The 105,981-nt window shown below is 36.9% G+C and carries 69 protein-coding genes and 3 pseudogenes; 36 read left to right on the top strand and 36 right to left on the bottom strand.

Annotated elements, in window-relative coordinates:
- Positions 1-347: 347 nt before the first annotated feature.
- The 3 genes from F6K06_RS15280 to F6K06_RS15270 all read right to left on the bottom strand — a co-directional run bounded on the left by F6K06_RS15280 (position 348) and on the right by F6K06_RS15270 (position 2,850).
- The gene (locus F6K06_RS15280) at positions 348-860 is read right to left on the bottom strand and encodes a hypothetical protein (protein ID WP_124143958.1); all 513 of its coding nucleotides are present in this window, start codon (positions 858-860) and stop codon (positions 348-350) included.
- Positions 861-956: 96 nt separating this feature from the next.
- Complete coding sequence (locus F6K06_RS15275) at positions 957-1,109, bottom strand: hypothetical protein (protein WP_161564397.1); 153 nt, start codon at positions 1,107-1,109, stop codon at positions 957-959.
- 583 nt (positions 1,110-1,692) lie between these two features.
- Positions 1,693-2,850, bottom strand: a complete 1,158-nt coding sequence (locus tag F6K06_RS15270) for a glycosyltransferase family 4 protein (protein ID WP_287241969.1) — start codon at positions 2,848-2,850, stop codon at positions 1,693-1,695.
- A 402-nt stretch (positions 2,851-3,252) separates the two neighbouring features.
- On the opposite strand from F6K06_RS15270, the gene F6K06_RS15265 reads away from it, so the two are divergent.
- The 3 genes from F6K06_RS15265 to F6K06_RS15255 all read left to right on the top strand — a co-directional run bounded on the left by F6K06_RS15265 (position 3,253) and on the right by F6K06_RS15255 (position 5,328).
- On the top strand, positions 3,253-4,548 hold the full coding sequence (locus tag F6K06_RS15265) for a transposase (RefSeq protein WP_287241967.1): 1,296 nt from the start codon (positions 3,253-3,255) through the stop codon (positions 4,546-4,548).
- A gap of 300 nt (positions 4,549-4,848) precedes the next feature.
- Complete coding sequence (locus F6K06_RS15260) at positions 4,849-5,169, top strand: DNA-binding protein (RefSeq protein ID WP_287241966.1); 321 nt, start codon at positions 4,849-4,851, stop codon at positions 5,167-5,169.
- A gap of 27 nt (positions 5,170-5,196) precedes the next feature.
- The gene (locus F6K06_RS15255; protein WP_287241963.1) at positions 5,197-5,328 is read left to right on the top strand and encodes a hypothetical protein; all 132 of its coding nucleotides are present in this window, start codon (positions 5,197-5,199) and stop codon (positions 5,326-5,328) included.
- Between the two features lie 16 nt (positions 5,329-5,344).
- Here the strand turns inward: F6K06_RS15255 and F6K06_RS15250 are convergent, their stop codons facing one another.
- From F6K06_RS15250 to F6K06_RS15230, 5 genes are all read right to left on the bottom strand, one after another.
- Positions 5,345-10,534: a glycosyltransferase gene (locus tag F6K06_RS15250; RefSeq protein ID WP_287241961.1), complete on the bottom strand. Its 5,190-nt coding sequence runs from the start codon at positions 10,532-10,534 to the stop codon at positions 5,345-5,347.
- 519 nt (positions 10,535-11,053) lie between these two features.
- Positions 11,054-12,910, bottom strand: coding sequence for a sulfotransferase family 2 domain-containing protein (locus F6K06_RS15245; RefSeq protein WP_287241959.1), 1,857 nt, complete (start codon positions 12,908-12,910; stop codon positions 11,054-11,056).
- 49 nt (positions 12,911-12,959) lie between these two features.
- The gene (locus F6K06_RS15240; protein WP_287241956.1) at positions 12,960-15,218 is read right to left on the bottom strand and encodes a glycosyltransferase family 92 protein; all 2,259 of its coding nucleotides are present in this window, start codon (positions 15,216-15,218) and stop codon (positions 12,960-12,962) included.
- Entirely contained in the window at positions 15,219-18,782 is a 3,564-nt protein-coding gene (locus F6K06_RS15235; RefSeq protein ID WP_287241953.1) for a class I SAM-dependent methyltransferase, read from the bottom strand.
- Positions 18,783-18,938 carry a hypothetical protein gene (locus tag F6K06_RS15230; RefSeq protein ID WP_287308842.1) on the bottom strand — a complete coding sequence of 52 codons (156 nt, stop codon included), beginning with the start codon at positions 18,936-18,938 and terminating at the stop codon, positions 18,783-18,785. It lies immediately after the preceding gene.
- Positions 18,939-19,278: 340 nt separating this feature from the next.
- Here F6K06_RS15230 and F6K06_RS15225 point away from each other — a divergent pair, with 340 nt between their 5' ends.
- The 3 genes from F6K06_RS15225 to F6K06_RS15215 all read left to right on the top strand — a co-directional run bounded on the left by F6K06_RS15225 (position 19,279) and on the right by F6K06_RS15215 (position 26,403).
- Entirely contained in the window at positions 19,279-24,963 is a 5,685-nt protein-coding gene (locus F6K06_RS15225; protein ID WP_287241951.1) for a tetratricopeptide repeat protein, read from the top strand.
- Positions 24,964-25,122: 159 nt separating this feature from the next.
- Positions 25,123-25,692, top strand: a complete 570-nt coding sequence (locus F6K06_RS15220; RefSeq protein WP_287241949.1) for a Uma2 family endonuclease — start codon at positions 25,123-25,125, stop codon at positions 25,690-25,692.
- Positions 25,693-25,728: 36 nt separating this feature from the next.
- Positions 25,729-26,403, top strand: coding sequence for a hypothetical protein (locus tag F6K06_RS15215; protein WP_124143411.1), 675 nt, complete (start codon positions 25,729-25,731; stop codon positions 26,401-26,403).
- Between the two features lie 23 nt (positions 26,404-26,426).
- Here the strand turns inward: F6K06_RS15215 and F6K06_RS15210 are convergent, their stop codons facing one another.
- On the bottom strand, positions 26,427-27,356 hold the full coding sequence (locus tag F6K06_RS15210) for a class I SAM-dependent methyltransferase (protein WP_287241945.1): 930 nt from the start codon (positions 27,354-27,356) through the stop codon (positions 26,427-26,429).
- Between the two features lie 357 nt (positions 27,357-27,713).
- Between F6K06_RS15210 and F6K06_RS15205 the strand changes: the two genes are divergently transcribed.
- The 4 genes from F6K06_RS15205 (at position 27,714) to F6K06_RS15190 (ending at position 30,078) form a co-directional block, all read left to right on the top strand.
- Positions 27,714-29,009 (top strand): class I SAM-dependent methyltransferase, encoded by a 1,296-nt coding sequence (locus F6K06_RS15205; protein WP_287308841.1) that lies wholly within the window; start codon positions 27,714-27,716, stop codon positions 29,007-29,009.
- Positions 29,010-29,011: 2 nt separating this feature from the next.
- On the top strand, positions 29,012-29,125 hold the full coding sequence (locus F6K06_RS15200; protein ID WP_287241941.1) for a tetratricopeptide repeat protein: 114 nt from the start codon (positions 29,012-29,014) through the stop codon (positions 29,123-29,125).
- Positions 29,126-29,172: 47 nt separating this feature from the next.
- Complete coding sequence (locus tag F6K06_RS15195; protein ID WP_287241939.1) at positions 29,173-29,529, top strand: hypothetical protein; 357 nt, start codon at positions 29,173-29,175, stop codon at positions 29,527-29,529.
- Positions 29,530-29,664: 135 nt separating this feature from the next.
- Entirely contained in the window at positions 29,665-30,078 is a 414-nt protein-coding gene (locus tag F6K06_RS15190) for a hypothetical protein (RefSeq protein WP_287241936.1), read from the top strand.
- A 52-nt stretch (positions 30,079-30,130) separates the two neighbouring features.
- On the opposite strand, the gene F6K06_RS15185 is transcribed toward F6K06_RS15190, so the two are convergent.
- The 5 genes from F6K06_RS15185 to F6K06_RS15165 form a co-directional block, all read right to left on the bottom strand.
- Positions 30,131-31,060 carry a class I SAM-dependent methyltransferase gene (locus F6K06_RS15185; protein ID WP_287241933.1) on the bottom strand — a complete coding sequence of 310 codons (930 nt, stop codon included), beginning with the start codon at positions 31,058-31,060 and terminating at the stop codon, positions 30,131-30,133.
- 52 nt (positions 31,061-31,112) lie between these two features.
- Entirely contained in the window at positions 31,113-31,682 is a 570-nt protein-coding gene (locus F6K06_RS15180) for a class I SAM-dependent methyltransferase (protein WP_287241931.1), read from the bottom strand.
- A complete protein-coding gene (locus tag F6K06_RS15175) occupies positions 31,616-33,148 on the bottom strand; it encodes a glycosyltransferase 61 family protein (protein WP_287241928.1) in 1,533 nt (510 codons plus the stop codon). Before F6K06_RS15175 ends, F6K06_RS15180 begins: the two co-directional genes overlap by 67 nt.
- A gap of 174 nt (positions 33,149-33,322) precedes the next feature.
- Entirely contained in the window at positions 33,323-33,931 is a 609-nt protein-coding gene (locus F6K06_RS15170) for a sulfotransferase family 2 domain-containing protein (RefSeq protein WP_287241926.1), read from the bottom strand.
- Between the two features lie 22 nt (positions 33,932-33,953).
- Complete coding sequence (locus F6K06_RS15165; RefSeq protein WP_161564994.1) at positions 33,954-34,607, bottom strand: sulfotransferase domain-containing protein; 654 nt, start codon at positions 34,605-34,607, stop codon at positions 33,954-33,956.
- A 432-nt stretch (positions 34,608-35,039) separates the two neighbouring features.
- Between F6K06_RS15165 and F6K06_RS34550 the strand changes: the two are divergent.
- The 3 genes and pseudogenes from F6K06_RS34550 (at position 35,040) to F6K06_RS15150 (ending at position 37,956) form a co-directional block, all read left to right on the top strand.
- Positions 35,040-36,203, top strand: a pseudogene (locus tag F6K06_RS34550) (transposase).
- 723 nt (positions 36,204-36,926) lie between these two features.
- The gene (locus F6K06_RS15155) at positions 36,927-37,754 is read left to right on the top strand and encodes a spondin domain-containing protein (RefSeq protein ID WP_287241924.1); all 828 of its coding nucleotides are present in this window, start codon (positions 36,927-36,929) and stop codon (positions 37,752-37,754) included.
- 22 nt (positions 37,755-37,776) lie between these two features.
- The gene (locus tag F6K06_RS15150) at positions 37,777-37,956 is read left to right on the top strand and encodes a hypothetical protein (RefSeq protein ID WP_124143406.1); all 180 of its coding nucleotides are present in this window, start codon (positions 37,777-37,779) and stop codon (positions 37,954-37,956) included.
- A gap of 270 nt (positions 37,957-38,226) precedes the next feature.
- On the opposite strand, the gene F6K06_RS15145 is transcribed toward F6K06_RS15150, so the two are convergent.
- The 4 genes from F6K06_RS15145 to F6K06_RS15130 all read right to left on the bottom strand — a co-directional run bounded on the left by F6K06_RS15145 (position 38,227) and on the right by F6K06_RS15130 (position 44,380).
- Positions 38,227-38,649, bottom strand: coding sequence for a DUF488 domain-containing protein (locus F6K06_RS15145; RefSeq protein WP_124154820.1), 423 nt, complete (start codon positions 38,647-38,649; stop codon positions 38,227-38,229).
- A 14-nt stretch (positions 38,650-38,663) separates the two neighbouring features.
- Positions 38,664-39,266, bottom strand: coding sequence for a hypothetical protein (locus F6K06_RS15140; RefSeq protein WP_205127653.1), 603 nt, complete (start codon positions 39,264-39,266; stop codon positions 38,664-38,666).
- 321 nt (positions 39,267-39,587) lie between these two features.
- The gene (locus F6K06_RS15135) at positions 39,588-39,710 is read right to left on the bottom strand and encodes a hypothetical protein (RefSeq protein ID WP_287323258.1); all 123 of its coding nucleotides are present in this window, start codon (positions 39,708-39,710) and stop codon (positions 39,588-39,590) included.
- Positions 39,711-39,835: 125 nt separating this feature from the next.
- Positions 39,836-44,380 (bottom strand): caspase family protein, encoded by a 4,545-nt coding sequence (locus F6K06_RS15130; protein WP_287241920.1) that lies wholly within the window; start codon positions 44,378-44,380, stop codon positions 39,836-39,838.
- Positions 44,381-45,050: 670 nt separating this feature from the next.
- Between F6K06_RS15130 and F6K06_RS15125 the strand changes: the two genes are divergently transcribed.
- On the top strand, positions 45,051-45,917 hold the full coding sequence (locus tag F6K06_RS15125) for a sulfotransferase domain-containing protein (protein WP_124143403.1): 867 nt from the start codon (positions 45,051-45,053) through the stop codon (positions 45,915-45,917).
- A 163-nt stretch (positions 45,918-46,080) separates the two neighbouring features.
- Here F6K06_RS15125 and F6K06_RS15120 read toward each other — a convergent pair whose 3' ends face one another.
- Positions 46,081-47,085 (bottom strand): helix-turn-helix domain-containing protein, encoded by a 1,005-nt coding sequence (locus F6K06_RS15120; protein WP_240038785.1) that lies wholly within the window; start codon positions 47,083-47,085, stop codon positions 46,081-46,083.
- Between the two features lie 248 nt (positions 47,086-47,333).
- Between F6K06_RS15120 and F6K06_RS15115 the strand changes: the two genes are divergently transcribed.
- The 11 genes and pseudogenes from F6K06_RS15115 (at position 47,334) to F6K06_RS15070 (ending at position 69,614) form a co-directional block, all read left to right on the top strand.
- Positions 47,334-49,985 carry an arylsulfatase gene (locus F6K06_RS15115; protein WP_287241918.1) on the top strand — a complete coding sequence of 884 codons (2,652 nt, stop codon included), beginning with the start codon at positions 47,334-47,336 and terminating at the stop codon, positions 49,983-49,985.
- Between the two features lie 520 nt (positions 49,986-50,505).
- On the top strand, positions 50,506-53,070 hold the full coding sequence (locus tag F6K06_RS15110) for an arylsulfatase (protein ID WP_287241916.1): 2,565 nt from the start codon (positions 50,506-50,508) through the stop codon (positions 53,068-53,070).
- 352 nt (positions 53,071-53,422) lie between these two features.
- Complete coding sequence (locus F6K06_RS15105; protein ID WP_287241914.1) at positions 53,423-54,565, top strand: formylglycine-generating enzyme family protein; 1,143 nt, start codon at positions 53,423-53,425, stop codon at positions 54,563-54,565.
- Positions 54,566-55,045: 480 nt separating this feature from the next.
- Positions 55,046-57,208 (top strand): bifunctional metallophosphatase/5'-nucleotidase, encoded by a 2,163-nt coding sequence (locus F6K06_RS15100; protein ID WP_124145408.1) that lies wholly within the window; start codon positions 55,046-55,048, stop codon positions 57,206-57,208.
- A 777-nt stretch (positions 57,209-57,985) separates the two neighbouring features.
- On the top strand, positions 57,986-59,578 hold the full coding sequence (locus F6K06_RS15095; RefSeq protein WP_287241913.1) for an AGE family epimerase/isomerase: 1,593 nt from the start codon (positions 57,986-57,988) through the stop codon (positions 59,576-59,578).
- A 105-nt stretch (positions 59,579-59,683) separates the two neighbouring features.
- Entirely contained in the window at positions 59,684-60,931 is a 1,248-nt protein-coding gene (locus tag F6K06_RS15090; RefSeq protein ID WP_124145407.1) for a hypothetical protein, read from the top strand.
- A gap of 312 nt (positions 60,932-61,243) precedes the next feature.
- A complete protein-coding gene (locus F6K06_RS15085) occupies positions 61,244-62,461 on the top strand; it encodes a phosphatidylserine decarboxylase (protein WP_287241910.1) in 1,218 nt (405 codons plus the stop codon).
- Positions 62,462-62,775: 314 nt separating this feature from the next.
- Positions 62,776-64,173: an alpha-amylase family glycosyl hydrolase gene (locus F6K06_RS15080; RefSeq protein ID WP_124145404.1), complete on the top strand. Its 1,398-nt coding sequence runs from the start codon at positions 62,776-62,778 to the stop codon at positions 64,171-64,173.
- 111 nt (positions 64,174-64,284) lie between these two features.
- Positions 64,285-64,413: pseudogene (locus F6K06_RS33970) on the top strand (hypothetical protein); the annotation flags it as partial.
- 852 nt (positions 64,414-65,265) lie between these two features.
- Positions 65,266-67,566, top strand: a complete 2,301-nt coding sequence (gene ovoA / locus F6K06_RS15075) for a 5-histidylcysteine sulfoxide synthase (protein WP_287241908.1) — start codon at positions 65,266-65,268, stop codon at positions 67,564-67,566.
- Positions 67,567-67,874: 308 nt separating this feature from the next.
- Positions 67,875-69,614: a hypothetical protein gene (locus F6K06_RS15070; RefSeq protein WP_124145402.1), complete on the top strand. Its 1,740-nt coding sequence runs from the start codon at positions 67,875-67,877 to the stop codon at positions 69,612-69,614.
- A 736-nt stretch (positions 69,615-70,350) separates the two neighbouring features.
- Here the strand turns inward: F6K06_RS15070 and F6K06_RS15065 are convergent.
- The 3 genes from F6K06_RS15065 to F6K06_RS15055 all read right to left on the bottom strand — a co-directional run bounded on the left by F6K06_RS15065 (position 70,351) and on the right by F6K06_RS15055 (position 71,969).
- On the bottom strand, positions 70,351-71,247 hold the full coding sequence (locus F6K06_RS15065) for a mechanosensitive ion channel family protein (RefSeq protein WP_124145401.1): 897 nt from the start codon (positions 71,245-71,247) through the stop codon (positions 70,351-70,353).
- A 138-nt stretch (positions 71,248-71,385) separates the two neighbouring features.
- Positions 71,386-71,544 (bottom strand): YqaE/Pmp3 family membrane protein, encoded by a 159-nt coding sequence (locus F6K06_RS15060; RefSeq protein ID WP_124145400.1) that lies wholly within the window; start codon positions 71,542-71,544, stop codon positions 71,386-71,388.
- Positions 71,545-71,846: 302 nt separating this feature from the next.
- Positions 71,847-71,969, bottom strand: coding sequence for a hypothetical protein (locus tag F6K06_RS15055; RefSeq protein ID WP_275670387.1), 123 nt, complete (start codon positions 71,967-71,969; stop codon positions 71,847-71,849).
- A gap of 557 nt (positions 71,970-72,526) precedes the next feature.
- On the opposite strand from F6K06_RS15055, the gene F6K06_RS15050 reads away from it, so the two are divergent.
- On the top strand, positions 72,527-72,712 hold the full coding sequence (locus tag F6K06_RS15050) for a CsbD family protein (protein ID WP_287241905.1): 186 nt from the start codon (positions 72,527-72,529) through the stop codon (positions 72,710-72,712).
- A gap of 250 nt (positions 72,713-72,962) precedes the next feature.
- Here F6K06_RS15050 and F6K06_RS15045 read toward each other — a convergent pair whose 3' ends face one another.
- The 3 genes from F6K06_RS15045 to F6K06_RS15035 form a co-directional block, all read right to left on the bottom strand.
- The gene (locus tag F6K06_RS15045; RefSeq protein ID WP_287241904.1) at positions 72,963-73,685 is read right to left on the bottom strand and encodes a response regulator transcription factor; all 723 of its coding nucleotides are present in this window, start codon (positions 73,683-73,685) and stop codon (positions 72,963-72,965) included.
- 94 nt (positions 73,686-73,779) lie between these two features.
- Complete coding sequence (locus F6K06_RS15040) at positions 73,780-74,961, bottom strand: DUF4336 domain-containing protein (protein WP_124145394.1); 1,182 nt, start codon at positions 74,959-74,961, stop codon at positions 73,780-73,782.
- Positions 74,962-75,069: 108 nt separating this feature from the next.
- Positions 75,070-77,448 carry a CBS domain-containing protein gene (locus F6K06_RS15035; RefSeq protein ID WP_124154356.1) on the bottom strand — a complete coding sequence of 793 codons (2,379 nt, stop codon included), beginning with the start codon at positions 77,446-77,448 and terminating at the stop codon, positions 75,070-75,072.
- Between the two features lie 681 nt (positions 77,449-78,129).
- Here F6K06_RS15035 and F6K06_RS15030 point away from each other — a divergent pair.
- On the top strand, positions 78,130-78,318 hold the full coding sequence (locus F6K06_RS15030; RefSeq protein ID WP_124145392.1) for a hypothetical protein: 189 nt from the start codon (positions 78,130-78,132) through the stop codon (positions 78,316-78,318).
- A gap of 596 nt (positions 78,319-78,914) precedes the next feature.
- Positions 78,915-79,958: a nitrilase-related carbon-nitrogen hydrolase gene (locus F6K06_RS15025; RefSeq protein ID WP_124154357.1), complete on the top strand. Its 1,044-nt coding sequence runs from the start codon at positions 78,915-78,917 to the stop codon at positions 79,956-79,958.
- 756 nt (positions 79,959-80,714) lie between these two features.
- Here F6K06_RS15025 and F6K06_RS15020 read toward each other — a convergent pair.
- The 3 genes from F6K06_RS15020 to miaA all read right to left on the bottom strand — a co-directional run bounded on the left by F6K06_RS15020 (position 80,715) and on the right by miaA (position 83,718).
- The gene (locus F6K06_RS15020) at positions 80,715-81,095 is read right to left on the bottom strand and encodes a hypothetical protein (RefSeq protein ID WP_287241900.1); all 381 of its coding nucleotides are present in this window, start codon (positions 81,093-81,095) and stop codon (positions 80,715-80,717) included.
- Positions 81,095-82,513 (bottom strand): aldehyde dehydrogenase family protein, encoded by a 1,419-nt coding sequence (locus F6K06_RS15015; RefSeq protein WP_287308840.1) that lies wholly within the window; start codon positions 82,511-82,513, stop codon positions 81,095-81,097. Before F6K06_RS15015 ends, F6K06_RS15020 begins: the two co-directional genes overlap by 1 nt.
- 290 nt (positions 82,514-82,803) lie before the next feature.
- A complete protein-coding gene (miaA, locus tag F6K06_RS15010) occupies positions 82,804-83,718 on the bottom strand; it encodes a tRNA (adenosine(37)-N6)-dimethylallyltransferase MiaA (RefSeq protein ID WP_287241895.1) in 915 nt (304 codons plus the stop codon).
- 597 nt (positions 83,719-84,315) lie between these two features.
- Between miaA and gyrB the strand changes: the two genes are divergently transcribed.
- Positions 84,316-87,564 carry a DNA topoisomerase (ATP-hydrolyzing) subunit B gene (gene gyrB, locus F6K06_RS15005; RefSeq protein WP_287241892.1) on the top strand — a complete coding sequence of 1,083 codons (3,249 nt, stop codon included), beginning with the start codon at positions 84,316-84,318 and terminating at the stop codon, positions 87,562-87,564.
- Positions 87,565-88,068: 504 nt separating this feature from the next.
- Here gyrB and F6K06_RS15000 read toward each other — a convergent pair.
- Both F6K06_RS15000 and F6K06_RS14995 read right to left on the bottom strand, forming a co-directional pair.
- On the bottom strand, positions 88,069-88,665 hold the full coding sequence (locus F6K06_RS15000; RefSeq protein WP_124145383.1) for a 50S ribosomal protein L25/general stress protein Ctc: 597 nt from the start codon (positions 88,663-88,665) through the stop codon (positions 88,069-88,071).
- 1,363 nt (positions 88,666-90,028) lie between these two features.
- Positions 90,029-91,363, bottom strand: a complete 1,335-nt coding sequence (locus tag F6K06_RS14995; RefSeq protein WP_124145382.1) for an adenylosuccinate synthase — start codon at positions 91,361-91,363, stop codon at positions 90,029-90,031.
- 776 nt (positions 91,364-92,139) lie between these two features.
- Between F6K06_RS14995 and F6K06_RS14990 the strand changes: the two genes are divergently transcribed.
- The gene (locus F6K06_RS14990) at positions 92,140-93,192 is read left to right on the top strand and encodes an adenosine deaminase (RefSeq protein ID WP_124145381.1); all 1,053 of its coding nucleotides are present in this window, start codon (positions 92,140-92,142) and stop codon (positions 93,190-93,192) included.
- Positions 93,193-93,884: 692 nt separating this feature from the next.
- On the opposite strand, the gene F6K06_RS14985 is transcribed toward F6K06_RS14990, so the two are convergent.
- Positions 93,885-94,148, bottom strand: coding sequence for a hypothetical protein (locus F6K06_RS14985; RefSeq protein WP_161564566.1), 264 nt, complete (start codon positions 94,146-94,148; stop codon positions 93,885-93,887).
- A gap of 398 nt (positions 94,149-94,546) precedes the next feature.
- Here F6K06_RS14985 and F6K06_RS14980 point away from each other — a divergent pair, with 398 nt between their 5' ends.
- Positions 94,547-94,798, top strand: coding sequence for a hypothetical protein (locus F6K06_RS14980; protein WP_124145380.1), 252 nt, complete (start codon positions 94,547-94,549; stop codon positions 94,796-94,798).
- A 33-nt stretch (positions 94,799-94,831) separates the two neighbouring features.
- On the opposite strand, the gene F6K06_RS14975 is transcribed toward F6K06_RS14980, so the two are convergent.
- The 4 genes and pseudogenes from F6K06_RS14975 to F6K06_RS14960 form a co-directional block, all read right to left on the bottom strand.
- On the bottom strand, positions 94,832-95,056 hold the full coding sequence (locus F6K06_RS14975) for a hypothetical protein (protein ID WP_124145379.1): 225 nt from the start codon (positions 95,054-95,056) through the stop codon (positions 94,832-94,834).
- A 245-nt stretch (positions 95,057-95,301) separates the two neighbouring features.
- The gene (locus tag F6K06_RS14970; RefSeq protein ID WP_124145378.1) at positions 95,302-96,159 is read right to left on the bottom strand and encodes a sugar kinase; all 858 of its coding nucleotides are present in this window, start codon (positions 96,157-96,159) and stop codon (positions 95,302-95,304) included.
- 161 nt (positions 96,160-96,320) lie between these two features.
- Positions 96,321-96,710: pseudogene (locus F6K06_RS14965) on the bottom strand (HAD-IC family P-type ATPase); the annotation flags it as partial.
- Entirely contained in the window at positions 96,686-97,075 is a 390-nt protein-coding gene (locus tag F6K06_RS14960; RefSeq protein WP_287241886.1) for a hypothetical protein, read from the bottom strand. The pseudogene F6K06_RS14965 and the gene F6K06_RS14960, both read right to left, overlap by 25 nt.
- Positions 97,076-97,891: 816 nt before the next feature.
- Between F6K06_RS14960 and F6K06_RS14955 the strand changes: the two genes are divergently transcribed.
- Positions 97,892-99,244, top strand: a complete 1,353-nt coding sequence (locus F6K06_RS14955) for a DNA phosphorothioation system restriction enzyme (RefSeq protein WP_124145409.1) — start codon at positions 97,892-97,894, stop codon at positions 99,242-99,244.
- A gap of 313 nt (positions 99,245-99,557) precedes the next feature.
- Here F6K06_RS14955 and F6K06_RS14950 read toward each other — a convergent pair whose 3' ends face one another.
- The gene (locus tag F6K06_RS14950) at positions 99,558-100,421 is read right to left on the bottom strand and encodes a formyltransferase family protein (protein ID WP_287241884.1); all 864 of its coding nucleotides are present in this window, start codon (positions 100,419-100,421) and stop codon (positions 99,558-99,560) included.
- A 705-nt stretch (positions 100,422-101,126) separates the two neighbouring features.
- Between F6K06_RS14950 and F6K06_RS14945 the strand changes: the two genes are divergently transcribed.
- The 4 genes from F6K06_RS14945 (at position 101,127) to F6K06_RS14930 (ending at position 105,549) form a co-directional block, all read left to right on the top strand.
- The gene (locus tag F6K06_RS14945; protein ID WP_124145373.1) at positions 101,127-101,372 is read left to right on the top strand and encodes a hypothetical protein; all 246 of its coding nucleotides are present in this window, start codon (positions 101,127-101,129) and stop codon (positions 101,370-101,372) included.
- Positions 101,369-103,435: an AAA family ATPase gene (locus tag F6K06_RS14940; RefSeq protein WP_124145372.1), complete on the top strand. Its 2,067-nt coding sequence runs from the start codon at positions 101,369-101,371 to the stop codon at positions 103,433-103,435. Before F6K06_RS14945 ends, F6K06_RS14940 begins: the two co-directional genes overlap by 4 nt.
- Before the next feature lie 876 nt (positions 103,436-104,311).
- Positions 104,312-104,776 (top strand): DUF4332 domain-containing protein, encoded by a 465-nt coding sequence (locus F6K06_RS14935; RefSeq protein ID WP_161564565.1) that lies wholly within the window; start codon positions 104,312-104,314, stop codon positions 104,774-104,776.
- A 614-nt stretch (positions 104,777-105,390) separates the two neighbouring features.
- Positions 105,391-105,549, top strand: a complete 159-nt coding sequence (locus tag F6K06_RS14930) for a hypothetical protein (RefSeq protein WP_287241881.1) — start codon at positions 105,391-105,393, stop codon at positions 105,547-105,549.
- Positions 105,550-105,981: the final 432 nt, after the last annotated feature.

Genomic DNA, 105,981 nt, shown 5'->3' with positions numbered 1-105,981 from the left:
TCAAAAATTGCTTTAATGAATAAATAATCAACCTACTGTGTGGGGTGTGGTGCGATCGCACCACACCTCCATCTATTCTCAATAATGCTTCTCTTTTAGTTGAAGTATTATTCAGCTTATTCGATGAGTTCATCTCTATATATAGCTTTCAGCTACCTTGTCACCCCGTGAGGCGGCAGCTACATCGCTCAAATTACTGAAGATGATGCCATGGGTTGGTTTGAACATTGTGGTTTATTCATATGAAAACCGCTGTATGTATCAGTAGCTTGAGTGTCAAGCGATTTTAAGCCTGTGGAGAAAATAAGTTAAAGACTGCGGTCAGTGGTTCTCACAGAAGCAGGAAGCTAACTCCAAAGCTCAAATCTCATTTGGATAAGTTTGGGTAAGTTTAGTAGTGGGTTAACTCCACCACCGTTATTATTGTCAAAATCAACGACAGTACTAGTCTGGGCATTAATAACTTCCAAGTAAGGATCGAAACCAGAATCATTGGTACTGGCAGCAACATTTACGAGTTGCCCTGGCACTTGAAATTCTAATCTATATTCATCAACTAGAGTATTGCCACTATTACTAGGTGATGGGAAAGTAAAATCGTCTTCGTTTAATTCACCATTAATATTAATAACGCTTCCTGTTTGAACTTCTCCATTAAAATCACTACCTCTGGGAGTTACATCAATGTCACCTTGAGGGACAGAAACTTGTAGAAAATAGGGATAGCTTCCTGGTTGATTTAACGTGCCAAAACTGGTAACGCGAATTTTATAGTCACGACCACCCTGAATAAATAATTCATTAGGAATTGCTGAATCGTCATAACCACCTCCATTTGTTGGTTGACCCTGCTGAATCAATGAGTTACGACCGCTACCATGATCATCTGAATCTGCTAAAACATTACCTGTATTAGCATCAATAATTTGCCAAAAAGTATCGTATTGATTTGAATTTTATGCTGTCAGAGAAATGGTTATTGGTTGACCTATTATTGCTCCGCTCAGGTCTAGATCGTATTCATCAGCTCTTGTCACCCCCCCTGCTGGGGATCTAAAAATCAGATCGTTTGTGTCTAATTCAGCATTTATATTGACTGGATTTGGCATTTGTTCTTATCTCCTATTTTTGATTAGGAAAAAATATAGCAATTCTCAATTCAATTGGTTGTGAAAATTTCTATAAAAGTTAATTTTCAACTAGATTGAGTTTTTGAATTTGTATACATAATTATCATTTAATAATTTTGGCAGTTTGTGGATTCTTAAAAAAAATTATATTTTCTTTGCTTATGGGTTTATTCTGTTAAGAAATACCTTCTATTCTAGATTGATTTTCCTTTCTACAACATTCGCGATCGCTGTGAAACGATATTGTTTTTAGTTGAATAAAAAGTCATGTATATGAGCGAGAAAACCACCTCAGTATTTACCATATCAAAATTTTTGTGGGAATGCAACCGAAATTCCTTTGAGATGCCAATTTTTAATAGAGCTTGATAAAATGAAATTGTTTGTATTTTTCTGTTGAGGAACAATGGATGGAAAGATTTGATAAGGGAAAGAACAAGCATATTATGTTTTGGAGCTTTACAGGATGAAAATTTTCAACTCTTCCTTTTCGCTCAAATTCCTAAATATTCGATGATCTTTGAGTCAGGAAATCTAGTTGAATAAGTTAAATGACACTAAACTACCCAATCTCTTCATAAAAAGATTTCAATAATTCTGTATTTTTCTGCCAATTTAGATGAGTTTTAGCAAAATTAATTGCACCTTCACTTAGTTGTTTATATAAAAAGTTCTCCTCAAACAACTTGCCCACCGACTCAACAATATTCACTGCATCAACCATAGGTAAAACCAAAGCATCTTTCTCATTTTCCATCACCAAACCAATATTAGTCCCAGGCAAAATTACAGGTTTACCCATTGCCAAAAATTCTGGTAATTTACAGGGAAAACGATAATCATTAAATTTATCTGGTCTACCTGGTTGAATTAACACATTTGCCAAAGCCAAAATTTCTGGCATTAAACTCCGGTCTACATATCCTAATTCAATGGCATATTTCCGCGCCCAATTATCATCATCTCCCAAAAAATTACAGAAATCTCTACCCGTTCTAACTAACACCGCAGGTTTACCTTCTCGGTTCAACATTGCTACAGCTAAATACAAACTTCTCACTTCATGAGTATTAGCAGCATGAACATTTCCGGTGTAGGAAAAAACTAAAGTATTTTCAGGAATATTAAACCTTTTTACTATTTCTGGATTGGGATTTCTGGGATAAAAATAATCTGTTTCTACACCAGGCCATAAAACTAAACTCGGCACATTATTCGGCACAAACTCTTTTAACTTTTCAATAATAACAGTCACTCCATCGGCACTTGCTAGAAACTCCCGATATTTCTGGGGATGAGAAACATTATCTGGAATTGCGAGAGACCCATTAGCATTAGCTATTTCTTTAAAAGGTTTGTTTAAATATTTTTCCAGAACATATTCCTCATTATCTTCCAAGTGAATTACTAATTTAAAATCATAAGCTTTCCGGAGTTTATGACAATAATTTCGCGTAACTTCTCTAGGAGTCCAAACATGAACCACATCCGGACCTTGCTGATTTTTAAATAATTTATTCAGCCGATAAAATTCACCATATTCTGTCACTTTATATAAATGTGTTAAATCTTCTCCCACTTGAGAAACAGTCTGTTTATTTCTAGGAACAGCCACCACACAATCAAAACCCAATTTAACTAAATTATTAGCAAAATGATGCACATGAAGGGCACTATTAGAATGAAAATCTTCGTACAGAACAAATAAAATATTTTTCATCAAAACTATATCTTTAGAATATGTGATTTTTTAGTAATTGTAAGTCAATAAGCTAATTAGCTATCAGCCGTCAGCTTTTGTTGTTTGCCCTACTGAAGTAAACATAATATACTACTCATCCTTAAAAAAAGGGGGGTGAGGAGAGAAGTCCTGATAAAAAGATTTTAGATGAACGATAGGCGATCGCTAAACTTGCTATGACTCATCATACTGACAAATTCATCTAAACGCATCAAAAGGCTAGCACTATAATCTATGATGAGCGTGCCTAGATGAATGAAATGATGCGTGTATAATTATGATTCAATTTCATAATTATACACAAATATTAATAGTTTATTCACTAGACATTTTGGGTAAATTTAGATATAAATAAATGTAGTCGAGGAATTAATAATATCTTTGCTAGTAATTGAGGCCAAATTAAAGGGCAGTCAAAATCAGTACAAAGTTTTAGATGAAATGATTCTCACAGGTCAATTCATCAGAAATAGTTGTTTGCGCTATTGGATGGATAATAAAGATGTCAAACGCAACGACTTACAAAAGCTTTGTTCACAACTAGCAAAAGATACCAATTTTCCTTGGGCTAAAAAGTTAAATTCTCAAGCTAGACAAGCATCAGCCGATAGAGCATGGCAATCAATACAACGATTCTACAAAAATTGTAGACTGAAGTTACCAGGTAAAAAGGGTTATCCAAAGTTCAAAAAATTCACTCGTTCAGTAGAGTATAAAACAACTGGTTATAAGCTATCCTCAGATAGAAAAAAAATTGAGTTTAAAGATGGTTTTAAAGCAGGTGTATTTGAGTTGTGGACAAGTCGCGATCTAGTTTGGTATTCACAACAGCAAATAAGTCGTGTAAGAGTTGTTAGGCGGGCTGACTGTTATTATTGTCAATTTTTAGTAAATGTTGAGAGAGAAGAAACTCATAACTTTAAAGGCAATGTAGTAGGAATAGATTTAGGTTTAAATGCTTTTTATACTGATAGTAATGGTGATGCTGTAGAAAATCCTAAGTATTTGAGGAAGTCGGAAAAACGACTAAAAAAGCTACAACGGAGAGTATCACGTCGCCACGAGAAAGGTAAAAAACCTCAGTCAAATATACGTCGCCAATCCGACGGCTCCCCTAACCACAAAGCAAGAATTCAATTAGCGCGGGTAAATCTCAAAGTTAGTAGACAACGTAAAGACCATGCAGTAAAGACTGCACGGGCGTTAATCCAATCTAACGACTTGGTAGTCTATGAAGATTTAAAGATTGCTAACCTAGTTAAGAATCATCATTTAGCTAAGTCCATATCTGATGCAAGCTGGTATCAGTTCACCGAATGGCTGGAATATTATGCTAAGTTGCATGGAATTGCTTGCATAGCAGTACCTCCACATTTCACTAGCCAAAATTGTTCAAATTGTGGTCAAGCTGTTAAGAAGTCATTATCAGTTAGAACCCACAAATGTCCGCATTGTGGCTATATTGCTGATAGAGACCACAATGCAGCAAGGAACATTTTGGCTAAAGGGTTAGAGATGTTAGGAGCAATAGTAAACAGTACCGAGGGGCACTCGGAATCTGGGGGAGACCCAAAAGCTACGGGAGAGTCCGACCTCTGGATTAGCGATAGCAATATGGCTAATTTAAGTTGTCTCTGTGAGCGTAGAATCATCAATGATGAGAATCCCGCATCATAATCTCTGATTTGATGCCGGGAGTATGTCAAATCACCTTCTCGTTATCATTTCTTGCAAGATATGCGCTATATCCGCTGAAGCATTTGTAGTCCAGTAGGGTGCGTTAATGAAATGTAACGCACCATATTAAAACTCATCTGTCTTGGGCCACAGATTTTAAGCTGCGAGTATCTATATCTATCTCGAAAATATTTTTTTCATTTTTAAAACTTTCCTATACCTCCAATAAATTTCTTCATCCCACTAACTACAATTTTAGCTATCTAGTCTACTATTGCTATAGTCGCAATAAAAGAAATCATGTTTGTAAGCACCACAGAAGCAGCAAGTCTTTTAAGTATATCCACTCAAAGAGTTCGAGTATTACTTAAGGAAGGCCGCATACAAGGAGCGAGGAAAATTAATAATCGAGCTTGGGTAATTCCCCTACATCAAGGAATGCCCAGAATACACCGCAGAAGAAAAGGTCCTAAACCGCGTTGGTGTTCCCATCAGCGCTGTGGCAAGAACACAGTTCACTTCAACCGCAACCACATTGGAATTAATACAACCAAGAAAAATACTGATTTAACCATTCTTTCGGTCAAAGAAGGCAGCAGCAATTTAGCGACTGGCCATTAAGCTGAAATTCATGGTCCCTGTCGGATTGTGTACCAACCAAATAAACCTCATAGTTGTGGTGCCACTGTGTGGATTGAAACTCTGGCAGCAGTTACCATGGTTGATTATCAAGAGGGAGTTTTAAAAATAGATAACAAATGGGCTTTAACTGATGAGTAAAAAGTAGATCTATTGCCTACAAAGCAACAGTATAATCGCTAAGTTGAATATCAAAATTCGGATTATAATATGGGTCGCCTAAATCCATATAAATTTGCCATTGGTCTAATAACAACATATAGTCAACTACATCATAATTTCTTTGTCTGTGTTTCTCTGATTGATGATTAATTAAAACACTACGGGGGGTAAATACTATTCGCTTGCCATTTTTCCTCAACTTCAAACACAAATCAACATCTTGATAATCGGAGAAAAAGTGTTCATTAAAACCTCCAACCATTTCAAAATTTTGCCTACTCACCATCAAACAATCTCGACTTACAGCAGATACTTCTCTTGCACAAACTAAAGAACCTGCATAACCATCATGGTTAGAGGGAAAACCTCGCATTACATAATCAACTTTTCCAGATTTTCCTAATACAATGCCTGCGTGTTCAACAATTCCATCTGGGAATATTAATAGTCCTCCCACGGCACCAATATCAGATTGTTCGGCGTAATATAAAAGATGTCGTTGCCAATCTTCAGTGACAACTTCCAAATTAGTATTGAGGAAAATAAAATATTCTCCTTGGGCAGTTTTTGCAGCCAGATTATAAGCACGAGAATAATTAAATTGCCCTGATAGATTTAAAACTTTCACCGCAGAATTTTGGATAATATTTTCTGTTTTTTCCCCACCAATTAAAATCACTTCATTTTTGGGATAAGTTGAAACAGACAAAAGATTTTTCGACCATTTATCAATATTTTCTGAAAGATTAGGAGCAGCAATAATTAGACTAATTAAAGGATGATTATTTCTAGGTAAAGGATTAATATTTATTCGATGTTTACCTAAACCTGGTTCTGCTTTTGCTGCTAAACCAATTCTTTGTAAATGAGAATTAACAGCAGCTTGTTGTACTACTTCAATACCTGCTTTAGCATCGGCATCTCCCGAAATACTTCCTTTAACTTGTCGCCAATGATAAAGGTGTCGAGAAATATGAGAAATTTTATTAGTTTGTTCGGAAACTCGTAACATAAACTCATAGTCTTGTACTCCATCAAATTCGCTTTTAAAACCACCAGCAGTTAAAGCTAATTCTCGACGGACACATAATAAATGACCGACATACATAACACCACGAAAATATTCAGGAGACCAGTCAGGTTTAAAGAATGGAACGATATAATTTAACCCAGAAAAATCAATTTTATCTTCATCGGAATAAACTACATCGAATCCTTCTGCCAGTTTATTGAGACTATCTTCTAATGCTGTGGAAGCTAGAGTATCATCATGGTCTAATAAACAAATATATTCTCCTGTAGCTATATTTAGAGCTTTATTTGTAGCAGCACTAATTCCGCCATTATCTTCTGAAAAGAGAACTTTAATTCTGGGTTCTTTTTCTGTTAAACCCGCAAGTATATTTCTAATTTCTGGTTGTTTCGATCCATCATCAACAATACACCATTCCCAGTTAGGGATAGATTGGTTCAGAACACTTAAAACTGTTTCCACAAACCAATCTAAAGATGAATTCCAGGTTGGAGTAAGAATACTAATAGAAGGTTTAGAGTAATCTCTTCTTACTTCTATAGAAGATTCAGAAAAACTCCTTCTTCCTTCTTCCTCCTTCCTTCTTCCTTCTATAGAAGATTCAGAAAAATCCCCTTTTCCTTCTTCCTTCTTCCTCCTTCCTTCTACTAAAGATTCAGAAAAATCCCCTTTTCCTTCTTCCTTCTTCCTTCTTCCTTCTATATCAGAAAAATCCCTTCTTCCTTCTTCCTTCTTCCTCCTTCCTTCTACTAAAATAATTTCCCAGAATTTATCAACTGTTACTCCGGATAAACCCAATAATTCCTGTTTTTGTTTGGGCGGGGGAGTAGGAGGTTTTGACTTTTGAATAACTTCTTCTAAGGGTTTAGTCAGAAGTTTTTTTTTAGCCGTAGTTGAGGTATCTGGTTCTACAGGAAATAGACTCTTGACAGGAATATTTTCCTTTTGAGATTTGAACTTTTCTAGATCAGCTTGAATTTCTTGGATTTCTATTTGCGATTTCTCCAAATCTGCCATTATTTCTGCCAGTAAAGCAGAGACAGAAGACTTAGATTCAGGAGTAATTTTTAAAGTAGATTCTGATGGTAAATTCTTCTGCAAAATCTCAGAGCGATCGCTATCTATTTTTTCCAAGTCCTGTAAATTTTCTTCCTGGTTATTTCCTAGTTCTTCTCTAACCAAACTCTCAATTTTTTCCTGATTTATTCTGAGTTTTTCGGAGGAGCGATCGCTATCTATTTTTTCCAAGTCTTGTAAATTTTCTTCCTGGTTATTTCCTGGTTCTTCTCTAACCAAACTCTCAATTTTTTCCTTGTTTACTCTGACTTCTTCCTTCTCAAGAATTACTATATCTGGATAACTTCTCTTACCCACTCGTCCACACCAAGAACCATAATTTTTTCCTAATACATTGAAACCAGCATTAATTACCCACTCCAATAATAAAGACTCCAGAAAACCCATCCCTTTTTCTGGTGAATTTAGGTCTTTAGTAAAACCTTCCTGAAGTCTATGAACAAGAGGTTGAGAACTCTTGCCTTCAGATATTAATTGTTCTGAATCGTGGTTAACTAAGAAACATTGAAATAAGAGACGACCACCTGGTTTTAAAACTCGATAAATTTCATCTAAATAATTACGAATCTTACTCCCACCTACCTGAGTAAATCTAGAACCGATAAAAACAAAATCAAAACTTTTGTCGTCGTAGGGAAGTTTCAAATCTGAGTCTATCTGACGGAAATTGAAATGTGGTTTATGGCTGCTAATATTCTGTTGTGCCCAAGATATTAATTCTTCAGAAAAGTCATTCCCCTCATAATGACCTGGAGATTTTAAATAATAGGCTAGACCATAAGCAATATTCCCAACTCCACAAGCAATTTCCAAAACTTCAGCAGTGGGTTGAAGACCTACTCTTTGGATAAAGTCGCCTAAAAATTTGCAGCTTCTTTGGATAAAGTTAATTGCTTTTCCTTCTATATATTTATCGTCAGGAATTGGCAGGGATGGATTAAAGAGTTGAAACAAAATTTCTCCCTCTTGTCCTTGAAATATTGGAGTCAGATTAATTAGAGTATTTTGACAGTTTTGAAGTTCTGCCTTTGTCAGAGGTATTTCCAGACTAAATCTAGCATTTTCAGCATTATTAAGCTTAGTCCGAACTTTTGCTACATCTGGGCTAGGTAGACCTAATTTTTGTTCAAAAGAACAAAATTCTTGACTGCCGATGAAAACTTTAAAGCTTTCTACAGAACCAAAATTGTAAGAACCCACCCATCCAGATATTATTAATTTTTGATTGGCTTTCGCTATTTGATCTAGATGACCTATGGTTGTAATTGGTTCAATTGGTGGAATGAATTTTGGTTGTTCTTGAACTATGGGTGCTTTAGAAAAAGTTAATGGTTTTGTTTTTTCTGGCACTGTATATGGCTCCAAATCAACTACATTTTTTTCTGGTAAATCAATTCCACTTTTGTCTTCTTCCTCACTTCTAACTTCTTGTTCACTTCTAACTTTTGACTTTTGACTTTTGACTTTTTCCTCCTCACCTCTAACTTCTTGTTCACTTCTGACTTCATTACTTCTTCCTTCTTCCTTATTCCCTCTTCCTTCCTTTACTTTAGACAAAACCTGACCTTTGCCTTCTTTAAATATAGGAGTTAAAGCAATCTCAGCATTTTGGAATTGTGAAATTTGTTCGGAGTTAAGAGATGCCTTAATACGAAACCTTGCTTTGCCAGAATTATGAAGATTCGGATGTAATTTTCTCACATCAGGGCTTGGTAAATTTAAGGCAGTTTCAAAATTTTCTATTTCAGTATCTGCAATAGTTAATTGAAAGCTTTTTACTGCTCCTAAATTACGAGAAACTACCCAACCTATTAATAATAATTCTTGACGGTCAAATTCTGCCCTATCCAAAGAACCCAACGTTGCTAATATTTTTGTTTTTTCTGGCACTGTATATGGTTCCAAATCAACTACATTTTTTTCAGATAAATCAATTCCACTTTTGCCTTCTTCCTTCTTTCCTCTTCCTTGATTATTAACTATATTTTCTGCTGGTAAATTAATGTCACTTCTTCCTTCTTCCTTCTTCCTTTTTCCTTCGTTTCGTAATGTTAAAGCTGCAGCATAAAGTTCCATATCTTGACTATTAGCATTTGCCAATTCATCCATTAATTTTTTGTCTGATAAAACCTCTTTCCGAAATTCAAGATATTCTGGATAAGGATTTCTGTTTTGGTAAATAACTTGATAATCTGACCAACCAAGAAGATTTTTTAGTGCCAGTAAATCCTCTTCAAAATATTCTGTAATCCCCACAAAATCAAAATAATCCAGAGATTTACCATTCACACAATAAGCCATAAGATTACTGTTATTTTCAGCAAACTTCAATAAATCTTGTTTATTTAGATACTCCTTTGTAGGATTCGAGATGTGGCGAAAACAGTAATCAGAAATTAATCTGTGGATAGGTTCTCTTAACCATGTAATTCTCTTAGTTTCAGGAAATAACTTATCGTATTTACCCGCGCGAAAATGACCCTCAATAACTTTAGTCTGCCAATGAATAGTAGCTGGCATATTATCTTCAAACATATTAGTTTTATCTGTCAGAACTCCTTGAGTTCCATAAACCTGTAATAAAACCTGTCTGAAAGCTGTTCCGGCTGCTTTTGGTACATGAACAGAAATAAGTTCTACTCGAGGAGTTTTGGTTGGTAAATTACTTGGTTGTGATGTTTTAACTAAAGCAGATAATGCCGGATTAACTGCATTTAATAAAGGTTCTCCTTCACGGTCGGCAACTAGAGGAATTAAAATAATCAGAGCATCTTTAAATTGTTGTTGCTGCTGTTTATTCATTGGCAATCTAATAATAAACCGAGCATTATTAGCAGCAGAAATATTTGGATGTGCTTTTTTCACTCCAGGACTAGGAAGACCTTGAGTTAATTCAAATCCTATTAATTGTTGACTGCCAAATACAATCTTAAAATTAGTGACAGATTCAGGCTCGAAAGAAAGAACCCATCCACTTAAACAAACAGTTTCATTTTCGATTGCTACTTGGTCTAAAAATCCTGTAGTTGCTGCTAGTTGTGTCGTTTTTTTCTGTACTATTTCAACTTTTTCCATATTGATAAGATTCTGCTAAATTATTTTTTAGTAAACAGTTAGTGGTTGGATAGATTGGGCAAATGTTAGTTAATTTATTACTTTGATTATAGTCTTACAGCAGATTCCAAGTATATGAAGTGCAGATATTAACAATTCAATTTTGCAGTGCGGGCATCTTGCCCGCGATGAGTGTACCTCACCAAGGTGGAACTTGCTATATATTATTTATTATCTTTGCTCTAATGATATTAACTAGCTAAGTATAACGGTGCAAAAAAACAGCAAGTTAGTAACGAAAAGTAAATTTGCCAAAAACTCTCTTCCCTTCTGCCTTCTGCCCTCTGCCTCCTGCCTTTTCATAACGATAATTTTCAACACCGACCTACTTATCAGCATTTCAGTACTCAGCGAATCAGCGCACTAAAAGCTTGGGTTTAAATGCCCGACTTCTAGCTTGTAGTGGAGGGGTCGCACATTCCCTTATAGAGAACCCATTTAGGATCTATTTAGGGTTTGCTGAAAAAGTCTTTAAGAAGTCTATTTTTTTTCCAAAATTAACAAATCTTCTTTAACAGATGAAGTCCGACCACACCAAGAACCATAAGATCTTTCTAGAACATTAAACCCTCGTTCATTTATCCACTTTAATAGTAAATTTTCCCTAAAACCAATCCCTCTCTCTGGTAAATCAATATCTTTAGTAAAACCATCTTCTATCTCATAAATAAGCTGTTGAGAACTTTTGCCTTTAGCTATTAACTGTTCTGATTCTGAGTTAATTAAAAAGCAAATTAATAAGCATCTCCCTCCAAGCTTCAAAACTCGATATATTTCATCAAGATAGTGCATAACTTCCAGACTTTGTAAATGAGTGAATAAATGAGACATACAGACACAATGAAAACTTTCATCAGGATAAGGAAAAGTAAAATTAATTGCTGATATTGTGCCAGTGGAGTTATACAAAGGATGATAAATATTATGCCAGTCAAAGTTAAAGTTAGGTTTGCGTGTTGTAATTTCCTTTTGTACTGAGGAAATCAATTTTTTTACCATATCAAAACCTTCGTAACGACCAGAAAGATGTAAATAATGAACTAAGGCATAAGCAACAGTACCAATATTACAACCAACATCCAGAATATGGTCTGTGTGTTGTAAACCTAATCTCTGAATTAAATCTCCTAGTAATTTGAAGGAAGTACGAATAAATTCACCGCTTCCATCAACATCAATTATTTTTATATCTTTCTCTTCAGGCAGTGGCAAAAGTGGTGTTAATACCTTTAATAAAATTAAACCCTCACCAAGCTTAAATTGAGGAGTTAAAGTAATTAATGAATACTTTAATTGGTTAATTTGCTGTTGATTTAAAAGTATTTTGAGACGGAATCTAGCATTATTTGCACTATCTAAATTAGGATGAACCTTTTCTACATCTGGACTGGGTATATTGAGAGTTTGTTCAAAAAAACTAAACACTTGATTACCAATAACAACTTTAAATCCTTCCACCATACCAGCATCAAGGGAGGCAACCCAACCAGATAAGTGCAACACTTGATTTTGAATGACTGCCCTGTCTATAGAACCCCAAGTAAGTAGAGGATTAATTTTTGTTGTTTTCTGGGTAATTTGTTGTTTTCCAGATGATAAATTTTTGAGATTTTCTTGAGTGTAGTATTGTATTTTTGATGTTTTTCTCCGGGTCTCCCGCAAACTTACTGCTTCTCTATAAAGTTCTATATCTTCGTCATTTATAGTTGATATTTTATCTACTATTTCTTGATTAGATAATACTTCTTCTAATAATAACTTGTACCCTGGATAGGGATTGGTATTTTGGGTTTCAAGTTTATATTCTGGCCAGTTTAGTATTAATTTTAGTTCATGTAAATCTTCAGGAAAAAATTCTTGAATCCCGACAAAGTCAAATTCTGTTAATTTTTGCTCTTGAACAAATTTTGATTTAATTACATTCTGCATCTCTGGTTTTTCGGCGAATTCTATAAATGTCAAATTAGACTCTTTGACCGGTGATAAATTTTGTTCATCACTTTCTAATAAAATTTGCCAAGTCTTCCAAAAAAAGTAAAAAGAGATTAATCTCTTGATTGGGTCTCTGAGCCAAATAATTTTTCTAAACTCTGGAAATTTATAATCATATTTACTACTAGTGAAATGACCATGAATTACTTTAACTTCTGGCTTGGGATTGATTAACATTTTATTACGTAAACGTCCCCTGTTTGGATAGTCAAAGAAAATTTCTTCTAGATTATATATTTGCCTCAAAACTTGTTTAAATGTTGTACCAGCAGTTTTTGGTACATGAATTGAAATAACTTTTGCCTTTGCTTCTTCTGGTCGGTGAGGTTGATTTATCTGACTCATTTTTTGGTTAAATATTGAAGAATAATATTGTGCTTAAATCTGGTTGATTTTAAGATTTTGATGCCTCAATTTTAACCTTAATTTTTTCTAATTTAGACTTGTATTTTTCTAAGGAAAACTGGTGGTTAAATAACTTTGATTTAAGTTCATTTTTTTTTTCTACAATTAACAAATCTTGATGAGTAAAAGATTTACGGCCACACCATGAACCATAATATTTGCCTACAATAGTTAAGCCATTTTCTTTTATCCAATCAATTAGTACAGATTCTTGAAAACCTAAAGTCTTTTCTGGGAGTTCTGGATCTAAACAAAAACCACCTTCTACTTCATATACTAAATTCTGAGAACTCTTGCCATCAGTAATTAACTTTTCAGATTCAGAATTAATTAAAAAACAGGCAAATAAACACTTTCCTCCAACTTTTAAAACTCGCTGAATTTGATGCAGATAATGACGCATATCGATACTAGACAAATGAGTAAAAAAATTACTAATACAAATCGCATCAAAACTTGCTTCTGGATAAGGCAATGTAAATTCTCTCATAGGCAAAGTTCCCTCAGTATTATAAATAGGATGATAAATATTGTGCCATTGAAAGTTAAAGTTGGGCTTTCTGGAAGTAATTTCTTGCTGTGCCCAATCAATTACTTTTTCTGAAAATTCAATACCTTCATAACGCCCTCTAGGTGTTAAGTAATAAGTCAAACCGTAGGCAATGTCACCTATTCCACAGCCTATATCAAGAATACTATCTGTAGGTTTGATACCTGTTCTTTGAATTAAATATCCTAACCACTTGAAAGGATTAGACTGAAAGTTCAAAAAACTATTTCTATTAACTCGATCTATGTATTCTTTAGTAGGAAGCATCAAAGAAGGATTAAAGACATTAACTAAAATACAACCCTCATATTCTTCCGAAATAGGGGTTAAAATAATTAGGAGGTTTTGATAGTTTTCTGCGTGTGTTTTATTCAGAGGTATTTCTAGATTAAATCTCGCTTTTGCTGCTCCTTTTAATCTAGGATGAGCTTTTTTTATTCTCGGACTTTCTATTCCTAGAGTTTGTTTAAAGTCTCTATATTCTTCTCCTCCAACCCAAACTTTAAACCCACTAATAGGAAGCATATTTAAAGAAACTATCCAACCTGTTAATTTTAGGTATCGATCCTCAATGACTACTTTACCTATATTGCCAATATTTAGTAATAAGTTAGACTTTTCTAAATAGGAAGAGACATTACTATTATTTTTAGTAATTATCCCTAATGATTTCTTGAGTTGAGGAATATATCTGTGAATAGTTAAATCTTCTACTTCATTAAATATCACATCTTTTGACTCAAAATGAGACCAAGGTCTTGGTTCATTTTTAGTTGCCCTACCTCGCATCATTTTTTTCATACTTTCTTCTTTTGAGCGAGTAGTATAATGATTTATTCTTAGTTTTTTGATAGAATGCGTTGATGAAAAAGGTCCCTTAATTGGTTGTTTATTTTCTGTTACTACCCGACCTTCAGAAAATACAAATTGATGAGGATTTAGAGGACGAATTGTTTTTTCTGGATGCAAAATACATTTGATATGTTTATTCGGACCAAAACTACTTTTGCTTCGTTTAATAAAGTTTTCTATTTGTAATCCTTGGGGCTTTTTTTCATGTCCTGATGTACCGAAATTTAGCCAGTTAACTCCTAGAGCTGATACATCTGAAAATTCATCTATTATATCTGTTATCTTCTCCGCTACTGTGGGAAATAAAAATTCATCTAAATCTATAAATGCTATCCATTCTGAGTCATATCTGTGATTCTTTAAGCAATGAGTATAAGCTGACATTTGCCCTGGTTTGTCCGGCCAATAATAATAAATTACTTCTCCATTGTGGATATAGAGTTGCAAAATATTTTGAGTGTTATCTGTGCTGTTGTTGTCATATAAATAAAACTTTTCTACACCAACTAATTTATGAAATTCTAACCATTCTTCTAGATAAGGACCTTCATCTTTCATAATTGCACAAATACTTAATTTGCACTTTTCTCCTTTTTTGTTAAGGGAATCACTTTCTACCTCTTCTATTAATTTATTTGCTCCCACAGATTGGTCAATAGTCTCAGTATTCTCGATCATATTTAACTCAATATTTGTAAGTTCTATTTTTTTTAATGCTGCTTTTAGTCTCGGAATAAAACGTTGAATAGTTAAATCTTCTACTTCATTGCGATCGTGAGCAGCCGTAAATGTCATTGTTCTTTTTTTGGGAATTGTGGCTCTGCCACGTCTAACTTTATTAATCATTTATTCTTTAGAATGGGTGATAACTCTCAAACCTTTGATCGAGCCAAGAGGTACAAGGCTTTTATCTTTTAGTATGACTTGTAATGTTAATTCTGATTCTTTTGGTAAACCCATTAATTCTATTTCTGTCGCAAAACCACTGGTTTTTGCCTGCGGAATTTGGGGATAAACCTTTGCTACACCAGAACGTTGCTGATTAATTGGTACTGTTTTAATTACTTGACCATTGCTGATAATTTCTATTGCTACTGCTGGAGAATTCTTACCAACCACCCACCCTGCTAATTTAATTGTATTTTGATTAAAAATCTCCCCTTGTTTTGGTCTATCTAAATAGTATCCATGTAATAGATTTGTATCTGGCTTTAAGATTTTCAAACTAGAAATTTTAACTAGCATATTTTCTGAGCGATCGGGAAGAGTATTTGTGCTAGAAGAATCAGGAGATTTGATTGATATAGGTTTATTAGGAGTTGATTTAATATTTTCTGAGGTAGTTTCCTGCTGTAGAGATTGGTATTTTTCCAAGCTAGTTTTAACCTGACTCAATTTAGATTGATATGCGGATTTAATGCTTTCAAAAATCTGCTCGTATGGCTCTCTTTTAAATAAAGTTCCCTGTAGTTCTACAAAATCTAAATACTCTAGCCGACTAATAGTTTCTAAAGAATTCCATTTGGGCTGAAAATCTTTCCGCCATTGATTCCAGACCACAGTTTGTCCATGGTCGGGGAAAGTTGCAAAACTGAACTGAGGAAAAAAATCATGGATAGCAGCAACAACCTTGAAGACATCTCCCATCCAAGCTCCTGGTTTCTCTTGAGAAATTCGCTTGAGCTTGACACAATTCTGAAGTGATGGTTGAGCTTGAGCATAACTTCCTGGACAAGTATCATCGATTAACCAAATAGTCTTTGCATGAGCTAAAGAAACAGAGGCACAAAAGTCACGAAAAGTTTGTTCAAAAGTATGCAGACCATCTATATAAATTAAATCGAATGACTCAAACCCTTTGGCATGATTTTTGAAGAATTCATCACTGGTTACTTCCAGGAAAACTATATTCTCAGTAGCATATTCTTTAGTTTTGAATTGGAACTTTGGATCGACTGCTACTTTATTTTTGATATTAATAGCGTTGAAAGTTACACCCTTAGCTACCCCTATTTCCAGATAGTTGGATGATTGATTAATTGTAGCAAGTTTATTAAGGCGATCGCTCCTTCTTTTTAATACCATGTTCTGATTATAATTTTTTAAATTTGAACTTTCCTTTTTTTGGTTTTTACGCACTTCTAAATACTCTTCTAAAATCTCTAAATACCTAGCAGATTTGAGATTTTTAAATTGAGTTTTTACATTTTCTATATATGTCAGAACATCTGATTTTTCTTGAGCCAAGAATTTTTCTTCATCCCAGTCTTTTACCAAGGCAAAATTATGGTTTCTCAGAGATTCAACGACTTCGTATGGATTTTTATTGATGGGCTTTTTTATGATGATTTTCTTGATACCACTTCCCAATCTTAAGATATTCTCAGCATTTCCAGCTACAATATAGTTGCGACATTTACTGTAGATATGTGGATAATAAAACTGATTGTTTGGTCTTCTGGCAATACAGGCAATGTCAGCGTCTAAATAGTTGAGAAACTCTAAGGAATAGATAGCGCTCCCTTCACTAAATATGATTTTTTTGGCACTCATTAAATAAGCAACCTGTTCTAACATAGAATAATTTTCTGGCTTCAAGGATATATAACCTTCATCAACCAATAAACTTTCCCAATACTTTTCCCCTCCAATATGCTCGCTTAAAGGTATATGATTTCTGCCCAAAAACAGCTTGATCTCTCCTTTCTCTTTTCTCAAGTGATGGGTAGCATCAAAAATCTTTTGCTGTAGCTTTTCTAAATAGGAACGATACCAGTTTTTAGGTCCTAATGTGAACTCACTACCTGGTTCGGGAACGATCAGATTTTCAAAAGCACAATCATTTGTCACCCAAATACACTTGGTCAGAGGTATTTCTAGAATCTCCAAAGCTTGAACAAACCATTGAGGAGGGGTATAGTTGGTATCATTGGTATTTCGTCGTGGCAACACAGCAAAAACAATACCATCATGGATGTTCGTATTGAATGCCCATAAACGATGAATACCTTCAGTTAAAGCGTGTCCAAAGTGTGGACTTATAGAACCTCCATAAATATATGTACCAGGATAGAATTTGCAATTATTAAAATTATTAATATAATCGTCAACTTGTATGAATACGTCTTGGTATTTCATATCTTTTTGGATTTTGGGACGTCGATGACGGAATATCCCCGGCATATCCTTAGGAAAGACAACACCTCCAACCCAATTCCTAGGTTCAAGTCTTAATATTGGTTTAACAATTGCATTTTGTATTTGAAAAAGACGATTTTCTTCTTTTGCTATTGACACATCAGCAATAACTACATTTTCCTCAAAAGTTGATTGATTTTTTCCTAAATATATTGCTTCTTGTAATGGCTTTTCCCACCAATAAGTATGTCGAGTATTACTAACTGTTTTTGTAAATTGCCAATCTTTTAACAAATCTTGAGCTTGTTGATACCTTTCTCTTTGTGCATCATCCAACATTAATATTCCACCTGGTTTTAAAAGTTTAATTGATGCTTCAAAACATTTAACTCGATCGCGACCATCAACAATAATTAGATCTAAAGATTCTGCAGGAAACTTTTCGCATATTGTATGATATGGTCTTGCTAATAGTTTCATCTCTACTGGATGGCAATTTTTCTGCTTCTGAATCCGATCTTTAACTTGGTTAAACCACATACCGTCATGCTCAATAGAAGTCAGATTTTTAGTTAACTTAGATAGCCATATAGTAGAACCTCCACTGCCAAATTCCAGCACTTTAGCATCAGGTTTTTGCTTCAAGAAATTTTCTAAAAATTTGATAGCTTCTTTTGTCAATAAAGGAGTAGCTTTAATGTTTAATGATTTAGTATTGTTAGTCCGCATACAACCTATTGGCATTCGAGTTTCATCAGTAAATACTGCTTGTATTAGCCAATTAAATTTGGGTCGTAATTTCTTGACTGGGAAGTCTATACTAAAACCAATTTCTTTGACTTGGGGTGCTTCTGGATAACGTTTAGCTATATCAGGGCGTAGCTGATTAACAGAGATCTTTTTCAATATGCTACTCAATTCCACTATTTCTATAGCAACTACAGGACTCTTTTTTCCTAATACCCATCCAGAAATATTAATGGTATTTTTATCGTTAGTGTTTTCCTGAATGTCTTCGATTTTATACCCCCAAAATAATTCATCATATATTGGGTGAGAGTCTGCATCATAATTTTCAACAACTATTGTTGATGATTGAACAAAAGAGTTAATTACATTCTCTTCAACTTCCTGAAAAGTTTGCCTTGATTTGGAAATTGATTTGGAATCTAGTTTTGACTTAATTTGCTCTAACTCAGACTGATAGTTATGTAATTTTTCTTTGACTTGAGACAGGGAGATATGTTGTTTTTGTTCTTTGTTACCATTCATTTACCAATTAAATTTTCTACCTAAATATTCTTCTAATTTTTGATTATAAGCTTGAAAGTATTCAGCAAGATTTGAGCGGTTTTTTGGAGCTATTGGCTGATAAGATAGTTCATTATATTTCTTTTTATTAGTTACTTGATAATTAGGCAACCCCAAAAATTCAAAGACTTATTTTAGTATGACATCTGGACGATCATAAAAATCTTCACTTTTCAGAATTAAGAACTGTTCTCTGGGAAAAATACTCATCCATTTTTCTAATTGTTCAATGTAAATACCTCTTTAAAATCAAATTCGATTTAGTGCAGGATGGCAGTAATAACTGACCAGTTACAAGATCCTAAAAGCCTTACTAACCAATACTTTTGAATGGGCGAATTTTGAATGCATGACTTCCGCGTAGCGGCACTAGGCCGAAATAATAAAACATAGCAACCTATAATATCTTAAGTTCGTCACCTGACGCGATAAGTAGTAGTCTCTAATGAAGACAAATATGAGTAACTCATTCCCCATAACTCCACAAACTGCAAACCAATATTTCCAAGCAGGCAACCAAGCTTTAGCACAGAAAAAAATAGACTCAGCGATCGCCCATATTCAAAAGGCCATCGAACTTCATCCCAACTTGGCCTTGTATTACCAAACTCTAGGGGATGTTCTGGTTCAAATAGAAAAATGGGAAGAAGCTGCTACAACTTACCAAAAAGCGATAGAACTAAAACCTACTTCCGCATTGTCTCATCATAATTTAGGGAAAGTCCTGGAAAAACAAGGTCGGTTAGATGAGGCGATCGCTTCTTTTTCCCAGGCCATTAAGATTAATCCTAATTTCTCAGAATTCTATATTAGTTTAGGAGCAGCTTTAGTCCAGAAAGGCTTACTCTACGAAGCGATCGCTCATTTCCAAAAGGCTATATCCCTAGAACCTGACTCTAGTATGGCTCATCAAAATTTAGGGGTAGCTTTGGAAAAACAAGGTCAGATAGAGGAAGGGATAATCTGTTATCGAAAAGCAATTGAAATTGACCCTGGTTTCTGGGAAGGGTATCAAAAGTTAGGAACGGCTTTAACAAAATTGGGAGACTTCCATCAAGCGGCCGAAATTTATGGAAAGGCTTGCCAAATAATTCCTAATTTTGCTACAGTTTATCATTATTGTGGGGAAGCCTTGGCAAAATTGCATCGGTGGGATGAGGCTATTGCTGCATATCAGAAAGCAATTGGTTTATTGGGCGAGGATAAAAGTACCGCTCCTACGGCAGTAGTCTATCACCAGTTTGGCTATGCTCTAACTCAACAGCAGAAGTGGGAAGAAGCTATCTCCGCTTATCGAAAAGCAACGGAACTTCAGCCTAACTCTCCAGAAGTTTATCACCATCTTGGTTATGCTCTGGCTCAACAGCAAAAGTGGGAAGAAGCAACGGCAGCTTACCGGAAAGTTACGGAACTCCAGCCGGACTCCCCAGAGGTTTATCATTATTTGGGATATGCTCTATCCAAACTCCAACAATGGGAGGAAGCAGTTGTCGCTTACCGTAGAGCTTCGGAACTTCAACCAAACTCTCCAGATGTTTATCATCAGCTAGGTCATGCTTTGATTCAATTAAAGCAGAATGACTGGGCAGTGGCAGTGCTGCGCCAAGCAATAGAACTTAATCCTAACTTAGCTGAAGCTTATGGAGACTTGGGCAAAGCTTTGAGTAATATTAAACAGTGGAATGAGGCGATCGCTTCTTTCCAAAAGGCTATCAAGCTTAATCCGAATTTAGCTGAGGTATATGGCTATTTAGGGGAAGTTTATGCTGCACAAAAACAGTGGGATAAGGCTATTATTAATTATCGTCGCGCCCTGGAGCTTAACCCGAAGTGGCCAGAAGTTCACTATAGTCTGGCTTTAGCTTTGGCGCAGCAACAAAAATTTGATGATGCTATTGTCAGTTATCGCCAAGCTATTGAGCTAGGTGTTAATACAGCAGAAATTCACCATAAGTTAGGTCATACTCTCAGTAAACTAAAACGGTGGGAAGAAGCAGTAGTTAGTTATGGTAGGGCAGTAGAAATTAATCCTAATTCGGCAGCAGTTTATCATGTCCTGGGAGAAAGTCTTGTCCAACTAGAAAGGTGGGATGAGGCGGTGGTAGCTTATACGAAAGCTAGGCAACTTAATCCTAAATCTGCCGATGTTGCATACCATATTGGGGAACTAATGTCAAAGTTAGGTCGATGGGATGAGGCAGTGACTGCTTATGCTAAAGCTGTGGAGTTAAGACCATTATCGGCAAAGTTTCATTTTCAGTTAGGGGAAGCTAAGACTAAAAAAAATCCATTAAGTGAAGCAATAAGTTGTTATCGTCGTGCTTTGGAAATAGATCCTCATTTTTCTAAGGCTAAGAAAAAATTAGAAGAAGTTTTGTCATTTCAAAATGTTTTGAGAACAGGGGAACTTGGCAGTCTTAGTTTGTTAGGAGAAACAGAATTTGAAGGTTGTCTTGATTATGCAACTATCGACTATGTTTCTGGTTGGGCAAGAAATAAAAAAGACCCTGACAAAGTTGTATTTCTGGATATTTTTGTTGGCAATAATTTAGTCGGAACCTTAGTCGCGAATAAATACCGTCAAGATTTAGCTGAAGCTTTTGGTACTCACGGATGTCATGCTTTTGCTCAAAAAATTCCTCCTTCTTTACATAGTAATGGGTTAGTTGAAGTTAGTGTCAAGATTACAGAAACAGGTCAACAACTGAAAAATTCTCCTCAACCATTAGTAGTCGGACCGAAAGGTAAAAAACATGAAGTTAATCTCAGTTTCGAGCAGGGAGAAATTAATAAACTTATTTATCGTGTTCAAGGAGTCAGGAGTCAGGAGTCAGGAGTCAGGAGTAAAGAATTTAAAAGTCAAAATTTAAAATTCCAAAGTGAAGCAGGAGTCAATTCTCAATTCAAAAGTCAAAATTCAAAATTCAAAAGTGCGGAAAAACCAAAAGTAGCAGTAATTATTTTGAGTTTGAATGGAGCGAAACTCTTAAGTGAATTATTTGCCTCCTTTGAGCTTTATAACAGCTATGAAAAATTAGAATTAATAGTAGTTGACCACGGTTCAACAGATAATACTATAGATGTCTGTACCCAATGGTCAGAAAAATTACCAATTAAAATTATTGCCAGAGGAGAAAATTATTCTTTTTCCAACTCCAACAATGTAGGAGTAGATGAAACAAAAGCTCCTTTACTGTTATTTATGAATAATGATATTACCCTCTGCCAAGATATAATTCCTCAGATGGTAGAGCTAATTCAACAAGATGAAAATCTAGGAATGGTAGGAGTCAAATTATTAGATATAGTTAGCGATCGCTCTTTAGCTTTTCCTCCTACTCAACATTTAGGAGTGCAGTTATATTTCCACAGTCAAAATGAACCTTTTTATCCTTTTGAAATTCGATATGCTCCGCAATTATTAAAAATACAATCTGCTCCTTGGAAAGTACCTGTTGTTACGGGAGCATTAATGATGTGTCGGCGGGAAGATTTTCAGAAAGTGGGAGGTTTTAACGAAGACTACTTTTATGGTTATGAGGACGTAGACTTATGTTTGACTATCCGACAAAAATTAGGCAAAGAAATTATCAGTGCTAATCATTTAACAGCTTTTCATAATCGTGGTTTTTCTCGATTTAATAAAGGGAAAGAATTTACCCAGAAAATATTGAAAAATCGCCCAATAATAGAAAAAAGATACGCCTATTATTTACGCAGGAAACATCTACAAGATTATTTTGACAAAGGAATTTATTGGACTGGTCATCCTTTAACTATTGGGTTTGCTGTAACAGAAGCAGATATGGCAGCTTCCGCAGGAGATTATTTTACAGCGGTGGAATTAGGAGAACAATTAGTTAAAGAATTTGGATGGGATATTTATTATATTTCTGAAGGAGAAGATTGGTATGATATGACGCGATTAGATGTAATTGTTGTTATGCGCCATGATTATGATTTAGAAAGAATAGAAAATGCTAAACCAAGTTTAGTAAAAGTTGCTTGGGCAAGAAATTGGTTTGAGATTTGGGCGTCTCAAAAATCAGCAGGAGATTATGATTGTTTCTGGTGTTCTTCTCAAAAATCAGCAGATTATATTCAGCAGAAATTATTTAAACCTGCAACGGTAGTTAGAATAGCAACTAATGAGGAAAGGTTTAAAGAATTTAGAAGTGAGGAAGAAGGAGTCAGGAGTCAGGAGTCAGGAGTCAGGAGTGAAGAAGAATTCAGAATTCAGAATTCAGAATTCAGAAGTGAGGAAGAAGGAGTCAGGAGTCAGGAGTCAGGAGTCAGGAGTGAAGAAAAAGTTAGAACTGAACTAAGTAATAAAGTTTCAGAAACAGGCAAAAGTAAAGTAGGGAAAAATTCAGAAGTAGAAATTTCACAAGATTCAGAAAAATCCTTTTCTGAACTAGGTAATAAAATTCCCGAAGTCGGGAAAAATTCGGAAGTAGCAATTTTCAATCAGTCAGAAAAAATAAATTCTGAACCAGAGAAAAATTCTGAATTAGGAATTTCAGAAGAGTCAGAAAAAATCTCATCTGAAGTAGGTAATAAATTTCCACAAGTAGGTGAAAGTCAAGTCGAGAAAATTTCGGAACTAGCAATTTCAGAAGAGTCAGAAAAAATCTCATCTGAAGTAGAGAAAAATTCAGAAGCAGCAAATTTCAACCAATCAGAAAAAGTCAATTCCAAACTAGACAATAAATATAAATCTGACTATTGCTTCACAGGAAGTTTCTGGAAATATCCACGAGATATTATGAATTTGTTGGAACCGGATAATTTACCCTTTGAATTTGCTTTGTATGGCTATAACTGGGAAAAATTTGAGAAGTTTAAAAAGTACAATCGCGGACCTCTCCCTTATACAGATATGCCCAAAGTCTATGCTTCCACAAAAATAGTAATTGATGATGCAAATTCCGTCACAAAACAATGGGGTTCCACAAATTCGCGGGTGTTTGATGCCATTATGTCAGGTGCTTTAGTTGTCACAAATGGAGAATTAGGAAATCAAGAATCTTTCGACGGACTATTGCCTACTTATAATTCTCGCGAATCTCTCGAAAATTTATTACGAGAGTACTTCACAAATGAGGAATTAAGATTAGCCAAAGTTGCAGAATTACAGAAAATAGTCACAGAAAAACACACTTATAAACATCGTGCCCATACAATATTTTCTGCTTTGCGCGAAAAAATGAGTAATAGTTTCCGCATTGGCATAAAAATCGGAGTTCCTGACTGGAAACAAGCGCAAGAATGGGGAGAATATCATTTTGCCTTAGCAATGAAACGGCAATTTGAAATATTAGGTCATTCCGTCAGAATTGATATTTTGCCAGAGTGGGAAAATCCTCAAATATTTGGAGATGATGTGGCAATTACGATTCGCGGTTTGAGTCGTTATCAACCAAAGTCTTATCATATTAATTTGATGTGGAATATTAGTCATCCAGATAAAGTTTCCCTACAAGAATATGAACAATATGACCGAGTATTTGTGGCATCCCATTCCTATGCTGAGGAGTTACAGAAAAAGGTAAAAGTTCCAGTACAAACTTTACTCCAATGTACAGATCCAAATTTGTTTTATCCTGACAAAGAAGGTTATGAAGAAATAGGAGAAATTTTGTTTGTGGGAAATTCTCGGAAAGTTTATCGCCAGATAGTAAAAGATGCGGTGAAAAGTGGTTTAAAGGTAGATGTTTATGGTACAAACTGGGGTAATTTGTTGCCCGATGGTTATTTAAAAGGAGAATATATTCCCAATGAAATTTTACGACGTTATTACAGTAAGTGTGGCGTATTATTAAATGACCATTGGGATACTATGCGAGAAAAAGGATTTATTTCCAATCGTTTATTCGATGCTGCTGCTTGTGGAGCAACAATAGTATCTGACAAAATTGCAGGTTTAGAAGAAGTATTTGGAAATAAAATTTCTACTTATAATTCTCAGGAAGATTTGCCAAAAGTAGTAGAAGATTCTTTGCAGCAAAAAAGTCAGAATAGAAGAGAAAAATTAGACTTAGCAAAATATGTAAGAGAGAATCATAGTTTTGAGAAAAGAGTTAGGGAAATGCTGGAGGCGATCGTCACTTTACATCAGAAAAAAATGCAAAGTCCTAATTAAATGCGAGTTTAAAGTAATGGTTGGGTTGATAAAAATAAATTGCCTACTTATAAAAGGTTTTAATTTTACCCACCCCAACAATTTTTTTAACGTTTAATTATACCTACCTACTTACTATAAATAAATTCCCATAAAACAAATATTCATAGTGCGAAAAACATGACAGCTATAACCATCAACTTTAACAATATCCTCAAACTTAACGACGACCAATTCTATCAACTATGTCGAGATAATCCCGAAATTAAATTTGAACGTAATATTAGAGGAGAAATAACAATTATGCCACCCACTGGAGGAGAAACAGGAGAATATAACGCCTCTCTTATTGCTGATTTTGTAATATGGAACCGTCAAACAAAACTAGGAAAAGTATTCGATTCCTCCACCTGTTTCAAACTTCCCAATAATTCCAATCGTTCTCCTGATATATCATGGATTCAATTAGAAAGATGGAATAAACTAACTCCCCAACAAAGAGAAAAATTTCCTCCTATCGCTCCAGATTTTGTATTAGAATTAATGTCACCTTCTGACACTTTAAAAGATATACAAAAAAAGATGCAAGAATATATGGATGGGGGAGTAAAATTAGGTTGGCTAATTGATAAGAAAAATCGTCGTGTGGAAATTTATCGCCAAGGAAAAGAATTAGAAATATTAGACTCTCCCCCAAGTTTGTCAGGGGAAGATGTATTACCTAGTTTTCTTTTAGATATAGAGTTATAATTATCAGCTTTTCCAATATATATCAAGAAAAAATTTATGAATATATCAACCAAAAATCATACCTCTCGTAATAGCCCAAATCATCCCAATGGCATTAAAAAAGTTCAAGTGGGTTGTGGACCCCATAATATCATGGCTGATTGGTGGAATGTGGATATTCGCCCCTTTCCTGGTATTGACCAAGTGATGGATGTGACTAAACCTTGGCCTTTTAATAGCTTGGAATATGTCTACGGGGAACATTTTCTTGAACATCTAAGTCTCGAAGGAGCGATCGCTTTCCTAAATAACGTTTGGAAAAGTCTTAAACCTGGTGGAATAATTCGACTTTCTACTCCTTCTCTAGAGTGGGTACTTTCTACTCATTTTAATTTGTCAGAAACTAATCCACAAAAACGGATTGATTCTACATTTTCTATGAATCGTGCTTTTCATGGATGGGGTCATCAGTTTCTTTATTCCCAAGATTTTTTACAATCTTTACTTGATAATTTAGGATGGCAAAAAGTCGTATTTTGTGAATATGGTAAAAGTGAACATTCAACTTTGAAAGGTATCGAACGTCATGGAAATTATCGAGTTGATAATGGGTATCCTAACGTTTGGATTGTGGAAGGTACGCGGGGAGAAGATCGTTCAGAGTCTAGTGTTTTGTCTTATCAAAAATTACTCGATAAGTCTTATGTGAGTTATGTTAGGTCTGGTCATTAAGTTAATTTAAATTAGAGATTTTTCTATTTAATTGCTAAAGCTGTAGCATAATGATTTTCACCCAATTCCGAACACAAATCATCTATAAGCATTAAAAAGTCTAACAGATGTTTATCTTTTGATTCATCAAAATTATGGAGAATATCAGACAATGCTAGATGGTAAACTACCCCACCAGTGAAGGTGATTTCAGCTTGGGGAAAATATTTTTTTATAGAGTCAATAATTCTTTCCGAGTCTGCTGCTTCTGAAGGGTCAATTTGAATCATACGTTCCACACTATTTCGGGTCAGAGTTTTTGGCAGTAACTGACTAGGGTTTTTGGGATTAGCTAAATATTTTTCTGGTAGAATACTTCTGACTTTAGAAGCAACTTCTAACATTTTATCTGACCACTGCATCCTGTTTGGACCTACATAATCATCCATATAAAATATTCCCCCTTTTTGGAGAACTTCATAACTCCATTTAATCGCTGCTTCTACATCTAACATATGGTGGAGAGAATTATTCCAGTGAACAAAATCAAAACAGTCTTTTTCTCTAATAATTTCTAAAGCATCACCTTCAATAAAAGTTACTTTATTTTCCACACCAAACCTAGTTGCTAATCTCCTTCCTTGCTCAATTCTAACTTTAGAAACCTCGTAAAGTTGAAATGAAGAAACCAAACCTTGACTAACTAAAGTAATTTCTTTTTGTCCGTTGCCACATCCTACAGATATACCACGAGAAAAAGGATAGCGATCGCCTGCAATTTCTTTAGCTTTCTGGGTAATACCTTGAGAAAACCCATCCAGTGGGAGACCTGTAATTTTTTTGTTTATGTGTTTAATTATATTTGGACTTTGCCACCATCTTAAACGTAAATTTTGGGCTTGCTGACTTTTTTTTGTCACGTCAGACCAATGAGATGCTACTTTTTTTTGTTCTTCATTTTTGTGATTTTCCATCGTTAGTTTTATCCTTAATTAATATTCAATTCAGATTTGAAATTTTTTTAATAGACTGGATAGGTTTTTTAATAAACTTTATCCTTGACGTAAGGGTGATATAGTATTATACTTTACATTCTCATGTTCGTTAGCTGGTATTAGTTTATCTATATTAATAGGTCAATAAGGAAATATTTGTGGTATTTTATTAGGAAAGATAAAACCTCTGGCCTAATAACTATTTTTTTGACAAAGTTCCTGGATAATTATTATGTTAGTTATCTTATTTATTTATAGTTATTAATTAATACTTTTATCGATTTTTATTCAATTGAATTATTCTCATTATATTATTAACTTTTAACTCAATTAAATATGTCACAACAAAAAAAATATGCAGATAATTTAAAAAAAATGAGACTAGAATTAGATCGAATGCAATTTAGAGTAGCTCAGATTAAAACTGAATTACATGAATTTCAGTCTCAGTCTCATTTAGTACAAAAGCAAAGTATACAAAATAAGTCTAAAATAGCTCCTAACAACTCAAATTATGAAGTCATACAAAATAAACCTTTAGCAACTAATGGATTTTTGGAAAAAGTAGTTGTTAGAAATCAAGTATTGTACCTAGAAGGATGGGTAGTTTCATTTGATGAAGGTTTAGCTGATGGCTTCAAGGTGTCTATCTCAGGTCAAGAAAAACATAATTTTGAACTAGAGTTAGAATTACCTAGTCCTCATCATATTAAACAAGCATTTCCCCAGTTAAAGAATATTGAGAAGGCAGGATTTTGTATCAAATTACCATTCAGCTCTAAACATCAGAATTGGCAAGATACTCTGATTATATTGACACCTTTATTTAGGGGGCGTGAAGGACTTATTTTAGTAAATTTACCTCAATCTTCTATACCTATCCCAAGTACAGATTATCTCAAGTGGACTGGTGGTGGTGGAGAACATGGGGCATTTTTGAGAAACTCTTTTGCTTTTCTAAGTTATTTTATCCAATTAGCAGGATTAAAACAAACAGACCGCGTTCTAGAAGTTGGATGTGGTTTAGGAAGAATGGCTTATGGTCTAGCTCACTACTTAAAGCCTCCAGGTAGTTATGAAGGTTTCGAGATTATGGCTAGGTTTATTAAGTGGCCTCAACAAGAAATATCAACACGCTGTCCTCATTTTAATTTCCGTTTGGTTAATATTTATAACCATCACTATAACCCTGGTGGAAATGTAAAAGCAAAAGATTTTGTTTTTCCTTATGAAGATCAAAGCTTTAATTTCGTCTTTTTGACCTCTGTATTTACTCATATGCAAACTGAGGAAGTGCGTCATTATTTAGAGGAAATATATAGAGCATTGAAGTGGGGTGGTAAGTGCTTGTGTAGCTGCTTTTTACTTAATGATAAATCAGAACAATTGATCACTGAAGGAAAAAGTGGATTTCAATTTGTACATGAGTTGAATGAATGTTTTACAACTAACCCTAGTAACCCAGAAGCTGCTATTGCTTTCAAGGAATATTTGTTACTAAAATGGATATCAGAATCTGGCTTTGCTGTTATCAGTAAATACTATGGATCATGGTGTGGTCGAGATAAGTATACCAGTGGTCAAGATATCTTAATTATTGAAAAAAAGGATAGAATAGATAAGAATATTTGAAAATGGAACGCGAAACAGCAAAGATTTATTTAAAAGAAGAGAATAAACTCAAGTGTCTGGGAAAATTAAAAGAGGCGATCGCTTCCTACCGCCAAGCTATAAAAATTAATCCCTAATAGAAAAAATACTGATAAATTTAGACCAGGAGATTTAGATTTAGGTGATGTCAAGCTCAGAAGAAAAATACTCCCGTCTTAAACAAATTAAGATGGAATTAAAAGAATGGCAAGAAAGACTCAAGCAGATCGAACTAGCTGTGGAGCGATCGCATTCTTCTATTCATAACTACTGGAAATATCTGTTTGTCTGTGGTTGCGCTCGTTCTGGGACTACAGCAATAACGAAACTTTTAAATGCTCACCCTCTAATTGCTATTGGAGTTGAAAGGTATAAGCATTGTGCAAAGCAAGATCTAATTCACAAACTTAGTCCTGCTTTATTTAAACTATCCGTATTTTTTGATATTAGAGAAGAGCAAACTAATATAAATCCTCAGCATCAAGCTTGGGAAAATCATTAGAAATATTTTGATGAAGAATTGAAAGAATAGTTTAATAATAATCAAACTATTCTTGGTGATAAATTTCCACATTACTATGAATTTTATCAAGAAATAGATCAGCGATTCGCATCGGCAGGAGTAAAGTTTATTTTTATGCTAAGAGATATTAAAGATGTTGCTTTATCTGATGATGCTAGAGCAAGAAATAAACATGATATGGGTTGGTCTAGAAATCGAAACTATAAGTCCGCTGTTTCAGATTGGAATCAGTCGCTCCTGAATACCTGGAACTATCTAGAAAGTAATAAGCGAAACAACTTATTTGTATGTGAATATAAAAAATTATTCTCCGGCAACGATAATTACTTTTATTTTTTGCTTAATTTTCTAGAAATTGAGGAAAATAAAAATATGTATATATATTACAAGTCAATAACAAAAGATTGGGACAGGTTTAAGCAAAGAGAAAAAATTATAGACAAAGATAAGTTAGCGTATATAGAAGAAAATAGTAACTACTTTTTAAGAGATAAAATACTTCAAATCACAGCTCATTTAATTGAATAATCAAAACAGATTTTTTTCCATTAGTATCTATGTTATAACTGTAAAATTTTGCTTATTTAATAGCAATTGCAGTTGCATAATGAGTTTCACCTAATTCCGAACACAAATCATCTATAAGCATTAAAAAGTCTAACAAATATTTATCTTTTGATTCATCAAAATTATGGAGAATATCAGACAAAGCTAAATGGTAAACTACCCCACCAGTAATAGTTATTTCAGCTTGAGGAAAATACTTTTTTATACTATCAATAATTCTCTCTGAATCTGCTGCCTCTGAAGGATCGATTTGAATCATACGTTCGATACTATTTCTAGTCAGAGTTTTTGGCAGTAACTGACTGGGGTTTCTGGGATTAGCTAAATATTTTTCTGGTAAAATACTTCTAACTTGAGAAGCAACTTCTAACATTTTATCAGACAACTGCATTCTATTAGGACCCACATAATCATCCATATAAAACATCCCCCCTTTTTGGAGAACTTCATAACTCCATTTAATCGCTACTTCTACGTCTAACATATGGTGAAGAGAGTTGTTCCAGTGAACAAAATCAAAACATTCTTTTTCTCTAATAATTTCTAAAGCATCACCTTGAATAAAAGTTACTTTGTTTTCTACACCAAACCTAGCTGCTAGTCTCCTACCTTGCTCAATTCTAACTTTAGAAACCTCGTAAAGTTGAAATGAAGAAACTAAACCTTGACAAACTAAAGTAATTTCTTTTTGCCCGTTTCCACACCCTACAGATATGCCACAAGAAAAAGGATAGCGATCGCCTGCCATTTCTTTAGGTCTCTGGGTAATACCTTGAGACAACCCATCCAGTGTGAGACCTGTAATTTTTTTGTTTATGTACCTAACTATATATGGACTTTGCCACCATCTCAACCGCAAGTGTTGGCTTTTTTTGTTTTTTTGAACAATATCAAACCAATAAGATGCTACTTTTTTTTGTTGTTCATTCTTGCTGTTTTCCATCCTTGGTTTTATCCTTTTGATCTTAAATTCAGGTTTGAGATTTTTTCAATTTTTATGATTGAGCAAAGTTATGCCTAATTCTTTCAAAGATATTCTCGTATGCTTCTCTTTTAAACAAACTTCCCTGCAATTCTACAAAATCAGAATACTCTAGCCGACTAATAGTTTCCAAAGAATTCCATTTAGGCTCAAAATCTACCCTCCATTTGTTCCATACTACTGTTTGACCATGATGTGGAAAAGTAGCAAAACTGTATTGCGGAAAAAAATCATGGATGGCAGCAACAACCTTAAACACATCACCCATCCAACTTTTATTTTTCTCTCCAGAAATTTTCTGGAGCTGTCGGCAGCGCTGTAGGGATGATTGTGCTTGAGCATAACTTCCAGGACAAGTATCATCAATTAACCAGATCGTCTTAGTATGGGCACAAGAAAGGGATGCACAAAAGTCCCGAAAAGTTTGTTCAAAGGTATGAAGACCGTCTAAGTAAATTAGATCGAATGGCTCAAACCTTTTGGCATGATGTCTGAAGAATTCATCACTAGTAACTTCTAGGAATAGTACATTTTCAGTGGCATATTGAGCGGTATTAAATCTGAACTTTGGATCGACTGCCACTTTATTCTTGATCTTAATTGCATTGAAAGTTTAGATACTCCTATTTCTAAATAGGTAGATAGCTGATTAATACTAGCAATTTTGTTGAGGCGACCGCTACGGCTTTTGATATCTATGTTATCAGATTTTTGAGATAGTTCTAAGTTATTAGACATTGGAGCGACTGAATTTTCTTGGGGTTGTTTTAATGAGGTTTTACGCATTTCTAAATACTTTTCTATAATCTTTAAACAATATACTGCTTCTTTGTTTTCTAATGCTGTATATCCCTGAGCTATGTATGACATAATATCAGATTTTTCTTGATCCAAAAAAAAATTTTCATGCCAGTTTTTTAGCAAAGCAAAATTATGATTTTTCAGAGATTCAATAATTTCGTATGGACGTTTGCTAATTGATATTCCTTTTCCTCCTTTTTCCATGTTATAAGACCCTAATTGTTCGCAATTTTCAACATTGCCTGCAACTATATACTTATTACACTTATTGTATATATGTGGATAGAAATGTTGATTATTACCTCTTCTAGGTATACAAGCAATGTCAGTATCTAAATAGTTAATTAATTCTAGGAGATATATAGCACTTCCTTCAGTAAATATAATTTTTTTGGTATTTACTAGATAAGAAAGTTGTTCAAGAAAATTATAATTTTCAGGTTTAAAAGATATATAACCCTCATCAACTAATAGACTTTCGAGATACTTTTCACCTGCAACCGATCCATTAAGTGGAATATGACTTCTACCTAGAAAAAGCTTTAGATCGGTTAAATTTTTTCTCAAATTATGTGTAAGATTCAAAATTCTTTCCTGTAGTCTCTCTAAATAGGGGCGATACCATTCCTTAATTCCTAGTAATAATTCACTACCTGCTTCTGGAATCACTAGATGTTCAAACATACCCCGATCGCTAACAAAAATACACTTAGCCCCTGGTATACCCATAACATCTAAAACTTGATCGAACCATTGAGGGGGGGTATATGTAGGGAGAGACACTCGTCGTGGTCTAGGGGATAACACAGCAAAAACTATCCCATCATAGGTACTAGAATTAAATGCCCACAAACGATGAATACTTTCAGTTAAAACGTGCCCAAAGTGTCCGTTAAAAAATCCTCCATAAATATATCTACCATGATAATATTTTGAATTATCAATTTGAGAATCATTGGTATTGGCACTTTGAAAGTTTTTATCTACGTACTTTGGTCTACCTCCACTATCACCACGCCGATGACGGAATACTCCGGGGATATTATTCGGAAAAATAGGCCCTCCGGCAAATTCAAACCGACCGCGAAAAATTTGGAATCTTTCAACAATAGCATTTTGTATTTGGAAAAGTCGAGAATCATTTTCTCCATCTATTTTGTTTTGATTATTTTTGGATACTTCTTGAATTTCTGGTTCTGAGACTTGACCGCTAGAGTCTTGAGTCTGAGATTCTTCTAATAGTACCATTGTCTGTTTTAGTCGAGAGTTTAGAGTTTCGAGTTTATGGCGGATTTTTGTTAGCTTATCAGAACAATTGTTGATATTTTTATCGTTCTTTTTTGGTGACTTTTTTTCTTTATTTATGCGTTCTTCTCTATTTTTTAATGCTGCTTGATAAAATTCAACATCATCACTATTAATTTATTCTAATTTATGTATAAGTTTTGGCTCTGATAAAATGTTTTGTATTTTTTTTTCATAATTTGAATAAGTATTTTTATTAGTATACTCAATATCAAAATCACCCCATCCTAGTTGTTCTTTTAGTTCGTTCAAATCTTCTTTAAATAACTCTTGTATACCTACAAAATAAAAATCAGTAACTTCTCTTCTATTCAAAAATCTTGAGGTTATATTTTTAATATCTGGTAGCTGGGCGAATTCCAATAGGCTAATTTGATTTTCTACTAACAAACGCTGGGAAGTATTTTCAATTTTATTTAGTGGGTGATTTAGCCAAAAAAAGTAGTGAGAAATTAATCTATGAATCGGGTGTCTAATCCAGGCAATTTTTTTTGCTTCTGGGAAATATTTTTCATACTTATTTACACCAAAATGACCGTGAATTACTTTGATTTGACTTTTTCTAGCTTCCCACTGACTATTGAATTTTTTTCGGTGTGCTCCAGGATAGTCAACGATAACTGACTCAAAACCATAAACTTGTTCTAAGACTTTTTTAAAAGCTGTTCCTGCTGTTTTAGGCACATGGACTGAAATAATTTCTAATTGTGAACCTTCTGTATTCATACTCTATTTATTGCTTGATGATCTAGGAATTCTTCAGTTTGTTTCTAATGTTTTGAAACTGAGATTTGATTTGTTCCAGTCTCTTTCGTGTTGATTCTGTTTCCTTAAAAAAATTAGAATTAGTGGGTGTTAATGGCGATTCAGTTTTAATTTGAGGCTTGATAGTTTTTGGCAAAGGAGATGCTTTGTCTTTACCACTAAGATTATAACCAAATTCCTGTAAAGCTTCTTGGCAAACTTCAGTACAGAAAGTTTGTAGAGAAGAATCTAAGTCTTGTCGCCAACGCCCAATAGATTCTTGAGGGTTAGCAGAAGTACGATGTCTTTTTAACTGAGGTGTATCTTTAGAAGCTACTTCTAAAATTTTAGAAATAGTTGAACTGCTATTATCCAAATTCAAATACTCAAAGATAGAACTCAAAGTTTGTTCGGGAGTTAAAATTAAATCTTCGTAGCGTACTAAATGTGTTTGTTCTTTTCTTTCCCTCCATAATTGCAGCATATTTGCAGCAGTAGACTTAATTGTAGTTCGGATATATTCGCGATCGCTTTTAAAACGTTGACGGCCAAAATCAACATATCCTCTCTTGGTATTGAAAGCTGCCACCGAGCAGGCCATATCACGAAAGTCACGAACTAGAATAATTTCTCGTGCTTGAGGATAAAGTTCAAGCAATAGTGTTCTATTTAATTTTAGAAGAAACTTTTCTACAAAGTAAAAGTTAGAGCTATTATCCAAGAGTGGGGTCAATACTTTACCTTGCTGAATAGCTATATTTTCATAGAACCGATCTATATTTTGACGACAAAAATCAGCTAAATTTTCTATGTAATTAAGTCCTAGCCAAGAAGAATTTAAACAGCTACTAATATTGTAATTATGATAGGTGTTTGGCCCTGTCCGGTAAAACTCGTCATAGTTGAATCCTAATTTTTCTTGGTCAGGACTTACGCAAAGACACTATATATAGTGCATACCCTTAAAGGTTTATCTATATTGGCTATAGCTTGAAAAACAAAATATAAAAAAATTAAAAAATTGAACTTAAATTACTTTAGTTGTGATACTAGATTAGTATGAAACCAACTATTTGTCAACACTTTGAGAATAAACTTTAATTATATAAAATATTGTCAGTATTTAATAAGTAGTCACAAAAATTACACTCTCACAAACCTTGCTGACGATCTAGAAACAGTGAGCCACGATAGCGTAGCTTTGCGTCAGCAATCAAATTAATCGTTACTTAAAAAATATTGATTTAGCAGCAGAAAATTTGTGGCAAAATGTCAGGGAGGAAATTGTAACTTCTGAAGATGGTTATTTGCTGCATTAATGATACAGTTTTTAATAAAGAATACTCCCAAAAAATAGAACTTGTCCGAGGTCAGTATAACGGTAACGAACATAGGGTAGTCCGTGGAATAGGAATAGTTAACTGCTTATATTTTAATCCTCAAATAGAACGATTCTGGATTTCGCGATTATCGTATTTATGCTCCAGAGAGTGATGAAAAGAGTAAAATAGATTATCATTTTCTTTGTGGGTTTAATACCCCACCGTCAACGGGGGTGTTCACGCATTACTTGGGGGAGCGAATCCATAAGTAATTTTCCTCCTGTCTCCTGTCTCCTGTCTCCTGTCTCCTTCTTCAAGTATAATAAATGATAATTGATGTGGTAAAACAGAATAAAATAGCAGTAAAAACAGTATTAATGGAGAGCTGGTATCCAACCAAAAGACTTATGGCTTTAATAGATAACTTAGGTGAAATTTACTATTTTCCATTGAAAAGTAATCCCGCGCGTAGACGATACTGGGGGTGTAAAAAAATATCAAAAACTAGAATAATTAACATGAAATGACGGGGAATTAGTATCAGGAAAAATTATTAAAATTAAAGGCTTTCCTAGAGATAAAAAAATCTAATTATTTTGGTTTACTGTTTCCGCCAACAGAACAGAATATATTGCTACTAACGACCTGACTCATAAGAGTACAGATGACGTTGATTTTGAGATTCGCACCTAGATGGAAAATTGAGGAGTTTTACGCCAGAATTAAACAGCTAACAGGGCTGGAGTTTTGCCAATGTCGTCGAGGAAAAATTCAAAAAAATCATATTGCTTGTGCTATGTTGGTGTGGAATCATTGGAAAAAAATGGCAAATGTTATGGGAAAAACTATTGATCAACTAAAACATCAATTATTATCCAAATATAAGCGTATCTGAACTCAAATATCCTACAATTAAAATGATAGTTGTTTAAGTTTGTATGGATTGTTTAGAATGAGCAAGGCTGGGTGATAGCTATAAATTTTCAAGCGTTAGCGGAGCTTTGCGTCAGCAATCGCCTAAATAGGAATCTGTATAATCGGTGGGCGGTTCGATTCTCCGAGCAAGTGAAATTAACTCTCAAACAATGGATAAAATATCAATAAGACCGCTCCTATCTGCTGCTATAAAAACACAAATACCAGCAATCCTTTATAGAATTTTTGTCAGCATTCAGCTATTAGCAGTCAGTTTTTTTTATTCAGAAAACAGTCTGATTTAAGCTGAAAATTATTTCTAATAAAAGATGATAATAAAAAGAACAGGACTTACACATTTTTATGGTAAAAAAAACTATATATATAGTGTTTCTCAAATTAGTGAGATACAGTTGTTTTTCTTTTTTTTCTATCCCCTGTTGATCGAATTACTACTCCCTACTCCCTACTCCCTATTCCCTAAAACAAACTAATGCGCGTACCTCACCAATATGAGAATTGCTATACCATAGTGCTATAGTTTTAATTTACTATATGTAGTAGCTTTGCGTAAGTCCTGAAGAAATTAAGAAGGTTAGAGAATTAAGATAATTTTCAGCAAGAATGTAATATAGACCGCAAGAATTAGCAAGACAAAAAAATATTTAGCTCTTATTATCTAATTTAAGCTCTCATCCGAAATTTAACGGAGAGATAAATAATTTGATCGGGAAAAAATAATGAATATAAATAGTAAGACTTGGCTGAATATTCGTGGAGCGATCGCTGCAGCAATAGCGGTAACATCTACCTTTGCTATGGCATCTACAGCAACAGCAGCAAGATTAAAAGTTACGGTAGAAAATGTTGCTCCCACTAATGGTTTCTTTTTCTCTCCATTATGGGTAGGTTTTCACGATGGTAACTTCGACATTTTTGACTTAAACCAACCAGCACCCGCATATCTCGAAGCATTAGCAGAAGATGCGAATACAGGACCGATCACCACTGCTTTTGCTAATAGTGGCGCAGGGGAGACTCAAGCTACAATATTAGGCCCAACAGGCCCATTTCAGGTGCTTACTGCTGGCGATCGCGCTTCTATGACATTTACTCTAGATGGTAGTCTAGCTAGCAGTCGCTATTTCAGTTATGGAGCAATGGGTTTACCAAGTAACGATGCTTTTATTGCTAACGAAAACCCATTAGGGATAAGAATTTTTGATGAAGATGGCAAATTCTTGGGTGCTGATTTTATTGTTACTGGCGATCGAGTGTGGGATGCAGGTACAGAGGTCAATGACGAAATACCAGGCAATACTGCAGCTCTTGCTCAAGCGACTCCTAACACAGGTGTGGATGAAAATGGAGTTGTCACCTTTCACCCTGGTTTTCTCGAAGGTGGTAATATTTTAGCAGCAGCACCTAATGGTGATTTTACCGCTCCAGATTATCAGATCGCACGGATAACTATTGAATCAGTACCTGAACCTACAACTACTTTAGGATTATTTGCTTTTGGTGGATTTTTATTACTGGGAAATTTGTTCCATAAATCTTTTAAATAGTTGGCGTTGGTGAAGCGCGTGTATGATATTAATCTTAATTATTCAGGAGTCAACCCACCCCTCGCCCCTCCCCCTCCCAGGAGGGGAAGTCAGGAGACAGGAGTCAGGAGGGAAGAAAGAAGAAGAAAGAGCAGTAGAAGGAGAAAGTTTTTTGGTCACGGAGCAGGGAACGGAGTTCTATCGCGCTCTGCTCCTGAGATGATATCATACCTCAAATCACCAACGCCAATAAGTAATATCATATCCGTTTAATTGGACATCTCCAGAACAGATGGAACAGGGAACAGGGAACAGGGAACCCACCCCTCGCCCCTCCCCCTCCCAGGAGGGGAGTAATTGATAATTTATAGATAAAAATTGATTTTATTTTTGTTTTTTGGAGATGTCTATTAGTGACCAAAAAATTTCCTCTTCTTCCCTTCTAACTCCTCTATTATTTCAACTATTAAACCGGACATGATATAACATCTAATTATTTCAAATGCTTTACTTGAGCTGAAATTAATTTATTCAAACAATTCGCAACTTCAACTCGATGACATCTAGCTGGATCTAGTTCAGCACATAGTAAGAAAATATTTCCTTGAGTAACAATTTCTGCAATTTCAGACAAATCTGCATCTACTTTTTCAGGGGTAGGTGAAACCCAGTTTGCTTTACCTGATGTATTTCCTAAAGAAACTTTGGATATATATTGAATATTTTTGGAGTGGCAAAGATTTTCTATTTTGTCTCCATACCACTTGCGACTCCAAGCACGAGGACTTTTCCTCACATCAATCACACACTTAACATCAAAATTTTGTAGGTATTCTAAAAATTCACTGTAATCTTTACGATTTCCATAGCCAAATGTCAGTATATATTTATTTGAAAATTTCTCTGAAATATTCATTGTTTTTTCTCTATTTAGAACAAGCTTAATTGAGTAATCATAGGAGGATAAACTACGCCTATAATCATAAAATAATTTTTGTAGTTTTTTAAATTACCTACTATAAAGTATAGGTCTTTCTTGTTCATAAATTCAACCTCTAGCTTTTGTCTTACTTTTTCTACAGCTTCTTTTTCCTTTCCTATTTGAGTCGAACTCAAAGATTTATCTCGACATTTTCGATAAAGCTCTTGAATTTCCCAGTCACTAATACTATAGCGATGTTTATCTCCATCTTCATCAATAAACTCATATCCAAACTTATAAGGTATTTTCTCCAGTTCTACTGTTGGTTCAAACAAATCTAACTGATCTAATACAGCTTGCTGTTTTGGTTTCCAATTACGTTCAGTTTCCTGACAAAAATATTTTTTAATAATTTTTTGCTTGATTATTCCTAATGATTTATCTTGATTTTTTATTTCTTTAATTGACTTAAATTGTAGTGGCAGTAAAAGTTTTTTTCGTTCCTCCCAATTATTACTTGTTTTAATTTTTCTCAAAACCTCTATAGAAGAATCATTTATACGAAAACTTTCTGGCGTATAATCTCGATCATTTTTTTCAATTAAAGCCATAATAATAGACCATCTAGGATAGCGCTTATCAAAATCCAATTGTCGAAAGCGAATAGGATAAATTCTAATCCACTCAAGAGGCTGTTCATCTTCACTCAGCAATATTCCTGCTGTACAGACAGTTTATTGATATTTTTTACTAATTGAAGGGTATGTTTTAGTAGCAATTAGTATTTTTTTAATTCCATATTATACAATCTTAATTTATTACCGAATAATTAAAGTTGAAACCCTCTGCTTTAAAAAAGAAATAAAGAAAAAAAATCCTATTTACTAATCAGATCAAATCTGCTGAATTCGATATAAAAAAATGTTTAATCTTCAGCTATTAGCAAATATTTCTAAATTCTCCTTCCTCCTGTACGTTTTATCCTGTAAAATCTTACTTTTGTGAGGGCGAATGCCATTCGCCCCTACGACTTCCGTGAAACGGTATAATATCATGTCCGGATAAGAGCGTGATCAAAAAAACTTTCTCCTTCTTCTTCTTTCTACCCTCCTGTCTCCTGTCTCCTATCTCCTGACTCCTTCGTCGTTTATTTATAATTGTTCAACCGGACATGATATAACTATATCCCTTCACAAAGAAGCCGATCGCTTTCTTTAACATCGGGACTATTCTGCAAATAGTCGTGAACAATATCACAACCCCGCGCCAATAAATTATCTAAATCAAAGTTCCACAATATTGCTACCCGATCCTTACCAACCGCACCGAGCATTTTACCATCTGGACTAAAGCTAACATCCATTACCCCTTCTCGAATACCTGCTAGACTCACCAACTCTTCACCATCAACAGTCCAAATTTTTACCGTACCGTCATCACTACCACTAGCGATAATTTTGCCATCAGGGGTAAAACTCAGACTATTTACTTGACCCTGGTGTCCTCTGAGAGTAGCGATCGCTTGACCTTCAGGAGTTAATAATTTAACTGTATTATCAGAACAAGCTACAGCAAGAATTTTTCCATTTGCACTAAAACTAACTTTCTTGATAACATTACACAACCCTTCAATCTTTCCTAGTTCCTCACCTTCTATGCTCCATATTTTCAGAACAACCTGACTCTCACCCCCAAAACCAGCAGCAGCGATGGCTTTTCCATCTGGTCTAAAAGTCACAGTTCTCAGTTCATCAATACCTCCTGGAATAGTCAATAGTTGTTGACCGCGAATATTCCACAATTTAATTGTTTGATCTAAGCTAGCAGTTGCCAACATTTTACCATCCGAACTATAGCTAATACTATAAACCCGATCTTTATGCCCGGAAAGAGTCGCATTTCCTAAACCTGCTAAATTCCAAACTATTCCTATTCCATCAGCACTTGCAGAAGCCACTGTTTGACTATCGGGACTAAAGATCAAGCTATAAATACCGCGTTTATGCCCTTTTAAACTTGCTAACTCCTCTCCATCTCGACTCCAAATTTTTACACTCCGGTCGTAACCCCCAGTAGCGATCATCTGAGCATCTGGGCTAAAACTAATAGCTGTGATATAACTGGTGTGTCCTTTGAGAGTAGGCAATTTTTGTTCTTGAAGATTCCAAAGTTTAATCGTGTTGTCAGCACTAGCAGAAGCAAGAGTTAATCTATCATTACTCAAACTGAGACTACTAACCCAGGTACTATGACCTTTGAGAGTTGCTATTTCTCGACCATAATGAGTCCAGAGTTTAATTGTTCCATCAGAACTTCCAGAAGCAATAGTTTTGCCATCAGCACTAAAGTTAACGCTAACTACTGGACTTTTATGACCTTTGAGAGTGCCCATTTTTTTACCATCTATACCCCAGACTCTCACAGTATGATCCCAACTAGCAGTGGCAATAGTTTTACCATCTTGGCTCACACTCACACTCAAAACTCTGTCTTTAAAGCCTTTGAGAATAGCCAATTGTTCGCCTTGAGAATTCCATAACTTCACCGTTTTATCTTCACTAGCAGAGGCTAATACTTTACCATAGCTGACACTGTAAATTTTATCCTGATGTGCTTGAATAGACTTTAATAATTTACCTTGAAGATTCCATAATTTAATTGTTCCATCTATGCCACCAGAAGCGATCGCCTTTCCATCTATACTAAAACTAACGCTATTAACTGCTCCTTGATGCCCTTTCATTGTTACTAATATTTTACCATTCTGGTTCCAGAGTTTTACAGTACCATCATCACCAGCAGAAGCTAACATTTTACTATTAGGACTAAAGTCAACACTGTAAACCGCACCCTGATGTCCTTTTAAAGTAGCTAATTCTTTCCCAGAGTTACTCCAGAGTTTGATTGTACCATCATCACTAGCAGAAGCAATTATTTTTCTATCCTTGCTTAAGCTGATGCTATTGACTGGTTGTGTATGTTCTGCTATTGTTCTGCGCGTACTCACACCATAAACAGTTTTGCGCAAAGCAATTAAAACTCGCATTCTTACATCTGCTGATACTTCTGAGGTATTGTGTAACTTTGTACCAGCTTTGATAGCAGTAAGTAAAGCGTCAAAGCCTTGGTTAGCAGTAAACTGATTTTCTGCGGATAAACTCAAAGCATTAAGTTGGGAATTTAATCTATCCTTTTCTGCCACTTGCCAATTAATCAAGGAAAATCCACTTAACCCACCTAAAATTAAAATTAATCCTATTATACTCCCGAGCCGAAAATTGTTTTGAAAACGTTTGCGGTTGATACTTTTTTCGAGAAATTCTTTGGCTAATACAGATACAAAAGCACTATCAGCATCACTTTCTAATAAACTTTCAGCTAAACTTAACTTGCGCCCACTTAATAAGTATTTGCCTGATTTATCTTTTTTCAGCCACCGTTGAGCATCAGCTTCCATACCAGGTTTTTGTTTAATTGCCTCCCGGTTTGACTCTACCCAAAAACTTAACTGAGACCAATGATGAATAATAGTATTATGGGCTAATTCTATTACTGTTACTGTTTGATTAGTATTTTGATAGTTGGTAAATTTAGTAGTTATAATTAATCTGGCTTTTGCTAATTTTTTCAGTATCTTACTCACAACTGCTAATGATTGTTGAGGGGTAATTAAATCAGTTTTTAATACTCGTTTGCAGCTTACTACCGTATCTTCATTTATTTGTACGAGTTTGAGAAATATCTGCTTGGCAACCTGACGCTCTCTAGCATTGAGGGAATGATAAGTTGCATAAGCTTGTTTTTCTAGACAACCTTTTACACCACCTAAGTTAATATATTGATTCAGAGTAAATTGGTCTATTCGTCGCTGTCGCCATAGTTCCGTTAGAGTATATTGTAATAATGGTAAATTACCGTGACTTTCTGTATCTACAATCATTTGCTCCACTAATTCTGGCTGAATTTCTATACCTACTTGTTTGACTGGAGCGGCGATCGCTTGTTGCAACTCCTGTCGAGTCATCGGCGTTACCGTCACTAAATGAGATTGAATTTGCCTAGCTAACCCAGAATATTCCTGCTCAAAGCATTTACCTAAAAATTCTGCCCCCATACTAATAATTAACAGAAATGTACTAGCATGAGAGTTATCTTGGTAATTTTTGTCTATTGCTCCCATCAAACAGTCAAAAAATTCCTGCCTTTCGATTTTATCTAAACACAGAGTAAAAACTTCCTCAAACTGGTCTACTACCATTACTATTCTGGGTGCTTGAGTATTTTGCAACACTTGTCTAAACCCACTAGCACCCTGATTAATTAACTCTTCGATTTCTATAGGTGAATAAATTATACGTTCAACTTCAGCCTTTTTGATCTCTTGCTCTAGGTTTTCATTGTGAGAATTTTTGATTTTAGGAGGTGATGTGACACCGGACTTTCTTTTTTCTGGCGATCGCCTACGGGTTCCTTTTGTTTCTTGTGCTGGTGGTGGAGGTGGATAAGGAATAGATGATTTTGGCGGTCGCTTTTTTTGTTGATGCTGCTGAGAAGTTGATGATAATTTTTTAGTAGTGTAAAGTTGTAATGATTCTTCCTCTGGAGCTGTTGTTTCTTCTGTTGTCGGCGTTAACAATGTCTGTAGTTGATAATCTACAAATGCTGCTGCTAAATTTTTTAAAGGATGTTCTCCTGGTCTAATAATTAATATAGGCCAAGTGTTACTCCCAGACAATCTTTGCCCCAGTTTAAGTTGATATAATAACCCTGCTTTTACTACACTTGATTTACCAATTCCACCGGCCCCTACTACCGCCAAAAAATTCCGAGAACGAACCTTTTCTAAAAGTATATTTGTCAAAGTTTTCCGACCATAAAAATATTTAGAATCTTTATCATTAAACTCAAATGCAGCTAGTCCTTTATAAGGGCAAACTCCGGCTGTCAGGTCTGGATTTTCTGTAGCTTCTTTTTCCCCTGTCAAAATAATTTCATTCCCAGAATTATTAAAGACTGGATGTAGATTAGAAAGATTTAGTTTTTTATTTATATAGTCTATTAAATTATAATTTGTTACGCAAACATTTGGATAATTTTCTGGTTCTAATGCTTCTAATAAACAATTTGTGAGAAAGCTATGTTCTGAATTTATTTGTGTTGTATAAACTTCTATTTCTTGAGAAACAAAAATATAACACCTATCATTATAAGTTGATTCTATATTACTAAGATTTGTTTGTAAGAAGTCAATTTGTTTTTCCTGATGGTAACAGTCTAACCATACTATTTGTTGTTTGACAGGAGATTTTTGTAATAGTTGACTTAACCAATGTAGTGAAATTCCCCATTTTCCTTTTTGAGGGTTTGTATCACTGGTTGCTAAAAATCCTTCTTGTACCCCTCCTTGTTGATCTAATAAACTATTTCCCACAAAAAACAATAAAGCAGTTTCAGGAATATTATCTAGAGGATTAAATAATTTAGAAATAGCTTCTTTCAAAGCATTTATTTCACAATTTTTAATCTTAGGATGAGGATCTACTTGCCAAGAACCCTCTATATTAGCCCCTGGAAAGCGCTGCACTTGAAAATTGCCATAAGTTTCTAATAGTTGAGCGATCGCCTCTGCATCTGCTGCTGGTTTAATCAAATTTCGGGGTTGAGCAGAGCTATCTTTCAGCAAAGGATAATGATTGATGCCTACTACTAATGCTTTTCGGTTCATGCACGGTAGCCCATTTTAGTTAATAACTGGCCAGTTTATTATAATATCATGTCTCTTTAAAAACCCACAATAAAAAAAAATTTTAGGGAACAGGGAATAGGGAATAGGGAATAGGAAGAAATTTATCAGAGAACACATTTTTATTATCTCTAATTAACGAGACTTGATATAATAACAATTTTATGTGAAGTTGTACAAAATTATCAAATTCACGATTGAGACTCTAGTTCCTTTGTTTTAAGATTTAAGATAATGTTAAAAGAAATGATTTTGTTCGTGACTTTTACTTCTCTTGCTTACAGAGGTTTTCCTGATTGGACTTCACGAGTATCTACTAATTTGTACTATTCTTGATGCTATTTATACCGTCTAATCCTCTTTTGTGTAATATCATGTCCGGATAATTAGTGATCAAAAAAACTTTCTCCTTCTTTCTCCTTATTCTTCTTCTTTCTACCCTCCTGTCTCCTGTCTCCTGTCTCCTGACTCCTTCGTCGTTTATTTATAACTGTTCAACCGGACATGATATAACAAAGCCCCGCCAATAAATAAAATTATCAAATTATCAAAACGTCTCAGCGTTAACCAACTCAACCCGTTTGGGGTAAGATTAGTTATATCAACTACCCAAAGTTGTTGGGATTTGGTAACAAGTAGTAGGATTTAACACATGGCACAATATAAGCAAGCACTGGTTAAGGACGCTAAGAACCCTCCAGGTCTAATTGTCTTTCCTGCGTTCATTACCCAGAAGGAAATGGATGCGCTTAAGGATTTTAGAGTCGGCGATCGGGATACGTTTGTAGTAGCCTATCCTAAATCTGGTACGACATGGATGGAGCAAATTGTTCACTTGCTTGCTAGCAATGGAGAGCAGGGCGATAAAGTATTGAGTGAAGCAGTTCCTTGGTTAGAAGGTGCTGCAACTCGTTATGGAGGTTTGGATAATTTGATCGTAAATAGTGGCGATCGCCGTTATTTTCATAGCCATTTACCCTTGTCTCTGATGCCAATGTTTGGAAAAACCAAAGCCAAATATATTTATGTTGCTCGCAATCCAAAGGACAATGCTGTCTCCTATTATTATCATGCTTGCAGCAAAATGGGATACGAGGGTAGTTGGAGCGAATTTTTTCAGCTATATGTTGAAGGCAAAGTTGCCTATGGCTTGATATTCGATCATGTTTGGGAGTGGTGGAAAGCTAGCCAAAATTCAGATAATGTGATGTTTGTCAAGTACGAAGATATGAAAAAGGATTTAGCTCAAGTAGTTATTGATGTTGCTAGCTTTATAGATATCCCCTTAACTTCAGATTTACTGGATGCTGTGGTTGCTGCAAGTAAATTTTCGGCAATGGCGATGAATCCGAAAGCTAATCTTGATTGGGTTCCCCAGCGAGAAGGTATTCCCAAACATATGCGTAAAGGAATAGTCGGAGATTGGAAAAACCACTTTTCTTCAGAAGAGAATATGATTCTTGATGCTCTATATCAATCAAGAATGGTACAATATGGTCTGGAATTTGAATTTGAGTAGAGCTGGAGTTACGTTCTATAGAATTAATTTGTTTAATTTGTTGGCTCAAATTCTGATGATGATTCATTTTTCTTCTTGAGCTACAAATTGAAGTGCGGAATGTGGGATTAAAGCTGGTTTTCGCCTCGTCAAAAATTTGGGCTAACTCAACTAAAAATACTCTCTATGTTTTCTTGCTCAACGTCTCTGAAGGCAACTCCCCAAACATGGTTTTGTAATCTTTAGCAAAATGACCGGAATTACAGAATCCAAATTTACTGGCGAGGATGATGATGCTACAACTTTCGGGTTCGCTTACCTTCAGGAGTTGTCGCACTGCATGAAGTCGTCGTACCTTGAGATAGCGCATGGGACTCAAGCCAAATAAGTCCTGAAAAGCATAGGATAAGGCAGAACTGCTAGACCCCAAATTTTGAGCTAGTTGTTTTAAGGTCAAAGGTTTTTTCAAGTGTGCTAGCATTTCTTTTTCCGCTTCGGCAATCAGCTTTTCTCTTCGGGAAGGTTTGAGGAAAGACTTGGAATTTAACTTAATAGGAATGCTACTAATTAGCAAAGGAATAAAATCATCAGCAACGAGTTTTTCAATATGAGGTTGTTGAAGGAAGGTAGGATTTTTGATTGCTAACCAAGCTAGTTGTTTCAGGTAATTTTTAATTTCTTTCGTCCCAGTTGGCAACAAGTTCACATGATTTTTTCTCCGGAAATTATCGTCTAGATCGTGGCGTTGTAGTTGGTCGGCATAAGCATTAAAAGTTTGCACAGGAATGAAAACATGTGTCATGGCTATACCTTGATGAAATACTTCGTAGGATTCGGTGTTGTTAAAACCAAAAAGAGTTCTTTGAGGCTCAATAGGGGTGTTTAAGGAGTAATATTCCTTTTCTTTCTCAGACCAAATCATTACAAAAGACATGTATTCAGGTGTTCCCCCACCAGACGTTTGAAGTCCTTGGTTGACCTGATTATATGCGAAATATAAGTTGCCAATCTGAATAGATAAAAATTCACCTTGAAGAGGGCCGGGACTAAGTTGAATCATTTCCATCTTTTGATAATCAATAAACTCTTTGAAGCCATCTAGATGGGTAAAGGATCTGTAGACAATCCGAAGATTGTCTGTCCCAGGAGCATCTTTAGGTTGGGAAGTTTTACTTTTGTTTTCATTCATAAACAAAGTCATGTATATAGCATTTAATAAAAAAATAATCAACTATTTATAAGTAAAAACAATAAATTTTAAAAACTTATTTTTAAATTTATATGGCTGAGAAAGTTGGAATTTTTGAGTCTTCCAACAGAGAGTTTACCACTAAGCTTGGGTTTAAAGTATTTCCGCTACCCGATCATACAAATGGCCATTAAGACTACTTTGATCGTGATTTGGAATGTAGCTTGAATTTTTATGAGGTTTTACCCATGTTTTTTAACGGTTTTTTGAACCGGATTTTCAAAGGAGTAGTGGCGATCGCGATCGCCACCTGCCTCCTTTTGACCACCATTGCCCCACCCGCAATGGCCCAACAGATTCTTCCCCACCCCGATCCAGCTTTCACTGGCAAAATCGGTCTAACTTATGAAGACTCTGAAGAGGTCGAACTCCAATTGAAAGAGCCTTCAACCTTTGGCATTGAAAATGCGCCCAATATCCTGTTGGTGCTGCTAGATGACGTGGGCTATGGCCAGATGGGAACCTTTGGTGGCAAGATTAAGACTCCAACACTGGATCGACTGGCTGAAAATGGTTTAACGTACACTCAATTCCATACCACAGGCCTCTGTTCTCCCACCCGTGCAGCTCTCCTCACCGGACGTAACCACCACTCTGTTGGGACTGGTGTGACTACCGGAGTTGCAACGAGCTTCCCTGGATATTCAAGTGTGATTCCCCAGAACACAGCCACCTTTGCGGATGTATTGCAAGCCTACGGTTACGCAACTGCGTGGATTGGTAAAAACCACAACGTCCCAGATTGGGAAACCAGCGCTGTGGGACCCTTTGATCGTTGGGCCCAAGGGCTAGGGTTTGACTATTTCTATGGCTTTGTCGGGGGCGACGTCGATCAATACACTCCCCCGCTCGTGGAGAATACTACTCGCTTGATTCCGCCAGAAAAAAATGCCGATGGTTCAGACTACTACCTGAATACGGATTTGGCCGACCACGCCATCAACTATATCCAGACCACAAAAGCGCTGGCAGAAGATAAGCCCTTTTTTGTTTACTTTGCTCCCGGTGCGACTCATGCGCCCCACCAAGTTCCCAAAAAGTGGATCAAAGACTATAAAGGGAAATTCGATATGGGCTGGGATAAGTACCGTAAGAAAACCATTGAGCGGCAAAAAGAATTAGGTGTGATTCCCGATGATACCCAATTAACCCCTCGTCCAAAGTCTCTACGGAAGTGGGATTCTCTGAAGCCAAACAAGCAGCGGTTATATGCCCGCATGATGGAGGTGTTTGCTGGTTTTACCGAGGAGACAGACCACGAGGTTGGTCGGGTGATTGATGCCATTGAGGACCTGGGTGAGTTAGATAACACCTTGATTATCTACATTGCTGGAGACAACGGTTCCAGTGCAGAGGGTGGCCTGCAAGGGGTGACCAATGAATTGACCTTTTTCAATGGTCTTGAAGAAGACTTTCAGGACAAGCTCGACGCGATCGACGAATTGGGCAGCGAGATGCACTATAACCACTTCCCTGCGGCTTGGGCTTGGGCAATGGATACCCCGTTCCAATGGACTAAGCAGATTGCGTCTCACTTTGGGGGAACTCGCAATGGCATGGTGATTTCCTGGCCCGATCGCATTACCGATGTGGATAAGAAGCGCTATCAGTTCAGTCATGTCATCGACATTGCTCCCACCATTCTGGAGGCTATTGGTATTGAAGAACCCACCCTATTCAATGGGGTCATGCAAAAGCCGATCGAGGGAACCAGTTTAGCCTATACCTTTGATGCAAAGTATAGGCTTGATCAAACTGATGATCCAACTGCAGATCAAACTGATGATCCAACTGCAGATCCAACTGATGACAATAAAAAATATAATGCAAGTAAGATCAATGCCCCCAGCAAGCATACCACCCAGTACTTTGAGATGCTCACGAACCAAGGGATCTACGACAAAGGCTGGATGGCCAGTGCCAAGCGCGGAGACCCCTGGCTTTCAGAAAACCCCGAGATGGATCTGTTGGACATGCCCTGGGAACTCTACAACATTGAAAAGGACTTTTCTCAAGCGGTGGATTTGGCTGACCAAAAGCCGAAGAAACTCGAAGAGATGATCAAGTTGTTTTATGCGGAGGCCAGCAAGTATAACGTTTTGCCGTTGGACGATCGCAAAGGTGACCGGGTTGATGTGGCCAATCGTCCCAGTTTGACCAAAGGACGTGACGTCTTTACCTACCCCGATCATTTTCGCGTTCCCGAAGGTTCAGCCCCCGATCTCAAAAGGAAGAGCCATAAAATTACGGCCAATGTAATTTTGCCTGAAGATGGCGAAGGAATGCTGTTGACTTTGGGAGGCCGTTTTAGTGGATACGGTTTGTTTGTCCAAAATGGTAAACTGGTGTATCACTACAACTGGGCGGGAATCGAACGCTACAACATTTCAGCGCCTTTGCCTGCCGATTTGCCCACCGATACACCGATTACTTTGGAGGCTGTTTATAAAACCGTATCACAGGAAAAGATTAATCAAAAGATTGATGAAAAGATTAAAAAGGAGGATGTCAATAACGATGTCAAAGAAGTAATAGGTAAATTACTAGGTGCCGAAGTGAACCTCTACGCTAACGGTGAACCTCTGAAGATTAAGGGAAACAATTTGGTTTGTAAGAGCATTCCCAACCGCTTCACCTTAGATGAGACCCTTGATGTGGGCTTTGATACGGGTACGCCTATCCGAGAAAGCTATAAAGATCAAATGCCTTTTGACTTCACCGGAACGTTGAACTCGGTGACGATCGAATTAATTAAGGATGTTGCAGACCCAAATGTCTTAGAGCCATGCAGAGAGGAATATGAGGAGTTCCGTCTTAATCGCATTCCGTTCTACGATTAAGCCATGCAAAATATCAAGATTGCAGGCACAATTCGAGGGTTGATTTAAAGTCGGAATAGGAGTAAATACCTGAGTCCATAACTTTTAACAGGGTGGGCATTGCCTACCCTGATTCATATCATAGCCCGAACTATAGCGCTACTTGAAAAGGTAACAGGGAACAGGGAACAGGAGACTGTAAAAAGGTTTTAGGATTTAAAAATGTCCTAACCTATTTGCGTAGTGCTATAAAAAGAGGCGATCGCGATTTGCCAATACCGCAGGGCGATCATCTCTTTATCCTTGCGACTAACTGACAATTTCTAGGCTCTTTTAAGGTGACAATGATTTTCTATTGCTAGAATTTCAATGCAAAAAAAATTAGGATTTGATATTGACATTGACACTTCAGGGAAATATAGTGGCTTTGTCAGAGCTAAAGCTTTAACAGCGAACCAATTTATCGTCACCTACGGGAAATGATTTGGTAACGAAACCCAAAACTTTCCCTTTCATTACTGTTGTTTATGAGATTTAATCAATGTTTTTGCAACGAATGTTGAGAGCGATCACGATATTTGTGATCGCTATCTCCCTCCTATTGGGAAGTATTACTCCCCCTGTCTTGGCAGAAGAAACTGTTGATTGTACGGTTGAGGGAGCTTGCCTGCCATTCCCGCCAGTGCCATCAGCCAGCGTCGCCGGACCGACTTTGGACGAGTCCACCATGGAGCGGCGCGAGGAACCGAACCGTATACCCATCGAAGATTCGCCCAACATCCTGATTATCCTGCTGGATGATGTGGGCTTCGGGCAGGCTGACACCTTTGGTGGCGAGATCCACACGCCGACTCTAAGCCGTCTGTGGGATGAAGGGATTGCCTATAACACCTTTCACACTACCTCCATCTGCTCGCCCACCCGCGCCGCTCTCTTAACAGGGCGCAATCACCACCGGGTCCAATCAGGTACGATCGCAGAATATGCGGTGGACTGGGATGGTTACCTGGGGGTTATTCCCAAGACCTCCGCCACGATCGCGGAAGTTTTGAGCGAATACGGCTACAAAACCTCTGCCTTTGGCAAATGGCACAATACCCCAACCAATGATACCACAGCAATGGGTCCATTCGATCGCTGGCCTACTGGGCATGGTTTCGACTATTTCTACGGCTTCATTGCCGGTGAAACATCTCAGTATGAGCCGCGCCTCTATGAGAACCTCAACCCCATAGAGCCGCCCCACGACGAGTGTGACAACCTGATAGAGCAGTTCCAGGACGAGTGTTACCACCTGAGTGAGGACATGGCGGATAAAGCGATCGCCTGGATGCGTCACCACCGTTCCTATTCTCCCGACAAACCCTTCTTGATGTACTGGGCACCAGGGGCAGCCCACGGTCCTCACCACGTCTTCAAGAAATGGGCAGATAAGTATAAGGGTAAATTCGATGACGGCTGGGACGAGTACCAAAAGCGAGTCTTTGAAAACCAGCGGGACGTCCTGCACTGGATTCCAAAAGATGCCGAGCTAACTCCTCGACCTGAAACCATAGCAGCATGGGATGAGATTCCCGAGTCGGAACGTGACTTCCAACGGCGGTTGATGGAGGTCTATGCAGGCTTTCTCGAACATGTGGATACCCAAGCTGGTAAGGTGATCTCGGAACTCGACGATCTGGGCATTCGCGACAATACCATCGTCTTTTATATTGTTGGTGACAACGGAGCCAGTGCCGAAGGTCAGGAGGGCACTATCAGCGAATTTCTTGCCCAGAACCTAATTACCAAGACGGTCGAGGAGCAACTTGATGCTCTTGAGGAACTAGGCGGACTTGATGCCCTGGGAACCAAACAAACCGAAAATATGTACCACGCGGGTTGGGCCTGGGCAGGGGATGCCCCCTTCCGTTATACCAAGCTAGTTGCTTCCCACTTCGGTGGCACCCGCAACCCCATGGTAATCTCCTGGCCTAAGGAGTTCAACAAGCCCGATGGCATCACCAGGAATAAAACCATCCGGTCTCAGTTCCACCATGTTAACGATATCGCTCCAACTATCTACGATATCCTGGGCATTACCCCCCCTGAAGAGGTTTACGGCTTCAAGCAAACTCCCCTCGATGGGATTAGCATGAAGTACACCTTCGACGATGCCAACGCACCGGGTCAAAAGAAGGTTCAGTATTTTGAGAACTTCGGCAGCCGAGGCATCTATGAGGATGGCTGGTATGCCTGCACCTTCGGTCCTCAGGAACCCTGGAATACAGCTGAATCAGCAGCCAAATTAAAAGAGTGGGATTCCACTCAGGACGATTGGGAACTGTATCACATTACCGAGGACTTCACTCAAATGCACGATCTGGCAGCTCAGTACCCAGAGAAATTGAAGGAAATGAAAAAACGGTTCTTGGAAGAGGCAGAAAATAACTTGGCATTCCCCATTGGGGGCAGCCTGTGGATCAACATTCATACCGAAGACCGGATCGCGAGTCCCTACACTAGCTGGGTCTTTGATGAAGGCACAACTCGTATGCCTGAATTCACTGCACCGGGTCTAGGTCGTCAAAGCAACCTGGTTACGATCGATGTCGATCTGAAAAAAAATACTTCCGGCGTTCTCTATGCCTTGGGAGGTTCCGGTGGCGGTGTGAGCTTGTTTATGGACGACGGAATTCTCAAGTACGAGTACAATATGCTGCTCCTAGATCGTTATAAGGCTGCATCAGATGCACCGCTCTCTGATGGTCATCACACCATTGAAGTAGAAACAACCATTGAGAGTTTAGAGGAAGCAGGTGAAGTGGTTACAGGTGAAGTGGTTATACGAGTGGATGGTGATGAAGTCGGCCGAACCACTATCGAACAAGTCGTCATCGGAGCCTTCAGTGCCAGTGAAACCTTTGATGTGGGCACGGATCTGGGGGCACCAGTTTCCCTAGACTATGCCGAACGCGCTCCCTTTGAGTTCGACGGGACGATTAACACTGTGAAAGTTGAGCTTGGAGATTCAATTGAACCCTACCAAGCTTCGGAAGATATGAGTAATGAAGACTTCTGGGACATAATCATTCAGCAGCTTGAGAAACATTATTCAACTAAGTAGCGATCGCTATTCACAGGACTTACCCATGAGGTAGGAAAAACGTAGGTTATCCAACAGCCGGATCGAATGCCTAAGTAGCTAATGAATTTAGTTTCGATGGGGCGGGTTGAGTGACCCAATTGGGTGAGCATTGCTCACCCTAATTACTCGGAAGAATAAACCTTACAAACTAGGACTAACAAAAATATGTCAATTTATAGCAATATTAAACTTTTACCGGTCAGATTAACTTACTAACCTAAGTTCGACTGAACTTCCTGGCTGTAGTCAGTCGGGAGTTTTTCCCTCTCATATTAAATAAATGAAGTTTCTTTGTTCATATCAAATCTCCATAATTACTATACTCAAGTCATTGCGACTTACACTCTGTGGAAGAAAGCAATATCCGCACACCCCTGAGATTGCTTCCTATCGTCGCAATGACGACTGTTCTCTATATAAAAGCTATTCTCCACATCAGAAAAAAGATTCTACGACTCAAATTATGAATAATTCTCAAAATTATATTCAAAAACTCTTAATTGTTCTCAGTGTTTTTATTCTTGCCGTTACTATTTTTAGTCCGAGTGCATTTGCCGTACCCTCTTCTACTTGTCCCCAAAATATGGAATTCATTCCCGGAGGAGAGTTCAAAATGGGTTCAGATAAACCAGAATTTATCGAAGAACTACCTGTAGAAAATGTGACTGTCAGTTCATTTTGCATTGACTCCCACGAAATTACTAACGCCGAATTTACCAAGTTTGTTGAAGATACAGGTTACGTTACCGTCGCCGAACGTCCTCTATCAAAATCACAATTTCCTGATTTACCAGATGAGGAGCGATCGCCTGGTTCTATTGTTTTTGAACCTCCCGCAGAAGGCATTCAACAAGTCGCTTATCTGAGTTGGTGGCATTGGGTTGTGGGAGCAAACTGGCAACATCCCTACGGGCCCGATAGTAATATTAGCGGGAAAGCAAACCATCCCGTTGTTCATATTGCCTACGAAGATGCCTTAGCTTACGCCAAGTGGGCAGGAAAACAACTTCCCACGGAAGCTCAATGGGAATATGCTGCCAGAGGTGGTTTAAAAGAATCTACTTATAGCTGGGGTCAAGAATATTCTGCTAAAAAAGCCAACACCTGGCAAGGATTTTTTCCCTTTCTAAATACCAAAGCGGATGGCTATTTGGGAACTGCTCCCGTTGGTTCCTTCACGGCGAATGGTTACGGTTTATATGACATGACAGGTAACGTTTGGGAATGGACTGCCGATTGGTATCGGGTTGAACGCAAGAACATGGCTCATAGCGTTAATCCAGAGGGCCCCAGACAAGCCGAAAGTTTTGACCCCAAAAAACCTGCCGAGGGTGCCGTACACGTGATTAAAGGTGGTTCACACCTCTGTGCGCCCAACTATTGCAGTCGATACCGTCCGGCGGCACGAGAGTCTCAGTCACCCGATACAGGAACCACTCACATTGGTTTTCGGCTTGTGAAAAATTTGGGCTAACTAAATAATGAATAATTAATAATGAATAATTAAACTCGGATAGTCCAGCTAATAGGGTGCGTTATATCAAATCCGGATAATTAATATACCCAAGTCATTGCGAGTGGAACGGAGTGGAAGGAAGCAATCTCCGCGCATCCTTGAGATTGCTTCCTATCGTCGCAATGACGACTGTTCAACCGGATTTTTGGCAAAAGTACAAAACTAAAATTATTCTTTAGGAAAATTTTAGCCAAACAATTCACGATACATTAATGTAATCAATCTGCATTAGGATTGCTCCAACATAGATTTTCGATTTGAATCTTTCAGATGGTTTGGTAGTTTCCTGACCCATTGACTGAGTTTAGGTCCTGCAATAGGGCGATTGCCTCCGGCACCAGCGGAGCTGAACGCTTCCTAACCAGAGGCCATCGCAAAAAAACTAAACCTATGGACATTTCGTCCAGAGTTAATGTTGTTATTTAGAGGTTTTTCTTAATGATTTTCAATCGTATTTGGCAGCATCTGTGGAAGAAGGTAGTGGCGATCGCAATAACCACTACTTTCTTTTTTAGTGTTGCTGTCCCCCCGGCGACAGCATGGAACCTATTCGACTTCTTCAAAGGGCTTGACTGGTTTAGCAAATCCGAACTAGCTCCCACCAGCACTGCTGCTGAGTCTGAGGCTACAACCTTCACCCTGCAACTTCTCCATGCTTCCGATTTTGAAGCTGGCCTGGAAGCTCTGCAAGACGCCCCTCGTTTTTCAGCCGTCCTCAATGCTCTCAAAGAGGACTACCCCAATACGCTTTTCCTTTCCTCTGGAGATAACTACATCCCCAGTCCGTTCCTGTTTGCAAGCGGCGACCCGACCATGAGTGACACCCCTGTAGGTAAAGCTGGTATTGGTCACGCTGATATCGAAATCCTCAACCAATTGGGCGTTCAAGCCTCCACTTTTGGCAATCACGATTTCGATTTGGGCACCAAGGAAGTGAGCGATATCATTCAACCTTCCGGCGAATACCGTGGGGCGTTGTTTCCTTATCTGAGCGCGAACTTAAATTTTGGTACAGACCCCGACTTGGCAGACCGGGTGACGGAAAACGGACAAGAAATTAGCACGCTGGCAGCAGGAGAATTAGCTGGAACGGCGATCGCTACTGTTGGTGGTGAAAAGTTCGGCATCGTCGGTGCAACTACACCATTGTTACCTGTAATCTCTTCCTCCGGCAACGTAACTGTACTCCCTGAAAATGATACGGACTACGACGCCCTGGCTGCTGATATTCAGGCTGCTGTAGACGAGCTGACAGCAACGGGCATCAACAAAGTAATTCTTTTGTCCCATATGCAACAGTTGAATATCGAGCGCGACGAACTTGCACCCCGCCTCCGAGATGTGGATATCCTCGTTGCGGGCGGTTCTCATACGTTGCTCTCTGATGAAACAGACCGCCTCCGCACTGGAGATACCAGCGCTGGTCCTTATCCTATTCTCAAAACTGATGCGGACGGAAACCCAATCGCTGTAGTCAACACGAAAGCAAACTATACTTATGTGGGTCGCCTGGTGGTAGACTTCGATGCCGAAGGTATCCTCATACCCAGTAGCATCGATCCTAGCATCAGTGGAGCTTATGCCACTGACGAAGAGGGGGTTTCCGCCACTGGTGGCACGCCAGTTCCGGAAATAGTGGAAATCGTTGATGCCCTCAATGGAGTCATTGCTACCCAGGATGGCAACATTTTTGGCAACACGACGGTTTTCCTACGAGGCGATCGCTCCTATGTCCGCACTCAAGAAACCAATCTAGGCAATCTGACTTCCGATGCCGATCTGGCATACGCCAAAACGGTAAATCCCAAGACGCGTATAGCTTTGAAGCATGGGGGTAGCATCCGTTCCAACATCGGCATCATCAATGCAGCGAGTGGCAGCACCGACCCCAATGACTTTGAACTGTTGCCCCCAGAAGCAAATCCGGAGGCAGGCAAAGCAGAGGGAGAGGTTTCGGAACTCGACATCAATAATTCTCTCCGCTTCAACGACGGACTCACCCTGATTACTCTCACGGCAGAACAACTCTTACAGACACTCGAACATGGGGTTGCAGAGACAGCTCCCGGTGCAACCCCCGGTCAGTTTCCTCAAGTCGGTGGTCTGAAATTTAGCTTCGATCCAGAACGTCATGCTGGCGATCGCGTTATCTCTTTAGTAGTCTCTGGTGATGGCGAATCTGATGTTGTTGCTGAAAATGGCGAACTGGTTGGCGACCCCAGTCGCACCTTCCGGGCGATTACTCTTGGCTATCTCGCTGACGGTGGCGACAGCTATCCTTTCCCCAGTTTTTTGAATGCCGATCCAGTTTTGTTCGACCGTGTCGATCTCTTGGGCGAGCCAGATAGCGATGGCGATGGAGATTTTGAACCGGAAGAAGACCTCAACAAAAACGGGGTGAGAGATGAAGCAATAGCAGAACCTTTCGATGGCGTTGCTGACTTCTCTCCTTTCGGCACTGAGCAGGACTCACTGGCGGAATACTTCCATCAAGTTTTTCCTACGGCAGACAGCGCCTTTAGCCAAGCGGACGCCCCCCCTGCCTCTGACGAGCGGATTCAGAACCTAGCGTTTCGGGAAGATACAGTGATTTCTCAATAGACATAGGCGTGAAAAAGATATAGCAGAAGAAGGAAGGAAGAAGCAAGAAGCAAGAAGGAAAAATCTTGCGTTATCTGAGTTTTAACCTTTTAATATGTCCTAATCTTTGCTTCGACTGCTATATAGACTTTTTGCATATTGTTTCGGTAATGACCCTGGCAACGTTTAATCAATAGCTAACTAAGGAACTTGTGCCTAAAGAACATACCAGTTATTTAGCATACTGCAAGTGAGAATCGGATACACTTGCCTCAAAGATCTACTGCACTACTTTAGAAGTAGTAGCTGAAGTCCAAGCTAATTCTACCTTGTTATCAAGTGTAACTGATTAATTAATCTTGTTAAGGAGAGCGATCAAGCACAATTCTGAATCATTTAGTTTTAAGGCGATCGCCGTCCTCTTAAATTCCTACATCTCCTTCAGAATAGTTGTTTCATATATAAGCTATTGGTGATTATTTGTCAACTAAAATCTCTGATTTTTAATAAAAAATAAATTGTTGACAAGAACAAAAGACGTGATAGTATTTTGAGTAAAGGCAATAAGTGCAAGCAACTAATGGGCATCTCCAAAAATCCCAAATAAAATCAATTCTCACACATAAATTATCAATTATTTCCCCTCCCAGGAGGGGGAGGGGCGAGGGGTGGGTTCCCTACTGCCTACAGCAAAGCTGCCTACTGCCTCTTTTCTGGAGATGTCTAATGAATATTATTTGATTGCTATGGCCTTCAAGAAAGTTGAATTGTTCACCTTCAAAACAGACAATAGTTCTTATGTTCAACCTAACTCGCCATCGTCTATTTAAGATGGCAGCCAGTATATTCCTGAGTTTTACACTTCTGTTTGTATCCAGCGTTCAACCAGCTTTAGCATTAGTGTCCTCAACTCATCAATATCCTGTTGATAATATTGATGGAATTATTGCCGATGTTCCCACAGGCGAACGTTGGCTGCAACATTTGGAAGAAGACTTGCTCCCATTTTGGACAATGGACGAAGCACTGGGCGATCCCGTTGGCAATTACCCGACTTATCGATGCAATGACGGGTCTTTGTACAGTTGGAGAAATCCCTGTCCAGAACTTGAAAATGCTGATTCGGGTATCGTCAAGCTCGATCGAGAGTACATCAGGGCAAAATCAAGACAAATCTTTGCTTATGGCGTTGCTTACCATCTAACCGGAAAGAGCGAATACCTACAATGGGCTAAAGATGGAGTAGATTATCTACGCGAATATGGTTTAGCCCCAGAAGGTGGTGCTTACACCTACTTTGAAGATGGAGTTGGCCTACCAAGTAAAGATCGCAGGATCAGTCAAGATATGGCTTATGCTGTTGCTGGTCTAGGATTCTACTACTATCTTACCCGTGACCCCGATGTATTAGAAGATATCGTTGCCCTCAAAGACTATATCTTTGAGACCTATTACGATGCAGAATGGGATTTACTTGCATGGGCACATGAGGATTATGTAGATTACGTTGATGAATATGGTAACGAACAAAAAGTTAGTAAGGATCAACGGGAATTAGTAGCTCAACTTGACCAAGTTTATGGTTATATGTTGTTGCTCACTCCCACATTGCCTGAAACTTTTAATGGCAAACCCCTCCGCTCCCAATGGGAAGATGACTTGGTGCATCTAGCTACAATTATGAGCGAGCAGTTTTATACACCAGACAACAATATTTTCTTTGGAGCAATTACCGATCCAAGCAAACAAAGGTTAGGAACAGATCATACAGATTTTGGTCACTCCATTAAAACCTTATGGTTGATCTATAAAATCGGTAAATTAACTGGACATTACGAACTCACTGCTTTTGCTCAAGAAAAAGTACCTTTAATTTTTGAAGAAGCTTTCCTAGAAGATGGAACTTGGGGTCGTCGAATCAATCAATATGGTCAGTTAGAAACTGATAAAGAATGGTGGATTTTAGCTGAGTTGGATCAAACTGCTGCTACCTTCAGTTTGCGCGATCCTTCTTACGCTAAATACTTGCCCACTACCTATGCTTATTGGTTTAAGTATATGATAGACCACGAACATGGTGGTACTTGGCACTGGGTAAGTGCTAAGAATAATCTTCCTGACTTGAGTATGCCTAAGCAACACTCCTGGAAAAATGCTTTCCACAGCTTTGAGCACGATCTAGTTGGTTATATTACTGGTCAAGCAATTCACAATTTGCCTGTCACTTTGTATTTTGCTTTCGAGGAAATTCCTGATAACACTCAAATTCGTCCCTACCTGTTTGCGGCTAAGGTTCAATCCATGATCGAGCCTCTGAAGCGCAATGGGAGAAAGATTCGCCCAGTTTTAGGTTCAACTCAACAAATAGTTACATTAGTTGATGTTCGATAAACCCTAAATCTCAAGATATAGTTACTAGACTTGTCGCTTTATAACTATAAAAAACTGCTAAACCCTTATCATGTAAGGATTTTAGCAATTTCCAGTGCAAAACGTATGGAATTACTACTGTGTCTTAATTTGAGCGATTTTTTCTATCTATTTAGCGACAACTCTATTTCAGAAACTTTAGGGGACGGGAAGCAGCACCCCATTATTGCGGTGGTTGCGGTGTTTGGCAGCACGGAAGAGGGCACAGTGGATGAGCTGGTGAAGATTTTGGATCTGCGGAACAACTATCGTAAAGATAATGATGTGGACTTTGTGGTGCATGCGGATTGTGCTTGGGGTGGTTATTTTGCTTCGCTGATCGGTGTCGATGAAACCAACGTCCCGAGAGCCGTCAGCGACTACGTTATGGCTCAATATGGGCAACTGGGTAAGACGGATACAATTACGATCGATCCCCACAAAACTGGTTACTTGCCTTATCCAGCGGGGGCTTTGTGTTATCGCAATATGACGATGCGGACTCTGATCGCCTTTGGCGCCCCCTATATCAACAATGCTCCCGGCGAGACAGATCCCAAATTGTCTCTGGGAGACTATGGTATTGAAGGCTCGAAGCCAGGGGCAGCAGCAGCAGGGGTATATCTCAGCCATGCGGCTATCCCCCTCACACCTCATGGTTACGGTAAACTGATGACCCTGACGGCGTACAACTGTAAAATCTTCCATTGGAAGTTAGTGGAGATGAGCGATCAGGACCCAGATTTCACTGTGGAGCCAACGCCTCATTGGTCTGACTCAACCCTAAGTAAAGAAGAGGCAGTCAAGTCTTTTCTGAGCAAGCTGTCTGGCAAAACCCCTCAATCAATCCTCAACGATGCCATGGGTACGGATCTGGCAACTCTGCGCGAGGAGGGGTCAGATTTGAATATCCTCACTTATGCCTTCAACTATAAGCTAAACCCAGGTGGCCCGGTGGAAACGAATCTGGACAAGTTGAATGCGTTTAATGAGATGATCTACGATCGCATCAGTTTGAAGGCAGATGGTCGTGAAATCTACAACTATAAGATTCTTGTTAGTTCGACATCCTTCTACAGCGACACCTACGGCGAGGTATTTTTCAATGATTACCTCGGACGCTTGACGGAGACAGCCGTGACTCTTCCCGATCCAACTTCCAGTGGTGGAACTGGCGACAAGATCGTGGTAATGCGCTCGGTCATTATGGACCCTTGGATTACAGAGGATGTGGACGGTAAGCCCTTTGTCGAGTACATCGTGGCTGAGTTATTTGACATCGTGCGAGAGGTGGTTAACGAAGTTCGGGCTAATCCAGCCATATTGGGTGTTTAGTTAGGTCAGGTGTGTTTGTTAGAACGCACCCTTTTGCTTTTAGGGAAGTCATGGTGGGCAAAATAGCCCACTTTGATTTGATTACTTCCCTAATATTTGGAAAGAGGCGATCGCTATGGCCAATGCCACGGTGCGATTGACCCTATTGACCGAAAAAATCTACAAATGGTAGATCAAACAATATTGTTGATCGGAGTTATCAGAATAATTCATTTTGCTACCTCTCGACGCTATTTTTTCGAGAGATGGCTCCACTCGCAGCCATCCTCAAAACTTTCTCAACTTTCACGAAATTAACTTAAGGAGAATATCATGGCACTACCAAACAAAGAAGACATTCAACCATTTATCGACCAAATCAGAACTTGGTACAGTACTGATGATACTGGGTTTAAAACCTTTTTTGATGCAGCAGTAGAAAATGTCAAACCAATTCCCGAAGGTATAGATGAAAGCGTTAAAAAAGACTGGCAAGGCGCAACAATACAGACCCTATGCGAATTTTTTCAAGAATGGTACGAATGGCTACCAGGAGTACCAGAGGGTTTGGATTATATCCAAAAATTTAGTTGGCTATATTATAAGAATGAATACGGTTTGGCTTTTGTAACCAAAGGTAAAGGTTATGAAATGACCAAACAATTCGTAGATTTGCGCGGTGATTATCTTGATTCTACTGACAGCACAGACCTCGTTGATCAATGGATAAATGAGCTTGGTGGTGCAGAGAAAATTTGTGATGAATTTGTTTGTCCAGCTCAGGGAACCCCACATCAAGGATTTACTAATTTTAATGAATTTTTTGCCAGGGAACTCAACACACCAAGCAAGTCAAGACCTATTACTGCACCAGATGATGATTCTGTTGTGGTAGCTCCAGCAGATAGTGTCATCAATATGATTGTTGACGAGTTAACATTGGAAACAAAAATTGCTGTCAAAACAGTATTTTTGAATGTGAAAGAGCTGTTGAATAATTCCAGTTATGCCGATCGCTTCCTGGGAGGAACTGCGGTTTCTTGTATTCTTATGCCTGATACTTATCACTATTACCATGCACCTGTATCTGGCAAGGTTGTAGAATCTAATGAAGATGTGGCTGGAGAATATTTCGGCATCAATGATTTTCCGGGGTTGTTGAACGATGATAATGTTGGTTATGGATATAGCTACAGCGTCTTTGAACATTTTCGGCGGGGATATTTGGTGATCGAAACAGCCAATTATGGTTGTGTTGGCATGATTCCTGTAGGATTGAATACTATTGCTTCAGTGATATTTGAGGAAGCATTCAAGAATATTACTGATAGTACAAATGGGGTTGAAGTGAAAAAAGGCGATCGCATAGGTTGTTTTAAATATGGTGGTTCCTTAAATATTCTTTTGTTTGAAAAGGACCGTTTTCCTTCATTAAATATTATGCAAGGTCAGCAAATTGGATTATTGATGGGCGAGTCCGAATCAGAAGTCAAGTTAACGAGAACAAGGTTGAATCGTTTCTTGAATCGAATTGCTTATTTAGCAAAATAAAAAATTAGTTCTCTAAATCTACAAAATCCAGCTAATATATTTGATAACTCTATTGCTGTCCTTGACAACAGGTTACAAAGGCTTGTTTATTTTCTAGAGATGTCTCATTATAAATAGCCTTAAATTCAGACAATTTGTTATATCATTTTGCTATATCATATCTGGTTGAATATTTATAATTAGAGCTGCATAGTAGGGTTTGAGCAAAAAGATGGATATTTAATTGGCTAAATCTCTACTACAGACAAAAACTTTTTTATCACTTATGATCGGAACATGATATTACCTCTAAAGTAGAAACAGGAATCGTATTTATGGACACTAAAAATCGTTTAGCTTTCAGTTTTATCATAACCTGGGTTTGTACCTGCTTAATAGCAGTAATTATTGGACTCACCTCCAATGCTGCTCCTGCTAAAGCAGATGTTATCTACCACGCTTTCGATGAATGTTTTGCCAATGTCACAGCAGAACTGCCAGAAATTAAAGCAGCAGGATATAACTATATTCAAATTTCGCCTCCCAATCAAACACCATCACGGGAAGATGATGCCTGTACATCAGACAAATACTGGTACTTTCAGTATCAACCATTTGATTATGTTCTGGAAGGAAATCTAGGAAATGAGCAAGATTTAAAGGATTTGATTGACGCTGCTCACGAACGAGGAATTAAAATTATTGCCGATGTGGTCTTTAATCACATGGCTAATTATCGTTTTTATAAAGATGTTGCACCTTTCCCTGAAGCATATCCGCTCTACCCAAAAAAGGAATATTTCCACGAGGCAAAATGTATCGCCAACTATAACAATTCCTACGAAGTTGAAAATGATTGGTTATGTAGTCCCAATGACAGGGAAGGATTGCCAGATTTGAGGACTGACTTACCTTATGTGCAACAGAAACAGCATGAGTATATGCAAAAATTGATGGATCTTGGCATCGATGGTTTCCGCTTTGATGCTGTCAAACACATTTCTGTTGAGGATTTGGAAAAGATAGTCGAAATTATCCCTGAAGATAAGTTTTATTATGGTGAAGCGATCGGTCGCAACTATGACGAGAGCATGAAATATATTCCAGTGTTTCCCAAAGTAACAGATTTTCAACTGGTTAATACCTTGAAAAGTGCTTTTACTTACGGGGGAGACTTACGCTCTTTAATTAATCCAGCAGATACTCAGCGTGCTGTACCTGGAGACAATGCGGTTACCTTTGCTCGGAACCACGATACTTGGGCAATAGGACAGTTTGATAATTGGAAATTTGACAAGAACGATTTAGTTTTAGCAACAGCTTACGTTTTAGGGAGAAAAGAAGGAACGCCTTTGATTTTAACTTTTGATGCTTTCGACCCTACAATTGTTGCTGGCACAAAATTTCACCAACAAATGATGGGAGAATCTCAATATTATCGCAATGGTAACGAAATTGCTGACAGTGCGGACAGTCCTAATTTACTCTTGATCGAGCGTGGAGATAAGGGTTTAACCATTATTAATAAAGCGGGTGAAACATTTGATGTCAGTGCTGCTAAAATGCCTGGTTTAGGAGTTGGTTGTTACAACGAACTACAGTACGACTTTGAAATGTGTGTAGACTATGGCGGTGACGGTCAGAAGTATATTAACAAGTGGGGTTCTCCTAATCGTGGTGGAATTGAAATCGGTCCCCGTACCGCATTGTTCTTTGTCAAAAATGAGGCTTAAGTTGTCTCTTTGATAACCATACCAGATTAATATTGGTGAGGATAGCGATCGCCGTACAATGAATTTATTCATATTTGATGGCGATCGCCTCTTTCTGTAATCTTCTAATTTGAATGTACAGAATGTGGCTTCCAAGCTGACAGAGACTTTAATGCTGCTGTCAATTTGGATATTTGTGTAATTAGGTGGAATTTCCACCGAAATTATATCAAATTCGGTAGCATCGGTTTCAACAATTAATAATTAACAATTAATAATTAATAATTACCTCTTCTTATAAAGAAGCTGAAGATAGAACATTATTTTTATACCAAATTAAGCAGATTTGATATTAAGTCTGCTATTGAAGATAAGTTGCAGACTGCGGTCATATCATGTCCACTGGTATCGTTTGTGTAAAAGTTAGGGTGAATATCTACAGGAAATTTAAGTTTTTTCCAGCTTTTAAGCCTTCTCTCCTAGATAACTAAAGCCTTCTTCCTTACCCTTACCTTACAATACCAATGCTACCGGACTTGATCTCATTCGTCTACTGTCAAACAGGAAGCTAGACTCCTAAGTTCAAACCATCATTTGGGTAATATGAAATACAAAAAATTGGGCGTTGCATAGTTGCGGGATGATGATTAAATTTGCACGCATCTGAAACTGTTAATAAACTAAGAGCAAATTTTTGGTCAGATATCAAAATCATCCCTTGATAATGCAACGCCAAAAATTGTGCTAGTTATACCAATTCACTTTAAAGATGTCACAAATAGTTTCAAACCCCCTATGTGAAATAATTGCCTGAAATTACTGTAGCATCAAACTCTTAAGCCTATAAAATCTTACTTTTGACTGTCAGATATGCGTCTTACATTCTGTTCGCGGAGCGTTTCCGCAGGAAATAGGAACCTCACCAATTAGCACTTGATGCATGACTTTTAACTTCCGTGAAACGGTATTAGAAATTTCCTCATCACCCAATCACCCATCTCCTTTGCTTGTATCGTGTTTCATTAACTGATAATCTGGCTAAGGACAGCGATCGCCTATAATTTGATTCAATTGTTTGATAATAATTCATATTATTATCAAAGACTAAGTATAATGACTTTAACACGTAATCCAAATCTAGATCTAACTACACTCTTCTCTCCTGAGCAGAAAGGGGAGAAAGATCAAACAGATCCCCTGATTGACCCTTGTCCAGATTGGTGGTGGACTGGGCTGCGACCTACAGAAGTCCTAAAAGCATTGCCGATCCCAAATCTAGCCACCTGCACGCGCCGCGAAGTTCTGGACTACTTTGATAATGGCTGGCTAATGACCGAAGTTTTGTTGTCAGCACTACAAGGAGAACAGGCATTCCTCGATCCACCCTACCACCAACTTCGTCATCCTCTAATATTCTATCTATGCCACCCTGCCGTACTCTACATCAATAAGCTTCGGCTAGCTGGACTCATCCACGAGTCGATTAATCCATACTTCGAGCAATTGTTTGAAACAGGTGTTGATGAGATGTCCTGGGACGATATGTCCAAGAATGAAATGGATTGGCCGTCAGTTCGTGAAGTTGTTGAATACAGACGCAGCACCTACAAAATTATCCGGGAATTGATTGAAACCCTGCCCGACCTGGAAGACAGCCATCCACCGATTGCGATGGACAATCCCGCATGGGCACTATTCCTAGGATTTGAACACGAACGCATCCACATCGAAACCTCCAGTGTCTTGCTACGAGAGTTACCACTGTCGGTTTTGCGTCGTCCAGAAGCATGGCCAAACCTGCATCCTTCAGCATTTGCAGAGAGTCATACCGTTGAGAACGAGTTAATCGCCATTTCCAGCAAAACTGTCACCTTGGGTAAGCCTTGGAGAGAACCCTATTTTGGTTGGGACAACGAGTATGGTTCACGGCAGGTAAGGGTTCGGAGTTTTCAAGCCAGTCAATACTTAGTTACTAATCGTGAATTCTACGAATTTGTTGTTGCAGGCGGATACCAGGAATCGAAATACTGGACAGAAGAGGGCTGGGCTTGGAGGCAAAATCGCAATACTAAATGGCCTACTTTCTGGGTTGCTGATGGACCAGCAGGACTGCACCAATACCGACTGCGGACAATATTTGAGGTGGTAGAGATGCCTTGGTCTTGGCCTGTTGGTGTCAACTGGTATGAAGCGAAAGCCTACTGTGCCTGGAAGACTGAGCAGGATAACAGCCCTGCACCCTACAGACTTTTAACGGAAGCCGAACATCATTGCTTGCGTAGGGGCAACCCGCCAGTTAATTTGAATTTAACTTGGGGTTCGGAAACTCCAGTGAATGCTTTACCAGCTAACGAAGCTGGATTTTACGATGTCTTCGGCAATGTCTGGCATTGGTGTGAGGATGACTTCAATCCCTTAGAAGGGTTCCGCGTTCACCGGATCTATGATGACTTTAGTACCCCTTGCTTCGATGGCGAACATAAGATGATTCTTGGTGGCTCTTTTATCAGCACTGGAGATGAAGCCACCCAGTGGGCAAGGTTTCACTTCCGGTGTCACTTCTTCCAGCACGCAGGATTCAGGCTTGTGCGATCTGATGATGGTGACGCAAGCTGCGATGCGGTACTGATTAGTAGCCAAAGCAATGGAGTTAAAGCCTATGAAGGTGAGAAAATTTTGGCAGAAAACCTGATGCTGCATTATGAGTTTGCTGATGAAGTAATGCCATACAATTTCGGCCCCAAGAATGCCGTGGGATTTCCCCAGCGTATTGCTCAACTAACCTTGGAGACAGCCGATCGCCTGGGAATCAAGAAGGATCGGGCAATAGATGTTGGCTGCTCCGTTGGTGGCTCAACCTTCGAGTTAGCCCGGGGATGCGAGTCAGTGTTAGGGATCGACCTCAGTGTCACCTTTATTGAAGCAGCCGAAACCCTACGTCGCAAAGGCAGACTAGCTTATAGTCGTCGGGATGAGGGGGAAAACACCAGCCAAGCTGAAGTTTGCTTGCCAGAAGACTTGGATCGCCGTATAGTGAATTTTCGCCGTGCCGATGCCTGTGCGTTGCCCCCCGAACTCGTTGGGTTTGATGTGGTGTTAGCGGCTAATCTTATTTGTCGTCTACCTAGTCCTAGAGGATTTCTCGGTCGGTTGTGTGGCGCACGCGGTCTAGTACGGCCAGGTGGACTACTGGTGCTAGCCACACCGTTTACCTGGGATGAGCGTTTCACTCCACGGGATGCTTGGCTGGGCGGACATGATGGTGAGGATTCCTTGACTGTATTGCAAGGAGAGCTAAACCAAGATTTTGAGTTGCTCGACACGCAGGATATGCCCTTCCTAATTCGGGAACACGCTCGTAAGTTTCAGTATGTGGTATCCTTGGTCAGTTTGTGGAAGCGGCGTAGCGACTAAATGTATCAGGACTTACGCAAAATATTAAGTCATACACCATCTGTAGGGGCGATTCGCGTTTGCGCAGCATTCCGGAGGAAATCGCCCCCTACTAGATATGCTGGTTATGCGTAAGTCCTGTGTATATTATTGCTAATGCGCTTGTTATATAAAATCCAATTGAACAGTCGTCATTGCGACGATAGGAAGCAATCTCAAGGATGCGCGGAGATTGCTTCCTTCCACTCCGTTCCAGTCGCAATGACTTGAGTATAGTAATTATCCAGATTTGATATTATAGTAAAAAAAATTTAGAGGGTGATAGAAAAATGAACAAATTCAAAAGTATAATCGACAGGGCAAGCAGTGAAGCAGATCAGGAACTTAAAACCCTACAAGAACTAGAAATCTTTGTTCTAGATAATTCTGTTCGTGAAACCACTGTGGGAACTGCTCGTGGTCATGTCCTTGAAGACAAAATAAATATCTTAAAATCTATTGCTGAAACTGAACTAAATGAAGTGATTCTTGGCACTTATGGTTCTAACAGAAATGTTGATGACCAAATTCCTAAACATTGGATCGATCTGGGTGGAACTTTAGATAATATGTGGGGATTTAGCGAAGCTTACAGTGCTTTAGATAAATATGGAGTTCCCATTGATGAGCCAGCAGATGGATTGTTGGAAATGGTCAACGATCATAAGATGAGTAATGCGATTATCGAAATAGATTTATGTAGTCCTGCCATCAATTATCAGCAGTTCGATCTTAACCAATTTATTTTAAACCAAGTGGAGTGGGGTAATAAAAATTTGATGCCACGGGGCGAACAAAAACTTCCTCCACGTCTCCTTGTAAATTTGAGAGATTTCGCAAATTTTGAAACTGATACAGAGGGTTTAACCAGAGCGCTCCATCTCGTTGAAGCTTTGGGTAATCTGCCTAGCGATCGGCGTCCCTTTGGACTGATGATAGAGGAACCAACGGGTTTTTTGCTGCCAGAAACTGTAAGCAAACTGACTAGCATTATTCGTGAAACCATGATTTCGGCAAATTGGTCAAATGGTAAGCTACTTGTTCATGTACATTGTGGTTTTGGTTTGGCAGAGTCAACGGTTTTAGAAGCATTGGCAAATGGTGCTGATGGGATATGGAGTGCTGTTTGCAAGGCTGGAGCAGCTTTGGGTCATTCATGCTCAAGTATTACATTAACAAATCTAGCTAGGCTTGGCAATAAATTTGTAACTCGTACATACAACCTGCCAGCCATTATTAAAGCTGCGCGCAAAGTACATACAATTGCATCAAAAGAACCTGTCCCTAGGGACCAGGAAGTTTATGGTAAGGAAGCTTTCGATCTCGTGTTCGGTGGATGGCATGGATTCATGGGAGATAAAATGGGTGCCGTTGCTAGTATGATTGGTGTCAAGCAGACTGTAAGAATCAGCGATTTTGCCAATGCCGAAATGCTACGTCAAGCTATGATTGAACGATTCGGCGAACCAGAAAAAACCGGATGGGATGAAAACTTATGCAAAAAGATGGAAGAAAAAATTGATGATCACTTAATTCGCGGACAAAGCTTTGACTATAATACTATTACTGGGTTAGCGCAATTATACGAATATAGCGGAGGATGTATTTCATCGTCTATGCTGAAAATTATTACCTCAGACAGCGATGTTCCTGATGAACACCCACTGATCGTTAGTCTCAAACAACGATGGAAAAAGTTGTCAGAAAAAATTAATTCGCCGTCTCATGAAAGTATAGAGGAACTGACTTCAAAACCTAGCATATTTTGGCAAAACCCAGAGATTCCTGAAACAATGGAAGAGATACCCATCAATCATTTTCTTGATGATATTTTCACAGGTGTTCATGTCACAGGAAAACAAAGGGAGATGATTAGCAATTTGTTAGATGTTGACGGTAACGGTTATGTATCTTGGCAAGAGTTTTGCTTTCGTTTGAAATGGACTATACAACAGAAGGGTGTACTCTACTACCCAACACCGGAAGCATTAATTTTGGGAACTTTTGAATTCATCTTACAGCAATTTTAATATAGCAATTCCCATACTGGTGAGGTACAAAATTTTAGGTTTGAGGGAACAGGGAACAGGGAACAGGGAATAGATAAAGAAGAAAAACAACTGTACCTCATAACTTTGGGAATTGCTATCATGTGTGTAGACTACTGTGGTGATGGTCAAAAGTACATTAATAAATGGGTTTCCCCTAATCGCGGTGGAATTGAAATCGGTCCCCGTATCACATTGTTCTTTGTTAAAACAGAGGCTTAATATCAAGTCCGGTTGACAAGTGGTGATTAGCGACGAAAGGAAGTAATCTCTTAAACCTTTGAAATAACTTCCTTTCACTCCCTTCCAGTTGCTGTGTGCCAGGCTATAGTAATTATCTGGATTAGCCTTCTAATTACAAACCAACAATTAATAAAGAAGGTGGAGTCAAAATTGCTCCTGATACTGCATCTTCTCTCTAAATCAGTCATCATATCAAATCCGGTAGCATCGGTGTAATTAGATAGTTAATCTAGGAGGACCGAGTCAACCCACCCCTCGCCCCTCCCCCTCCGGTGGAGGGGAAGGACCTCCTCAGGAGGGAAGAGAATGCGCGAAACATTTGCTCTTGGATGAAGATGAAAATTTTTTTTATACCGAACCCGAGCGGATTTGATATCAGTTAAAATTAGGATTGAGGAAAAATTATAAATATCTTCGATCTTTAGCAGTAATTACAGTAATTAAATAATTGATAATCTGGATTACATAAATTGCTTTACTGGGAAGATTTTATGTTTTGCCGAAGGTCTATAGGAATATAATCATTATACTTATTCTGATTGTAGAAATAAACAGTCCGAATTGGATAAGGAATATTAATATCTACCCGATCAAAAACTTTCTTAATAGCAATAATTGCGTGAGTTTGAGTTCGGCGTACTTCTTTCTGTTCTGCCTTAGTCCAATACCGCACAATAAAGTCTATTGAACTATCATTAAAACTAACTAAATCTATCTCAGGATCGGGATCTTCTAAGACACCTTCAACCTTTTGAATAAGTTTGTATAATATCTCTGCTGCTTCTGATAAAGGAGTATTATAATCTACACCTACTCCTAGGTCAGTTCGTCGAATACCAAAAGCAGTTCTTACTTGTATAGCACTGGTAAATACATTAGCATTAGGTAAAATCACTCTTTCGCCATTGTAAGTCCGAATTTTCGTAGTCCTAATATCAATTTGTTCTACAGTACCTTCATACTTATCAACTATTATTTGGTCGCCGATACGAAATGGCTCTTGTAATAAGAGTAATATTCCTGCAAGAAAATTTTTAAATATGTCTTGAAATGCAAAACCAACTGCAACAGAACCAAGACCTAATGTCGCAATAATATCTCCTAGTTTTAAACCGGGAAAAGCAATAACACAAGCAATAATAACTCCTATTACCCAAACACCCACATGGGTAGTTTTTGTGATTAAAATTTGTAAGGATTTACTACGAGTTGCACGCTTTCCTACCCGTTGAGCAAGGTTCCGAAGTAATTTTGCTGCATAGCGAGTTAAAAAAATAATAATTAATGCTATTAGTATGGCTGGTATGACTTTTATAGTACTTTCAAGTACATCTTTTAATCCATTAATAATTATATTGATTATTTCATCCATATATAAGTAAAAATCCTGAACTTTAGTAACCTCTATTTAATTTCTTGAAGAAGGTTTAAGGTTAAATTGATAATAAGATTATAGGTGGTAATTTGGGCATAAATACCCGGATATTACCACCTAAAATATAATAACTATTTATCTTTTAGCAATAATCCAAACAGCATGAACAATTCCTGGGATATAACCCAGTAAAGTCAAAAGAATATTCAACCAAAATTGACCGCCAAAACCTACTTGCAGAAATACGCCAAGCGGTGGTAAAAAAATCGCACAAATTAAACGAATAATATCCATGTTAATCTCCTTAATAAAATGGTTCTGTGGTATATAATCTATCTCACTCTTTGTGAGGTATCTTGGTTCTCCTTCTTTTATGTCCTCTGTTCTCTGTTTTCAGTTCTCTAAAACCCAGAACTTTGTATCTCACTCAGAGATGAGAATTGCTATATTATCAACTTGTGAGGCAAGTTTGTCAACGCTTTATATGAAATACGAAAAATGATGCTAGTTATGAATTTCCCCATCTCCCTATCTCTCATCTTATCGCTAGCAAATATTAACCTATTTCATATTATTTACTATTGCCAAACAAAAACTTAGGCTTCATATTCTGGCAAATTGCTCTGAATATTTTCATCTCCCGATTCAATATCGTAGTTTCCATTCCATTCATGACAAGTACCATTTTCAGGAAAATGAGGAACTTGATACCCAGCCAAATAGTTATATGAAAGTTTAATAGAGGGCTTTATTTAATTTTAATAATTCAGGTAAAAAATATATTTATTATAGAATGTATCTTACTTCTGACACTGAAATAAGTCATCTATCTCAAGATATAGATCCTATACAGACCCAGCAAATCAAAAAAGTTGTTTTTATTGGATCTTAATTATTCATTCTATCCCAAATTAAAAATATCGTGAAAAAGAGACAGGAAATAGGGTAAACCAAGCCTATAAAAAATCTACCAATTTTTCTGCAATTATTCTCCTTTCAACCCTAACTTTCTGCTTGCTCAAGCCGAAAAAGCCAGACCCACTGGAGCGAAAAAAAGCCTAAAACCTTTATCTGTCGATTAAAAAAACTGACACTCCCGCCTGTTCCCCGTTCCCTAAAAGCGATAAGGTTTTTATACACAAATAAAATAGGACTGCTATATCTATCAAATGGTATAATCATAAAATACATCAAGATACTCCTTTCGATAGAAGAAAGTTTAAAAAATTATTATTAGTATATAAATGTAGATAAAAAAGTTCTGAGGTTAATATCCATGACTACCGAAGATAGAGTAAAAGCAACTGTTAAAAATATTGAAGGTAAAGCTCAAGAAATGCTTGGAGAAATTACTGGTAATCCAGAAGACAAAGCTGAAGGACAAGTTAAGCAAGATGAGGCTAGAGTAGAACACATTGTAGAAAATGCTAAAAAAGAAGAAGCTAAGAAAAAAATTGACTAGACTGACTAAATTTTCTCAATCATTTTAGTATAACTAATATTTGATCAGAATCCAAGGAAAATATATTGAATACTTTTCCTTGAATTAATAAACTCTTTTTCAAGATAGGATAAGTCAAGAATTAGTTGGGGTGAATTTTTAATAGCAAAGGATTGAATAAAAAAATCTTTTTATTCAAGCTATTAAACCACTCTGACATCTTTGACTAATGCAGATAGAAAGCATAACTATTAAAGGAAATTGATCGAGCTTAACTAACTAAACCAGCACGCAAAGCACGGACTGCTGCTTGAGTGCGATCGTTAGCACACAGCTTATTTAAAATACTACGAACATGGGTTTTGACAGTTCCGATAGTGATATAAAGCTTGTCAGCAATTTGAGCATTGCTACACCCAGAAACTATTAGTTGTAATACTTCTAATTCTCGTTCTGTTAGAGGATCTATCTGAATTATTCCATCTCCTCCTGGCGCACAGTCCATTTCATTTAGTTTTATTAGTGGTTGAGAAGTTGGATAGTTACTATCAGAAGTTTCCTGAGCTTGGTTAATTACTACACTGGCGATCGCCGGGTCGATCCAATTATTACCTTCATTAGTAACCTCAATAGCCTGAAGTAAATTACTAAAACTGACATCTTTGAGACTATATGAGTCTGCACCAGCACTAAAAGCAGCTATTACAGTATCTTCACTATCTTTTGTTGTTAAAACTAACACTTTTGTTTGTTTATATTCCCGATCACCATTTAATTGTTTCAACTTCTGAGTTAGTTCAACTCCATCCATATCAGGTAGATTAAGAGCAACTATTGCTACATCAGGCTGAGTTGTTTGCACAATATTTAAACCTTTTTGGCCAGAAGCGGCATCCCCAACTACTTTAATACCTTCAGACATTTGTAATGCAGCTACCAACCCAGCACGACTTGAGTCATGCTTTTCAATCAAAACAACTCTGATTATGTTCATCGTAATTCCCTTTTGCTTAAGTTAAACTTGTGGGATTGTTTGTAAATCAGTTTTGATTTATCTTATAGGGAAAATAAGAAAATGCTCTTCAGCTTTAACGTAAAGCCCCTATTTTTGTAAGCTTATCATCTAATTTTCTCAAAAACTGTAAATCTGTCTCTGGTAAATACCCCCCACTATCCTTTTCTAAAAAACTAAACCCTTGCCTAAACTCATACCCACTTGCCTGAATAGGTGCGTCAAAATGACAGGGAATAATCTGCCGAAAATTCCAACTTGCCACTTTCTCAACCCACTCCATCACCTGTTTGGGATCGCGATTCAAAATCAGGGTTTGCAATATAGGTGCTACTAACAACCGCCCATCCTGTCGTAATTGTGTAAAAGAACGCTGCCAGTCAGACTTCCATCGCCACGGTAAGAGACCAAAATATGCACGCTTCGAGCGATCGCCTGCTTTCCAAACATTCTTAAAAATTTCCCCAGTAGGAACTACCTCTAAAGCACCCACCTGAAAATATAATCCAAACAAACATATTTTTTGCCACCCTACACATCTATTTGTGGGAGTATCCTCTACCACATCAAACACATCATCTTTGGCATGAAACAATAACGGATAGGGATCTAAATTCAAAATATCGGGCGGTTCAGCAGGTACAGATAAAACAGTATCAACCGCCAGTAAAGTTTGGGATGGACTATGCCAGAATACTACTTCTGCAAAAGGTTTGAAACCAATATCAAGGGGTCCGAGAGTTGCGTAGTCAAATTCTGCTGCAAAAGGTGCATCTCCACTATTCACAGGGAGTAAGTAGGTGCGGTTTCTTGGTAAACCCAACCAACTCAGGGGTAAATTTAGAGGAAAACTCCATTGGTTGGGCGTAACAAAAACTTCCGCCGTGGGAAATTTTCTCGCAAAGGGTCCCACATATACTTTATGTTCTAAGCCAGAAATAGTTGGTAAAATAATGTAGCGAACTTCTCCATATTTTTCTACCAATTCATTGACAAGGCGCACACATTCCCGGGTTGGTGCTATTGGGGCGTAGACAAACAAGCCGCCTCCAATCATTCTTACCACTGTCATCCGAATTGGTACAGTGACATAGAAGATACCCTGAAGTTGGTCAAAAGTCCAGATTGTATCTTTGACAATCTCCTTTCGTAATGTTCGTCTTTGTCCATAAGGGTATAAGGGTAAAATAGGCCATAGAGGCCATGACCAATCCTGAGAGTGAGAAATATTCTGTTGTCTTTGTTTCCCTGAATGCACTTTTAATGCAGTTATTTACTACAGTTATTACTTTATAGTATTAAGAAGAAATAAGGAAGTGGGCTAGCCAAAATTAAATTTCGGAAATTAGAATTTGATGCAATTTCTTTACGTTGGTAGTTCTACTGTAAAAGTTGTCCAACCATTACTGCTAGTGACAAGTATATTGCCATTTAGCTGCTCTACCAATTTTTTTACTAGAGCTAAACCTAAACCTGTCCCCCCTTGTTTCCAAGGATCGGCATTAGGCACTCGATAAAATTTATTAAATATTTTAGGTAACTCAGATTCGGGAATTTCTGATGGGTTACTAATCATAAATTTGATTGTAGAAGGTACTTCTTTAAGGCTTTTTTTGCTACTTTTTTTCTGGTTAGATTCAACGGAAAACTTAATTTCGCCACCATTCTGGGTATACTTACAAGCATTATTCAGGAGTTCTGCTAAAATTCTGCTTAAACTATGATTATTAGATATAATTTTAGGTAGTTTTTTAGAACATTTAACTTTTAGAGTTTGTTCCCGTTCTCTAACTCTAGATTTAAAAGGATCGATCATAGTGGGAAGCCAACTTGCTAAATCTATTGTATCTATAGGGATAAATTCAGTGCCACCTTCTAAGCGCTGTAAATCTAACAAATCGGTAATTAACTTAATTTCTCTTTTACACTCTGTATCTAAAATATTTAAATATTCTTTACCGCGTTCTGATACAGGAAAGACTTTCAACATATGAATAGCCATTTTCATGTTCGATAGAGGTGTTCTTAACTCATGAGAAACAGTGCTTAAAAAATCATCTTTGAGAATATTAAGTTGCTGTAGTTCTCGCACTTTTTGTTGCAATTCTGCTGTGCGGTCTTGAACTTGTTTTTCTAAATCTGTGTTCAGAGTTTGTACTTGTTGATAAAGTTGGGCCTGTTGAATACCGATCGCTAACTGAGTTGCTAGCTGCTTCAAAAAATCAATTTCAGATTGTTGCCACTCTCGAATTCCCGAACCTTCCTGGGTACACATCAGTCCCCATAGTTGTCCATCTTGGGAAATTGGTACTATTAACCAAGCTTTTACCTGTTTTTCCTTCAACTCAGTAATTTTTTCTGTACTTGAATCTGTTTGAGTGATATCAGAAACTGCCTGAATAGTATTTTGATTCATGTTTAAATTTGACATTAAGCATTCGGATGAAATTGTTTCTCCCATCCAGGAGTTGCAGTTTTTTTCTACTGACTCAGCAACTATTTTAGCGACTTTTGCAGTTTCTACCTGAAATAACACTACTCGATCTGTTTTGAGGAATTGCTTAACTTCTGTCACTACAGCATTAATAATTTCATCTATATCTAGAGATTGATGAATCCGAAGAGCTATTTTTGCCAGGAGGCGATCGCGTTCTAACTGTGCTTGTATTTCCGCCGTTCGTGCCTGCACTTCTTTTTCTAATTGTGCATTTCTAGTGCGTAATAGTTCAAATTTTTCTGCTTGCAGTTGATTAACATCTTTTCGTAATTTTCTGACCAACCCAAACATTACTGTCGGGTCTAATACTTGCAGTAAACTAGTCTGATTAACTGTTCCCAGAAACTCTCCTTGTTTACCACATACTATCAATATTTCTACCTGTTCATGCAACATTTTTTTATGAGCATCCCAGAGAGAATCTGTTTGTTTCAAACAATTCAATGGCGTTTTCATTACCTTTTTTACAGGTGTTGTTGCCAAACTCATATTTATATAATAGCCTTGTGCAATATCATCTGTAGTGATTATGCCAACAGGTTTGTCAATTTCAGTCCTTTGTGTTTTATTTTTTTTATTCTGTGTTACGATTACACTATTTACTTGTTGATCAGACATCAATTTACTAACCTCCAACAATGATGCCGTTTCTGGAGTTGTGACTGTAAAAGAATCATTTTTTACTTCATTTACCCTTCTTGAGCTGAGAATATTAGAAGGTTGCAGTACTTGACGAATTCTTTCTGGTGTCACAACGCCAACTATTTGACCCATACTATCTAGCACTGGTAGATGACTAATTTTATGTTGGCGAAACAGAGATAAAGCAGTAAATAAATCTTGATCGTCTGATTCTTTTATAGTCACAAAATTAGATGATATGACTTCTTTTATCTTGACATTTTCTGATAAATTGCTTAGATTACCAACTTGACCAGTCGCAATTAGTTTAACAAGATCGCTGACAGTAAATATTCCTAATAGAAAAGAAGATTGTGCATTATATTTTTGATCTTTTTCAACATATTTTTGTTCTACAATTAAAACACTTGTAGCTTTTTCCTGTTTTGATAATGGTGATTCATGAATTCCATTTGTCAGTGTATTGACAGGTATTTCACAACTGCTTTGTAACAGACTCATTTGTTTTAGTACGTCTACCAGAGGAGTTTCGGGTGTTACAGTTAGTGGATAACGGTCAATTGCTTTTTGTAGAGGTGATGAATAGATACAAGATTGAGCAACCATAATCATATCTCCTTTATAAATAAATGCAAAATATTATTTAAGATTTTTCAGGCAAATCTAGAGTTTTTTATATTTAATAAGTAATTCTATTAGAACCGTAATTATTGCCTAAAAATTACAGTATAAATTTTAGCATCAAATCAAGTTTGGATCAATATTTGAAAGTGCTAAAATTAGGTTTAGTTTGAGTTTACTAAACTCGATCTACTTTGAAAAAAATCAGAGTGTTGTGAAACTGATTACTGTTAACAATAGTGGTGATTAATGTATGAAACTAAGTAAGGAAGCGATCGCGAGCACTACTGATATTAAGTTCGATTGGATACTTACTTGCATTTTATAGAAACAGACCCAAGGAGGTTATATAATAGAGTTGTCGCTAAATAGATATAAAAAATATCCACAACCTAGACAGGGTAATTATTTTGAGTCTTTTGATCTATAAATAACTACAAGCTTTACATAGGGGGGTTTCTACAATTTTTTAGTTTATCAAGCGACAAGTCTAATATATTTACATAAATATAATGCTCTACTTTTTGAAGTACAGACTTCTCAGGATTTTTGCTGACTAGCATGGCCTTCACTTTTGATATTTAAGAAATAAATTAGAATATAATTTGTCATTTCTAGAGTTTTTGTTTCAAAATATTAAGTAAAGATGAGTTGAGAGTATTACCTATGTTTCCATTCTTTGCTAAACCCTGCTGTGGCTGGGACTTTTTTCAACCAGAGTCTCGTAAAGTCCATCAGGAAAATAAACTGAAATTCCTCAAGTGGATGCGAGATGATCTAGAAACTAGATTAGCTGGACTTAATGCGGCCATTCAAACCATTGAACGCCAGATTAATCAAGATCAACCTTCTTAATGTTATAGAGTTGATCATCCACCGAGAAAGCCTTGGAGTGCATTACTCCTAACACTTTAACTACAGTTATTTTTTCTGGGGCGCATAATATTACGCCCCTTACTTTGAGAATATTGGAATTACCCAAGTAATATAATTTCTCACTGATTAAAGCTACAGAACTAATCTTTTAGTCCTTGACAATAAATTTAAAGGTGTTGGTGAATCAAACTATGAATTAAGATATTTGGACTAACTGTAATCAACATCAGAATTATGAATACCCCTTTCATTACTTGCTCCCGAACTTGCTCCCGAACAACCCGTAAACGAAATAATCTGTAGGGACTTTGTATTCAAAGTCCCTACCTATTCCCTATTCCCTAAGCACGAAAATCATAGCTAAATTCACCAACGCCAATTTAAATTGTCAGGCAACATTGGTATAATATAAATGATTTCTTCTTCTTTGTTACTGTTTTATCTTTTAATATCTACAGCTTTCCTCCAAGTCTAATCACAACCCCATTCTCAGTCACTCATTGACTACTGAATACTTCTTCAAAATTTCCTAGAGATTTTCTACACACCCATGCCGAGGATGACTATAGCAAAATATGATAGAAGCTATCAATCAAGTTACCCCTTTCCAGGCTTTGGCCCTTCAAGTCCAGGCGAAAGCAGTAAATCAGGCCAACGATCGGGAATCTGCGCGATCGCTGATTCAATCAACCATCAATCACCTAGCCAAACAAATAGCTGCTAGTAAAGCTTTTATTGGCCTAAACTGTAAATTAGTTTTACTGCCAGAATATTTTCTCACAGGTTTTCCGATGGCCGAGTCTTTGACAAGTTGGGCAAATAAAGCGTGTTTAGAAATGACTGACCCCATCTACGATCGCCTAGGAGAGATTGCTCAAAAAAATGATATTTTTCTAGGGGGCAATGCTTATGAAGTTGACCCCAACTTTCCCGAATTATATTTTCAAAGCTGCTTTCTCATTGACCCCAGTGGCAATATCGTATTGCGCTATCGCCGTCTTAACTCCATGTTTGCTCCTACTCCCCACGATGTATGGGATAAATATCTCGACTGTTATGGTTTAGAGGGAGTATTTCCCGTTGCTAAAACAGCGATCGGTAATTTTGCTGCCTTTGCCTCCGATGAAATTTTATTTCCAGAAGTGACCCGATGTTTGGCAATGCGTGGAGCAGAAATTTTACTGCATCCTACTTCAGAAGTTTATGGGCAAGCGCGATCGCCAAAAGAAGCAGCGAAAGTTTCTCGTGCTGTGGAAAATATGATGTATGTGATATCTGCTAATACTGCAGGTATTGCCAATACTCCCATTCCTGAAGCTTCCGTTGATGGGGGTTCTAAAATTATCGACTACCGAGGTTTAATATTAGCGGAAACGGGTGCAGGGGAAAGCATGGCCGCCTATGGTGAAATTGATATTATGGGTCTCCGCAACTATCGCTCTCAAGTGGGAATGAAAAATTTATTAGCAAGGCAACGATGGGATATTTATGCAGAAAGTTATCGTCAGTTTCATGCTTATCCTGCTAATACTATGGATGGTGGAGTAGTTGAGCGAAAACATTTTATTGAAACTCAACGTGCAACTATTGAAAAGTTGAGAAAAGAAGGTATTATATGAGGAACAAGGGAGTAGGGAGTAGGGAGTAGGGAGTAGGGAATATATTGAAACTTACCTTACTATTGAAGTAATTAAGATAGGTTTTTTCAACTAACTCCTACGACCTTCTTCACATCATATTATCGCTGAAAAAATGTAAGCATTCAGCTATTAGCGTTCAGCGCTTCAGATGCATGAAAGAAAGAATCAAGCAATAACCAAGGTTAGCTGAAAGGACTATTTCATTTCCTGCGGAATGCTGCGCAAACATCACTTTTCATTATCCTTGAATACTAATTACTTTTTCCAAGATAATTACTTAATAACTCATAGCTGATAGCTGACCGCTGAATGCTTACGAAAAAATATATAATATTATGTCCGGTTGAATAGTTATAAATAACGAGAGAGGAGTCAGGAGTCAGGAGTCAGGAGAAACGGGGAATTTAGAGGAGGTAGAAGTAAGAATTGTTCCTCAATTTTTCAGTCCTTGATTTGCCCAAAATGCGCTCCTTTTTGAACGTTTTAAACTAAAACAAGCGCATTTTCTTGGGATCTCAGAAGACACTTACCTTTATCTGTCAATGCTTTGATAGTTAATCAGCAAATCCTAATTATCCGGACATAATATACAGTGGTTTCCTTTGCTATGAGGTACAGTCCAATCTTCTTAGTTTTTGACTTCTGAATTCTGCCTTAAAATAAGGTGTACCTGATTACATTGGAAAGTGCTGTAAGTACCACCTACCACCTAAAACCTACTACCTACGACCTTCTTCAATAGCCATAATAATACAGATAAAATTTATAACCTCCAATACTCCAACAGGAAAAAATCGTGAAATAAATCAAATATTTTAAAAAGTTATCTGCTGGTACAAAACCGCATAAATTTAAAAACAAAGATTTCACAAATTGACCCTGTTGTTCTGACTTTTGTTTGTTAGTTTCACCTAATAGATAATTTTCCTGATTTGTCAATATACAAGTTTCTTGATTTAGTTGCCATTGAATCACCATTAGTGGTATCCAAACTAAATAAATCAATAACAATTTATTAGGTAATAGCCATCCAGTCAAGGTAAAAATCAAGACAGAAGTATGTAATATTTTGAGCAAAAAAACAATTAATTTTTTATCCAGAGATAATTCATTCATCAACTTTTAAACCACCAAGGGTTAATTATAGAATTTACTTTACTTAAAATCGATTTTTTCCGCATAAATCTTTTCATACCATCAACTCCCATTCGAGAAGCACCTAAACCGGAAAACTTAAAAGAATTTTTTTCTCCTTCATTGATAAATGCTGTTAAACCCGCATCATTAATACTAATACCTCCAGCATTTATCTGACTAGCAACTGCTAAAGCTTCAGCTTCAGAACCAGCAAAAACAGCAGCACTTAATCCATAAATTGTATCATTTGCTAATTTTACCGCCTCTTCAACAGTAGTAAAAGACATCACAGGTATTATTGGTCCAAAAGTTTCCTCAGTCATTATTTTCATACTATGATTTACATGATTTAAAACTGTGGGTAAACACCAGAAACCACCATCTAAATTTTCGACATTTCCTCCACAATGAATAACCGCACCTTTAGCCACAGCATCTTGTAAATGTTCTCTAATAATCTCAGCTTGTTTTGTGGAAATAATTGGTCCGATTTCTCCAGATTCAACATTGGGATAAGCTAATTTCAGACCTTTAGCTTTTTCGGTAAGTTTAGTAATAAATTCTATCAAAATTGATTCGGCCACATAAATACGTTCAATTGATAAACATGACTGCCCCGCATTAACAACTGAAGCCCATAAAAGTGCCGATGTTGCTAACTCTAAATCTGCTGAAGCTAACACTATTGCCGGGTCTTTACCTCCCAATTCTAAACAAGCTGGAATAAATCTTTTTGCTGCTGCTTCGGCAACTTTTTTACCTGTGGCAACACTACCAGTAAAACAAATAAAATCTACATATTCTATTAAAGCTGCGCCAGTTTCTCCAGCTCCTTCAATATAAGTAAAAACATCACACAACAAGGGAATATTAGCAATAGTGTCTAACAGAGGTTGGATAAATCTCGGAGTAATTTCACTTGGTTTAATTGCCACAGAACAACCAGCAATTAAAGCTGGAATTGCATCGATTAAAGAAAGTAATAAAGGAAAATTCCAGGGACTAATAATACCAACTAACTGATAAGGTGAAAATTGATTTTGTAGTTGAATAAATTGAATTGTTGTAGTTTTGGTTGACTCAGTTGATAAGAGTTGCGGTGCTAACTTACACCATCTATCTATACTATTAGTCACAGAGTCCATTTCTAGTCTTGATTCTATTAGTCTACCTGTATCATTTACTAATGCCTGTATTAGTTTTTCCCGATGAGAAAATATAGTTTCTTTCCATTGTTGTATTGCCTGAATACGTTGTTCTATTCCACACTTTTCCCACTCAATTTGAGCAGATCGTAAATTAAGACATTTAGTAGCAATTTGTTCTACAGTTGGTTGGGTAATGAAATAATCATTTATACCAGTGCGCGGGTTACGAATTTTCATTTGATTGACCATATTAAATCAGGGGGTTTGGGACATTTTAGTTGGGGATTATATCAAATTTGGTTGAATACTTATTATATAGTTGGGGGAGTAGGGGAGATTTACGGCAGATTTAAGGTAAATGAGGTACAAATTATGAATGGTAAAGTGTCAGATATATAAAAGGTGCATATTCCGCACCCTAAATCGTCAATTTAATCGACAAGGAACAGCAGAATCTCTGATATAGAATTCGGTTATACAGTATGTGTTTATAATTCTATAACTACTTCAATATTCAATCTCCCCTACTCCTCCACCCCTTAGTCCCTACATGATATAAACTCCTCCACTTGCTCCCAAACTTTATCTAATAAACCTGTTGCTGCTGCATCAAACCATTCAATTTCTGGGTACGCTCGAAACCAAGTCCGTTGTCGCTTGGCAAACTGACGAGTATGTAAAACTGTTGCATCTATCGCCTCAGTTAAACTAATATCCCCTGCCAAATATTGTTTCATCTCTGCATAACCCAATGTATCTAACAATGGCAACTCCGCACCATATTTTTCACACAAAAATTTGACTTCCTCCACTAACCCAACTTCCACCATTTTATTAGTCCGATAACGAATACGATCGCCCAAAACTTCCACATCACAGTCTAACCCGATCTGCAAAATAGGATAATTTGGTGGGTTTTCTCCCTGCTGTTGAGAAATGGGTTTCCCACTCACATAAAAAACTTCCAATGCTCGCAAGGTTCGTACCGCATCATTAGGGTGAATTTTTTGAGCAGCAATTCCATCAACTTGTTGTAACATTTCGTAACATTGTTTTTGACCTAAATCTGCTAACTGCGATCGCAACTTTTCATTAGGCCCAACTCTAGGAATCTTTAAACCTTTAACTACTGCCTTAATATATAGACCCGTACCCCCCACTAATAAACTCGGAGATGCCAAATCAGTTTTACTAATTAAATCTTGTGCCTGTTCCTGGTATTCTGCTAGAGTTAAAATCTCCGTGGGTTCACAAATATCTACTAAGTAATGAGGTACTAATTCCCGTTCTGTTGTAGTTGGTTTTGCCGTTCCAATGTTAAAATATTTATACACTTGACGAGAATCTGCGCTGATAATCGCCGATCCTAATCTCTGGCCTAAACCCAAAGCTAATCCAGATTTACCCGTAGCAGTAGGCCCACAAATAGTAATGAGAGAAAAGTCAAAAGTCAAAAGTTAGACAAGTTATTAGTTTCTATATATTATTTATCAAAAAATAATTCAGGTCAACTCTTCGTCGGTTCCCCTACCTAACTCCTTGTTAATTGAAGAAGTCAGAAGTTAAATTTCTAATTGGGGATTCTCATCAACAACTAAAATTAGGCCGATGTTTTATATATTTGGGTCGGCATTCATCCCCACTTCACTTTAACAATTGATAATGAACAATGAACAATGAACAATGAATAAAGAATAATTACCTATCCTTGAAAGAAGAGGATTGAACTTAAGGAAAATATTTTCTTTTGATTTTATTCATAAATGAAGAGGTCTTATCGCAAATTCAGCAATTATCAATTATCCATTATCCATTGATAAGGGTGTCCCGATCGTTTTTTTAGGTGGGAACTTATGTCTAAATTTTTGTTAATTCTGTCTTCTGACTCCTGAATCCCGACTTCTGACTCATGACTACCTACATACCCTAAACAAATTTCTCTTCAAAATAGCCTAGAGTCGCTTTTAAGGCTTTTATGTTATAATTTAGTATAACTTTATCATTTTTTGACAAAAGTTGCGATTAAAGCAAGTATTAGGAGGGATATTGCTATGGCCAGCAGCGATTATGGCGCTGAACAAATACAAGTTCTCGAAGGTCTCGAAGCGGTACGCAAACGACCAGGAATGTACATTGGTACCACAGGGCCTCGTGGACTACATCATCTAATCTACGAAGTTGTCGATAACTCTATCGATGAGGCGCTAGCTGGTTATTGCACCCACATCGAAGTTGATCTGAATGAAGATGGTTCTGTTAAAGTTACAGATGATGGCCGGGGAATTCCAGTAGATACCCATTCTAAAACAGGTAAGTCAGCTTTAGAAACAGTTATGACCGTTCTCCACGCTGGAGGTAAATTTGGTGGTGGTGGTTATAAAGTTTCTGGGGGATTACACGGAGTGGGGGTTTCTGTGGTCAACGCTCTGTCAGAGTGGGTAGAGGTAACGGTTTGGCGTGATAAAAAGACACATATCCAAGGTTATGAGCGTGGCAAACCTACTGATAGGCTGAAATCTAAGTCTAATAAAGAAAAGCGCACGGGTACATCAGTACATTTTCTCCCCGATGAACAAATTTTTACTACAGGTATAGAGTTTGACTACAATACTGTTGTTGGTCGTCTGCGAGAACTAGCATATTTGAATGCAGGTGTCAAGATTACGATCACAGACCACCGCCTAGAATTAATCAAAAGTGATGAACCACGAGTTGAATCTTATTGTTATGAGGGTGGGATTAAGGAATATGTTGTCTACATGAACCGGGAAAAGCAACCTTTGCACGAAGAGGTGATTTTTGTACAAGGGGAAAAGAATGATGTGCAAGTGGAAGTAGCTTTGCAATGGTGTTTAGATGCTTTTAGTGATAATGTTCTCGGTTTTGCCAATAATATTCGGACTATTGATGGTGGTACTCATTTGGAGGGGTTAAAAACTGTTTTAACCAGAACAATGAATGGTATTGCTCGTAAGCGAAATAAACTCAAAGAAAGTGATTCTAATTTAGGTGGTGAAAATGTCCGGGAAGGTTTGACGGCAGTTATTTCTGTAAAGGTTCCTGAACCAGAATTTGAAGGTCAAACTAAGACTAAGTTGGGCAATACTGAAGTTAGAGGTATTGTTGACTCTTTGGTAGGAGAAGTTTTAACTGAATATTTAGACTTTAATCCTCAAATTGCTGATGCAGTTTTGGAGAAGGCTATTCAAGCTTTTAAAGCAGCAGAAGCAGCACGTCGAGCGAGGGATTTAGTTAGGAGAAAATCAGTTTTAGAATCTTCTCCATTACCAGGAAAACTAGCCGATTGCAGTACGAAAAATCCTGAAGAATCCGAAATATACCTTGTGGAAGGAGACAGTGCCGGGGGCTGTAACGATGGCCATCAACAAGTTATTTTAGCTGATGGACGTAGACTTAGCTTTATCGAAATAGTAGCCGAGCAAGCTGAGGGTAAAGAACATTTTTGTTACACAATTAATGAGAGTGGATATGTGGCAATTGAAAGAATAATTAATGCTAGAATGACTAAGAAAAATGCCACAGTTCTTAAGATAACTTTGGATAATGATCAAACTATCATTTGTACTCCAGATCATCCTTTTCTGCTCAGAGATGGTAGTTATAAACCAGCAGCTTTATTAACACCAAATGATGCTTTGATGCCTCTGTATCGAAAGTTATCTCAAAAGAAAAAAAATGGTTGGGGATTAGATGGTTATGAAATGGTTTGGAATCCTAAAAAAGATAGTTGGATTTATACCCATTTGTTAGCAGACTTTTATAACTTGAATGCAGGAGTATATAAGTCAGGAGATGGCAACCATCGTCATCATGTTGATTTTAATAAACTGAATAATAATCCTACCAATATTCAGCGACTTCCAGCAGAGGATCACTTGGCATTACACAGGGAACATCTTGAATTCACTTTACATCGTCCTGATGTTAAGGAAAAAAGTCGTCAAGCTCATACAACTGATGAATTTCGGGCGAAGATGAAGGAACGAATGCAGGAACCTGAGACGCGAGAAATTTTATCACAACAAGCTAAAGCACAGTGGGAAGTTGATGAGTATAAAGCTTTTATGGTTCAGAAATGGCGGGAGTTTTATGATAGCAATGAAGAGTATCGTGAACAAAATCGCGAACAGTTAATGAAAGCACAGCAGGAATATTGGAGTAAAGCTGAGAACTGTGAAGCTCGAGCAGAACAAGTGCGGGATTATTTTGCTAATAACCCAGAAGCACGGGAAGCAGCTTCTGAAGTAGCAAAACAGCAATGGCAAGATGAAGATTTGTTGGAGTGGCGACGGCAAAAAACTAAGGAACAGTGGACTCCTGAATTTCGTGCCAAGCGTCGCGAGGCGTTAAATCAAACTTACTATCGCAAGACTCTTGAGGCGTTGCATAAGGTTTACCAGAGTTCTCGTTTCATAGATTTGGAATTGTATGATATTTATCGTCGTCGCGAGAAGGATAAGTCGATGTTGAAGTTTGAGACTTTCTGCGACCGCTATTTTGGAGGAGACGAATTTTTAGCGCGGGATGCTATTCGTAATTATAATCATCGGGTTGTTTCTATTGAACCTCTGGAAGAGCGACGGGATGTTTACGACATTGAAGTTCCTAATACTCATAACTTTGCTTTAGCTAGTGGAGTTTTTGTGCATAATAGTGCCAAACAAGGTCGCGATCGCCGTTTCCAAGCCATATTACCGTTGCGGGGTAAAATTATCAACATTGAAAAAACGGATGATGCTAGGATCTACAAAAATAATGAAATTCAATCAATGATTACAGCTTTAGGTTTGGGTATCAAAGGTGATGAGTTTGATGTGAGTCAACTACGCTATCATAAAGTAATTATTATGACTGACGCAGATGTTGATGGTGCCCACATCCGCACGTTGTTGTTAACATTTTTCTACCGATATAAACGAGCGTTGGTAGACCAGGGTTATGTATATATTGCTTGCCCTCCTTTATATAAAGTAGAGCGGGGTAGGAATCATTACTATTGTTATAGCGATCGCGAACTCAACCAACTCGTTCAAAATGAGTTTCCTGCTAATGCTAACTATACTATCCAACGGTTTAAAGGTCTCGGTGAAATGATGCCAGGACAACTTTGGGATACGACAATGAATCCAGAAACTCGGACTTTGAAGCAAGTAGAAATTGAAGATGCTGCGGAGGCGGATCGGATATTTACAGTATTGATGGGCGATCGGGTTGCTCCCCGGCGTGAGTTTATTGAAACTTATGGACCAAAATTGAATATTACTGACCTGGATATTTAGTAAAAAATAGGGATGACAAAGGTTCTTTTTGAGCAATTCTCGTAGAGACGTTTCATAGAAATGTCTCTACATTTTTTTTCACATTTATGTCTTGAAGAAAGCAGAAGGCAGAAGGCAGAAGGCAGAGGTCAGAAGGTCTAATACCATTTTGAAAAAAAAATGTTACGAATAATAAGTGTGATTAAAAGACAAGTGCAGGAAATGTCCCTTTGACAGAAAAGAGAATTTATGACCTAAAAACTGGTATTGAAACCATTCCCGTGTGACTTAGTCCTCCTGAGTTCCCCTCCTGAGAGGGGTTAGGGGTGGGTTGATTTCTCAGAAATACCCTAGCTATTTGTAGCAAACATTTATCAATTTGGTATAATTGCTCATGGATAGTCTTCTACACGCCATTGAGTGTCTTATCATCCCATACAATTTTCAACACCCCCGTTGACGGTGGGGTATTAAACCCACAAAAGAAGAGATAATAATATCAACTGATACTATGAAATCTCTACTTTATTCTGCTGCTTCACCCTCCGACTCTGTAGATGACGCTCCCACAGGAGCCATTACACGCGCTAACACTAGGTCTGCTTCTCCTGCCGCTTCTACTCCTTCTGGTAAAGTAATTTGATTTAGCTGAAGAGACTCTCCTAACTTAAGACCTGAGATATCTATATCCAATGTTTCAGGAATTTTATCTGGTTTACATCTGATTGCTAATTCTGTAACAACCTGGTCTAAAATTCCACCATCTACCTTAACTCCTACTGGATCGCCAACAAAATGTATAGGTACTTCTACATCTAAACTTCCATGAGCAGCTACGGAGAAAAAACTTAGGTGAAGAATTAAAGGTTTATAGGGATGAGATTGAACTTCCCGAAGAATAGTTTTGCCACTCCAAGAAATATCAGGAACTTGAAGATCGATAATAGTATTGTTAATAGAGGTATCTTTTAACAACTTTTGTGCTTTTTTAACTTCAATTGTTAATGGAACTGATTCTGTACCTTGATGACCATATAATACTGCAGGAATTAATCCTTCTCGTCTTAGAGCTTTGGTTTTGCTACCTTCAGGTCTTTTTTGACATTCTACTGTAACTTCCATCTTGACTTTTTTCGCTTAGTTTGCTTACTAATTATACCAAAGTTTTGGATACATGACATTGACAATTAATATAATGTTTGTTTAATAGACATAGGCGTGAAAAAGATATAGACTTTTTGCACATAGCAGGCAACAGGCAACAGCTCCGGAAAGCAACAGGGAATAGATTTGTAGGAAAAAGGTACGAAAAATGATTTAGGGAACTGACTTTTACAACTCTAGCTGATATTAAATAAAGGGTAAGTTTATTTTCACCAGATGTCTAATAGCTATTTGGAAAAAACATTCTTCTCACTTCAACAACAAATTTATCTATTTTCCCTACTCCCTTATTTATCAGTATTCAATCGGACTGATAATCTAAAACCTGAACAGATAATTACATTTATAGTCATTTAACTTTAGATTGAAACAAAGATTTCTTGCTATTAGGGAGTTTCAGACGAAAAAACGTCTCATTTTTAAGTTAAACTACTATAATTACATTTTTGAGGCAAGGAAGAAGAAATAAACGGCAATAACGAAAAGCGCTGTAAAAGAACTTTTAGACATTCTAGTTTTACAGCTTATCATAATAAAAAATCTCTTAGGATCGAGGAATCAGATTTTCAATTTTTTATATATTTCTGGATTTTTTACCAAACTTCGGTAGTGGTGCATTGTAATGGTATAACCAGTAGGAGGATCTTGCTCCCGTTCTAAGTTTTGCTTGCCTCAAGGTACCATTACGGCGACAGGATTACCAAATCTTTTATTGTAGAAGGCAGAAGTAAAAATCTTACCTGGTCTAAGTTTTAGATTCTTTAGCTGTCCTAACCTTTGCTTCAACTGCGATAAAATATCTTTGAAGAAGGCAGAAGGCAGAAGGGAAAATTGCTTATTGATTCAAACCCCAAGCCATTTTAAGCACAGTTTAGACAGTGGGGTATTAAACCCGCCACAGAAAAGATAATTATGCTTTTGGCAGAAGTTAGTATCCAGAGGAATAACAGAAATAGAAGAGGTATTAAAAAAACGGCATTGCATCACTAAGGGATGATTTTGATATTTGCCCAAAAATTTGCCATTATTGATCAAAAGTTTGAGTTTCAGCAAATTTAATCATCATCCCGCAACTATGCAACCCCAAAAAAACGGAATAAATTAATATTTAACTTTTACTTTTGCCAGCAGTTTATTATTTGAGTAGGTCAGTAAAGTCAAATAAAAAATAATTTTTGAGAAAAAATGGGAGTTAAACAATTTTTTTCTCCTTCCTTAAACTCTAAATTATTAGTTTGAGATTTCTTTATACCCATCCACATTAAAAACAATTATCATTTATCATTTATAGCCAAATCACATCAAAATCAAATTTGATCGATTAAGAAATAATCGTAGTACCATGGGAACCTAGGAGTGCTCGCTTTGGCCCGTGAATTGGGTCTTCAACTACAATAGTCTGATCACGACTAGCTCCTAAAGACACAATGGCAATAGGTACATTCATTAGCTCTGCCAAAAACCGTAAATAATCCAAAGCTTGCTTGGGTAAATCTTCAAGACTTCTACAATCTATAGTTGGCTTTTGCCAACCAGGTAAAGTTTCATAAATAGGTTCACATTTAGCTAGCTGCAAAGAACTACTGGGAAAATCTTCACAACGCTCACCCTCCATGTCATAAGCTACACATACTTTAATCTCTGGCAACTCATCCAATACATCCAATTTAGTAATTGCCATACAATCCATACCATTAATTCGGACTGCATAACGTCCAATTACCCCATCAAACCATCCACACCGACGTTCACGACCAGTTGTTGTCCCAAATTCTGCACCGCGATCGCGTAGCAATGTCCCTATATCATCTTTAGCTTCCGTGGGAAATGGTCCTTCTCCCACCCTAGTAGTATAGGCCTTCGCCACCCCAATTACTCGGTCAATCATTGTTGGCCCTACTCCCGTACCCACACAAGCACCTCCTGCCACTGGATTTGAGGAAGTAACATAAGGATAAGTACCATGGTCTAAATCCAAGAGAGTACCTTGTGCCCCTTCAAATAAAATATTGCGTCTGTGTTGAATTGCATTGTAGATTTTTAAAGACGCGTCTATAACATTAGGTCTGAGACGCTCTGCATACTCTAGATATTCTTTTACTACCTCATCTGGGTCTAAAGGAGATAGATTATAAAGCTTTTCTAAAATTACATTCTTATAGTTAACTGTCCAATTTATCTGTTCTTTTAATCTATCTGGACTCATCAAATCAATCATCCGAATCCCAGTACGCTCAGACTTATCAGCATAAGTTGGACCAATACCTCTTCCTGTAGTTCCTATTTTTTGACTGCCTCTACGTTCCTCCGATGCCCGGTCTATTAGTCTATGGTAAGGCATTGTCACATGAGCAGCTTGAGAAATCATCAAATTTGATGTGGAAATTCCTAAAGCTTCAACCTGGTCTAATTCTTCAATCAGAACCTTGGGATCGATCACTGTTCCAGAACCAATTATACACTCAGTATCAGGATAAAGAATACCCGAAGGAATTAAGTGTAGTTTAAATGTTTGACCATCAACAACAACAGTATGGCCAGCATTTACTCCCCCCTGGTAACGCACTACCACATCTGCTGACTTGCTCAACAAATCAGTAATTTTTCCTTTTCCTTCATCGCCCCACTGGGCACCTATCACTATTACGTTAGCCAAGGGTCTCCTCTACGGATAGTTAACACAATTTTTTATTATTGCATCAACTAAAAATTATGTCAATTTATTTTTGTTAATTTTTGTTACAATAAGCTAAGGTCGTATGCCTCAAATTCTGGCTGTCATTTAGGGTTCAAATAGCAGGAGTCAGGTAGGGGAGTCGTCGGATTAGCGACGTACAGGATAAATGGGGATTATAAACGAGGTTAGGAAGAAGAATTGTCTGAGATTTTTCAGCTTAGGTCTGCTCAAAATATTAGCTTTTCACTCCTAAGAGCTAGCACTTTAATTTCTGTGAAAAAAGGTTTTTACCTTTAACACTATCTCTCAAATGCTTTTATGCTTAACCAGCAAGCTCTAATTATCAATTGGTAAAGAGGCAAAAATCAGACTATTTGATTTTGTGTTGAAATACTGTTTCGATTCTTTAATCCTAACTAGGTGACTACTGATTTTTTAATCCTAGAAAATACTATTGTTGTCTTAGATAAAATATGGAATTATAGCAACTCCCAAGAAGCGTGAGGTACAAAATTCGTAATTTTTAGTAGGGGCGTTAACGATAGTTATTGGCAAGCTAATGGCCGTTCTACCTGTACAGAAGTAGCGGGTGTGGCACCATGGGGTGCGATAGCTTGAGCTACTCTGATGGTATAACCCTCAGTATTTAGATAACTAACATTTCATTTGTGCAAAACTTATTTAGGACAGCTATATATTACTGAAACTAGGATTACTTATTAATACTTATACTTACAAGGATGAATTAGATTTTTATGGCTTTACACGCAGAATTACATAGACATTTAGGAGGTTCCGTAGTTCCTAGAGTTTTATGGCGATATTTCCAACGCCAAAATGAGGAGCTAGCAAACCGTTTTCCCGAATATCAACAATTTGAAGAATTTTATACCAAACCAAGGAACACATTAGATGAATATTTAGAACTACATACGTTAGTAGAACACGTTCAAACTATTGAGACATTGCCTTACTTTATTTATCGCTTAATTCGAGGTGCTTATACATTTGAAAATTTAGCTTATTTAGAGTTACGTTATACACCTTACTTGAGAACTCCAGACCATTTATCTCAGTCTGAACGTATAGATTTAATGTCAGAAATAGTTACAACTGTGGGTAAGGCAAGTCAACAAAATGAATACCCGATTGTTACTAGCCAAATTTTATGTATGCACAGTAGGTTACCCTCTGAAGTTAATCAAGCAATTGTAGATTTAGCAGTGCAAATGCCAGAATATGTATGTGCTATAGATTTAGCTGGTGGAGATAATCATTATGGCGAACGTATAGATGAGTTTATTAAACTATATAAATATGCGCGCTCCCAGGGGGTAAAAACTACTGGACATATTTATGAAACTCCCAACGGTTGTCATCCAGAATTACTACCTTATTTAATGCGAATTGGTCATGGAATTCAAATTCCTTTAAAACATCCAGAACTATTAAAAGAAGTAGCTAACAAAGGGCAATGTTTAGAAGTTTGTCCAACTACTTATTTCAAAACAGGTACTATGGATAATATGAGTCAGTTAAAGACAGTATTTGACCAATGTTTTGATGCAGGAGTAGATATTGCTATTTGTACAGATAATGCTGGTTTACATAATGTACGTTTGCCGTTTGAATATGAGAATTTACTAACCTTAGATGTGATTGATTTTCGACAACTACAAGCTTGTCAAAATGCAGCATTTCGTCATGCTTTTGCTTGGCCTCATAGTAAGCGACCAGAGGAAATGTTAACAGGATTATTACAGCCAGAACCTATAGTTGCAGGAGCCGTAAATTCTAATCTAGCATAAAACATAAAAGTAAAAAGTACATTTCTAAGGCAGCTTCACTCTATAAGTAGGCTGTTTTTTTATCTAATATGAAATAGGCCGGAATTTATCAATTTATCTTTTTATTTAAAGGAACATCTCCTTTTAACTGGAGTTGTTTTAAACCTTAATTATTCGGTAAAGTCTTTTAACCGCCCTTATTATTCGTGACATTCTTTTTTCACAGTTGGTGTTAGTAATAGCAATTATTCAATATAATTCCACAAAAAATAACTTAGAAATTAATACCTAGAAGGAATCTCTCCAATCCTATTTGTGATCTATATCTATTATTATTTTCCTTTTTTTTCAGTAGAACATGGTAAATTTTGGGCGCTATGTATCAAATTGTAAATTAACTCAAAAGTTGATCTTCATTGCTTTTAGGGGTTTTTTGATTAAAAATGCAACATCTTTTTTTTAGCCTGCTCTACTTACTCTTCCTTCTTCTTTCTTACTTCTTACTTACCTTTGTGACGAAATTTTTCAAACAGAAATTAAAGCTACCCAACCTTGGAAAATAGCCTACATCCTCAAAACAACTCCACAAGAACCTTATTGGAAAGACGTTAAAGAAAGCGCTGAAAAGGCAGCACAAAATTTCAATGTAGATATAAGTATAATTAATTCCGAAAAACCTCAAACAACAGAATTTGTTGAAGACCAAAAAAACCTCAAACAACAGAATTTGTTGAAGACCAAATTATTCTAGTAGCAAATTTAATTGAAACGGAAGAAATAGATGGAATTATTATCGGTTCATCTGATTCAATTCGATTAGTTCCTGCCGTCGAAAAAGCTATTAATTCGGGTATACCAGTTATTGCTATGGATACTCCACTTAATAGCGATCGAATACTAACTTTTGGCTGTTGCCTGTTGCCTAGAGCAATAAAACTTTGTAACTCATCAACTAGAAAACTGCTGTAATATAGCAATTCCCATATTTTGAGGTACAAAATTGGTTTGTTTTAGGGAGTAGGGATTAGGGAGTAGGGAGTAGGGAGTAGTAATTTGGGAAACAGAGGATAGAAAAGAAGAAAAACAACTGTATCTTACTAATTCGAGAAACACTATATACAAATTTCAAAAATATAAAGTGCTATTAAAAAATCATATCAAATCCGTTTAATTCGGTATAAAAAAATGTTCCATCTTCAACCATTACCAAATATTTCCCCATCTCTTCATCTCCCCATCTCTCCGTCTCCCTACCTTCCCACACTCCCCTTATAGGGCCGCAGGGCATTCCGTCTTTAAAGCTCGTGGAGTCCGACGGGGTACCGGGACTGCGAAACGAGAAGCTCACACTTTAGCTTCAGCTTAGTGTCGGAGTATGTCACAAAAAGTACCTATATCTCGAATAATAATTACAAATATAACTAATTTTGCTAAAAAAGCTAGAATGTCACCAGAAAAAGGAATCAATTCCAAGATTTGTGGAAGAGCAAAAAATAATATCAAGAAGCTGACAAAATTCATTATTCTAGAAATTTCATCTCTCTCTCCTTTATATTCTTTTGGAGTAAGGTCAACTTTTTTACTATCTTTATTTGAAACAAATAATTTTGGTACTTTATCTTCCTGAGTTCGTCTTCCCGACAAAAATCGAAATTCTACTTTACTTTTCGGTAAAATTTCTCTGAAAAAATACCTTTTTTTTTACTTCACTTTGCTTAATATCCTCTATCTTAATTTCATCCATACCCATTGAGTTATCATTCAATGGTGGATCAGAAAATTGTTCTAAAATTCCAACATTTGTATGAATAAAATCAAAAGTAATTTCTTCATTTTTAATTACTTTTCTACCAGTATTTTCAATATTGCAAGAGATGAGATACAAATCTACAAGCTCATAATCTTCACCATAAAGGATACTAATATTTTTCTGACCAATATCTTTTTTTGAACTCTAAAACACTCGATATATTTGTTGTATAGGAAAGCTCCATAGGTTTATGTCATAATTTAATTAAAATGGTATGAGTTTCCAAATTTGTAATATTAAGCTCTCCCATTTTAATTAAATCTGATGAAATTCGCTATAGCTGACAACTAATAACTGTTAACTGATAACTAAATAAACTGTTAACTAATTATCCACTGCCGAGTACCGAAATATTTACAAGAATGAGCAGCAATATTAGCAGCATTTGCCAAAGCTTCTGTAAATTCCCCATCAAAAATATAGTGACAAAAAGCTCCATGAAAAATATCACCAGCACCTAAAGTATCAACAGCATTAATTTTTGGAACTTCCACATTACCAAACTTACCTTGACTCAAATATTTGATAGGTTTTTCTCCTTGAGTAATGGCAATATGTGGAATATTTTGATTTGCTAAATAGGTAAAAACTTCCTCTTGACTCTCACAGTTAGGAGGATAAAAATTAGCAGAACAAATAGCATAATCAACAAAAGGTAAAATTTCCTCAAATCCTGGTTTCCAACTACCACCATCTATAACAATAGGAATATTTTTTGACTGAGCAATTCGAGCAACTTCTAAACTCGCTGCCATTTGATGACCGTCGATTAAAAGAATATCAATATTATTAATAATATCTGGGTCAATCAATTCTTTTGAGATTTGAGACTTAGTAGCATTGATAGAAATTACAGCGCGATCGCCTGTCTTTTGAGTAGTAATAATTGATGAAACTGGTGGTGGTTCGGAACGATTTTTATCTAAGTCTTGTATCGTGACATTCTGCTTTTCTAAATCTGCTCTAATTAGGTGAGTTATCGGATGATTTCCTAGCCCACAGAGAAGAGTTGTTTGATTATCAAAGTAGCTAAATGTTACCGCTGCATTTGTGGCAGGTCCCCCTGCTGTAATAGTATAATCGGCAGCAACAATTTTTTGATTTTTTTCGGGATAAGTTGTTGTGAGATAAAGTAAATCTAAGGTTATTAATCCCACAAATAGTCCGGTTTTAGTCACTTTTTATTTCTGCTTTAGCAACTTCAAAAAATATATTGACAGTATTCAAAATAAAATCAAAGAGCGTGTCAGACAAATTGATAAATGTTTGCTAAAAATACCCAGTTTTTTTCTAGTAATTATACGAAATCAGGTTTAGTCTGATTGCTATATTATGATTATTATTTGAGTAAACGTAAACCACTTAATGTTACTAAAACTGTAGACCCTTCATGACCGAGTACTCCAAGAGGCATATTGATATTTCCAGTAAAGTTAGCGACTAATAATAGGAAAATAAACCCAATAGCAAAAGTAATATTTTGCTTAATAATACGATTAGCGCGACGACCTAAATTTATAGCTTCTACTAATTTTTCTAAATTGTCTGCCATTAATACAATATCTGCCGATTCTAAAGCAACATCACTACCTGCATTACCCATAGCAATACCAACTGTAGCTAGGGATAAAGCGGGAGCATCATTAATACCATCTCCTACCATTGCTACATTTCTATTTTGTTGTTGCAAGCGCTTAATTACTGTTAATTTCTCTTCTGGTAATAATTCATAAAAGTTTCCAGAGCGCCACTAATAGCAAAAATTAAAATTAGCACTGCTCCATCAATTATTAAGTGATACTCTTGTTGCCATAAACCTAAAAAAGCAGCTCCCAAAGCAGCAACAATCATCAATAAATCAACATCTAATTCTTTTTCTGACCAGAGAGTTGTTATACCTTCTTTAGCACTTTCATAACCACCAATTACATAAGCTGTTGCTAGAATTAATAGTGCTAAAGCAACCCAATTAATTTGTAAACAAAACCAACTCAAAAAAATCAGTACAGCACAGGTTCCCGCAGCAAATGCTTCTGGATAATATTGAGCAAGTTGGAGGTATTGAGGCAGAGAAAAATTTTTCTGATTCATCATAGTTAAAGATAGTTTTTACTAAGTTTTTTGGCAACATAGTTATGATTACTTCTCACTGTTAAGGGAATGTAATCTAGTAGTGACTTTTTATTCTATCTGAATTTTTAAATTGCTTTTACCTGATAACTGATAACTGATAACTGAAATTACCCCATCCAAAATCAATAGCTAACTGAATTCTGACATTAGCATAATAATATAGACATATTCATAAAATCAATAATAATTTTATTTTCATATATTTTTCTCATTTTAATTATCGGTTTAATACCCCACCGTCTAAACAGTGTTCAAAATTGTTTGGGGTTATAATCCTGATGCAATTTTCCCTCCTGACTCCTTCTTCAATCAAAATATCTTGCATGAGTATCTCTTGTCTACTTCAGCCAAAAATCTATATCTTTTTCACGTTTATGTCTAATAATTATGTATGGTTACAGCACTTTTTAGAATAGTGAGGTACGCTTTTAAGGCTAATCTTTTTTTCCCTACTCCCTACTCCCTACTCCCTACTCCCTACTCCCTAAAGTCCTAAAATTTTGTACCTCATCAACTACAAAACTGCTGTAAGTGTTCATGTTCTATTGAGGATAGCTATAGCTAAGTGGTAATTTTGATATAGGGTTTCTCAACCTAATTAGGTACACTTATCTTTATTTGTTTTCTATTCCCTGTTCCCTATTCCCTAGAACCAACAAATTTTGTAGCTCACTCTTTTTGGGAATTGCTATAAAATAGATTTATTAGTAAGAAATTGGTGTATCTAAAAAATCAAAAAAAGTGAATAAATTAATAATAGACTTTAGCTACCCAATAATGCCATCTCATCTTAAATTACGACCCTATCAAGAACAAGCTATTAATAATTGGTTTACAAATAGAGGTAGGGGAATTTTGAAGATGGCAACAGGTAGTGGAAAAACAATAACTGCCTTAGCGATCGCTACTCAACTTTATCAAAAAATTGCTTTACAAGCATTAATTGTTATTTGTCCTTATCGTCATTTAGTAACTCAATGGGGAAGAGAATGTGAAAAATTTTCTCTCCAACCAATTCTCGCTTTTGAGAATGTACATACTTGGCAAAATCAACTTTCTACTACACTTTATAATATTCATTCTGGCTATGAAGAATTTATTACTGTTATTACTACAAACTCTACTTTTATTTCAGATAGTCTCCAATCTCAAATTAAATATTTTCCTGAAAAAACTCTGATTATTGGGGATGAAGCACATCATTTAGGTTCGCCCAAGTTAGAGAAGAGTTTACCAAAAAATATTGGTTTAAGACTTGCTTTATCTGCTACACCAGAAAGATATTTTGATGACCAAGGAACTACAGCGATTTTAGATTATTTTGGTGAAGTATTACAGCCTGAATTAACTTTGGCTGATGCGATTAGACAAGGTGCTTTAGCTCGTTATCTTTATTATCCAATTTTAGTAGAATTGACTGAAGCAGAAAGTCGCGCTTATGCAAAATTAACCTCGAAGATTGGTTGGGTATTATTATTATCAGAAAAAGAAAATGTAGAGATAGAAAAAGAAGACTTAACTGCTTTATTAATTCAGCGTTCCCGTTTAGTTGCTTCAGCCACAAATAAATTAACAGCATTAAAAGCATTAATGGCTAATCGTTTACAAACCAGTCATACTTTATTTTATTGTGGGGATAGTTCCGTAGAAACTGAAGATATTTCAAATTTAAGACAAATGGAAGCAGTGGTAAGAATATTAGGTTATGAATTAGGTTATCGAGTTAATACTTATACTACTGAAACTTCAATTAAAAAAAGAGAAAAATTAAGGCAACAATTTGAAAATGGAGAATTGCAAGGTTTAGTAGCAATTAGATGTTTAGATGAAGGGGTAGATATACCAGCAATTAAAAATGCAGTTATTTTAGCAAGTAGTCAAAATCCTCGACAGTTTATTCAGAGAAGAGGCAGAATTTTACGACCTCATCCAAGTAAGGAAAGGGCAACTTTATTTGATATGATTGTTTTACCTCCAGATATGGGTAGAAGTACCTTGGAAGTAGAAAGAAATTTACTGAGAAAGGAGTTGAAAAGGTTCTTAGAATTTGCCGATTTAGCAGATAATTCTGGGGAAGCTAGGAGAAAGTTATTAAACATTCAAAAAAGATATGGATTATTAGATATTTAATATCATGTCCAGATAATTAGCGATCAAAAACTTTCTCCTTTTCCTCCTCTTCTTTCTTACCGAATTATTAATTATTAATTATTAATAATTAAATAATTCTGGTTTAAAGCCTCCCCTTTTAAGGGGAAAAAATAAATAATATTTCTTTATATTCAATCCTCTCGGTTTTAACCAGAGGTAATTATCAATTATCAATTATCCATTATCAATGAATGAATTCTTGCTTCTTGCTTCTTTCTTCCCTCCTAACTCCTAACTCCTGTTCCCTTTTTGGCTTTATTCAAAATTGAAATGCACCCAAAATGTTCTAGTATTAACTAAATCTATTCTCCTCTTTCTTTTTCATCATTAAATAAGCTTTTTCTGCTTGTCTTTGTTTCTCCAGTGTCAATTCCTTGATCCTATAATTTAGTCCTTGCAATTCAGGATTTGGGGAAATTCCAGCCGGAATTGTTTGACTATCAGCTAATATCTCTTGAGCAGTTTTTACATAAAGATCGAACTCGAATAAATAACTGTAGGCTTTCAAGGCCCAAATAGAGTCAAATTGAAACGGGTCAATGATTCTTTGAGACTTAATAATTAGTCCTGTGTCAACACCTTGATCGATGTAATGGATGGTTACTCCCACAACTTCCCTAAATTTATTGACATCTTGGAGAATGGCAATATTCTCTACTGAATACATTCCACGACCATAGGGTAAAATGGCAGAATGACAATTGAACAGTTGGGATTGTGTCATTTCTATCCACCACGGTTTGAGGATTTGAGTTACGCAAACAAAAATTAAAGGTGCAGAATCTTTTGATGCTTCTATGAGCCATTCTTTTGCATAGACTCCATTCAAATTATCTCCAAGAAATATGGTTTGAGAATATCCAGTACTCGAGTACGGTGCTATACCATCACGTTCGATCATCGCCTGCTCAGTCGGCTCAATGTTAGGATATAAATCTGTCAAAGCTTGATAAATTTCATCTGTCAAATGTTTTTGACCAGAATACTGAGCGTGGAAAGCATTTCTAGCTTTAAGTAAACTTTCGGGTTGAACTTTTTCCTTGACGATCACTCCCTGGAAGTTTGGCAAATCTCCAAACGCTTCAATCCATTTTGATACCAAATAAGAGCAAAGAATATTCGTATCTACCAATAAGTAAAATTTTTTATGGTTCATGGATGCACCTTACTAACAACATATATTTGGGATTTAAGCTGAGTCTGAAAAAGCTGAATGACGGATATCTATAAATCTACACAAGAATATAATGGAATGCCTACAATAAATTCGCTCATAATCAAAATTCTATTTATAATACCATCTAATAATTATAGGCAAATAATAAACCTCTTGCAAAAGTTTTAATTAAATCAATTCAATAGATGAAATCAACAATTTAATCTCCCTATTCCCTATTCCCTATTCCCTGACTTATGCAAGAATTATAATATATAAATAAAAAGTGTTTTCGATAATATTTGTTGGTGTCTAAACCGGATTTAGTATAATATCTACCACCTAACACCTAGTAACCCAATATAATAATACCAACTTCATAAACTTAGGGGTAGTACAGTTTTTTTCACAAATAGTTTACTATAATTTTGTTGAACTGTATTATTACCGGATTGGTTTATAAATAAAAATGTGAAAATCTTTAGGATATAGGCAATATGAAAAGATTAGATATAATTAATATCATACTAATATATTGAAATAATTTTATCTTGCTTCAATATTTCAGTTATCAAGTAATAAATAAGATTCAGCAATGTTTTTTAACGATTATAGGAAAAGAGCAAAGATATTTTCATGCCTAAAAACACTACTCCCTACTCCCTACTCTTTACTCCCTACTCCCTGCTCCCTCCTGAAATTCAAATGACTTCAAAATACTCAGACAAACTAACCACAAAAATATCAATAATTTTTTCAGAAAAACATTCAAAGTATGACATTAAAACTCAAGCAAAACTGAATAACATTCAAGAACCAATTACTACCGCACCCCCAGAAGTAAAGCAAATTATTGGGCGAGTATTACAACTAGAAAAAGACCGACTTTATAAAAAAACACCCCGGATAAACGATGATATTCTCAAAATTATTAAAGAAGCGGTGCAATGAAATTAATTTCCATTATCCTGTGTAACTTTCGTCAGTTTTACGGAAAAACACCAGAAATAATTCTGGCATCAGGCCAGAAAAATACAACAATTATTCATGGCAATAATGGTGCAGGTAAAACAACCATAATGAACGCCTTTACTTGGGTACTTTATGAAAAATTTAGCGCCGCTTTTATAATAGAAACTCAACTGGTAAATAAACGAGCAATTACAGAAGCAAAACTTGGTAAAGCCATAGCTTGTTGGGTAGAAATTGTATTTGAACATGATAATAAATGGTATCAAGCCAAACGTTTATCTCGAGCTTATCGCAATGAAAAAAATGAAATTGAACATGGTAAAAGTGAATTATATATGCAGATAGCTGGAGATGACGGACGTTGGTCTCCACCTCCAGAACATCCTGATGATATTATTGGTAGAATTTTGCCAGAAAGTTTACATAGATATTTCTTTTTTGACGGAGAAAGAATTGAGTATATTGTTAGAGACGACCGGAAAAGTGAAATAGCAGAAGCGACGAAAGAATTATTAGGAATTGAAGTATTAAATCGTTCTGTTAGACATTTAGGGGAGGCAAAAAAATCCTTAGAAACTGATTTGAGATTAATTGGTAATCCTGAAACTAAAAAACTGCTGAAAGAAAAAAATCAAATTGAACAAGAAATTAACAAATTATCAAAACGCCAAACAGAGATAGAGAAAGAATTACAAGATCATCGAGAAGTTAAGAAAGAAATTAGTAGTCGTTTAGTGGAATTTAAAGGTGCAGAAGGATTACCCCAACAAAAAGACCAATTAAACATCCAGATAGTATCAATCAAAGAACAAATATTACAAGCTCATCAGGGATTAAAAAGAGTCATATCAACTCGTGGTTATATGGTTTTTTTGTCAGATGCCATAGAAAAATTCCGAGAACTTTTTGGTAATTTAAAAGAAAAAGGTGAGTTGCCCATAGGAATCAAAAGACAGTTTGTACAACAGTTATTAGAAAAACAACGTTGTATTTGTGGAGCAGAATTAACTATAGATTCTCTAGGGAGAAAATCAGTAGAAAAATGGATGGAAAAAGCCGAAATTGCTGATGTAGAAGAAACCGCAATTAGAATGAGTATACAGATAGATGAAATTGATAAACAAGTACTAGAGTTTTGGGATGAAGTCGATCGACAACAAGCTAATATCGAAAAATTGCGTCATCAACTTTCACGGGTTGAAAATGAGTTAGAGTCAGTTCAAAAAAAACTACGAAGTTATCCAGATGAAGATATTCAGCAGTTACAAAAACGGTTAGATGAAATAGAAATTAAGGTAGGAAACTTAAACCGAGAAACTGGGTCAAATGCTCTACAGCTAGAAACTTTAAATAAAGAAATTAAAATCTTAGATAAACAACTTGATAAACAACAAATGAATGAATTAAAACAAGTTTTAGCCCAAAGGCGAATTGCAGCTACTCAAGATGCTATCAATAGATTGATAGAAGTCCGAGCGCGTCTAGAAAAACAGTTTAGAGTTTCTTTAGAAAAACGAGTACAAGAGTTATTTTCAGAAATTTCTTTTACTCCCTATATTCCTAAATTGAATGAAAATTATGAATTAACTTTAGTAGAAAATACTGGTGGAGAAGATGCTTTAGTTGCCGCTTCTACAGGAGAAAATCAAATCCTCAGTTTGGCATTTATTGGTAGTATTATTGACGAAGTAAGAATCTGGAGTCAAAAAAATACTTTAATGGGACCCGATAGTAGCACTTTTCCCATAGTAATGGATTCTCCTTTTGGCAGTTTAGATGAAATTTATCGCAGACAAATTGCTAATATTATTCCTCAATTAGCAAATCAATTAGTTGTATTGGTAACTAAAACTCAATGGCGAGGTGAAGTAGCGGAAGAAATGGCTGATTATATTGGCAGAGAATATGTGCTTTCTTATAATTCTCCAAAATTAGATTGTGAAGAAGATGCTATTCAGTTAAGTGGAGAATCTTATCCTTTGGTAAAACGTAGTCCGAATGAGTTTGAATATACAGAAGTGCTTGAGGTAGATTATGATTAAACTCTAAATAGTAGAATATATAGTAGTCGAAGGAAAGGTTAGAACATATCAAAAGTTTAAAACTCAGACAACGCAAGATTTTTCCTTTTTCCTTCTTACTTCTTCCTTCTGCTATAACTATACAGTTTCACAGAAGTCATCCATCAATTGTCTAATTATGAGAAAAACTTTCCTCCGGAAATACTACGCAAACAACTAGGTAAGACATACTCAAGACATTCATCCTTTAAAATTCCATGAACACCTAAACTTTGATTGAAAATAATTTCAGATGATTATTTCACCTCATTAGATATGACCGAAAAATTTTGGCCTCAAGGTTCCCTTTTTAAGGAGATAAAAAAGAGAATATTCAATATTTAAAGCTTCTTGCTTTCCTACGGAATGCTGCGCAAACAGCTAGAGGTACTTTTAACGCAGTTCTTCCAGCAGGAGGCTAACTGATAACTGAAATTACATTATTTATGTGAATTAGTATTAGTAATATCAATTCAAGTTGTTAAGTGGAGATATTTTAGAGTAATCTCACCCTTTTTATCTTGCATTTATACATAAGATTATTCCGTTATCGCTGTGCTCGTTTGTGCAGCATGACCTAAGAAAGTCAGAAATAGGAACTCACCAAGTCAGAAGTTTTTCGCACAATCATTTTCGGTAATAAAATCTCTATTTTTAGACTGAGAAATATAGTGACATGACCCCGCTATAAATTTTATTTTAGCGGTTAAAAATTAGTGGTGAGCAACAATCTCCCACTAATTTTAACTTCTAACTTTCAGTCCGAATGCTCCGCAAACACACTTCTGATTTTTGACTTCTTGAATATAGCTCCTCGGAAAGAGGTAAAATAGTCAAATGTTACACAAAAGAGAAATTATGATACATAATATTCAAGATATTGAAGGCATGAACTCTGTATATGCTGAAAAATTAATAGAAGTAGGTATTACTAATGTTGCAGAACTATTAGAAAAATGTTCTTCTCTCGCAGGAATAGAAGAATTGGAGCAAGCTACTTCTATTGAAAAAGACCTGATTATTCAGTGGGTAAATTTTGCTGATTTATCACAAATTAAAGGAGTAGATCGGGAATATTTTTCCCTATTATCAGCTTTGGGAATACATACAATTTCTGAATTAAAAAATCGGTTTCCTGAAACACTCCACTATCAGATGATGAAGCTTAACCATCAAAAACAACTCGTGCAACGCTTACCTAGTTTAAGTATGGTTAGAAGTTGGGTTGCTCAGGCAACAAATCTTCAAAGAAAAAGTGCCCATAACAATGTGCCAACTACTAAATTACCATTAAAAAAATGGTCTATAGATTGGTCTGATTAAGAAAAAAGGTAGTGGTAAACAAATAATGATTTTTGAAGTTTAACTCCCAACAATTAAAGGAATATACTAACTAATATCCTGATATCTTTAGGACTAAGAGAAAAAACAGCAACCCTACAGCTTAAAGTTAAAAAAAATCTAGCGAGAAACCCCACAACTTTTCATTTTGGTAAGCACCTAAAAAAATTGCCAAGGTTTTTTGCCTTGCATTGCTCAAATAATTGTGAGAAGATTTAACTATAAGGGTTAACTTGCCTATGCGCTTGACTTTTTATTCAATCAAGAAATATCTATGAAATAGTCTGGAGAAATAAAAGACACAAATTTGACATCCTCTCCCGGTAAATCGGAGATGATACTGGGAGTGCTCAAAGCTGCTTTTTTGATAGAAGTGATCGCTAATAAAGAAAAACCCCACAATTTGTCATTCTGTGAAGCACCTAAAAAATAGCCCAGTTTTTTTGCCTTGCATTGCTCAAATAATTGTGAGAAGATTTAACTATAAGGGTTAACTCGCCTATACGCTTGACTTTTTATTCAATCAAGAAATATCTATGAAATAGTCTGGAGAAATAAAAGACACAAATTTGACATCCTCTCCCGGTAAATCGGAGATGATACTGGGAGTGCTCAAAGCTGCTTTTTTGATAGAAGCGATCGCTAATAAAGAAAAATCCCATAATTTATCATTCTGTGAAGCACCTAAAAAATGCCCAGGTTTTTTGCCTTGCCTTGCTCAAATAATTGTGAGAAGATTTAACTATAAGGGTTAACTCGCCTATGCGCTTGACTTTTTATTCAATCAAGAAATATCTATGAAATACTCAGCACTCACTGCCACAAACAGTCTAGAGAAATAAAAGACCCAGATATAATCAGATTTGAGGTAATTTTTATTAGTTATTGATTGATAGCGATGTAGCTACCGCACTTGCTCCGCCAACGCTCTATTGAAAAACCGGAAAAATTTTCATCTTGTGAAGCACCTAAAATCATCAAGCAAGATTGTTTGCCTTGCCTTGCTCAAATAATTGTGAGAAGATTTAATTATAAGGGTTAATATCAAATCCGGTAGCATCGGTATAAAAAAATTAAACCTGATAAATTAAGGGATGAATAGTAAGAGTTGGGCGATCGCCATGCCGAGATTGTTAAAGCTAGAACCACACAAAAGTATCGAAGAGTTGGAAAAACTCTACCGACAA

The sequence above is a fragment of the Okeania sp. SIO1H4 genome (assembly GCF_010672695.1).
Classification (GTDB): Bacteria; Cyanobacteriota; Cyanobacteriia; order Cyanobacteriales; family Microcoleaceae; genus Okeania; species Okeania hirsuta.
This window is presented reverse-complemented; position numbering and strand designations above follow the sequence as displayed.

Excerpts from the sequence above, each read along its gene's own strand:
- F6K06_RS15275 (WP_161564397.1), bottom strand. The coding sequence starts at position 1,109 with ATGCCAAATCCAGTCAATATAAATGCTGAATTAGACACAAACGATCTG.
- F6K06_RS15270 (WP_287241969.1), bottom strand. The coding sequence starts at position 2,850 with ATGAAAAATATTTTATTTGTTCTGTACGAAGATTTTCATTCTAATAGT.
- F6K06_RS15260 (WP_287241966.1), top strand. The coding sequence starts at position 4,849 with ATGTTTGTAAGCACCACAGAAGCAGCAAGTCTTTTAAGTATATCCACT.
- F6K06_RS15250 (WP_287241961.1), bottom strand. The coding sequence starts at position 10,534 with ATGGAAAAAGTTGAAATAGTACAGAAAAAAACGACACAACTAGCAGCA.
- F6K06_RS15245 (WP_287241959.1), bottom strand. The coding sequence starts at position 12,910 with ATGAGTCAGATAAATCAACCTCACCGACCAGAAGAAGCAAAGGCAAAA.
- F6K06_RS15240 (WP_287241956.1), bottom strand. The coding sequence starts at position 15,218 with ATGATTAATAAAGTTAGACGTGGCAGAGCCACAATTCCCAAAAAAAGA.
- F6K06_RS15235 (WP_287241953.1), bottom strand. The coding sequence starts at position 18,782 with ATGAATGGTAACAAAGAACAAAAACAACATATCTCCCTGTCTCAAGTC.
- F6K06_RS15225 (WP_287241951.1), top strand. The coding sequence starts at position 19,279 with ATGAGTAACTCATTCCCCATAACTCCACAAACTGCAAACCAATATTTC.
- F6K06_RS15220 (WP_287241949.1), top strand. The coding sequence starts at position 25,123 with ATGACAGCTATAACCATCAACTTTAACAATATCCTCAAACTTAACGAC.
- F6K06_RS15215 (WP_124143411.1), top strand. The coding sequence starts at position 25,729 with ATGAATATATCAACCAAAAATCATACCTCTCGTAATAGCCCAAATCAT.
- F6K06_RS15210 (WP_287241945.1), bottom strand. The coding sequence starts at position 27,356 with ATGGAAAATCACAAAAATGAAGAACAAAAAAAAGTAGCATCTCATTGG.
- F6K06_RS15205 (WP_287308841.1), top strand. The coding sequence starts at position 27,714 with ATGTCACAACAAAAAAAATATGCAGATAATTTAAAAAAAATGAGACTA.
- F6K06_RS15200 (WP_287241941.1), top strand. The coding sequence starts at position 29,012 with ATGGAACGCGAAACAGCAAAGATTTATTTAAAAGAAGAGAATAAACTC.
- F6K06_RS15195 (WP_287241939.1), top strand. The coding sequence starts at position 29,173 with ATGTCAAGCTCAGAAGAAAAATACTCCCGTCTTAAACAAATTAAGATG.
- F6K06_RS15190 (WP_287241936.1), top strand. The coding sequence starts at position 29,665 with ATGCTAAGAGATATTAAAGATGTTGCTTTATCTGATGATGCTAGAGCA.
- F6K06_RS15185 (WP_287241933.1), bottom strand. The coding sequence starts at position 31,060 with ATGGAAAACAGCAAGAATGAACAACAAAAAAAAGTAGCATCTTATTGG.
- F6K06_RS15175 (WP_287241928.1), bottom strand. The coding sequence starts at position 33,148 with ATGGTACTATTAGAAGAATCTCAGACTCAAGACTCTAGCGGTCAAGTC.
- F6K06_RS15170 (WP_287241926.1), bottom strand. The coding sequence starts at position 33,931 with ATGAATACAGAAGGTTCACAATTAGAAATTATTTCAGTCCATGTGCCT.
- F6K06_RS15155 (WP_287241924.1), top strand. The coding sequence starts at position 36,927 with ATGAATATAAATAGTAAGACTTGGCTGAATATTCGTGGAGCGATCGCT.
- F6K06_RS15150 (WP_124143406.1), top strand. The coding sequence starts at position 37,777 with ATGATATTAATCTTAATTATTCAGGAGTCAACCCACCCCTCGCCCCTC.
- F6K06_RS15145 (WP_124154820.1), bottom strand. The coding sequence starts at position 38,649 with ATGAATATTTCAGAGAAATTTTCAAATAAATATATACTGACATTTGGC.
- F6K06_RS15140 (WP_205127653.1), bottom strand. The coding sequence starts at position 39,266 with ATGGCTTTAATTGAAAAAAATGATCGAGATTATACGCCAGAAAGTTTT.
- F6K06_RS15135 (WP_287323258.1), bottom strand. The coding sequence starts at position 39,710 with ATGATATTATACCGTTTCACGGAAGTCGTAGGGGCGAATGGCATTCGC.
- F6K06_RS15130 (WP_287241920.1), bottom strand. The coding sequence starts at position 44,380 with ATGAACCGAAAAGCATTAGTAGTAGGCATCAATCATTATCCTTTGCTG.
- F6K06_RS15125 (WP_124143403.1), top strand. The coding sequence starts at position 45,051 with ATGGCACAATATAAGCAAGCACTGGTTAAGGACGCTAAGAACCCTCCA.
- F6K06_RS15120 (WP_240038785.1), bottom strand. The coding sequence starts at position 47,085 with ATGAATGAAAACAAAAGTAAAACTTCCCAACCTAAAGATGCTCCTGGG.
- F6K06_RS15115 (WP_287241918.1), top strand. The coding sequence starts at position 47,334 with ATGTTTTTTAACGGTTTTTTGAACCGGATTTTCAAAGGAGTAGTGGCG.
- F6K06_RS15110 (WP_287241916.1), top strand. The coding sequence starts at position 50,506 with ATGTTTTTGCAACGAATGTTGAGAGCGATCACGATATTTGTGATCGCT.
- F6K06_RS15100 (WP_124145408.1), top strand. The coding sequence starts at position 55,046 with ATGATTTTCAATCGTATTTGGCAGCATCTGTGGAAGAAGGTAGTGGCG.
- F6K06_RS15095 (WP_287241913.1), top strand. The coding sequence starts at position 57,986 with ATGTTCAACCTAACTCGCCATCGTCTATTTAAGATGGCAGCCAGTATA.
- F6K06_RS15090 (WP_124145407.1), top strand. The coding sequence starts at position 59,684 with ATGGAATTACTACTGTGTCTTAATTTGAGCGATTTTTTCTATCTATTT.
- F6K06_RS15085 (WP_287241910.1), top strand. The coding sequence starts at position 61,244 with ATGGCACTACCAAACAAAGAAGACATTCAACCATTTATCGACCAAATC.
- F6K06_RS15080 (WP_124145404.1), top strand. The coding sequence starts at position 62,776 with ATGGACACTAAAAATCGTTTAGCTTTCAGTTTTATCATAACCTGGGTT.
- ovoA (WP_287241908.1), top strand. The coding sequence starts at position 65,266 with ATGACTTTAACACGTAATCCAAATCTAGATCTAACTACACTCTTCTCT.
- F6K06_RS15070 (WP_124145402.1), top strand. The coding sequence starts at position 67,875 with ATGAACAAATTCAAAAGTATAATCGACAGGGCAAGCAGTGAAGCAGAT.
- F6K06_RS15065 (WP_124145401.1), bottom strand. The coding sequence starts at position 71,247 with ATGGATGAAATAATCAATATAATTATTAATGGATTAAAAGATGTACTT.
- F6K06_RS15060 (WP_124145400.1), bottom strand. The coding sequence starts at position 71,544 with ATGGATATTATTCGTTTAATTTGTGCGATTTTTTTACCACCGCTTGGC.
- F6K06_RS15050 (WP_287241905.1), top strand. The coding sequence starts at position 72,527 with ATGACTACCGAAGATAGAGTAAAAGCAACTGTTAAAAATATTGAAGGT.
- F6K06_RS15045 (WP_287241904.1), bottom strand. The coding sequence starts at position 73,685 with ATGAACATAATCAGAGTTGTTTTGATTGAAAAGCATGACTCAAGTCGT.
- F6K06_RS15035 (WP_124154356.1), bottom strand. The coding sequence starts at position 77,448 with ATGGTTGCTCAATCTTGTATCTATTCATCACCTCTACAAAAAGCAATT.
- F6K06_RS15030 (WP_124145392.1), top strand. The coding sequence starts at position 78,130 with ATGTTTCCATTCTTTGCTAAACCCTGCTGTGGCTGGGACTTTTTTCAA.
- F6K06_RS15025 (WP_124154357.1), top strand. The coding sequence starts at position 78,915 with ATGATAGAAGCTATCAATCAAGTTACCCCTTTCCAGGCTTTGGCCCTT.
- F6K06_RS15020 (WP_287241900.1), bottom strand. The coding sequence starts at position 81,095 with ATGAATGAATTATCTCTGGATAAAAAATTAATTGTTTTTTTGCTCAAA.
- F6K06_RS15015 (WP_287308840.1), bottom strand. The coding sequence starts at position 82,513 with ATGGTCAATCAAATGAAAATTCGTAACCCGCGCACTGGTATAAATGAT.
- gyrB (WP_287241892.1), top strand. The coding sequence starts at position 84,316 with ATGGCCAGCAGCGATTATGGCGCTGAACAAATACAAGTTCTCGAAGGT.
- F6K06_RS15000 (WP_124145383.1), bottom strand. The coding sequence starts at position 88,665 with ATGGAAGTTACAGTAGAATGTCAAAAAAGACCTGAAGGTAGCAAAACC.
- F6K06_RS14990 (WP_124145381.1), top strand. The coding sequence starts at position 92,140 with ATGGCTTTACACGCAGAATTACATAGACATTTAGGAGGTTCCGTAGTT.
- F6K06_RS14980 (WP_124145380.1), top strand. The coding sequence starts at position 94,547 with ATGTCACAAAAAGTACCTATATCTCGAATAATAATTACAAATATAACT.
- F6K06_RS14960 (WP_287241886.1), bottom strand. The coding sequence starts at position 97,075 with ATGATGAATCAGAAAAATTTTTCTCTGCCTCAATACCTCCAACTTGCT.
- F6K06_RS14955 (WP_124145409.1), top strand. The coding sequence starts at position 97,892 with ATGCCATCTCATCTTAAATTACGACCCTATCAAGAACAAGCTATTAAT.
- F6K06_RS14950 (WP_287241884.1), bottom strand. The coding sequence starts at position 100,421 with ATGAACCATAAAAAATTTTACTTATTGGTAGATACGAATATTCTTTGC.
- F6K06_RS14945 (WP_124145373.1), top strand. The coding sequence starts at position 101,127 with ATGACTTCAAAATACTCAGACAAACTAACCACAAAAATATCAATAATT.
- F6K06_RS14940 (WP_124145372.1), top strand. The coding sequence starts at position 101,369 with ATGAAATTAATTTCCATTATCCTGTGTAACTTTCGTCAGTTTTACGGA.
- F6K06_RS14935 (WP_161564565.1), top strand. The coding sequence starts at position 104,312 with ATGATACATAATATTCAAGATATTGAAGGCATGAACTCTGTATATGCT.
- F6K06_RS14930 (WP_287241881.1), top strand. The coding sequence starts at position 105,391 with ATGATACTGGGAGTGCTCAAAGCTGCTTTTTTGATAGAAGCGATCGCT.